This window comes from Arthrobacter terrae (assembly GCF_015708085.1).
Lineage (GTDB): Bacteria > Actinomycetota > Actinomycetes > Actinomycetales > Micrococcaceae > Arthrobacter_M > Arthrobacter_M terrae.
In genome coordinates, this window is sequence record NZ_JADNYM010000006.1 from 57,289 (window position 1) to 165,142 (window position 107,854).

At 61.6% G+C, this 107,854-nt stretch carries 129 protein-coding genes, 22 tRNA genes and 1 pseudogene (2 of these 152 running past the window's edge); 27 read left to right on the forward strand and 125 right to left on the reverse strand.

Annotation, left to right across the window (positions count from 1 at the left end; all coding sequences use genetic code 11):
• From IV500_RS05620 to IV500_RS05635, 4 genes are all read right to left on the reverse strand, one after another.
• Positions 1–70, reverse strand: the 5' portion of a protein-coding gene (locus IV500_RS05620) for an RNase H family protein (RefSeq protein WP_196395854.1). Its footprint begins 896 nt before the window's first position; only the first 70 of its 966 coding nucleotides appear in the window; its start codon is at positions 68–70; the stop codon falls past the left edge of the window.
• Positions 67–831 (reverse strand): hypothetical protein, encoded by a 765-nt coding sequence (locus IV500_RS05625; RefSeq protein ID WP_196395855.1) that lies wholly within the window; start codon positions 829–831, stop codon positions 67–69. Before IV500_RS05625 ends, IV500_RS05620 begins: the two co-directional genes overlap by 4 nt.
• Entirely contained in the window at positions 824–2,197 is a 1,374-nt protein-coding gene (locus tag IV500_RS05630; RefSeq protein ID WP_196395856.1) for a vWA domain-containing protein, read from the reverse strand. Before IV500_RS05630 ends, IV500_RS05625 begins: the two co-directional genes overlap by 8 nt.
• 110 nt (positions 2,198–2,307) lie before the next feature.
• Positions 2,308–3,414, reverse strand: a complete 1,107-nt coding sequence (locus tag IV500_RS05635) for a hypothetical protein (protein ID WP_230854560.1) — start codon at positions 3,412–3,414, stop codon at positions 2,308–2,310.
• A gap of 577 nt (positions 3,415–3,991) precedes the next feature.
• Between IV500_RS05635 and IV500_RS05640 the strand changes: the two genes are divergently transcribed.
• From IV500_RS05640 to IV500_RS05650, 3 genes are all read left to right on the forward strand, one after another.
• Positions 3,992–5,284: an AAA family ATPase gene (locus IV500_RS05640; protein ID WP_230854561.1), complete on the forward strand. Its 1,293-nt coding sequence runs from the start codon at positions 3,992–3,994 to the stop codon at positions 5,282–5,284.
• A gap of 71 nt (positions 5,285–5,355) precedes the next feature.
• Positions 5,356–5,544, forward strand: a complete 189-nt coding sequence (locus IV500_RS05645; RefSeq protein ID WP_196395858.1) for a hypothetical protein — start codon at positions 5,356–5,358, stop codon at positions 5,542–5,544.
• Positions 5,545–5,573: 29 nt separating this feature from the next.
• Positions 5,574–5,771, forward strand: coding sequence for a hypothetical protein (locus tag IV500_RS05650; protein WP_196395859.1), 198 nt, complete (start codon positions 5,574–5,576; stop codon positions 5,769–5,771).
• An 85-nt stretch (positions 5,772–5,856) separates the two neighbouring features.
• On the opposite strand, the gene IV500_RS05655 is transcribed toward IV500_RS05650, so the two are convergent.
• The 4 genes from IV500_RS05655 to IV500_RS05670 form a co-directional block, all read right to left on the reverse strand.
• The gene (locus IV500_RS05655; protein WP_196395860.1) at positions 5,857–6,315 is read right to left on the reverse strand and encodes a DUF805 domain-containing protein; all 459 of its coding nucleotides are present in this window, start codon (positions 6,313–6,315) and stop codon (positions 5,857–5,859) included.
• Positions 6,316–6,513: 198 nt separating this feature from the next.
• Positions 6,514–6,672, reverse strand: a complete 159-nt coding sequence (locus tag IV500_RS05660) for a hypothetical protein (RefSeq protein WP_196395861.1) — start codon at positions 6,670–6,672, stop codon at positions 6,514–6,516.
• A gap of 132 nt (positions 6,673–6,804) precedes the next feature.
• Complete coding sequence (locus tag IV500_RS05665; RefSeq protein ID WP_196395862.1) at positions 6,805–7,002, reverse strand: hypothetical protein; 198 nt, start codon at positions 7,000–7,002, stop codon at positions 6,805–6,807.
• Between the two features lie 147 nt (positions 7,003–7,149).
• Positions 7,150–7,539, reverse strand: coding sequence for a hypothetical protein (locus tag IV500_RS05670; RefSeq protein ID WP_196395863.1), 390 nt, complete (start codon positions 7,537–7,539; stop codon positions 7,150–7,152).
• 167 nt (positions 7,540–7,706) lie between these two features.
• Here IV500_RS05670 and IV500_RS05675 point away from each other — a divergent pair, with 167 nt between their 5' ends.
• Both IV500_RS05675 and IV500_RS05680 read left to right on the forward strand, forming a co-directional pair.
• Positions 7,707–7,865, forward strand: coding sequence for a hypothetical protein (locus tag IV500_RS05675; protein ID WP_196395864.1), 159 nt, complete (start codon positions 7,707–7,709; stop codon positions 7,863–7,865).
• Positions 7,866–7,939: 74 nt separating this feature from the next.
• Entirely contained in the window at positions 7,940–8,539 is a 600-nt protein-coding gene (locus tag IV500_RS05680; protein ID WP_196395865.1) for a hypothetical protein, read from the forward strand.
• Between the two features lie 3 nt (positions 8,540–8,542).
• On the opposite strand, the gene IV500_RS05685 is transcribed toward IV500_RS05680, so the two are convergent.
• Both IV500_RS05685 and IV500_RS05690 read right to left on the reverse strand, forming a co-directional pair.
• Positions 8,543–10,120 (reverse strand): alpha/beta fold hydrolase, encoded by a 1,578-nt coding sequence (locus IV500_RS05685; protein ID WP_196395866.1) that lies wholly within the window; start codon positions 10,118–10,120, stop codon positions 8,543–8,545.
• Positions 10,117–10,617, reverse strand: coding sequence for a hypothetical protein (locus IV500_RS05690; RefSeq protein WP_196395867.1), 501 nt, complete (start codon positions 10,615–10,617; stop codon positions 10,117–10,119). The genes IV500_RS05685 and IV500_RS05690 overlap by 4 nt, the downstream gene beginning before the upstream one ends.
• A gap of 296 nt (positions 10,618–10,913) precedes the next feature.
• On the opposite strand from IV500_RS05690, the gene IV500_RS05695 reads away from it, so the two are divergent.
• A complete protein-coding gene (locus IV500_RS05695; protein ID WP_196395868.1) occupies positions 10,914–13,505 on the forward strand; it encodes a LuxR C-terminal-related transcriptional regulator in 2,592 nt (863 codons plus the stop codon).
• Here IV500_RS05695 and IV500_RS05700 read toward each other — a convergent pair.
• From IV500_RS05700 to IV500_RS05740, 9 genes are all read right to left on the reverse strand, one after another.
• Positions 13,502–13,855 (reverse strand): DUF7455 domain-containing protein, encoded by a 354-nt coding sequence (locus IV500_RS05700; protein WP_230854562.1) that lies wholly within the window; start codon positions 13,853–13,855, stop codon positions 13,502–13,504. The genes IV500_RS05695 and IV500_RS05700 overlap by 4 nt on opposite strands.
• A 44-nt stretch (positions 13,856–13,899) precedes the next feature.
• Positions 13,900–14,316 carry a hypothetical protein gene (locus IV500_RS05705; protein WP_196395870.1) on the reverse strand — a complete coding sequence of 139 codons (417 nt, stop codon included), beginning with the start codon at positions 14,314–14,316 and terminating at the stop codon, positions 13,900–13,902.
• Entirely contained in the window at positions 14,313–14,723 is a 411-nt protein-coding gene (locus IV500_RS05710) for a hypothetical protein (protein ID WP_196395871.1), read from the reverse strand. Before IV500_RS05710 ends, IV500_RS05705 begins: the two co-directional genes overlap by 4 nt.
• 122 nt (positions 14,724–14,845) lie before the next feature.
• Positions 14,846–15,727, reverse strand: coding sequence for a hypothetical protein (locus IV500_RS05715; protein ID WP_196395872.1), 882 nt, complete (start codon positions 15,725–15,727; stop codon positions 14,846–14,848).
• A gap of 133 nt (positions 15,728–15,860) precedes the next feature.
• On the reverse strand, positions 15,861–16,196 hold the full coding sequence (locus IV500_RS05720) for a general stress protein (RefSeq protein WP_196395873.1): 336 nt from the start codon (positions 16,194–16,196) through the stop codon (positions 15,861–15,863).
• 32 nt (positions 16,197–16,228) lie between these two features.
• Positions 16,229–16,504, reverse strand: coding sequence for a hypothetical protein (locus IV500_RS05725; RefSeq protein ID WP_230854563.1), 276 nt, complete (start codon positions 16,502–16,504; stop codon positions 16,229–16,231).
• Between the two features lie 382 nt (positions 16,505–16,886).
• A complete protein-coding gene (locus IV500_RS05730; RefSeq protein WP_196395875.1) occupies positions 16,887–17,399 on the reverse strand; it encodes a hypothetical protein in 513 nt (170 codons plus the stop codon).
• A gap of 95 nt (positions 17,400–17,494) precedes the next feature.
• Positions 17,495–18,760 carry a Fic family protein gene (locus IV500_RS05735; RefSeq protein WP_312875840.1) on the reverse strand — a complete coding sequence of 422 codons (1,266 nt, stop codon included), beginning with the start codon at positions 18,758–18,760 and terminating at the stop codon, positions 17,495–17,497.
• Between the two features lie 144 nt (positions 18,761–18,904).
• Positions 18,905–19,369 carry a hypothetical protein gene (locus IV500_RS05740; protein ID WP_196395876.1) on the reverse strand — a complete coding sequence of 155 codons (465 nt, stop codon included), beginning with the start codon at positions 19,367–19,369 and terminating at the stop codon, positions 18,905–18,907.
• Positions 19,370–19,786: 417 nt separating this feature from the next.
• Here IV500_RS05740 and IV500_RS05745 point away from each other — a divergent pair, with 417 nt between their 5' ends.
• Complete coding sequence (locus IV500_RS05745; protein ID WP_196395877.1) at positions 19,787–20,215, forward strand: hypothetical protein; 429 nt, start codon at positions 19,787–19,789, stop codon at positions 20,213–20,215.
• A 19-nt stretch (positions 20,216–20,234) separates the two neighbouring features.
• On the opposite strand, the gene IV500_RS05750 is transcribed toward IV500_RS05745, so the two are convergent.
• From IV500_RS05750 to IV500_RS05825, 16 genes are all read right to left on the reverse strand, one after another.
• Entirely contained in the window at positions 20,235–20,495 is a 261-nt protein-coding gene (locus IV500_RS05750) for a hypothetical protein (protein ID WP_196395878.1), read from the reverse strand.
• The gene (locus IV500_RS05755; RefSeq protein ID WP_196395879.1) at positions 20,492–20,866 is read right to left on the reverse strand and encodes a hypothetical protein; all 375 of its coding nucleotides are present in this window, start codon (positions 20,864–20,866) and stop codon (positions 20,492–20,494) included. Before IV500_RS05755 ends, IV500_RS05750 begins: the two co-directional genes overlap by 4 nt.
• 32 nt (positions 20,867–20,898) lie before the next feature.
• Positions 20,899–21,474 (reverse strand): hypothetical protein, encoded by a 576-nt coding sequence (locus IV500_RS05760; protein WP_196395880.1) that lies wholly within the window; start codon positions 21,472–21,474, stop codon positions 20,899–20,901.
• 3 nt (positions 21,475–21,477) lie between these two features.
• Positions 21,478–21,843, reverse strand: coding sequence for a DUF3846 domain-containing protein (locus IV500_RS05765; protein WP_196395881.1), 366 nt, complete (start codon positions 21,841–21,843; stop codon positions 21,478–21,480).
• Between the two features lie 121 nt (positions 21,844–21,964).
• Entirely contained in the window at positions 21,965–22,267 is a 303-nt protein-coding gene (locus IV500_RS05770) for a hypothetical protein (RefSeq protein WP_196395882.1), read from the reverse strand.
• Between the two features lie 106 nt (positions 22,268–22,373).
• Positions 22,374–22,832, reverse strand: a complete 459-nt coding sequence (locus IV500_RS05775) for a hypothetical protein (RefSeq protein WP_196395883.1) — start codon at positions 22,830–22,832, stop codon at positions 22,374–22,376.
• A gap of 116 nt (positions 22,833–22,948) precedes the next feature.
• Positions 22,949–23,155, reverse strand: a complete 207-nt coding sequence (locus IV500_RS05780) for a hypothetical protein (protein ID WP_196395884.1) — start codon at positions 23,153–23,155, stop codon at positions 22,949–22,951.
• A gap of 77 nt (positions 23,156–23,232) precedes the next feature.
• Positions 23,233–24,210, reverse strand: a complete 978-nt coding sequence (locus IV500_RS22115) for a matrixin family metalloprotease (protein ID WP_312875841.1) — start codon at positions 24,208–24,210, stop codon at positions 23,233–23,235.
• Between the two features lie 287 nt (positions 24,211–24,497).
• Complete coding sequence (locus IV500_RS05790; protein WP_196395886.1) at positions 24,498–25,139, reverse strand: hypothetical protein; 642 nt, start codon at positions 25,137–25,139, stop codon at positions 24,498–24,500.
• 54 nt (positions 25,140–25,193) lie between these two features.
• Entirely contained in the window at positions 25,194–25,523 is a 330-nt protein-coding gene (locus tag IV500_RS05795) for a nucleoside triphosphate pyrophosphohydrolase (protein ID WP_196395887.1), read from the reverse strand.
• Positions 25,520–26,113 (reverse strand): exonuclease domain-containing protein, encoded by a 594-nt coding sequence (locus tag IV500_RS05800; protein WP_196395888.1) that lies wholly within the window; start codon positions 26,111–26,113, stop codon positions 25,520–25,522. Before IV500_RS05800 ends, IV500_RS05795 begins: the two co-directional genes overlap by 4 nt.
• Positions 26,110–26,304 carry a hypothetical protein gene (locus tag IV500_RS05805; RefSeq protein WP_196395889.1) on the reverse strand — a complete coding sequence of 65 codons (195 nt, stop codon included), beginning with the start codon at positions 26,302–26,304 and terminating at the stop codon, positions 26,110–26,112. The genes IV500_RS05800 and IV500_RS05805 overlap by 4 nt, the downstream gene beginning before the upstream one ends.
• Positions 26,305–26,419: 115 nt before the next feature.
• Positions 26,420–27,127: a hypothetical protein gene (locus tag IV500_RS05810; RefSeq protein WP_196395890.1), complete on the reverse strand. Its 708-nt coding sequence runs from the start codon at positions 27,125–27,127 to the stop codon at positions 26,420–26,422.
• Between the two features lie 51 nt (positions 27,128–27,178).
• Positions 27,179–28,168 (reverse strand): endonuclease/exonuclease/phosphatase family protein, encoded by a 990-nt coding sequence (locus IV500_RS05815; RefSeq protein WP_196395891.1) that lies wholly within the window; start codon positions 28,166–28,168, stop codon positions 27,179–27,181.
• Positions 28,165–29,586, reverse strand: coding sequence for a hypothetical protein (locus tag IV500_RS05820; RefSeq protein WP_196395892.1), 1,422 nt, complete (start codon positions 29,584–29,586; stop codon positions 28,165–28,167). Before IV500_RS05820 ends, IV500_RS05815 begins: the two co-directional genes overlap by 4 nt.
• 13 nt (positions 29,587–29,599) lie before the next feature.
• A complete protein-coding gene (locus IV500_RS05825; protein ID WP_196395893.1) occupies positions 29,600–30,490 on the reverse strand; it encodes a hypothetical protein in 891 nt (296 codons plus the stop codon).
• Between the two features lie 149 nt (positions 30,491–30,639).
• Here IV500_RS05825 and IV500_RS05830 point away from each other — a divergent pair, with 149 nt between their 5' ends.
• On the forward strand, positions 30,640–30,834 hold the full coding sequence (locus IV500_RS05830) for a hypothetical protein (RefSeq protein WP_196395894.1): 195 nt from the start codon (positions 30,640–30,642) through the stop codon (positions 30,832–30,834).
• 267 nt (positions 30,835–31,101) lie between these two features.
• On the opposite strand, the gene IV500_RS05835 is transcribed toward IV500_RS05830, so the two are convergent.
• The 15 genes from IV500_RS05835 to IV500_RS05905 form a co-directional block, all read right to left on the reverse strand.
• Positions 31,102–31,476 (reverse strand): hypothetical protein, encoded by a 375-nt coding sequence (locus IV500_RS05835; protein WP_196395895.1) that lies wholly within the window; start codon positions 31,474–31,476, stop codon positions 31,102–31,104.
• A complete protein-coding gene (locus IV500_RS05840; RefSeq protein WP_196395896.1) occupies positions 31,473–31,751 on the reverse strand; it encodes a hypothetical protein in 279 nt (92 codons plus the stop codon). The genes IV500_RS05835 and IV500_RS05840 overlap by 4 nt, the downstream gene beginning before the upstream one ends.
• A 39-nt stretch (positions 31,752–31,790) precedes the next feature.
• Complete coding sequence (locus IV500_RS05845) at positions 31,791–33,053, reverse strand: TM2 domain-containing protein (protein WP_196395897.1); 1,263 nt, start codon at positions 33,051–33,053, stop codon at positions 31,791–31,793.
• A 91-nt stretch (positions 33,054–33,144) separates the two neighbouring features.
• Positions 33,145–34,308: a LysM peptidoglycan-binding domain-containing protein gene (locus tag IV500_RS05850; protein ID WP_196395898.1), complete on the reverse strand. Its 1,164-nt coding sequence runs from the start codon at positions 34,306–34,308 to the stop codon at positions 33,145–33,147.
• 248 nt (positions 34,309–34,556) lie between these two features.
• Positions 34,557–34,898 carry a hypothetical protein gene (locus IV500_RS05855; protein WP_196395899.1) on the reverse strand — a complete coding sequence of 114 codons (342 nt, stop codon included), beginning with the start codon at positions 34,896–34,898 and terminating at the stop codon, positions 34,557–34,559.
• 47 nt (positions 34,899–34,945) lie between these two features.
• A complete protein-coding gene (locus tag IV500_RS05860; protein ID WP_196395900.1) occupies positions 34,946–35,410 on the reverse strand; it encodes a hypothetical protein in 465 nt (154 codons plus the stop codon).
• 96 nt (positions 35,411–35,506) lie between these two features.
• Positions 35,507–35,875, reverse strand: coding sequence for a type II toxin-antitoxin system death-on-curing family toxin (locus IV500_RS05865; RefSeq protein ID WP_196395901.1), 369 nt, complete (start codon positions 35,873–35,875; stop codon positions 35,507–35,509).
• Positions 35,872–36,048, reverse strand: coding sequence for a hypothetical protein (locus IV500_RS05870; protein WP_196395902.1), 177 nt, complete (start codon positions 36,046–36,048; stop codon positions 35,872–35,874). The genes IV500_RS05865 and IV500_RS05870 overlap by 4 nt, the downstream gene beginning before the upstream one ends.
• A 114-nt stretch (positions 36,049–36,162) precedes the next feature.
• On the reverse strand, positions 36,163–37,731 hold the full coding sequence (locus tag IV500_RS05875; RefSeq protein ID WP_196395903.1) for a TM0106 family RecB-like putative nuclease: 1,569 nt from the start codon (positions 37,729–37,731) through the stop codon (positions 36,163–36,165).
• 94 nt (positions 37,732–37,825) lie between these two features.
• Positions 37,826–38,293, reverse strand: coding sequence for a hypothetical protein (locus IV500_RS05880; RefSeq protein WP_196395904.1), 468 nt, complete (start codon positions 38,291–38,293; stop codon positions 37,826–37,828).
• 119 nt (positions 38,294–38,412) lie between these two features.
• Entirely contained in the window at positions 38,413–41,211 is a 2,799-nt protein-coding gene (locus IV500_RS05885) for a PQQ-binding-like beta-propeller repeat protein (RefSeq protein ID WP_196395905.1), read from the reverse strand.
• 170 nt (positions 41,212–41,381) lie between these two features.
• A complete protein-coding gene (locus tag IV500_RS05890) occupies positions 41,382–42,119 on the reverse strand; it encodes an HNH endonuclease family protein (RefSeq protein ID WP_196395906.1) in 738 nt (245 codons plus the stop codon).
• A 78-nt stretch (positions 42,120–42,197) separates the two neighbouring features.
• Complete coding sequence (locus IV500_RS05895; RefSeq protein ID WP_196395907.1) at positions 42,198–43,214, reverse strand: hypothetical protein; 1,017 nt, start codon at positions 43,212–43,214, stop codon at positions 42,198–42,200.
• Positions 43,215–43,277: 63 nt separating this feature from the next.
• Positions 43,278–43,622: a hypothetical protein gene (locus IV500_RS05900; protein WP_196395908.1), complete on the reverse strand. Its 345-nt coding sequence runs from the start codon at positions 43,620–43,622 to the stop codon at positions 43,278–43,280.
• A 158-nt stretch (positions 43,623–43,780) separates the two neighbouring features.
• Positions 43,781–45,007 (reverse strand): sialidase family protein, encoded by a 1,227-nt coding sequence (locus IV500_RS05905; protein ID WP_196395909.1) that lies wholly within the window; start codon positions 45,005–45,007, stop codon positions 43,781–43,783.
• A 182-nt stretch (positions 45,008–45,189) separates the two neighbouring features.
• Here IV500_RS05905 and IV500_RS05910 point away from each other — a divergent pair, with 182 nt between their 5' ends.
• Positions 45,190–46,047, forward strand: coding sequence for a hypothetical protein (locus IV500_RS05910; protein ID WP_230854564.1), 858 nt, complete (start codon positions 45,190–45,192; stop codon positions 46,045–46,047).
• 76 nt (positions 46,048–46,123) lie between these two features.
• Here IV500_RS05910 and IV500_RS05915 read toward each other — a convergent pair whose 3' ends face one another.
• From IV500_RS05915 to IV500_RS05960, 9 genes are all read right to left on the reverse strand, one after another.
• Entirely contained in the window at positions 46,124–46,744 is a 621-nt protein-coding gene (locus tag IV500_RS05915; RefSeq protein WP_196396009.1) for a hypothetical protein, read from the reverse strand.
• Between the two features lie 212 nt (positions 46,745–46,956).
• Complete coding sequence (locus IV500_RS05925; RefSeq protein WP_230854565.1) at positions 46,957–47,712, reverse strand: Rv1352/Rv1906c domain-containing protein; 756 nt, start codon at positions 47,710–47,712, stop codon at positions 46,957–46,959.
• A 204-nt stretch (positions 47,713–47,916) separates the two neighbouring features.
• The gene (locus tag IV500_RS05930; protein ID WP_230854566.1) at positions 47,917–48,705 is read right to left on the reverse strand and encodes a hypothetical protein; all 789 of its coding nucleotides are present in this window, start codon (positions 48,703–48,705) and stop codon (positions 47,917–47,919) included.
• Between the two features lie 721 nt (positions 48,706–49,426).
• Complete coding sequence (locus tag IV500_RS05935; protein WP_196395912.1) at positions 49,427–52,030, reverse strand: DEAD/DEAH box helicase; 2,604 nt, start codon at positions 52,028–52,030, stop codon at positions 49,427–49,429.
• The gene (locus tag IV500_RS05940) at positions 52,027–52,620 is read right to left on the reverse strand and encodes a GNAT family N-acetyltransferase (protein ID WP_230854567.1); all 594 of its coding nucleotides are present in this window, start codon (positions 52,618–52,620) and stop codon (positions 52,027–52,029) included. The genes IV500_RS05935 and IV500_RS05940 overlap by 4 nt, the downstream gene beginning before the upstream one ends.
• Positions 52,621–52,622: 2 nt before the next feature.
• A complete protein-coding gene (locus IV500_RS05945) occupies positions 52,623–54,941 on the reverse strand; it encodes a site-specific DNA-methyltransferase (protein WP_196395914.1) in 2,319 nt (772 codons plus the stop codon).
• A gap of 105 nt (positions 54,942–55,046) precedes the next feature.
• Positions 55,047–55,826, reverse strand: a complete 780-nt coding sequence (locus IV500_RS05950) for a hypothetical protein (protein ID WP_196395915.1) — start codon at positions 55,824–55,826, stop codon at positions 55,047–55,049.
• Positions 55,820–56,044, reverse strand: a complete 225-nt coding sequence (locus IV500_RS05955) for a hypothetical protein (RefSeq protein ID WP_196395916.1) — start codon at positions 56,042–56,044, stop codon at positions 55,820–55,822. Before IV500_RS05955 ends, IV500_RS05950 begins: the two co-directional genes overlap by 7 nt.
• Before the next feature lie 1,273 nt (positions 56,045–57,317).
• Positions 57,318–57,884, reverse strand: a complete 567-nt coding sequence (locus IV500_RS05960; protein WP_196395917.1) for a hypothetical protein — start codon at positions 57,882–57,884, stop codon at positions 57,318–57,320.
• Positions 57,885–58,017: 133 nt separating this feature from the next.
• Here IV500_RS05960 and IV500_RS05965 point away from each other — a divergent pair, with 133 nt between their 5' ends.
• From IV500_RS05965 to IV500_RS21900, 5 genes are all read left to right on the forward strand, one after another.
• Positions 58,018–58,260: a hypothetical protein gene (locus IV500_RS05965; protein ID WP_196395918.1), complete on the forward strand. Its 243-nt coding sequence runs from the start codon at positions 58,018–58,020 to the stop codon at positions 58,258–58,260.
• Positions 58,257–58,496, forward strand: coding sequence for a hypothetical protein (locus IV500_RS05970; protein ID WP_196395919.1), 240 nt, complete (start codon positions 58,257–58,259; stop codon positions 58,494–58,496). Before IV500_RS05965 ends, IV500_RS05970 begins: the two co-directional genes overlap by 4 nt.
• Before the next feature lie 74 nt (positions 58,497–58,570).
• Positions 58,571–59,671 carry a type I restriction endonuclease gene (locus tag IV500_RS05975; protein ID WP_196395920.1) on the forward strand — a complete coding sequence of 367 codons (1,101 nt, stop codon included), beginning with the start codon at positions 58,571–58,573 and terminating at the stop codon, positions 59,669–59,671.
• 1,000 nt (positions 59,672–60,671) lie between these two features.
• A complete protein-coding gene (locus IV500_RS05980) occupies positions 60,672–61,187 on the forward strand; it encodes a PH domain-containing protein (RefSeq protein ID WP_196395921.1) in 516 nt (171 codons plus the stop codon).
• Positions 61,188–61,321: 134 nt separating this feature from the next.
• Complete coding sequence (locus tag IV500_RS21900; protein WP_281063990.1) at positions 61,322–61,444, forward strand: hypothetical protein; 123 nt, start codon at positions 61,322–61,324, stop codon at positions 61,442–61,444.
• Between the two features lie 12 nt (positions 61,445–61,456).
• Here IV500_RS21900 and IV500_RS05985 read toward each other — a convergent pair whose 3' ends face one another.
• Positions 61,457–61,672, reverse strand: coding sequence for a hypothetical protein (locus IV500_RS05985; protein WP_196395922.1), 216 nt, complete (start codon positions 61,670–61,672; stop codon positions 61,457–61,459).
• A 136-nt stretch (positions 61,673–61,808) separates the two neighbouring features.
• Here IV500_RS05985 and IV500_RS05990 point away from each other — a divergent pair, with 136 nt between their 5' ends.
• From IV500_RS05990 to cspE, 7 genes are all read left to right on the forward strand, one after another.
• A complete protein-coding gene (locus IV500_RS05990) occupies positions 61,809–62,126 on the forward strand; it encodes a hypothetical protein (RefSeq protein WP_196395923.1) in 318 nt (105 codons plus the stop codon).
• Between the two features lies 1 nt (position 62,127).
• Positions 62,128–62,661 carry a hypothetical protein gene (locus IV500_RS05995; RefSeq protein ID WP_196395924.1) on the forward strand — a complete coding sequence of 178 codons (534 nt, stop codon included), beginning with the start codon at positions 62,128–62,130 and terminating at the stop codon, positions 62,659–62,661.
• Complete coding sequence (locus IV500_RS06000; protein ID WP_196395925.1) at positions 62,658–62,870, forward strand: hypothetical protein; 213 nt, start codon at positions 62,658–62,660, stop codon at positions 62,868–62,870. Before IV500_RS05995 ends, IV500_RS06000 begins: the two co-directional genes overlap by 4 nt.
• A gap of 418 nt (positions 62,871–63,288) precedes the next feature.
• Positions 63,289–64,965: a DEAD/DEAH box helicase family protein gene (locus IV500_RS22120; protein ID WP_196395926.1), complete on the forward strand. Its 1,677-nt coding sequence runs from the start codon at positions 63,289–63,291 to the stop codon at positions 64,963–64,965.
• A gap of 306 nt (positions 64,966–65,271) precedes the next feature.
• The gene (locus IV500_RS06010) at positions 65,272–66,132 is read left to right on the forward strand and encodes a Helicase associated domain protein (RefSeq protein ID WP_196395927.1); all 861 of its coding nucleotides are present in this window, start codon (positions 65,272–65,274) and stop codon (positions 66,130–66,132) included.
• A gap of 39 nt (positions 66,133–66,171) precedes the next feature.
• Positions 66,172–67,902 (forward strand): helicase associated domain-containing protein, encoded by a 1,731-nt coding sequence (locus IV500_RS06015; RefSeq protein ID WP_196395928.1) that lies wholly within the window; start codon positions 66,172–66,174, stop codon positions 67,900–67,902.
• 143 nt (positions 67,903–68,045) lie between these two features.
• Entirely contained in the window at positions 68,046–68,249 is a 204-nt protein-coding gene (gene cspE, locus IV500_RS06020; protein WP_196395929.1) for a transcription antiterminator/RNA stability regulator CspE, read from the forward strand.
• A gap of 66 nt (positions 68,250–68,315) precedes the next feature.
• Here the strand turns inward: cspE and IV500_RS06025 are convergent, their stop codons facing one another.
• Positions 68,316–70,010: a CCA tRNA nucleotidyltransferase gene (locus tag IV500_RS06025; protein ID WP_196395930.1), complete on the reverse strand. Its 1,695-nt coding sequence runs from the start codon at positions 70,008–70,010 to the stop codon at positions 68,316–68,318.
• A 214-nt stretch (positions 70,011–70,224) separates the two neighbouring features.
• Between IV500_RS06025 and IV500_RS06030 the strand changes: the two genes are divergently transcribed.
• From IV500_RS06030 to IV500_RS06040, 3 genes are all read left to right on the forward strand, one after another.
• Positions 70,225–70,596, forward strand: coding sequence for a hypothetical protein (locus IV500_RS06030; protein WP_196395931.1), 372 nt, complete (start codon positions 70,225–70,227; stop codon positions 70,594–70,596).
• Entirely contained in the window at positions 70,593–71,318 is a 726-nt protein-coding gene (locus IV500_RS06035) for a hypothetical protein (protein ID WP_230854569.1), read from the forward strand. The genes IV500_RS06030 and IV500_RS06035 overlap by 4 nt, the downstream gene beginning before the upstream one ends.
• Before the next feature lie 144 nt (positions 71,319–71,462).
• Positions 71,463–72,155: a hypothetical protein gene (locus tag IV500_RS06040; protein WP_196395932.1), complete on the forward strand. Its 693-nt coding sequence runs from the start codon at positions 71,463–71,465 to the stop codon at positions 72,153–72,155.
• Positions 72,156–72,236: 81 nt separating this feature from the next.
• On the opposite strand, the gene IV500_RS06045 is transcribed toward IV500_RS06040, so the two are convergent.
• From IV500_RS06045 to IV500_RS06135, 19 genes are all read right to left on the reverse strand, one after another.
• Entirely contained in the window at positions 72,237–72,404 is a 168-nt protein-coding gene (locus IV500_RS06045) for a hypothetical protein (protein WP_196395933.1), read from the reverse strand.
• Positions 72,401–72,661 carry a hypothetical protein gene (locus IV500_RS06050; RefSeq protein WP_196395934.1) on the reverse strand — a complete coding sequence of 87 codons (261 nt, stop codon included), beginning with the start codon at positions 72,659–72,661 and terminating at the stop codon, positions 72,401–72,403. The genes IV500_RS06045 and IV500_RS06050 overlap by 4 nt, the downstream gene beginning before the upstream one ends.
• A 418-nt stretch (positions 72,662–73,079) precedes the next feature.
• Positions 73,080–73,556: a dUTP diphosphatase gene (dut, locus tag IV500_RS06055; RefSeq protein WP_196395935.1), complete on the reverse strand. Its 477-nt coding sequence runs from the start codon at positions 73,554–73,556 to the stop codon at positions 73,080–73,082.
• On the reverse strand, positions 73,553–74,095 hold the full coding sequence (locus IV500_RS06060; protein WP_196395936.1) for a nucleoside triphosphate pyrophosphohydrolase family protein: 543 nt from the start codon (positions 74,093–74,095) through the stop codon (positions 73,553–73,555). The genes dut and IV500_RS06060 overlap by 4 nt, the downstream gene beginning before the upstream one ends.
• A 240-nt stretch (positions 74,096–74,335) precedes the next feature.
• Positions 74,336–74,920, reverse strand: a complete 585-nt coding sequence (locus tag IV500_RS06065) for a hypothetical protein (protein ID WP_196395937.1) — start codon at positions 74,918–74,920, stop codon at positions 74,336–74,338.
• The gene (locus IV500_RS06070; protein WP_196395938.1) at positions 74,917–75,285 is read right to left on the reverse strand and encodes a hypothetical protein; all 369 of its coding nucleotides are present in this window, start codon (positions 75,283–75,285) and stop codon (positions 74,917–74,919) included. The genes IV500_RS06065 and IV500_RS06070 overlap by 4 nt, the downstream gene beginning before the upstream one ends.
• A 366-nt stretch (positions 75,286–75,651) precedes the next feature.
• Positions 75,652–75,990 (reverse strand): hypothetical protein, encoded by a 339-nt coding sequence (locus tag IV500_RS06075; RefSeq protein WP_196395939.1) that lies wholly within the window; start codon positions 75,988–75,990, stop codon positions 75,652–75,654.
• A gap of 3 nt (positions 75,991–75,993) precedes the next feature.
• Entirely contained in the window at positions 75,994–76,242 is a 249-nt protein-coding gene (locus IV500_RS06080) for a hypothetical protein (RefSeq protein ID WP_196395940.1), read from the reverse strand.
• 131 nt (positions 76,243–76,373) lie between these two features.
• Positions 76,374–77,117 carry a Bax inhibitor-1/YccA family protein gene (locus IV500_RS06085; RefSeq protein ID WP_196395941.1) on the reverse strand — a complete coding sequence of 248 codons (744 nt, stop codon included), beginning with the start codon at positions 77,115–77,117 and terminating at the stop codon, positions 76,374–76,376.
• A gap of 104 nt (positions 77,118–77,221) precedes the next feature.
• Positions 77,222–78,178, reverse strand: a complete 957-nt coding sequence (locus tag IV500_RS06090; protein ID WP_196395942.1) for a hypothetical protein — start codon at positions 78,176–78,178, stop codon at positions 77,222–77,224.
• 77 nt (positions 78,179–78,255) lie between these two features.
• Positions 78,256–79,575, reverse strand: a complete 1,320-nt coding sequence (locus IV500_RS06095; protein ID WP_196395943.1) for a hypothetical protein — start codon at positions 79,573–79,575, stop codon at positions 78,256–78,258.
• 152 nt (positions 79,576–79,727) lie between these two features.
• On the reverse strand, positions 79,728–80,006 hold the full coding sequence (gene secE / locus IV500_RS06100) for a preprotein translocase subunit SecE (protein WP_196395944.1): 279 nt from the start codon (positions 80,004–80,006) through the stop codon (positions 79,728–79,730).
• Between the two features lie 317 nt (positions 80,007–80,323).
• Positions 80,324–81,052, reverse strand: coding sequence for a hypothetical protein (locus IV500_RS06105; RefSeq protein WP_196395945.1), 729 nt, complete (start codon positions 81,050–81,052; stop codon positions 80,324–80,326).
• Between the two features lie 21 nt (positions 81,053–81,073).
• Entirely contained in the window at positions 81,074–81,889 is an 816-nt protein-coding gene (locus tag IV500_RS06110; RefSeq protein WP_196395946.1) for a hypothetical protein, read from the reverse strand.
• On the reverse strand, positions 81,876–82,649 hold the full coding sequence (locus IV500_RS06115) for a hypothetical protein (protein WP_230854571.1): 774 nt from the start codon (positions 82,647–82,649) through the stop codon (positions 81,876–81,878). Before IV500_RS06115 ends, IV500_RS06110 begins: the two co-directional genes overlap by 14 nt.
• Positions 82,646–83,488, reverse strand: a complete 843-nt coding sequence (locus tag IV500_RS06120; RefSeq protein WP_196395947.1) for a hypothetical protein — start codon at positions 83,486–83,488, stop codon at positions 82,646–82,648. The genes IV500_RS06115 and IV500_RS06120 overlap by 4 nt, the downstream gene beginning before the upstream one ends.
• Positions 83,489–83,632: 144 nt before the next feature.
• Positions 83,633–84,001: a hypothetical protein gene (locus IV500_RS06125; protein WP_196395948.1), complete on the reverse strand. Its 369-nt coding sequence runs from the start codon at positions 83,999–84,001 to the stop codon at positions 83,633–83,635.
• Positions 84,002–84,107: 106 nt separating this feature from the next.
• Entirely contained in the window at positions 84,108–85,325 is a 1,218-nt protein-coding gene (locus tag IV500_RS06130; RefSeq protein WP_196395949.1) for an ABC transporter permease, read from the reverse strand.
• The gene (locus IV500_RS06135; RefSeq protein ID WP_196396003.1) at positions 85,325–86,227 is read right to left on the reverse strand and encodes an ABC transporter ATP-binding protein; all 903 of its coding nucleotides are present in this window, start codon (positions 86,225–86,227) and stop codon (positions 85,325–85,327) included. The genes IV500_RS06130 and IV500_RS06135 overlap by 1 nt, the downstream gene beginning before the upstream one ends.
• A gap of 144 nt (positions 86,228–86,371) precedes the next feature.
• Here IV500_RS06135 and IV500_RS06140 point away from each other — a divergent pair, with 144 nt between their 5' ends.
• Complete coding sequence (locus IV500_RS06140) at positions 86,372–86,515, forward strand: hypothetical protein (protein WP_196395950.1); 144 nt, start codon at positions 86,372–86,374, stop codon at positions 86,513–86,515.
• Between the two features lie 66 nt (positions 86,516–86,581).
• On the opposite strand, the gene IV500_RS06145 is transcribed toward IV500_RS06140, so the two are convergent.
• From IV500_RS06145 to IV500_RS06155, 3 genes are all read right to left on the reverse strand, one after another.
• Positions 86,582–87,622: an ATP-grasp domain-containing protein gene (locus IV500_RS06145; protein WP_196395951.1), complete on the reverse strand. Its 1,041-nt coding sequence runs from the start codon at positions 87,620–87,622 to the stop codon at positions 86,582–86,584.
• 102 nt (positions 87,623–87,724) lie between these two features.
• Positions 87,725–87,982, reverse strand: a complete 258-nt coding sequence (locus IV500_RS06150; protein ID WP_196395952.1) for a hypothetical protein — start codon at positions 87,980–87,982, stop codon at positions 87,725–87,727.
• Positions 87,983–88,022: 40 nt separating this feature from the next.
• A complete protein-coding gene (locus IV500_RS06155; RefSeq protein ID WP_230854572.1) occupies positions 88,023–88,688 on the reverse strand; it encodes a hypothetical protein in 666 nt (221 codons plus the stop codon).
• 113 nt (positions 88,689–88,801) lie between these two features.
• On the opposite strand from IV500_RS06155, the gene IV500_RS06160 reads away from it, so the two are divergent.
• Positions 88,802–89,737 carry a ribonuclease H family protein gene (locus IV500_RS06160; RefSeq protein WP_196395954.1) on the forward strand — a complete coding sequence of 312 codons (936 nt, stop codon included), beginning with the start codon at positions 88,802–88,804 and terminating at the stop codon, positions 89,735–89,737.
• 2 nt (positions 89,738–89,739) lie between these two features.
• On the opposite strand, the gene IV500_RS06165 is transcribed toward IV500_RS06160, so the two are convergent.
• From IV500_RS06165 to IV500_RS06195, 7 genes are all read right to left on the reverse strand, one after another.
• Positions 89,740–90,495: an SDR family NAD(P)-dependent oxidoreductase gene (locus IV500_RS06165; protein ID WP_196395955.1), complete on the reverse strand. Its 756-nt coding sequence runs from the start codon at positions 90,493–90,495 to the stop codon at positions 89,740–89,742.
• 74 nt (positions 90,496–90,569) lie between these two features.
• Complete coding sequence (locus tag IV500_RS06170; RefSeq protein ID WP_196396004.1) at positions 90,570–91,028, reverse strand: HNH endonuclease; 459 nt, start codon at positions 91,026–91,028, stop codon at positions 90,570–90,572.
• 108 nt (positions 91,029–91,136) lie between these two features.
• Positions 91,137–91,213 (reverse strand) — tRNA-Gln (locus IV500_RS06175).
• Between the two features lie 7 nt (positions 91,214–91,220).
• Complete coding sequence (gene trxB, locus IV500_RS06180; protein ID WP_196395956.1) at positions 91,221–92,201, reverse strand: thioredoxin-disulfide reductase; 981 nt, start codon at positions 92,199–92,201, stop codon at positions 91,221–91,223.
• A 31-nt stretch (positions 92,202–92,232) separates the two neighbouring features.
• A tRNA-Cys gene (locus IV500_RS06185) sits at positions 92,233–92,303 on the reverse strand.
• 28 nt (positions 92,304–92,331) lie between these two features.
• Positions 92,332–92,505 carry a hypothetical protein gene (locus tag IV500_RS06190; RefSeq protein WP_196395957.1) on the reverse strand — a complete coding sequence of 58 codons (174 nt, stop codon included), beginning with the start codon at positions 92,503–92,505 and terminating at the stop codon, positions 92,332–92,334.
• A 67-nt stretch (positions 92,506–92,572) separates the two neighbouring features.
• A complete protein-coding gene (locus IV500_RS06195; RefSeq protein WP_196395958.1) occupies positions 92,573–93,112 on the reverse strand; it encodes a hypothetical protein in 540 nt (179 codons plus the stop codon).
• A 193-nt stretch (positions 93,113–93,305) separates the two neighbouring features.
• Between IV500_RS06195 and IV500_RS06200 the strand changes: the two genes are divergently transcribed.
• The gene (locus tag IV500_RS06200; RefSeq protein WP_196395959.1) at positions 93,306–94,253 is read left to right on the forward strand and encodes a hypothetical protein; all 948 of its coding nucleotides are present in this window, start codon (positions 93,306–93,308) and stop codon (positions 94,251–94,253) included.
• Between the two features lie 140 nt (positions 94,254–94,393).
• Here the strand turns inward: IV500_RS06200 and IV500_RS06205 are convergent, their stop codons facing one another.
• The 35 genes and pseudogenes from IV500_RS06205 to secG all read right to left on the reverse strand — a co-directional run.
• Positions 94,394–95,071, reverse strand: coding sequence for a hypothetical protein (locus tag IV500_RS06205; RefSeq protein WP_196395960.1), 678 nt, complete (start codon positions 95,069–95,071; stop codon positions 94,394–94,396).
• Between the two features lie 528 nt (positions 95,072–95,599).
• Positions 95,600–95,686: pseudogene (locus IV500_RS06215) on the reverse strand.
• Between the two features lie 245 nt (positions 95,687–95,931).
• Positions 95,932–96,004: transfer RNA gene (locus IV500_RS06220), tRNA-Arg, on the reverse strand.
• A 24-nt stretch (positions 96,005–96,028) separates the two neighbouring features.
• Positions 96,029–96,101: transfer RNA gene (locus IV500_RS06225), tRNA-Gly, on the reverse strand.
• Between the two features lie 19 nt (positions 96,102–96,120).
• The gene (locus IV500_RS06230; protein ID WP_196395961.1) at positions 96,121–96,282 is read right to left on the reverse strand and encodes a DUF4236 domain-containing protein; all 162 of its coding nucleotides are present in this window, start codon (positions 96,280–96,282) and stop codon (positions 96,121–96,123) included.
• A gap of 46 nt (positions 96,283–96,328) precedes the next feature.
• Positions 96,329–96,415 (reverse strand) — tRNA-Ser (locus tag IV500_RS06235).
• Between the two features lie 14 nt (positions 96,416–96,429).
• Positions 96,430–96,503: transfer RNA gene (locus IV500_RS06240), tRNA-Pro, on the reverse strand.
• Between the two features lie 40 nt (positions 96,504–96,543).
• A tRNA-Thr gene (locus IV500_RS06245) sits at positions 96,544–96,617 on the reverse strand.
• Positions 96,618–96,731: 114 nt separating this feature from the next.
• Positions 96,732–96,804 (reverse strand) — tRNA-Val (locus IV500_RS06250).
• A 222-nt stretch (positions 96,805–97,026) separates the two neighbouring features.
• A tRNA-Leu gene (locus IV500_RS06255) sits at positions 97,027–97,103 on the reverse strand.
• A gap of 18 nt (positions 97,104–97,121) precedes the next feature.
• Positions 97,122–97,195, reverse strand: a tRNA-Arg gene (locus IV500_RS06260).
• Between the two features lie 119 nt (positions 97,196–97,314).
• Positions 97,315–97,387 (reverse strand) — tRNA-His (locus tag IV500_RS06265).
• Between the two features lie 48 nt (positions 97,388–97,435).
• Positions 97,436–97,507 (reverse strand) — tRNA-Thr (locus IV500_RS06270).
• A gap of 25 nt (positions 97,508–97,532) precedes the next feature.
• Positions 97,533–97,607: transfer RNA gene (locus IV500_RS06275), tRNA-Asp, on the reverse strand.
• Positions 97,608–97,650: 43 nt separating this feature from the next.
• Positions 97,651–97,723 (reverse strand) — tRNA-Gln (locus tag IV500_RS06280).
• Between the two features lie 119 nt (positions 97,724–97,842).
• Positions 97,843–97,915 (reverse strand) — tRNA-Asn (locus IV500_RS06285).
• A 20-nt stretch (positions 97,916–97,935) separates the two neighbouring features.
• A tRNA-Ile gene (locus IV500_RS06290) sits at positions 97,936–98,011 on the reverse strand.
• Between the two features lie 177 nt (positions 98,012–98,188).
• Positions 98,189–98,261, reverse strand: a tRNA-Lys gene (locus tag IV500_RS06295).
• 32 nt (positions 98,262–98,293) lie between these two features.
• A tRNA-Lys gene (locus IV500_RS06300) sits at positions 98,294–98,366 on the reverse strand.
• A gap of 4 nt (positions 98,367–98,370) precedes the next feature.
• A complete protein-coding gene (locus tag IV500_RS06305; RefSeq protein WP_312875842.1) occupies positions 98,371–98,901 on the reverse strand; it encodes an HAD domain-containing protein in 531 nt (176 codons plus the stop codon).
• A 111-nt stretch (positions 98,902–99,012) separates the two neighbouring features.
• Positions 99,013–99,085 (reverse strand) — tRNA-Ala (locus IV500_RS06310).
• Positions 99,086–99,169: 84 nt separating this feature from the next.
• Positions 99,170–99,242 (reverse strand) — tRNA-Ala (locus IV500_RS06315).
• Between the two features lie 370 nt (positions 99,243–99,612).
• Positions 99,613–99,697, reverse strand: a tRNA-Tyr gene (locus IV500_RS06320).
• A 187-nt stretch (positions 99,698–99,884) separates the two neighbouring features.
• Positions 99,885–99,957 (reverse strand) — tRNA-Trp (locus IV500_RS06325).
• 548 nt (positions 99,958–100,505) lie between these two features.
• Positions 100,506–100,685 (reverse strand): hypothetical protein, encoded by a 180-nt coding sequence (locus tag IV500_RS06330; RefSeq protein WP_196395963.1) that lies wholly within the window; start codon positions 100,683–100,685, stop codon positions 100,506–100,508.
• A 26-nt stretch (positions 100,686–100,711) separates the two neighbouring features.
• Positions 100,712–101,227 carry a hypothetical protein gene (locus IV500_RS06335; protein ID WP_196395964.1) on the reverse strand — a complete coding sequence of 172 codons (516 nt, stop codon included), beginning with the start codon at positions 101,225–101,227 and terminating at the stop codon, positions 100,712–100,714.
• 203 nt (positions 101,228–101,430) lie between these two features.
• Positions 101,431–101,934 (reverse strand): cupin domain-containing protein, encoded by a 504-nt coding sequence (locus IV500_RS06340; protein ID WP_196395965.1) that lies wholly within the window; start codon positions 101,932–101,934, stop codon positions 101,431–101,433.
• A gap of 2 nt (positions 101,935–101,936) precedes the next feature.
• The gene (locus IV500_RS06345; RefSeq protein WP_196395966.1) at positions 101,937–102,419 is read right to left on the reverse strand and encodes a hypothetical protein; all 483 of its coding nucleotides are present in this window, start codon (positions 102,417–102,419) and stop codon (positions 101,937–101,939) included.
• A 94-nt stretch (positions 102,420–102,513) separates the two neighbouring features.
• Positions 102,514–103,098: a hypothetical protein gene (locus IV500_RS06350; RefSeq protein ID WP_196395967.1), complete on the reverse strand. Its 585-nt coding sequence runs from the start codon at positions 103,096–103,098 to the stop codon at positions 102,514–102,516.
• A 222-nt stretch (positions 103,099–103,320) separates the two neighbouring features.
• Entirely contained in the window at positions 103,321–103,710 is a 390-nt protein-coding gene (locus tag IV500_RS06355) for a hypothetical protein (protein WP_230854573.1), read from the reverse strand.
• 88 nt (positions 103,711–103,798) lie between these two features.
• Entirely contained in the window at positions 103,799–104,203 is a 405-nt protein-coding gene (locus IV500_RS06360) for an NUDIX hydrolase (RefSeq protein WP_196395969.1), read from the reverse strand.
• Positions 104,204–104,458: 255 nt separating this feature from the next.
• Positions 104,459–105,328: a hypothetical protein gene (locus tag IV500_RS06365; protein ID WP_196395970.1), complete on the reverse strand. Its 870-nt coding sequence runs from the start codon at positions 105,326–105,328 to the stop codon at positions 104,459–104,461.
• Positions 105,329–105,622: 294 nt separating this feature from the next.
• Positions 105,623–106,183, reverse strand: a complete 561-nt coding sequence (locus tag IV500_RS06370) for a hypothetical protein (RefSeq protein WP_196395971.1) — start codon at positions 106,181–106,183, stop codon at positions 105,623–105,625.
• 281 nt (positions 106,184–106,464) lie between these two features.
• Positions 106,465–107,769 carry a preprotein translocase subunit SecY gene (gene secY / locus IV500_RS06375; protein WP_196395972.1) on the reverse strand — a complete coding sequence of 435 codons (1,305 nt, stop codon included), beginning with the start codon at positions 107,767–107,769 and terminating at the stop codon, positions 106,465–106,467.
• 40 nt (positions 107,770–107,809) lie between these two features.
• Positions 107,810–107,854 carry the 3' portion of a preprotein translocase subunit SecG gene (secG, locus tag IV500_RS06380; protein WP_196395973.1) on the reverse strand. 204 nt of this gene lie beyond the right edge of the window, so 45 of the gene's 249 nt are visible here — the last part of the coding sequence; the start codon falls outside the window, past its right edge — the gene reads right to left on this strand; it ends in the stop codon at positions 107,810–107,812.

Consider the following 107,854-nt stretch of genomic DNA (forward strand, 5'->3'; position numbering starts at 1 on the left):
GTTCACTCACCGCAACCAGGGCCGGAACGAACCGGGCCGCCGGCGGGGCCGGCATCGGAACGGCGGTCACCGGACACCCCCGGCGATGTCTTCAAGCGTGATCGGTTTCAGACCGGCCTCGATGCGCTGCTGGTGTTCGGGCATGGCGTTCACGAACGCCATCAGCTCCGACGGGGAATCGAACTCCTGCCTGTTCTGCAGCTCGTGCAAGGCATGATGAATGCGGTCCTCGATGGAGGGCATGGCAGCGAAAACGTCGGCGGCACGGTTGATCAGGTCAGCGTCCGGGTAGACGTTGCCGACATCAATCCTGAACATCCCGGTCGGGTCCCACGGGTCGGTGCCGCGCAGCACCCGTGTCCACGTCTCAGCCCGGCGTTCCCATTCGGCGGCGGAAACCCCGGTGGGCCGCTGCTGCTCGGTGTCCGCTTCATTCCAATACGGGTAGTAGTCGCCGAGTTCCAGTTCATCCAGCTCGGCTGCGAACGCCGGATGCTTGGGGAACATCAGCGCGTACAGCAGCCCGGTTTCCGGGTCATCGGAGACAGCGACCGTGACGGTGTTCAGGTGGCAGGAATGCTCTCCGGCCAGGATCTGCCCGACATGGACGGCCTGGGCCTGGACTGCGTCGAAGATGACCGATTCCGGCCGGGGCGTCCCGGCCAGGTCGGCGGTATCTAGCGCTTTGGCCGCGAATTCGGCGACCTGAACGATTTCGGCGCGGTCCCGGACCGGGGCCATCGCTTCGCGGAGGCGCTCGGCCAGGTCCAGCAGGTCAGTGCCCGGGCGCAGCCGGTAGCCGTGCGGGACGCTCCGGTCCGGACTACGCATTGTCTTTCACCTCCACCAGGTGAGCCCATTCCGGGACGCTGTCGATCCAGTGCTGGGAGGTCACGTTGATCAGCAGGACGATCACCGGAACGGACGGGCGTTCGGTCGGCCACCAGGTTTCACCGTCGGTCGCGATAATGATGGCGGACGGCTTTTTCGGCAGGGACAGGGCATGCACAATCGCTTCACCCATATCGGTGCCGCCGCGGCCGGCAATCTCCGTGATGGAGTCTTTGCCGGTGAACTTCACTGACTGATGGACCATCGTGTCAATGTCCGAGACGATCAGGTCGTCACCTTTGATGCCCAGCTTCCGGGCGATGGCGTAAACCTCATTGGTCGCCATGGCAAGGTCATGGTCGTTGACGGAGCCGGACGTGTCCCGGTAAAAGTGGATCGACGGGATTGGTTTGATGTAACCGGGCGCGATCACGCGGCCGAGGACGCGGCCCTTCCCATCAGACATTGTTTCGTTCATCCGGCGGCGGTTCCGGCGCTTGTACGTCGCGTCGTGGTATCCGGCCTTGTGGGCGACGGCGCGGCGGACATGCGAGGCCAGGACCCGCTCCCACGGTGTCTTGGACGGTGTGAGGATTTCATCGATGATCTGGGCGATACCACCGGGGACAGAACCGATGCCGTGCTGTTCCTGATGCTGGCGGACAGCGGACGCCGTCGCAATGCGGACCAGGTTCTTTTCGATAGCGGACGCCGCTTCGGCCTGACCGCCCATCGTTTCATCGTCACCAAGTTCATGACCACCTTTACGGCCACCGGCACCGGAACCGCAGCCCTTCATCGGGGTCGGCTGGCCCTGGCCGGGGGCGTTGCCGGAACCGGCCTGCGGCTGTCCGTCCTGGCCGGGCTGGCCCTGGCCTCCCTGCTGGCCCTGCTGAGGCTTGGGCTTGTTGGCCTGCTTCTGGCGCAGAACTTCCATGTAGTGCAGCGGTGTCTGGTAGTCGGGCTCCCCGATGTGCGCAGCGAACACACCATGCTTGGCGAGGGCGTCACACCCGGCGTCCCGCAGATCATCATTAATGCTCATATCAGCGGCTGCGTTCCAGGTTTCGTGCTCATCATTGGAGACACCGGCCAGCTCGGCCAGCCAGGAATGCTCGGCCAGCAGATGCGAGCACTCATGCAGCAGGGCTTCGGCCCCGAACTGGGCACCCATAGGAATGACCTTGTCGAAGTTGATGTAGCAGCGGTGGCCGGGGTCCACACCGAAGGTGTCCACAGCGTCGGAGTTGACCGGGCGGAGCGAAAACATCAGCGAGCCCATGTAGGGCATGATCTGCAAAGCGGTGGCACGCCAGGCCTGAAAATGCAGCATCTGATCGTCTGTGGGAGTGGTGAGGTTTCTCATGCCCATTATGTGTGCGGCGTCCCCGGTCCTGCTCACCGTCTCCGGAAAAAGCCCCGCCCCTGCCGGTGGGTTATGACAGCCGGTGGCAGGGGCGAGGTGGTCAGGTGGGCTTAGTCGGTGGTCGGTGCACCGGCAAGCATGACGTCCAAGGGGACTTCGCGGCCGGTGACTTTCTGCACGTCGTCGCTGAGCCAGCGCTTGTTTTTAGGTCCGGAACCGAAGCTTTCAAAGACCCCGTCCACGGCGTAGAGCTTCGCTTCCAGTTTCCGGGCGCGGGTGACCATGAGCAGACCGGCGCCGCGGGCGGACGGCTGGGCGAACACCGCATGCAATGCCCCGGCGCCGAAGCGCAGGGCGCGGAGGTCGACTTCGGCGATTTCTTTGCCGTCGGTGAGCCGGACCTTCTTGCCTTCTTTGAGCTTGAACGGGGAAGACACCGACGCGGAAAACTCACGGGAATCGGAGTTCATCGGCACGATCCGGCACGCCTGACCGTCGATCACATGCATTTCCAGCAAACCCGGGTCGATGGTGCGCAGACCGTTCGCCTTCGCGGAGAAACCTTCGAGCATGGAATACACGTAGCAGTCATTGGAGATACCGCCCCACGCCGCCTGTTCCATGATCTTGCGTTCCATGTCCTCCATTGCTTTGACCGCGACCTCATATTTGAGGGCGGTCGGCCGCGTACCGGCCTGGGCCAGTGCAATCAGCGACCGCATTGTGAACGCGACGGACGGGCCTTTGACGTTGAACGCCTCAGCCCAGTCATCAAAGCTTGTTTCCGTCAGTGTGTCCGGCAGCCAGTAGCGGTAGCTCAGCGCCTCGGTCAGGATCGGAAGTTTCAGCGACACGGGCAGTCCCCTGCTGATGCGCAGGCGACGTCCCAGTGCTTTGAAATCGGTGGAGGGCATGTTGTCGGCCATGACGAGCACCTTGGCCCAGGTCTTGGCGTCAGGGACGACCGTGGAGGCCAGCGGTTCAATGAGGGCTTTCTCGAGCACGTCCGGGGTCAGCGGGACGGCGGGTGCGTTGAGGGCGTGATACTGGAGGCCTTTGCCTCGGGAGTAAATCATCCCGGTCGGTGCGATGCCCAGACCGGGGAACAGTGAACGATCACCGGGCACGTTGGCGAAGGCCGCTGCGGCTCGCGCTTCGGCACGGTAAGCGACGAGGATGTCTTTAGGGGAAGCGGGGGCTATCGCAATGGCTGTCATGTCTCTTATGTGTGCGGCGCCGGCCGCCCCGCTCACCGGACAAAAGGCCTTGCTGCGGTGCGTCCGGCGCCAATTCCCGCCCTACCGGCCGTTCCCACCAAACGACCGTCACCCTACCACTTGGTCGAGTGGGAAAATCCCCGGAACGGCGGGGAATATAGGGCCCCTACTACTACTACTCTACTTAAACGACCTTAAGAGATATATATATATAGGGGCCCCCTTGCTCTCTACCCTTCAGCCCCTCCCTCTTATAAGAGAGTACTTTTCTCTCCATATATATGTCCCTCCCCAGGTAGGTTTGGTCGAGTGAGGGTCCGGCACCGGGCAAAATCCGCGCCAGCACTGGGATGCAGGCCTGTCCGGTGTTACGAGTGGCGGTAGGTTGGGCCATGTTTGGGGTGTTTTTGCGGTGGAGTGGGTTCACGGATAGAACCAGTGAGAGACCGCGGATTTGAAGCCACGTGATAACCTGAGGAACGATACCGACCCCTAGAGACGAGGGTTATCACGTGAGGTCCTGACCAGGACCCGTGACACGGTGAGGGCTAGCATCGGCGCCGCACACATAAAGGCCATGACTTCCCTTGGAATTGACCTCGCAGACCTCGGCTTCGCGCCAATCATCGACGTACCCGAGCAGGCACTGGCCGAACCCGTCAACGACGGACGTACCCTCATCGTCGGGTCCACCCTCGCCAAAGCGCTGTACAGCGTGTGGTCAGGTGCTCCCATCACGATCGTTGACTCCCCTCCCGGGGCCGGAAAGACCACCTTGGTCGCCCAGGCCGTCGCTTACCTGCGGGAACGGTCCAACCTGAAAATCATCGTCGCGTGCGCCACCCGCCGCGCCGCGTATGACATTGCGGAACGGATTGCTGCAGAGCTCGGTCCGGACAAAGACGGCAACCCGCAGGTTGCCTTGTCGGTCTCCAACATGGAACCGCCCATCGGCGTCTCCCGAGGCGGTGCCTCCGCCGGGGGCAAAAACATTCCGGTTGTGCGCACCATCGCATCCTGCAAAACGTCCAACCGTCCGACCTGTGATCTGATGATCATTGACGAGGCCTACCAGGCGACATTCGCTGACGTGTCCAACGCCTCCGACGAAGCCCAGCAGCTTCTCATGGTGGGTGATCCCGGCCAGATCGGACCGGTCGTGACAGCCGACGTGTCCGCGTTCCGTGGGCGCGAAACGGCTCCCCAGATGCGCGCCCCGGAAGTGTTCGCCAGGATGGTGAACGCTGAAATCCATTCCCTGGACACCACGTACCGGCTCGGCCAGGAAACCGTTGACGCTATCGCGCCACTGTACGATTTTCCGTTCTCATCCTCCCGCCCGGACCGGTACCTGACCGACGCGGACGGTGAGCGGGTCTCCGAAATCGTGCCGCTGCTGCTGGACCCGTCCCCGACGTTTGACCACCTGCCGACGCTGGTCCGGGTTGCTGAATACGCGGCTGGTCTCATCGGGGTTGAGCTGGTCGAATTTGACGACGATGATCAGCCGTTCAACCGTGCGCTGGTCGCATCCGACATCGCCGTTGTGGTCGCCCACAATGCCCAGGCATCCGGCATCACCGCGATCCTGCGGACGCTGAAAGCGGACGGCATCCATGTCGGCACGGCCGATAAGATGCAGGGCGGCCAGTGGCACGCGGTGGTCGCCATGGACCCGTTCATCGGTTACACCTCCGCCGGTTCCCATCAGCTCTCCCCCGGCCGCCTGTGCGTTATGGCTTCCAGGCATCAAACCCACTTGTCATGGGCCCATGATGGCGACTGGGAGACAGCCCTGATGGACCCGGACATCGACCAGAACGAAGCGCGGCTCGGCCGTCGCGTCCGCATCGCGCTGACCGCCGAATAGCGGGTCAGTACGGCTGGTCCCTGTCTGCACCAGCGGGCAGGGACCAAGCCGTCTCCGCACACATAGGGTTCATGACAACGACGAAGCATCTGTGGGACCACGAGCACCCGCACTATTGCGAGCACGGCAACTTTTACTCCCGTGGTTTGGCTACCGGGTATGAGTCCTGGGCTGAATTTTCCCGTCCGGTCACGTATGACCGGAGCGGCCCGCAACTCATCCAGGACGGACGTTGCTCTATGACGGGGATCCGGATATGAACTGTCTGTTCCGCTGGGATTGGCGGGCTATGCACCTTGAATTTCCGGAGGACTACCCTAACGGGCAGGAGCTGTACTACCTCGACCTGTTTTTCATGATGCAGGGCAAACCGTATAACCAGTCTGTCCGGGTTACCGTCACCCCGGCGGACGAGCCGGCCATCCGGGAATGGCTGGCAGAGCGGGCCAAAACCATGCGCGCCATGTGGGAGCCTTTTCTGGCCTGACCTGCCCGTACAAACCCGAAAGCCCCTCCGCCAGAAACGGAGGGGCTTTCGGGTCCGGGGACGTTTAGGCAGTCCAGGTATCTGCTTACTGGCCGTGCGCGTCGAAGCGCTGCCCTTCAGACTTGGGTCCCATCAAAGTCAAGACCAGAAGGACGAGGGAGCCGATAAACGGGACCAGACCTATCAGCACCATCCAGCCACTGACGTTCACGTCGTGGAGCCTCCGGACCAACAGCGCCAAGGATGGCACGATGACCGCCAGGAACCAGATTCCGGCCAGCACCACGGCAACAACAGTAATTGGTCCGGGGCTGCTGTTCGTACCGGAGCTGGCGCCGGCAGAAATGATGAGGTTCAGCACGATCGACACCACTGCGGAGACGAGTGTCCACCACCAGTATTCACTCCGGCTGGCCCGGCCGGTGAACGTCGCATATTTCTTGAAAAACCTGGACACTGCTTCCGGCAGTGTGGCGCCGTAGAGCGGTGCCGAAAGCGGCGCTGTGCCGGCCGTGTGAACCGGCTGGTGTGGTGTGTACGTCATGTGGATCTCCTTCTGTAGGTGACGCAGGGTTGGTTCAGCTGCCGCCGGCCGTCGTCAGTGGGGCCAAGCAATCAGCGCAGGTCGTCGATATCGTACAGGCGCTGGTTGCTGAACGCACTAGGTGGTCACGGACGTTTACGCAGGTCAGGGCATAGAAAAGGGCGGCACCAGACGGTGCCGCCCTTTGGGGATCAGGGTCTATTTGAGGAGGCGGACCATGACGCCCGGCTGGAGGAGGAAAACGGTCGGCAGGGCCATGATGGCCAGCAGGGACAACCCGTTGAACGTCGGCTGAGCGATACCAATGACGAAGGCGGCGGCGAGGATGCTGATCTGGAGTGCTTTACGTGTTCTCATGCCTTTCATGTGTGCGGCGTTCGGTGACCTCGTCACCGGTGGTGACGCGGGATCGTTCCGGCAGCACAGGGCACGAAAAGACCCGGCGACGTCCCGTAGAATGCGGGTCGGACCGGGCCTGGACGACAGTGCTCAGCTGTATTCGTGGCGGAGGACGGCACGAAGCTGGGCGTTGCGGGTGCTGACCCGGCTGGTCTTGCCGGCCTTATGGTGCCGGTTGTTCTGGTTGGCGTGGATGCCGGCGGCACCGGTTCCGGCCATTTGGACGCGCGGGCAGGCGGGTTCAGTGACGTGCGTGTAGCCGTGGCGGTTGTTTTTCAAGGTGGCCATGATGTGGAGTCCTTTCAAGGATTATGGGAAGCGGTGCTTCCACCTTCATGATGTGTGCGGCAGGGTCCCGTGCCGGCGACATCATGGGACGCTACTTTCCGGCGCGCACCCCTGAAGACCAAGCCAGAGGTGGCATCTTGTCTCCAGTTAGGCGGCTGAGCGTTCTGCGATCAGTCCCGCGAGTTCCGGGTCCGCGGACCCAATCCGTTCAAAAACTTCCCGCGCCCAGGCATCGGTTTCGAAATCGAACAGGGATCCGCCGGCGTCCCGGACGGTGAGCGCAAGGTCCGCGTACTGGCCGATAAGGACTGTTGTGCGGCCTGTGAGCGCCTGCATCCCTGCCCGGAGTGTGGCGACGTCGTGGGCGAGCTGCCCGGTGAGCGTGGTGCGGTCCACGGTCCGTACGAATGTGCGCACCAGGTCGGTTCCGAGGCGGTAATTGTCTTTGGCGTAGGCGAGCCGGTCCAGGGAGATTGCGAAACGCACTCCCGGGTCGGCCTCGATCCGGGTCCTCCAGTTGTCGAGCTCGGCGTTCATCGGTGTCTCCTTGGCTTTTCGGGGTTCAAGTGTATTTGTCATGTGTGCGGCCGCACCCGCCGGACTCCCCGGTTGAGCTGCCGGGACGCAGCCCCGTAACGCCGTACATGTGTGATGAGTGCGTGTTCCTGCCCAGCCGCTGGACGAAACGCACATATCGTTTTCCTATGTGTTTAGACCCAGACAATGAGCTGGAGGGGCAGGTCTCCATCAACGAATTGCTCATCGCCATGGGAGAAGCGCCTATCGAACCGATCCTGCGCGACCAGATCACGGATGAGGCAACCCCGTTCGTTTACGTTGCGTCGGCACTCCCTGGTCTCTGAATGGTTGGTGCCGGGAACGGAGACGTCCGCACACATGACACGGGTATCCCAAAGGCCAAACGAAAGCAGCACTCTTGAGACATCGTCCATTCTTTGCCGTTGCCCTCACCGGAATCGTGCTGGCAGTGTCAGCCTGCTCGGCCCCTGTTGCTGGGCACCCATCCGCCGAGTCAGCAGCGCCGAGCTCCTCCGCCGGCTGGGAGCTGAACCATGCGGGCGGCGGTGACCGGATCAAGAGCGCCGGCCTGGAAGTGCTGAAAGCTGAAGGCAACGCCGAACACTTTCACGCTCATCTGGACGTCTTCACCGACGGTAAAGCCATGACCGTCCCGGCCGACATCGGCTTCGAGCACAACGCAGCAGGTCAGCCCACCGGCATCTCTGCCCTGCACAGCCACGACGAGTCAGGCATCATCCATATTGAGGCACCCACCGCAGGGGCTACCTACACGCTCGGTCAGTTCCTCACCGAATGGGGAGTACTGGACGGCACCGACAAAACACCGGGCACGGCACACTCGAGCTCTGATGGTTGGGCTGTAGCCGTCAACGGTACCCAGCAGAGCGGCAGCATCAGCGATGTGGTGTTGAAGGCGCACGACGAAATCGTACTGTTCCACGGCACGGCACCGGATCCGCTGCCTGCCAAATTTACTTTCCCGGACGGAGTATAAGGACTATCTTTTGGGCTTGGGGTTCTCTGAACAGTAAATTCTCGGAGAACCCCAAACGTTGTAGGCTCCGCCCAGATTAGTCCGCTCATCCTGGAATTCCATCCGGGTGACCCCGGTGAGGTCCAGTTCGATCTTCTGCGCCTCATCAAGGAAGTTGGCGTCGCGTTCTGCTGCAACGTTGTTATCCAGTGTCACGGCAAAATGGCTTGGACCGGTGTGGCCGGGTGAATCAGCATCCTGACCCACCCACACTTCCAGTTTCGAGCATTTACCTTTCAGCGCCCATTCGGCATGGTCTGGCTCACCAAACCGCGGTCCGGTCGCGTAATAGCCTTGGATGCTGTCCGGAAATTTCGTGTTCTTGATGGAAAGTTGGGCGCGAGAGTCAAATCCGTTCTCCCAAGTCGCCGGACCCACATCTTTCAATGAAAACCATCCCGGCTCTCCGGCTGCCGAGGTCCCACCATCTGTTGGTACGGAACCCGACCCTGGGGCCCCCATCTTTTTCAGGTCACCGGCGACCGCGTCCACCGCGGGCCCGTAGGTGGGGAGCCCTGTATGGGAGCACGGGGAGATCATTCCCCTGATTACCAGCGGGAACTGGGAGGCGTCCGCCTTGCCGGCCATCATGGTGTCCAGGGCCCTCTGGTCCAGGAATTCTTCGAGGATGGTGAAGATGGAGAAAGGCGACAGGCCAAAGCCCGGTCCCAGCTTGATCATGTTCTGCGACAGGTATCCGGCGGTGTACTGGCATTTGATGATGCTTTCACCGACAAACCCGGACGAATCAAAGCTCCCGGCAGAGGATTTGACATATCCGTTGGCGGAAAGCTGCGGGACGATAGTGTCGCCGAAGAGGGGGATGTCCGCGGCCATAGTACTGAGCCCGAACAACTGGCGCTGCACGATGATCTGCGAGCCGACGGTCGCATATTTTGTGCCGGTGCTCAGGTAGGGAAACTTTTCGCAGCTGGCCGGAAGCGGAGCGGCCAGGCAGGTGACCGCTGACGTGCCGGCATCAGGAAGCTGCAGTGCGGTGTTGCTTCCGCCTAGGTTATGCAGCCACTGGATGAAGTCGGCGTAGCCGGTACCGCCCCAGGGTGATCCCTGCAGCGGGGTAGCCAGCGTCACCACTCCTCCCAGCATTCCTGCCTGACCGGAGGCCGCCAGGACACCGTCCGCGGCCCTGATGACAATGCCGCCCATGGAATGGCCGACGGCCAGGACTTTACCGTCACCGCCTCCCTGGGTGAACGCCGTCGAGGCTCCTTTGATGAAGTCAGCCAGGCACGCCTTGGTATTTCCGGCCGCACCCCAGACCTGGTTCGCTTTGGTGTAGTCGAAGGCCACCACCGTGTATCCGCTGCCCAGCCTGCTTTGGAGCGCGTCAACGGCTTTCTGCGACCCCGGGCCGGTGCCCAGCCAGCCGTGCACGTAGATCACCGGCCGAGCCGGACTGGGGCCGGTAAATGCTGCCACCTGGGCACTACAGCCCGAAGACGGGGTGACAGCGTCTGCACTGGGTGAGAGGCCAAGAATGAGCAGCACCGCAACCATGAGCCCGCACAGTATCCGTCTCACGGGGCTCCCGCCTTCTCCGCGGAGAAAATCACCAGATGGTCTGCCTTACGGACCAGGCCCACGTCCCAGACCTGACCGCTGCCGTCACGGGCCTGGACCATCCAGACCCCGGGAATCTGTTCGACCAACGACTTCGCGTCAAGGGTGAGGTTCATGGCCGCTAACCGGGCAGGGAAGCTGGCGTCAACGGTTTCCCCTGCGCCTATGGGCAGGTACGACAGAACTTTGGCGGGTTCAGTTGAGGTCAGAGCCGTTTCAAGATCCGACAGCTCTGCAGATGAGGGGGCAGCCGCCGTCGTTGGTGTAGCTGTAGCTGTTGTGGTGGGTGACATGGGCGCAGCAACCGTAGCCACGGGTGATGGGGGCCCATCGGAGCTGGCTGTAGCGCTTTGGTTCAGCCAAAAGATGGCGACGGCCACCGCGACTGCGAGAACAATGCAGAGAACGACCAGCAGCGCTTTTCCCCGCCTTTGTCTGACCGGTGCGGTCCCTGCCATGGTGCCCCCCTCGCTGGACCGCACCTGTCCTGGGGCGGTGCTGTTCAATTCTGAGTTCACGCTATGTTGTCTGCTGCCTGCACGCAATGGATGACGCATCCCAAAACGCTATGTCCCGGCGGACACCGCTGCCCGCTTGGAGTTTCTGATCGAGGGTGTTGATGCTCACTTCTAAGCTCAGGGACGGATTACTCCCAGCTGTTTTTCATGTAAAGCCTGTACTGTATCCGGGGAAGTAAACTCGAATGTCTCGGGCCGGGGGGCTCCGGACGGACAGCGTATAAGGGAAGTACTGCATGATCTCAGCCGCTGAGGCCTCAGCCTCTACGGTTTTCGGCCTGCCGAGAGTACCCAAGACTGTCATTTCCCGGCCCCGTCTCACCAGGCTTGTCGCCGACCTCCTGGACGACCAGGACTTGATCGTTGTACGCGCGCCATCAGGTGCCGGCAAGACTGTCGCACTTGCAGACTGGGCCGCGTCAGGTGCAACGCCCGGCTATATCTCCTGGGTATCGTTGGATGAAAGGTACACGGATCGGATCTCGTTTTGGCGCGAAATGATCCTCGGCACCATGCGCCGAGTGGCCGAATCGCTGCGCCCTGCCGTTGCTGAATGTGCAGAGGCACTGCTCGCCGGCGCCGACACGCGCACAGTACTTCGGCGTTTTATACCGCTCATCCCCCCGACTACTGTCGTCCTTGACCGGTTGGATCTGGTGAAGGACGTCGAGCTCATTGAGGACATATCCTGGGTGCTGCAGCGGTGCCCGGCCTTGAAGGTAGTGGTGGCAACCCGGAGCAGGTCCCTGTTGGAGTCCCCTGCGGTGTCGCTGGCATTGGACACAGGGGTTATCGGGGCAGTGCCGTTGACATTGAACGTCGAGGAAACCTCAGAACTGCTGAAGCGTCGCGGTTTTTCCATGGACGCCGTGGAGCTGCACGACGCCACTGGAGGACACCCGCTCTTAACCCGCGCTGTGATGGCTGTGTACGGGAAAACCGGTCAGGGAAGTATCAGTGCTTCTGTCCAGACAGCTGTCTCCGACTTCCTAAACCTGTCACTGGCCCGATCCAGCCTCGGCTACGAGGCCAAGAAGTTCATGGTCCGCACCGCTATCCCGGAAGCCTTCACCTTGGACCTCGCAATCAGGCTGAGCGGCGCTGCGGACGTGACCGGGATACTTAATGACCTGGAAGATCAGGGTCTCGGGATGTGGTTCCGTTACGGAGAACATCAGCGTTTCGAATACACCTCCGCGGTGCAGGTCATGCTGCGGCGGGAAGTGAAGCTGATGGACCCGAGGGATATTGACCGGCTGACGCGACTTTGCATCGACTACGACCTGTCTGTGGGTAATCCAGCCAGTGCCCTGCGGCAGGCAATTGATATCAGGGATTTGGACCTGGCGTCCAGGATCGCGTGCGACCACCACATCACCCTCCTTGTCTCACAGGCGCAAACGGTACTGGACATCCTCCACGCACTGCCGGTCTCTCGGTTGCGCAAGCACCCTGCGCTGATCATGGCGCTGGCGCTCTGCCATAACACGACGTCCGCCGGGAGGGTCAGAGCACTGGAGTATTTCGGTCTTGCCGTGACTTTTGCAGGTATGTATCGGTCCTCCCTTGATCCGGTCCAGCGCATCTGGATGCTCACGCTGGAAAGTGCCGCTCTCCGTTTCGCCGGCAAGCTTGAAGCGGCCCTGAAGTATGGAAAGCGTGCCGTCGAAGGTTTTGAGCAGAGCCCTTTGGAGATGAAGGAGCAGCTGGGAGCCTTGGAACCGACCCTGTACATACAGGTCGCCATCGCGTATATCCATGACCGGCAGTTCGATACGGCAGCGGCCCTGCTGGTCAAGGCAGTGGATGCGAGCCGGCGGGCCGCCTCCGTACCGTCCATCCTGCTGGCGACAGGGCTGCTGTCTTACGCCTTGGTTATGACTGGCCGGAGCAAAGAAGCCAGGAAGCACCTTAACATGCTGCAAGATGCGCGTTGGCCGCCAGGAATGTTGGAAAACTACAGGGCGACGACGTACCGGCTGGCTCAGATCCGCGAAGCCATGGATCGTCAAAGCTACATGGAGGCCGGAGAATATCTTGACCTCATCAATGATGAAATGCAGGTCTCGGAATTTTGGCCGCAGATGGTCGTGTTCCAGACCCAGCTGGACATTCACCGGATCGGACAGATCGCAGGCCCGGCGATGCTGGAAGCACGAATCCGCCAGGCGCATCAGGCACCGTTGAATTTCTCCGGGCAGGTGGACCTGGACCATCTGAGGGCGACGTTCTACCTGGCTTCAGGCCACCCACAAAAAGCCGGCTCGGTCCTGATAAAGCACAGTAAGCATGACCCTCGGGTCCTGCTGATGCAGGCGCGGATCGCGCTGTATCAAGGCGATTCGGATAAGACGCTGAAGATGACCAGCCCCGCTGGTCTCGGTGTGCTCGGGCCGAGACTGGAGGTCCAGCGGTTGCTGTTGCGTGCCGCAGCCCGACTAAGGCTTGATGATGCGCAGGCCGCAAAGGACAAATGCCGCGCCGCAGCGTACCTAATGGACAAACACGGGCTGACCATGACTGGAGCCCTGATACCGCGGGAGGATCTGACTGTTCTCGCACACCTGGTCAACACTTTTCTCCCTGATTCTCCTGCACCGTTCGGGATTGTCCCGACCAAGGAGAAGACTGCCTCGTTGACGCCGCGGGAGCTGGTCGTTCTGGGCAGCTTCGCAGTCCACAGTTCGGCAAATGACGTGGCAGCGGCTCTGAACGTCTCCGTTAACACGGTGAAATCCCAGCGCCGGTCCATCCTGAAGAAAATGGGTGCGACCTCACTGGAGGGGGCACTGAGCAGTGCACGCCGCCAGCGGCTCCTGGAGGATTAGGCCCCGGTGAGCCCGTCGCCTGTCTTGGCTGTGTTCTTCCGATCGACGTTGACCCCACGGATACTCATCAGCTGCTGGGGTTCAATCCAGTAGGATACCGGGCCTTTCGCGAGCAGGGCCGGCAGGTGCATGCGGGTGTGATGGCCGCAGAGCAGGACGTCAGTCTCGGTCTTGCCGGTGCCCTCAGGGTCTGCCGGGATCGTGAAAACGAAGGATGCACGTGCATGTTGAATGCAGCGGTCGCATCGGTCCAGCAGCGACAGGGCCCGTTCGGGCGGCTGGGTTTCCAGGTGGGCGTTCAGCTGGTCGGCCAGCTTGCTCAATGGTTTTGTCAAGGTTTCAGTGGTCATGGTCTCCATGTGTACGGCATTAGCGGCCTCCCTTCCCGGCAGTCCTATCCGTTAGTGCGCCGAAGCCGGGTAGCCTCCACAGCCCAGTTCGCGGCCATTGCGGCGAGCACTGAGGCGCCCAGGAGCGGCGCGGTGTAGGAGGTGAGCACCGCTACTGCGAGCAGGGCTGCTGAAATGATGCACAGCCAGGCAGGCAAGCCGCCGGTCATGGCCGTCAAGCCGTTCAGGATAGCCTCGATGATGTAGCGCAACAGGGTGAACAGCCCGAATAGCAGGACGCCGGCGGCGACGAAGTAGGCGCTCATCCGTTCCTCGCTGGCCTGCTGGACGGCCAGGGTCATAGGCTCCGGCTGCGGGTCGATGCTGAACCAGAGGCGCACGCAGAACACGCTGAATGCGAAGAAGGTGACGTAGTTGATGCCGGACCGAAGATCCCGTGCAGGTTCCGTAGGTGTGCTCATGCGGTGGTCTCTTTCGGTCGGTTCTGCCGGTTTTTAGGTCCGGCCATGGTGATGATGGCGTTGATTGCCGCCGCACTGTCGTGGCTTCCTGCCACCCAGCGGTCAGGGGTTCGGGAGAAGTCATCCTGGTCGGCGCGCACGGCGGCGACCGCGGCGCTCAGGACGCGAAGGGTAACCTCCTCGGCGACGTGCCGGGCATGATGGACAGCGAAGTAGGTGTACGAGCATCCTGGGTAGGATTTCCCGCATGTGCAGCCGAGGACGCCGGCGGTGATCTTTTCCCGGTGTGAGAGGACGACTTCACTGCTGGAGTCGAGCAGCCGCACAAAATCAAATGGTGACGCGGAAGCCGAGACATCCGCTTCTTGCTTGGATGGAAGGCGCGTGGAGTAGCCACCGGGACTCATTCCCAGGTCCTAAATCCAAGGATGCGGTGCTGCAGCGTCGGGCAGGATCTGTGGTGCTGTTCAGGCCTCATACCGGTACACATGCGTTGACGGTCCTCCCCCCCACCTGCTTGACGCTGGCTTCATTGGCCGTTCCTCGCCAGTTCGGTCTTGTCAGTTTCGTACAGCGAGGCGCACGCTGCACGGACAGCGTCCCGGTATCCAGGGTCAAGGACAGTGGCGCCGGAGCCTTCGGTGAGCAGCTCTTTGGTCAGTACCGGCAGGTAGGAGGCTATGGTGTCGATGACGGTGCGGATGCTTTCCCCGCGACCGAAGGCTACATGCTGTACAGCACGCATCGGTGCGACCCCCTGCTCCTGGTGCAGGTAATCCGCGTAGGCGTCCTGGCCTGTATTCGTCGCACGGTCTTCTGATACTGGGGTCAGGGCGAGGATCCGTGCAGCGCCGGGTCCGTCGAGGGAGTGCAGCTCGTCACGCATTTCGACAGTGTCCCGCAAGGTCCAGGTGTCCATCGTCGCGGAGATCCGGCCGAAGCCCGGGAGCATCCGGTCCCAAGCGGCTTCGCGTTTTTCCCAGTCACCTCGGGTGACACCCTCAGGGTAGGAGTCAGTGTTGTTCCAGTACCCGTATTCTTCAACCTCGGGCATTTCCTCGAAAGCGTCCAGGAGGACGCGGTTTTCGACGCGGGCGATGACCATACTGCGCCCGCTGCCGGGGTCGGTCCCGATGCTGAGTTCGAAGCGGTTCAGATCATAGGCGTAGTCGTAGACACTCATCTTGCTTTGCGCGTCGACCCATTCGCTGTAGGCGGTTTCGACGGCACCAGGCAAGATCGGCTCCCCGGCCAGCCAGCGTTCGTCCACACGTTTGGCGAGCGTCGCGGCCAGCAACTTGAGGTCTTCCTGGTCTCGGAGCGGGTCGATGATACTACGGACCTCGTGCTTGAAGGCGGTGAGGTCTGTGCCTTCAGCGAGGCGGAAACCGTTGTAAATTTTGGTGCTCATGAGGTCCTCCAGAACGGGTCGGGGTTTATGAACTCCATGTGTACGGAAAGCGCAGGAGCACTCCCCGCAGCCGGATCTGCAGCGGAGAGCGCCCGGCCAGCCAACTAACTTTCAAACCGGCTGCCACTGCTCATCAAGCGGCGGTGGCCAGGTGTGCGATCGGGTGCTGCTGCAGATCTGTCAAGTGGGTGCGGACGAGGGCGTCGACAGCGTGGAATCGGGTATCGCCGTGCTGCTTCACACCGGCGCCGACGCGGTCCGAGACCCAGGCGCGCAGGGCCGTCCCTGGTTTGAGCGTTCCGGTGACGGAACCGATCAGCTCACCATCAAGAAAAACGTCTGACGTCGTCAGGGATGCTATTCCTTCACCTGCCCTATGGTCAGGGCCAAGTGCCGCGGTATGGGTGCGCATCCAGGCAGGGCGGTTCAGCTTACCGGTGGTCACCGGTCTTAGGTTCATTTCAGGCATGACCGCAATGTGTGCGGCGGCCCCGGTTACCTTCACCGCGGTGCGTGCACCATGACGTTGTAACCCAAGTCGGTGAAGGCCCTCGTGGCACCGTCAATGTCCTGCTCCTCGATGAGCTGGACGGCAGCGGACAGCGCTTCCGGGTCTACGGAAGTTTCGGGGCTTCCCGGGGTCGGTCCCCCAAACAAAAGGCCGTAGAGCCGGGCACGGATCCAACGGCTTCCGGTGAGCGTCGGACGTGGCCAGGAGGCCGCAACAACCAGCCCGTGGCGAGGCAGGAAGTAGCGATGTTCAGAGCAGGGGGTCATACCTATAAACATGCGCTGATAAAGCGTTCAAACGGCACCACAGCGACCATGTCCAGAAGTGATTTTCGCTACATTTTAGTGTCCGCCCACCATCAAATCAGTACGCGCCCTGTCGCCCACCTCTTGGCGACGGCGATGTCGATCTTTGTGGCGACCGGTCCGTCCCGAAAAAACCGCGCGTACTCAGCTTCAGGGTCCTCTGCGTGCAGGGCTCATTCGCTGACAATCTGGTCGTAGGTGTCAACGATCCGGGGAGCTTCGGCCGTGGATTTGAGGGTGTCGGCTAGTGCCTGCAGCAGGTCCTCGCTGGTGTAGCGGATCACTTCATCAGGGTGGTGCGGTATCGCTGGCCTCCCGGTCTCGCCTGTGGTGGCGGCGTGTCTCACATCGTAGGGGTGGCCCCCGACCGCCAGGGGAAGTCGGAGGCGGCAGTACCTGGCTGAATGTAGACAGAAGGACGGAAATCGTAGGCTTCCTTTGGCCGCCGCCAAATGTTGGTGCGGCCGACCGTGACCCCGTCGCCGACTGCGACTTCGATGGCTGCACGGGCTTCGTCAAGTGTCTGGTGCGTCATGATCTCCGTGGCGCGCGTTTGAACACGGGTGGCGTAGTCCGGGGACTTTGCGGGGCGCGGCGGCCGTACCGGTTTGGGGGCGGCGGCGTCGATGAGGACCCACACTTCGCGGTCCTCGTCTAGGACCAGGGTCTCGTAGGATCCGGTCATGACCTCCCACACGGTTGCCGTCGAAAGGGCATCCTCGCACCCGGGCTCAACCCATTCGTTGACGGCGGCCTTCTCATAAATGTAACGCGGAGAGTAGGCCGGGCAGACGAGCGAGTCGATGGCGACTGCCTCGAGATCCGCTTCGGAGCGGACGATGCGGTACGGTTCCATGACTTCTTTCCGCTACCAGGGCAGCTGGGGTCTGAGGGTTCCCGCAGGCGGGCACTACCGACATGTGTGCGGCACCGCCCGGTTCCCTCTCCCGGTCAGCTTCTAATGCGGCGCCCGGCTCTTTCGGCAAAGGCATCCAAGGCGCCGAGCATTTCCGGAGCACGCCAAAATCGGCCTCTCTTGAATTTGTTGACGCCAACGATGACACCTGCCTCCTCGAGGGCATCAAGGGCACGTTTCTGACGCCTGTAGTCGAGCCCGAGTTTTGTCTCCAGGGTTTCAGAGTTGACCACCGGCTGCCGGGCCAGGAGGTCCAGGACCTGCCACACGGCGGAGTCTGCGCGGGCGCTGATCCGGCTGGCCCATCTTTCGGTGATGGCGACGACGTCCTCCGCGAGGCGGGCGCCGTTCTCGATGGCCAGGAATGACGCTTCGGCGGTCACTGTGATGATGGGCTCTGGGTCCCCTGCCCGGTAGGCGGTGAGTGCGTGATGGTAGGCGCTGACGTTGGTGAGCAGGCCGGCAGAGACCGGGACGGTGACGTTAGCTGCGACGCCGCGGTGTTTGAGCATGGCGTGCAGCAAGGCACGCCCTGTCCGTCCGTTGCCGTCGGTGAACGGGTGGATGGTTTCGAACTGGGCGTGCGCGATGGCGGACTGGATGATGGCGGGGACATCGGTGCGGCGGGCGTAGTCAGTGACGTCGTCGATCAGGACGGGGATGCGGGTGTGGTGTGGCGGGACAAATTCGGCACCAATCGGGCTGACAGTACTGGTGCCTATCCACACCTGTTCCTGACGCCAGCGGCCGGCTACGTCGTCGTCGCGGGTGCCTTCCATCAGGGCCCGGTGCATGTCCAGGATGCTGTTCGGGCTGAGATGGTCTGCGGCGGCGAGGGCACTCTCCATGGCCCGGACATTGCGGACCACCAGGGTGGCGTTCGTACGGTCCCTGACACCGAGCTCGGCTTCTCCCAGGCTCCGGGCGCTGGCGGTCAGGTTTTCGATCTGGGAAGACGCAGTGGACTCACTTCGAAGCAGCAAAGCTCCGAACGGCCGAAGATGCTCGCCGTAGCGTTCATCAAACCGGCTGATTTCCCGGGCGGCCTCCTCCGCCAATGTCACGACGGCGGGAGAGGGCAGATAGCTGGAACCGGCAATGAGCGGCGGAACGGACGCTTCATATGTCTGCCCTGTCATCCCGGACAGGTAGCCGGACGCACGGAAAGCATCTGTCGTGCCCGACCACTTGTAGGATTCGTACTCGGCAGCCGGCCACGCCCCGCGTTTGTCGAGCCTGATGCTGGGTTCGGCGTGTTCGACAGGTCCATAGGTGCCGTCGGGGTAGCGGGACTGTTTCACATCGTCCTAGCTGTCAGAATCGAAAGGCTGTTTCCTCATTTTAGGCGCTAAGTGTCACAATCGCGAGTGGATTCTGACACTTGGACGCACAAATGTCATGGCAGAGTCAGCGATGCTGCCACTTGATCAGGATGGAATCCTGTTTCACCAGGGCAACTGCGTTTTGGTGGTTCCCTGTGGAATGTTGTGGAGGACGACGTACTGGCTGGTGGCCGGGTCCAGCTGCAGAATCGCCATGTCCTCTTTTGCAGTGCCTCTATAGAGCTGGTTCGTGATGGCGGATTTGGCGTAACCGAGGCCGAAATGTGCTTTGCGCCGCGGGGAGCGGGACGGGACAATCGTGATGAACGCTCCCTGCTTAGGGAGCGGACTTTTCACGGCGGCCGCATCCCACAAAACCCACACCTCAGACTTTTCGGTGGGGCAGTGCATGGTGAGGATGGTCCAGGTTTCCCGTGCATCCCATTCGTGTGTCGACTCGAAGGTAGTGAAAAGGTCAGACCAGCATTTGCGGTAAGCAAGGCCTGGCTGGCGGACAGGGCAGACGATAGTGCTGACCGTCAGCGAGGTGAACTCTTCGAAGGTCGTGATGATGCGAAACGGTTCCATGGCCCTGATGTGTGCGGAAAGTCCCGTAGCCGTCACCCGGTGCAGGCAATATAGCAGCACTAGCATCTGGTCGGTCTGGACGGCACGACCGGCGCCTGACAGGGTATATGCATTCGTCACAGTGGCCCGAAGCCCCGTCAGCATCTGGAGGAACCAATGAGCAGTGTTGCTCGAATCACCGTATTATCCACGTCGCTCCTACTGCTGACAGCTTGTGCCCCAGCAATACAGGGTATGGAATCCTCTCAGGCGGTCTCGTCGCCACCGTCCGTCTCAGCATCACCGTCGGTCTCAACATCACCGTCATCCCCGGCAGTCGGAGCGGAGGCCCCGCAATCGGCGGTGGAAGCTGCCGGTCCCGCCACCGGATCGGATCTTCCCGTTGCGGCCTCTGCTGTTGCGGGGCCACTTACGGGCATGCCGAAGTCTGAGCCGTGTGTTGCGGCCCAGGAATTCCTGACAAAGTTCGACAGCGTGAATCTGACAGTCAACAACACGGCGAACAAGGTTCAGTCTGACGCGCAGGCCGGTGTCGTTGCGTGCGGTTTCACCAAGGCCGATCCTGCTTCCGTCTCATTCCAGGTTCTCGGTCTCGATCTTCGCACGACAGCCGGTCAGTCCTATGTCGCGCAGTGCGACCCGAAACGCGAATTTGCCCCCGGGTTCGGTGCCTTTTCTGATGCGAGGGTAGATTCACACGGGTGGTTCGCGTGGACAGGCACATCTGGGACCATGACGCAGGCATTTCTCTGCACAGATACCAGCTATCTTGGTGTCACAGCAATCGGCGAGCCGAATTTCACCGGAAAAGACGGCATCGAGCTGCTGCTTTCCGTCCTCGACTAAATCGACCCGAGGTCCTCCCTTAGACGGTAGAAATCACAGGGCGCAGGGCCAGGCCAAGACGCCCGCGGGCGGTGTTGGCTGTCACGTCGTTGATGTCATAGATCAGCTGCCATAGTGTCTGGCTGTCGGCTTCTGGGTCCTGGGCTGAGGCGAGGCCGGTACTGACGTCTGTACTTGCTGATGCGGTCGTGTTCGCGATGAGGTGTTCCATGGTCCTCATGTGTGCGGACGTATCACCCGCCATCACCGAGGCATGCCCGATGGTGGCATGGCTGCTCATGCCTGTCCCTCGAGCTGGATCGGGAAACGGCCCCCAGCTATGCGCAGACCCGAGCGGGGACGGGTATCCCGCCCCAACCGCACACGGGCTGCATTGGCGACCAGATCGTTACGGTCGTCCACCATGGTTTCAACCAGCGCTGCCGGCGCGGACTGGTTGTTGGCCACTCCGAGGCGCGCCATGAAGTCGTCCTGGTCACCGGCAAGCTCATCGAGAGTTGCCACCGAAGCACTGGGGTTGGCGGCCACGAATTCGCGGCACCAACCAGCGTCGGAGTCCATGTCACCACGGTTTCCGGGCAGGTGGATGAGGTCGTGTAGCTGCTCGGGTGAAGTGGCGGGATCCTGGGCTTCGTCGCGTGCTGTCGTCATGCCTCCTATGTGTGCGGCGGAAAGCGCACAGGTCACCAGTGGCCCTTGGACGGCTTGCGGATGATGCCCTGCTTCCAGTCTGACGGCGCAGTGGGGCCGCGGCGCGCGGCCCTGAGCTTGTGGAACTTCAGCTCCGTGGCGGCCGGCTGCAACTGGCCCATCAGATCGATGAACAGCTCGGCGGCCTCCTCCTGCGCGAGGTTTCCGGCGTAGCGTTCCCCGGTGACGTCGTTGAGGACGGCGTACCAGAGAGCCCGGGACGGGTGCCGGTCCATCGAGGTGTCACGGCGCAGGTCGCTCTGTATCAGGAAGCCGAAGAAGCCGTCGTCGATCTGGCTACGGCGGAGTTTCCTCAGCGCCAGTCGGCGGGAATGCTTTGCCCGGCTGGCGGCCCCACGCAGGTCAGCTGCGCCGATGGTCAGGGAGGCGGAGTCACCGCGGAACCGGAAGTAGAAATACCGGCGGCCGATGCGCCCGCACGCCTGGACGGGGATATTGCCGTAGAAGCCGGTGTCGAAGCGGATCTTCTGGTCGGCGTAGCGTGCCGTCAGGGTGGCAATCAAGTCTTCTTGTTCGGGCCGGACATTACGGTAGAGGATCGAGGCCATTGACTAGTCTTCAATGTGGTTCAACGCGGAGAGGTCGGCGTCAAACCGTTCCAGCCAGGACTTCTGGGTGTCAGTCAGCCCGGTGTCTTCGCCTTCGTCATCATCGGCGGGGCCGAAAATGACGGCTTCTCCGTTGATGTAGTCATCGGCGCGGATCGCTTCGGCCCAGCAGCAGAGCACGGTGGCGCGCAGGTTGGTCGGCAGTCCGTCCAGTTTCCCGGTTTCGTTGACATACATGTTCATCGAATATGTGCGCAGGCCGACGACCTGGAAGTAGCCGTCCACGAGTTCGTTCAGTGACTCTCCGGGTTCGATGTCGTCGAAGCGGATCGGTTGACTGTTGTCGGCCGGGATGATGGCTGCCAGCATGGGGTGCTCCTTGATCGGGTGACTGTTCTGTTGCCTCCCATGTGTGCGGCGCAGCCCGTACCGCTCCCCCGGGGCCTCCTAAAGCCCCGCGCTTGCGCCAGTGCCTTCCGCGGGACGGTATTCAGGCCTGGGGTGACCGGTAAGGGTCAATAACGAGTCGAAGGCGGCCGTCCTTGATCGCACAGGCGAGTTCCGCGGGCTCAAGTGCCGCAGCAGCCAGATGTCCGCCCTTGCATTGGTTGCCGGCCCACAAGGCGAGCAATGCGTGGTTCAGCGACGCGTTGTCTCCGCGTCTTTTCGCCATCGTCGCTGTCCGGACCTGCAGCCGGCCAGCCAGACGGCCCAGCAGCCACTCCGCGGAGGTTATAGGTACAACACCGGTGGCAGCGATCCGATGGCGGTAGGCACGAAACTTGGTGATCATGAGGACACAGCTTTCTGAGATGAGGGAAAAGATAACGGGACGTGGTGCCTGCGGAAAATGATTCGTCCGGCTGGTACCACACTGGTGTTGTACTTTTATGTTTGTGCTATTGGATGCGCTCCCAAGGGCCGGGTGCGGGAACGGGTCGGCGGACGATGCTGTAATCTCCGGAGGCCTTCAGGACCGGGACCGCCTCCAGGGCGACACGGGCGGCGTCCAGACTGCCGTGCCGGACAACGTCCTGCGGCCGGGGAATGAACTGGAGCCCGTATTCGAAGGACGGTTCCTCATGCCCGGTGAACTTTTCGTGGAATTCATCCTGGGTCAGTACTTCGAACCGTCCGGTCCGGTCGCCGTCCTCGTCAGTTTCTTCGACAAAGTAGGCGCCTTCCAGCACGATGGCGTCCCGGATGAAGTTTTTATGGTGACGGCGGTACGTGCCGTTGGAATCGGGGTAGTTATCGGTGGTGCGGGTGAAGTAGTTGACGTCTTTGACTGTGTCCAGGACGGTGACACGGTGCAAGACGGGACGACGGTGCTTGAAGGTGGCGCCTAATGTGCTCATAGCTCTCATGTGTGCGGGGGCGACTCTTCCGCTCTCCGCGCCGGCACAAAGAAAGCCCCTGTAGTCGACAGGGCCTTTCAATCGGAAGGCGATTAGCCGGCCAAGCCAATCAGATCCTAAGTGTCAGGTTCGGACAATGCGGCCATCCGGCGGGTGATCGTGCGGATCAGGAGCATCGAGGCGACGGCGAGGAATACCCCGGTTGCAAGGGCCAGCCACAGTGGGCCGCCAAGGCTCAATACAAGGAAGCCGGGGATGCTGAACAAGGCCAAAACGACTAGGAGCGCGGCGCCGATCCGCTCGACGATGAGGAAGGTTGTCATGGAGTTCTTTCCGATGGGCGTTGCGGTTTCACCACGCCATGTGTGCGGCATTACGGACCCCTCTGCCCGTGTCCTTTTCAGAGGCTGGGTTTGCACTCCCCTGTGCCGAGCATGGCCAGGCCGGTGAGGTCGCCGGCGCCGAAGTCGTGGACCTGATCGGTAATTGTGGCCGCCATCAGCTGGGTCGGGTCAGGGACATGATCCAGACCGACGACGTGGGCGAGCTCGTGTTTTACGACGGCGGTGATTGTCCCGAATCCGCCGGGTGCGCGCGCCATGGTCCCCAGCTCGGCTGCATTGAGCCTGACTTGACCGGTGACATAGGTGGGGTCTTTGTCATCGACGGTGACCGCTGTGCTCCCGCCTAGTCCCAGCGTGGTTTCGGTTCCGGGGAGCAGATTTTCGGTGAACTTGCTCTGCTCTGGCTGACTTTCCCAGGCGAACAGGACTGGGGCCCAACGGTTTCCGTACCGTTCGGGCTGGAAGTCGGGGCGGTCTGCTGAGGGGGCCTCGTTGGTGAGTCCGTCGTTGATGAAGACGAACCCGGTGGCCCGGGACACGGCCGCGACAGCGTCGGCGATTGCCTGGTCTCCGCCGGCAGGTGCATTTGTGGGTCGCACGACATAGTGGATGGGGCGGCACGGATCGTAGGAGACGTACGGCTGGTCCGTTCCGGCTGACATGAACGCGTAGGAATTGCTTTTCGTGGTTACGGGCACCGGGGTGCCGAGCCGGTGATCTGTTTCATCCACCCCGGGCGGCGGCGTTTGCCCATCGGTGGAACCTGCGTCGGACGGTTTGATTCCGGCGTAGACGGGGGCCACCGGGCTGGTCAGGTTGCCGGTGATGCCGGAGGCGCCCAGCAGCCGGCCGGCCTCGCTGGTGATCCCGGGAGCCAGGTAGCCCAGAGCGACCCAGGCGACTGCAATAAACAAGGCGGTCAGTGTGAGGAGCTTGGTGAAACGCCACAGCCCGCCAAAGAAGTTGCCGACGAATCGTTTGAGGGCGCGAAAGAGGCGTTTTCCCGGTGACGGGTAGCGGGTAGAAGGTGGCACATAGGTTTGGTTGTTGACGACCCCCGGGGTGCCCTCCCAGTTGTGAATTGGCCGTTCGTGGGCACGCCAGGAGGTGTCCGGTCCAACCTGTGCGGCTGTCTCGTCGCTAGCCCATTGTGGGACACGTTCTGAAGGTGAACTTCTCAGACCCGGGCCAGGGGCTGCGGGTGGCTCCGGTCGCTCCTTAGCCCTGACTTGGGCCTCCAGTAAGGCGCGCGCTGCTTCGTCTTGCCACCGCAGTTCCCGTCCGGTCGGAGGCGCACCGGAGGCGAGGAGTTGTTCATCCATTAGTCCTCTCCGCCCGAGGAGTCAGATTCGGTATGCGGGAAGCCGAGCTGGCGGGCCGCGTCCAGGGCAGCCTTCACTCCGGCCTCATAGGTGTCGGGGCGGCCTGCGCGCTGGTGCCCCAGCAGACCGTAGACTGCTGCGGAGTATTCTCGGTGGATCGTGGCGCGGGCCTGCGTCAGTTCCTGCTCGGCGAGCATGCGCAGCTCATGCGGGGTCTGTTGGGCGGACCGGCAGAACGTGAGCAGGTAGCGCTCATGGTTTTCTTTGTCGATGAGTGTGAACTCAAGGTAGTTCTCCGCGTCAGGGTTCGCCTCGAAGGCTGCTTTGATGACGGGAAGGAAATTGGAGCCGACGGACTCCGGCGTCAGGGTTTTGATGCCTTCCGGACCCAAAGCGAGCACATCCAGATCGGACTCATCCGGTTCGACCCGAAGGTCTGCTGCCCGAGCGTCATCGACGTCCACCCGCGCTGTGTTATCGATCCGGAAGATCACCTGTTTGGTGAGCGGGTCGGTGTTGGTGGCCAGGTGCGAACCGGGCCACGCCGCGTCGATCAGGGCTCCAAGGGTCAGCAGGACACTGGATTTCAGCGGTGTGGCGATCTTGATGTCGATCGTGGTGTCAGGGGCAGATGCAGTCATGCCACCTATGTGTGCGGCATGGCCGGTCCCGCTTCACATCCGGTGCTTCCGCTGTCAGTTCCGGGTTTCTTCCAGCCAGATCCGGTGGACGAACCCGCCGCGGGCGGCGGTCTTGGCACGGGCAGCGGTAATGACCTGTTCAAGGGTGTGCCCCGTGCTGGCGGCAAGGGCCTTCACCACGTCCAGCAGGTCGGCGAGCTCCCCGAGCTGGTCTGACGGAGTGGCTGTGCGCAGTTCCTCTGATTCCTCGGCCAGCTTCGCATGCAGGGCAGCACGGTACTCCGTCTGGTTCAGGACCCTGGTGACGGCGGCGCCGCCGTTGGCGTTGATGATGGACGGGATCAGATCCTGGACGAGCTTGCGGTGCTGGACGGCGACGCTCATGAGACCTTCTTCCACGGCTTTTTAGCGGCCGGGGATGGCTTCATGACGGGGAAGAGATGGTGGACGTCGGAAATCCCGGTGAGCTCGGACAGACGAACTGCCAGATGTGCTGCAGCGGCAGCGTCCTCCCCGGCGTCGTGGTGTTGCAGCGGGGGAAGTCCGAGGCGGTCGACAAGCATGTTGAGCCGGAAAGGCCCCTGATCCGGGATGTGCAGCTGTGCCGCACGCTGGGTGCAGTAGTACGTGAAGTCGGGCAGTTCCAAGCCGGCGGCCTCGGTGGTCTGACGGATCATGGACCGCTCGGCGGTGACGTTATGGGCCACCAGGGGCAGGTCACCGGCGAAAGACTGAAGCCGCGGCAGCATCAAATCCCAACCGTCCGCGCCGTCAATCATGCGGCGGGTGATGTGGTGGACAGCTATTTGCCGGTCGCCGAAATTCTGGTGCCCCGGCGGGGGCATGACGAAATGCGTATGGGTTTTCCCCAGCACCCCGTCACGGACTTTGACGAGACCGATCTGGCAGATGGAGGCATGTTTGGGGTTCGCCAGTTCGAAATCGATTGCGACGAAATCCAGGCCGGGGATCACAGACCCGCAGCCGCTTCCAGGTCCGCAAGCTTGCCGGGCTCATCATCCAGGACCGCCTGGACCATTCCCACGGTCAGGACTGGCGCATCGTCACCGTGGCGGTCACCGATGCGGACGGCGAATTCACGCAGCCGGGACACAATGTCGTGGGATTCGAGCAGCTGGTCATTGGTAAGTACAGACGAGGCCATGGAAGAAGCTCCTGGGTAGAAGATTTGGTGCGAGCCCCCGGAGGTGGGTGGTCACTCCGGGGGCCCGTTGAATGTCATGTGTGCGGCGATCCTGAAAAGTGACACCGGGGACACGCTAGACCTTGGCCGGGGCCTTTCCGGCCGCAGCGTCCTCGAGTTCAAGGACGAGGTGTTCAGCCTTCGCCACGTCTCCGCTCCACGAGGCCTTGGCGGCCAGCGCCCTGGTCCGGATGGCGACGGAATCGGAATCCCGGGCAGCGGAGTCCGCGATGATGAGGTGTTTTTTGTGGGGACGGTGAAGGTTCTGGTCAAGGACCGCGGCGACGGCTTCACGCGCTCGATCGTCGTACGCCGTTCCATGCCCGGACTGGATTGTTGTCAGTGCGGTCTGGATCCGCCGCAGATCACCCCTCCGATCATCGCGCGGGACAGGCACGAGGCGCTGCGCAAGGGCGGCGGTCGTCTCGTCATAGGACTTTTGCCGGCGGCTGATGTACTTGTGGGACACTACGATTGTGAGCACCCAGGCCAGAATCAGGCCAAGCACCCACGAGAGCTGGATAAGGTTATGTTCCACCAGTGCATCCAGCACGGAGATCATGCCAAAGGCCATCGGGAACAACCCCAGGAAAATGCTGGTGGCCAAGCAAGCCAGGATCGTTTTGATGCGGTTGTCGTTGGTGCTGAAGGCGTCAAGCTGGCCCGGCGTGACGTCCCTGTCAATGTACGTCTCGCTGTCTTGCAGGGCAAAGAGTCCGCCGTGGAACTGCGGTACTTCGACGAAAACACTGTACGGGCGCGCAATGGCGCTGGAAATAGTCATGGGCCTCATGTGTGGGGCAGCCGGGTTCTTCCTTCCCAGCTGCCCCACAGATCACACGAGCACCGGGCCGCCCTTTGCGGCGATGTCAAGATCGAGCATGAGCTGACCTGTCAGGATGTCGTCTGCGGTGAGCAGTTCCGCCGGCACCGGGGTCAGGACCGGTGGGGTCCAAAAGTCCACGGTGAGACCGTAGTGGTCTGATGCCGGGTAGCCGTAGCGTGTCGTGTCTGTGAAAGACCTTTGCATGGCGACCGGGCAGCCGGGCCGGCCATACGCCCATCCATACGTCCAGACGTAGTCGATGCGCCGGTCCGGAAGCATCTCCGGGAATTCGATGCCGACACCGCGGGCTGTCTTCTGTGCCCAAAAGTTGCCCGCGTCCACAGTGGTCGCCTCGTTCGGGTTTCCGACGGTAGCGAACGCTTCAGTCCAGAAGGTGTAGCCGCCGTCGGTGCCGGCGCCCTGGCCGTTTAGGTAGCGGTTGGTGTCGCTGCCGGGGAGGGTGTTGAAATCTCCCGCAAGAACAGCGACCGGGTGGCGGTCTTTGTATTTGTCCATGAGCGCCCGGACCCGTGCGTCGATGACTGTCAGCTGGGTGAGCCTGGTGCCTTCCTGGTCCCCGCCCCATGCCAGATGCGCGGAAATGATGATCAGGGACTGTCCGGTATCTGTTCGCAGGACGGCGTAGTCCGCCAAGGTGAGCTGGCAGTCCGGTGTACCGAACACGATGGCACCGGATTCAACGAGCGGGAGCACGGACAGGACAGCGTTCCCGGACAGGCCGCCGTTTTTCCGGGGATGCTGGCCGTGGGCGGCAACGACCCTCAGGCTGGTCACTGCCGCAATGGATTCCAGCTGCGGCGACGTTCCGTCCTCATCGAAGCGGACCTCCTGAAGGCACACCACGGCCGGGCGGAGCGCGACAAGTTCATCACAGATCAGCCTGGTGCGGCGCTCCACTTCCTCCGCCGCGTGGAAGATGTTCAGCGTCGTGACCCGCAGCAGGTGTTCAGCGGGGATCCGGGCGACTATCGAGTTCACTGGGCATCTCCGGTCCGGTAGGTGTCTTCCGTGAACGCCCACGGTGTCGCTTCGCGGATCCATTTTGTCTGGACTTTTCTGGTCTGCGCTGCGTCGTACGTGTCCCGGAATTTCTGCCCGGCAGTCCACAGGTCAGCGGTGTCAGTGTACTGGCCGGCCTCATCGACCGGAATCCCGGCTCGGGTCATCTCCCCCAGTTTGTCCGGGGTGATGCCGGCTTCGATGATGTCGGCGTGGATGGCCAGGATGCTCTGGTTACGGTCCAGGTCCCAGTTGGCGGTGGAATGGACGGCACCCGTCCAGGCCTTTAGCTGGTCCGGTTCGCTGATTCCGGCCTTGGCGAGCCGGCCGATGGCCTGGGCATCGACGACTGTGATGTCTTTCCTGGTGGCATTTTTGTAGACGGCCATCTGCTCGCCGGTGGCATGTTTGCGGGCTTTGATGAGCGTGCGGATGTCCGTGGTTCCCATCGCACGGCTGGCGTCTTTTACGTCCGCGCCCTTGGTGTAGCCGGCGCTGTGCAGCTTCCGGAAGTCAACCAGATCAGTGCCGACACCGGCCCCTGCCAGGGACCTGATGACTGCCGGCGGCAAACCGGCGGCATCCATTTCCACAGCGCTGAACCTGTCGCATGCCCTGGCCCCATAGGTTTTCAGATGGTGGCCGGTGATGCCCCGGTCAGCGAGCCCCACGATATGCATGGCATTGCGCTTAGCTTCCGGGAGGGTGTCCCGGAGTGCTTTGAGGTCTTCAAGTCCGTGGTCGGTGGCTTCGATAAGGCCGCGGTCCCCGATTTTCAGGGCGATGGCTTCCCCGGCACGGGCCGCTTTGTCTTCCCCGAGCAGGGCCACGGTTCTGACGTATGCGTCGGCCCGGCTGGCATGGTTGGCTCCGAGGACCCCGTCAAGCTCAGTTACTGGTGCATTCAGGTAGGCGTCCTTCTCCCAGGCTGACCACTGGTGCTCGTTGGTTTTCAGTTGCCCCAAGACCTGAAGCCGTTCCGGGTCAACTCCGTTGCGGATGACAGAGCTGACGCCGCTGAAGCGTTTCATGGCTTCCCCGGCGACTTCGTTCACGCTCGTGTAACCCAGCCCGGCAAGCTGGTCGCATTCCTCGGGTTTGAGACCACCGTAGGAGCTGATCCTGTTGAACTCCGAAGCCGGGTTGTACCGGGAGTCCATGCACTGCAGCAGCAGCTCCCGACCGCCGGGTGTGGAGGTAGCGGTCACCTGGTCTTCCAACGCCGGGATGATGCCAGGGCCGATACTGGACGCCGCATGGGCGATCACCGTGTCGGGGGACAGTCCTGCTTGTGCTTCGTCCCTCAACGTAAGGTCCGGCTCGCCGTGCGCGGTGGCAGCGAACTGGCCACCGACGGGGATGCCTTTAGGCTGTCTGGTCAAAGACGTCTGTGTCATGGTGTTCTCCTGATTACTTTCGGGCGGCGCGGGCGGACGCGGCTGCCTTGCGTTTGGCTGCTTCGGATTCGCGGAACTCGCGCCAGCTGTCCGTTTCGATTTCGGCACGGCCCCAATATGCGGTCTGAAAATAGTCAGATTGCGAATCGATGTCACTCTGGTTATAGGAATTAGTGATGGCATCTACGCGTGCCTGCAGTTCTTTGGCTTCCCGGCTCTGCGCGTAACCGCCGTTATGGTCCGTTTCCATATAGTCGAGCCGGTCCGCATCGGAAACCCCCTGAACGGTGACGTTAATGGACTGGCCGCCGGAGTATTTATCGTTGGTGACCGAATACTTCAGCCCGGCGGGGAGATAGTTGGCGTCCGTGGCCGCCTTCAGTTCGACCCGGATGTCTTTGCAGATGTCGGTTGCGTCCCGGTAGCCGGTGTACTTGGAGCCTGTGGAGAGGACGCCTTGCTGGTAGCCGGGCTGATGTTTCACCAGGGGCGGGACGTAACCGTCTTTGAGTTGTCCTCCGGGGTGCCGGGCGGTGTCTGCGGCTGCGGCTTCGGCGACGACTGCTTGCCAGTCACCACCCCTGGACCTGGCATCCACTGCCTGATTGAAGTAGCTGTAGGCTTCCTCGACCTGCAGATGAGGGACAAGATCGCTGAAAGTCTCGCAATGGTAATCAATTTCACCGTCGGAGACGCCGATGCTCCGCTCGACCTCCCATTCAAGGTCTGGGATCAGTTTCGGGCTTTGGAAGTGCGCCATGCGAAGCGACTCCGGGACGTCCCGGTTTGAGGTGAGTGCGGCATGCCGTCCAAGGCTGACGGACGGCTCGGCGTGCGCGGTGGCGGCGAACTGGCCGCCGACAGTCACACCCTTGGGCTGGCGGTTCATGGGGATCACGGTCATACCTGATGTGTGTGCGGCTGCAGGAAAAACAGTGCAGGCCGGACAGTTCCGGTGGGATCTGTCAGAAGGGGCACCCTTCCCTGGTGATGTCTTCGCTGATGTCCGCACACATCAGGTTCGACAGAACAACTGCGTTGAAGGAGATCACCATGGCTGCCCCCAAGACTTACACCGTTGTTGAAGCCGACTTTTATGACCAGCAGGAAGGGCTGAAAATTGGTGTCCAGGTGGAGGCAGTTCCGGCAGCCACGGCGGACCAGTTGCTCATCACCCAGATCATCGGCGCTGACTTCCCGCTGGATGAACCGATTGCTGTCTTCACCAAACAGCTCGCTGCCGTATAGCTGCGCTCCTCTTTTGAGGCCCAAAACAGGTCTGACCTGCGGAAATGTTCTGCGGGCCGGTTGCGCTGCAGTTAATTGATCCGTTAATCTAATCCTGTGTCGGGAGTGGCGTTGGGTGACGTCGTGAAGCCGGGCCGGGTGTCTGAGTAACACCGGGGCCGGCTTCTCACCGAACTGGTGCAGGAATGCGGAAAGCCGGACGTGTCGAGGCCAATCTCCACGTCCGGCTTTTTCGTGTGTGAACTACGCTCCTGAACATGCGTAGATTTACTCGGTGGCGGCTGCCAGCGCTTCGTCCAGAATCATCTGGCTATAGGGCAGGCCGGCAGTTTTCCGCAGACTTTCGATCTGGTACGGGTACATCATCTCCGAATTATCGCGCAAGTACCGGCGGGCGATGTCGGCCGGGGTTTCCTGCAACACAGCACCGGACACCAAAGGACGAACAAGCATAGACGCGTCGGCTCCGGCCAGGTGCAGGTCCAGGACGAACCCGTCAGGGCCCTCAACGTGCAGGTCCACGGCCCCCCGGTTGGCGACGCAGGCTTCGCCCGCGTCCAGGTCTTCACTCAGCCCCGTCACCGTGACGGTGTAACCGGTCAAGGTCGTTGCGGTCCCCGTATCGAGAACATCGCGCCTCACAGGATCAACCCCTCAAGGGTGTCAGGAACCGTGAAGCCGGCCAGGATTTCGTCCGGGGCCTCCTCGGCGGTGAGCGCCTTGGCGTTCAGCTGGGTCAGGATCGAGGGCAGGGCACTCCAGATCACCGGCAGGAAAGCCTGCCTCATCTGCTCCAGTTGGGCGGGGCCGATATTTTCTATCTGGATGGAGCCGGTCAGTTTGCGGTCTTCCAGATAATTGAAAATCGTTTCTTCAAGAATGGTGGCCATGTCCAGGTTTTCGCGTTTCTTCATCATGGCTGATATGTGTGCGGCCAGGCACTGTTCCCTCCCCGCTCAGCTGTGCAGGCCCAGTTCCTCGACCTTGGTGGTCCAGTCGGTACCATCAGTGCGGATGACGAGCCGGTAGGTTCCGGGTATGACGGATATTTCTGTGGTGCCTTGGGCTGCGGCGTCTTTGAGCAGCAGTGACACGGCCTGGGCTGTGGTGTCGCTGTCTTTTTGCAGGTATGCGTAAGCGGGCCCCGGGAAGTTGTAAGTGAGTCGGAGCCTGTCCCCTGTCACCTGCAGGACAGCCGGGGCAGTCGTCCCTTTGATGTCTGCCAATGTCGCCCAGGTCCGGACGGGGACAGGTTTCGGGAAGAAAGTCTCTTGGATAGTGTCAGTTGCAGCCGTTACGACGGGGGTCGCGGCGTTCGCGGCCGTGACAGTGAGACCGGCGAACAGCGCCATGGTCAGGGCCCATGCCATAGCCCGGTGTTTTTTCGCACCAGTGACATGGCGACCGTCCTTGTCGCAGGTACGCCCCCTGAGGATGGTGATGATGTCGGCGATCCACCAGATGCCTGCACCGCCGGCGGTGGCCAGCTTAAAAAGGCCGGTGACGGGCTTCCCCAGGTAGAACCGGTCCGCGCCAAAGAATCCTGCGAACACTGACAAGGCCAGAACAGGGCGGAAGTCCCGGGGAGCTGGCAACGGTACCGGGAAGGGTCCGTACGATGTGATCATGAGTTCGCTTCCACCCACCTCAAAGGGTGAATCCATCAGTACCCCGGCGTCTTCGCGGGCGGCCAGCTCCTCAGCCCAGGCGAGCAGCTGGGAACGGGTCGATGGTCCTTCAGGTTTCAGGCTCTCATCCATCGCTGCGAGCAGAGCTGCTTCCATTTCCGCGGACAATTCGAGGGGATCCATGTCGTCATCCACCCAGATGTCGGGAACCTGTTCCTCAGCTGCGGCGGCTTCCCGTGCCAGGCGCAGGGACCGGCGGGTCGGAAAGGCAACCACGAGTTCGTTACCCGGGGCCGGCCCGGTATGAGAGAGGTCGTTGTTGACCTCGGCGCGGAGGGCGAGCCGATCTCGTTTGAGCTGGACGGGCACCGGTGGGTTGTCGGTGCTGAACCGGTCCGCTGGTACGAGCGGCGCAGGTGGTGGGAAACCGATCTGAGGATGGGTCGACCCGGTGACGCACGCGTCATCGAAATCCAGGTATGGCAGCTCCAGGCCCGCCTGGGCCGGAACCTGTCCAGTGATCTCAAGACTTTCGAAATCGTCTGTGATGAAACCGGTAAATGGCTGGTCCGTGCCCAAAGTTAGCGTCATAAGACCTCATGTGTGCGGAGACGCAGAAGACTCTCACCGGGTACGCAAAAGGGCCCGGACAGTTCCCCCGCCCGGGTCCTTTTGCCGTTATCTAGCGGAAGCTCTGCTGGTGGTTCAGGACGGAGGCGACGTATTCCTTCGTATCGTCGTACATGCCGATGTGCATGACCGAGTACTGGCCCTGGTAGTAGGAGGCGATGGCAATCTCCGTGCTCGGGCTGGTGCGCACGAGTGCGGCGATGATGGAGACACCGGCGGTGACGTTGTCTTGGGCATCATGCAGGTCCAGGGACCGGCCGGCGAGCTGGGAGGCCCACTCACCGGAGCTCGGCATGACCTGCATGGTGCCGATCGCACCGGCGGAGGAGGTGACGTTCTGCCGGAACCCGGATTCCTGCAGGGCGAATGCCAATGCCAAGGACGGGTCGATTCCCATGCTGCGGGCGGTGTTCGCGACCATGCCCTGCAGTTGCGCCGATGACAGACCAGACGACCGGACAGCGGCGGGCGCCGGGGCGGCAACGGGTGCGGCGGCAGTAGCTGGCGCTGTGGAGCCAATCAGGATCGATTGCCCAGGGTAGATGATCGTCTGCAGGCTCATACCGTTACCGGCGAGCACCGAGGAGAGGCTCACAGCGTAGCTGGCTGCAATCCGGGACAGTGTGTCCCCCGGTTTGACGATGTGGGAGATTACTGAGGACAGCGGTGTGATGCTGGTGATTGCCGGTGCTACCTGGGCGGGCGATGTCGCTGCGGGAGCGGTTGCTGCGCTCAGGAGGATCTCCTGACCGGGGTAAATGATCGAGTTCATTTGCAGTTTGTTGGCCGCGAGGACCGAGGCAAGGCTGACACTGTTTCGTGCCGCAATCGCGCTGAGGGTGTCCCCTCCTTTCACGACAACACTGGCCTGTGCTGTAGGAGCAGCCGCGGCGGGCGCCGGCGCGGGGACAGCAGCTGGTGCCGGGGACGCAGGCCCGACATTGATCATCTGACCGGGGTAGATGATGGTGCGCATGTTCATGTTGTTGGCCGCGAAAACGGCAGCGAGGCTGACGCCATGCTTCGCCGCGATTCCGCCCAACGTGTCGCCGGAGCGGACGGTGTAGGTTCCTGTGGAGACCTGCATGGGTGCATGGTACGCGGTGGGGGCTGCGGCGTGCGCGGAAGTCCCGCTGATCAGGGTGGACAGGACGACGGCCGACAAGGCGGCGCCGGCGGTGACGGTGGTACTCAGGCGGCGTGCAGGTTTGCTCATGAAAGATCCTCAATCGTGGCGGCCGGCCGTCCCGTGTCGGGTCCGGCGGCCAGGGCAGTGAAAAACCACCGGCGGACAAATTCGACGGTGGTCTGGGCACGGTGCACCGGAAGCCACGAAGGCCGCCCCGGGTCACCTCACGGTATGTGTGCGGGATACGCGATTGCCCTCACCGTGTCATTCTTCACCCCCGGTTTCACCCCGGTCACTCCGCTACTGGCCGGCCGAAACAGCAGCCGGTGCGTGAATCAGACGGCGCCCCGGCGGGTGAGGCGGTCGGCCACGTACGTCGCGTACAGTTCCCTGCTTGTCGGCAAAATGATCAGCTGGACGGTCACAATGAGGGCCACAGCGGCCCAGTAGGATGCTGTGGAGTTTCCTTCCACGGAACCGATTTTCTCCAACCAGGGCAGGATCAGACCATCCAGAAAATGTGTCAGTGGGAAGTGCAGGATCAGCAGGATGCCTGAGGCCAGGAACCGTGCCTGGTTGATGAAGATCCCGCCGGCACGGGCGCACACGAACAAGGAGATGGCCGAAATGATCACCATAATGGAACCCACGACGACGGTCAGAACGGGGTAAAGCAAAAGAGTCCTCCAGGTCTGGTGCGGTCACTGGGGAACATGCGTAGACGTCATTTGGAGAAGATGTTCACCGGTGCGGTGTGCGGGCCCGACCCGTCAGCGGGGTCGACAGCAACGAGTGTGTAGGGGCCGGTGACGGTGCCCTCCGGCGGTGTGATGGCCGTGTCGATCCGCCCCTTCGCGTCGGCTACGGCATGAACCGGGGCACCGACCGGGGTTCCCCCGGCGGATGTCAGCTCCACGGTCACCGCGGCGCCGGCTGTCCAGCCCCCGCCGGTGATCTTCCATTCCTGGCCGGCCATCATCGTTATATGTTCGGCGGTGACCCGCTCCGTGTAGGCCTTAGCTTCGAGCTGCTCCTTCGCCTTCACCATGGCGTCCACCGGCACGGCCGCCTGGCCCGCGTTGCCCTGTGCTGCCTGCTCGACGACAACCCCGGTGAGTGCCTCTGCCGCGCAGCCGGTTGTCAGCAAGGCGCTGGCCAGCATGACGGCGATGAACATGGTTTTCCTCATTGGGGTGGCCTTTCGTTGCATTCACCGGGCGGTGTCTCCGTAACGAAACATGCGTAGAGACCGTCCGCGCCGGCCGGGCACCGCTGATGCTGGGCGCTACCGTGCCACCATGCACGTCCGTATCCGGGAACTGGATTCTGCCAGGCCCAGGCGTCCTTCCGCGACCCCGACAACCAGGTCGAAAGCGTCATTCGTACCGAAGTTGTGCCGGTAGCCGTTGATCCACAGGAACAGGACCATCAGCGTCCAGGACGTGCGCTTGTTGCCGTCCACGAGCGGGTGGTTGCGGACAGCCGATTCGAGTAGGACGGCAGCTTTGAGCTCCAGGGGGCCGAAGGCGTCCTGTCCCATGACCGTGGTGGCCGGCCGGGTAACAGCGGACGCCAGTAGACCCTCGTCGCGGACGAAGAATCCGTACCGGCCCAGGAAGTGCTTGGCCTCATCAACGCTCAGGTACGAGGTCAAGCGTCCGCCAGCCGCTGCAGCAGGTCCGCATCGTGGTCCAGGACGAACTGGAACCCAGCCTCGAGGTCCGTCTTCCGGGCGGCATTATCGGGCCCGGACGTATCAGCTGTCACCGGTTCAACTCCCATTTTCTCTGCCTGACCGGCGGTGCCGGTGCTTTTGATCGGACGCATCCGGGGCAAAACTGTTCACGGAAATACCTCTGCGTGCTTTATGTGTGCGGACACGCACGAAAGCCGCGCCGCACGGGATGCACGGCACGGCTTCGGAGCGTCGAACTGTCGCGTCTACGAGGTCAGGTTAAGTAGCCAGTCCCGCAGTTTCCAGGTGCTGATGCAGTCGTAGTGGTTGTAATCTTTGATCGCCGCGAAAATGTCTTTGGCGACGCGATCCTGACCTTTGTCGACTGCGTCCCGGTAGACGCTGTACTGGACCATGGAGTCCACGGCGTTGGTGACCCCGATCCGGCCGGCCGGCATGTAGAGCGGTTCGAGTTTCTTGATGCTGAACGAACGGTCCGAGATCCGTACGGAGCCTTTTACTGTCTCGTAAAGGTCGAACATCACCCCGGCTTCGATGAGTTCTTCCACTTCGGCTTCCATGACCCCGTACCGTTTGGCGAGTTTCCGCAGCGCACTCACCTCATACGGGGCGTAATGGTAGATGTGCAGGTCCGGGTGAGTGGCCCGGCGTTCAGTGACGTGGTCGATGAAGTCGATGAGCGCCTGCCGCTCCTCCGCTAAAGAGTGTGCGGTGAACACGATAAATTCGTGTCCGTCCGGGATGTGTTCGAGCAGGCCGAAAAGGTACTCGATCCCCCATTGTCCGGTCACCGGGTCCTGCCAGAGCGGGTCTCCTTCGAAGTCGAAGAAGATGTCGCCCGGGCTCGGCTGTGGCAGGCCTATCAGTGCGGGGTTGTCCAGGACCTTGTAGGAGACGCCGTTGAGCGTCCCGTCAATGTCCCCGGTCCCGGTCTGCAATCGAGCCTGTTCCTGCAGCTCAGCCCACAGCGGGTCCATTTTGAGACCGACGTCGGGAAGGTCTGCGGCAGCGAACATGGACATCGTTTTGATGCCGGCGCGCATGAGTTTAGCGCGGCGCGACTTGTTCATGCGCCGGACCAGCATGAGGTCATCGGCGGCGTCCATCTCGGCTTTGCAGTCAGCGCACTTCAGGCACGTCGTCCAGCGCGGGTCGCCCCAAGATGACGGCAACGATGCGAGACGATGCGCTTCCAGGACGGCCCTGAGCCGGTCACGAGCGGCGTTGAAGACCGGGACGGATTCCGGCAGCGGGTGGCTGGTCGTCTCGTCGCTGCCCAGGATCAGGTGCCCGTCGGTGTGAACCGGGATGCCGGCGTTCCGGAGCTGGTCGGCGTACGCGGCCAACTGCATCAGCGCCCCGGCCTTGGCACTGCGGGCCAGCTTGGTGTCGAACACGGCGTAGGTGCCGTCCTCCTGGAGAATCAGGAAGTCTGCCCTGCCGTGGAATCCGGCATCGAAGAAGCAGCCCTGGTAGATGACTTCGTAACCTTCCTGGAGGGCCTGGATGGTCTCCCTGTGCCGGGCCTGGAGGCCGGCGCGGTCGAACGTGCGCGGCGGCGGGACCTCGTACACGCGGGAGGGCCCGAACTCGTCCCGGAGCAGACCAAGGACTTTGGCTTCATGTTTGTCGCCCAGGGCCGCGGTCAGGGTCCCCATCGCGTCTTCTTCCAGGACCGGTGCGGGGATCCGGCCCAGCCGGACATCGAGGTTGCGGACGGCTGCGAACTCGCAGACGGAACCGGCGACGATGTCGCTGGCGGACAGGATCAGGTCGTCCGGTGCTTTCCGGTCAGGGTTGGGTAGGAAAAACATGTATGCCTCCGGTACGTCGATACTGCTCTGTCAATGATCATGCGTAGACCCGCGCGCTTCCGGGAGGTGCGGCCTGTCAGGGGCCGGGGGCTGGCTAGGCGTCAAAGACGGTCGTCAAGGCGATCAGGATGATGCCGAGTCCGGAAAGGACGAGCCCGCCAAGCATCGGGGTCACCAGCGGGAGGGCTACAAACACTGCAACGTAGGCCAGGACGCTGATGGCCGCGAACGCCATTGATAGGGCAGGGATGCGCAGGTCTTTGCGGGTGTGCCAGATGATCTGGGCACTGCCAGTGATGACACTGCACAGGGCTGCAAAACCGAGCAGGAAACCCAGCCAGGTGAAGCGCGGGCCCAGCAGCGTGGCCATCGAGTTCAGGGCCACCGCGGCGCTGCCGCCCCAGAAGCCGACGGTGATGGAGACGAGGCCGGCAAAAATCCGCAGCACGGACTGCGCCTTTGAAGTCCGTGCCGGGAGCAGGGTGGGCGCCTCGGTATGGTGGTCACCGGTCACCGTCAGGACCGGCGGGAAGACTGCCGGGGGATGGATGTACTCGCTCATGTCGAACCCTTTCCGCCGCCGGCAGCGTGACGTGCCGGTCGAGGCAAATGCTACGGGCAGGGTGCGACATCTGGCTGCCGGACCGGCCCCGCACCGGATTACAGTGCGGGACCGTACCGCTAGAACCGGCTGGAGCCAGCCAACAGTGCCCCGGTCCTGGCCCCCGGGTAGTTGATGATCCCCCCGAAACCGGTCCCGGTGGAACTGATGTAGCGCAGGCCACCACTCCGGTTGAGCGATACAAGCCCGGTACGGTCCCCGTAATGCCCGTCGACGGCCGCCAGCGCCACCGTGTCCGACCAGCCGGCTTGGGCAACGACTTTCTCGGCGCCAGTGAACCGGCCGTTGCCGTTGGAGTCCTGGAAGACCAGCTTCGCTCCGTCACGGGCGACAATCCCCTGCTTTCCGGCTCCAGTCATGTCCATCATGACGGGTTGGCGGCCCTTCCATCCTGTCCCGAGCTGAACCGGCGCCATCAGACCCCCGGTGCTGGAAACCTGGTAGGAGAGCAGATTACCGGCCGGGTCGACGGCGAGGACAGCAGGGTAAGGGGTGGTGTTGTTCCAGTTTCCGACGGTGATCTGCATCGCGGTCCAGCCGCTGTTGCCGACGGTCACCGGTGGTTGGAAGCCACCGCCAGCTACGCCTCGGCGCAACTGCAGAGACCCGTTGGTGCACTGGATAAGGATGTCGGGAATCCCGTTCGCATCCCAGTCCACGACATGGAAGCTGAGCGTGCCGGCACGGTCCCATCCTGCACCGTGATCGACCGGGTTCCCGAAAACGCCGTGACCGGAGGACGCCTCGGAGAGCAGGTGGCCTTCGTGGGTGATGGTGACCAAATCAGCCTTGGAGGAGATGGCGGGTGCTGCGTCCGTGTGCAGTTCAACGACGTGGGTATGATCCTTGCTGGCAAACAGCCGTCCGTCAGCGCGGATCGCCATCTGGGTGCCGTAGGCGCCGGAAGCGAGTTCGGATCGTGTCCCTGCACGCAGATCGATGAGGGTGAGGATCCCGCCCGCATTGTGCACCACCTTTGACGTCCCCGGCAGCTGAAGCGTCCGGACCGACAGGTAGCCCGGCCGGGCAGACCGGTTCCGGAGCATGTGGGTGCGCAGGACCTTCCCTGTGCCAGGGTCCAGGATGATGAGGCCGTTGATGGTGGAGACAACCAATTCACCGTCGATCAGCAGCGGCGAATACAGCTCGTTCTGTCCGTCAAGGTAGACGGTCCAGATGACCCGGTCTTTGGCGACGTCGTACGCGAAGACGGCAGCGGCGCCGGTGTAGTCGGGGGCACCGTAGCCGGGGCGGCCCGACGTGGTGCCGTAGACAGTGTTGCCGTCGCCACCAAGTCCAACAATGGATTGTTCCGGGATGAATTTGTTTTTCACCGTAATGGCGTCCGTCTTCGGATCGATGAAACCCAAAGCACCACCGCGCAGCCCGTATTCGGGGACGGTGCCGACAAGGACTTTGCCGCCGGCCGTAGCCCACCCGAACGGGCGGGACTGCATGTAATCGGTGCGTAGCTTCACGATCAGTTTGAACGCGCCAGCGCCGGTCGACTGCTTGGACCGGGTGTAGCGGAAAAGTTGTCCGGAGCCGTAAGAGCCGATAAAGATGCTGTCCCGGTCCAGTTCCATCATGTGCTCGATCTGGCCGACCCCGGAAGTAGGCACGCTCTGCCAGCGGGCGTTCGTGTCCGGGTGGATGGAGGCAATGCCGTTGCCCTGGTAGCCGCCGGCGTACAGCACTCCGGTCGCTGAGGCGATCAACGACTGGACGGAGAGGGCGCCGGGCTTGCATTTGGCCGCGTATTTCCGTGTCAAAGTCTTACGGGCGATGGAGAATTCGGCGATCATCGGTTCTCCGGCATCGGAGCCAGCCACATACAGACGGTCCCCGTCCTGATAAACAGAACGGGGGCTGTCCATGCCGGCAGTTACGAGGGTCGTCATGGCCATGGTGGTCGTGTTGATGTTGACCACGGATCCGCCGGCTACCGTCCAGGTGGAGGAACTGGTCGCCGTGCCGGTGAACGAGCGGATAGGGGATGCACCGAAACGCGGTTCCCACCTTTTGGTGGGCAGGTTGTAGATGAAGCAGCGCATAAGGTTGGCGGCGTCTTCGGCGAAAACGAACATTCTGTCCCCGCGGGCAAACAACTGCGGCACCTGGCCTGTCGGGGCGCTTTCGGGGAGTCTGATGATAGTGCGAGCTGCCGGGTTGCTGATAGGGAAGGAGACGATTTTTGCATCTCGGCTGCCGGTACCGGCGTACACGGTTCCCCCGGTGATCGCCACGCCGTACACGTAGTCGGTGCCCTCATCAATACGCGGCTGCGTCGTGAAAGCATTGGTGCGTGGGTCAAAGCTCCAGATGATCCCATTAGGGTAGAAGCCACCCCAGACGCGTCCGTCGTCGCTGACTTCCATCCCATAGATGCCGGTCGCGTCCGCATGGACTTTGCCGTAGTCCTTCAGTTTCCGGTCCGTGAACGACCAGGACATCAGATGGCCGTCACCGCGGCCGAAGTAGACGGTATGGGTGCTCGGGTTCCAGCCGATTTTGGAGGAAATCTTGATGGGTACCGTGTCAACGTATTCAAGGTTGCCGGTGGCCAGGTCAATGATCTGGAACTGGTTGGTGACCCCGGAAGTGGTGGTGACAAGTTTCGGGGCGCCTTTCAGGTCGTTGACGATCCGCATGTCCAGAAAAGCCACGGTCAAAAAGACATCGTCGTAGGTCCGCTTGATGCCGGCACCGCCAGCAATGGTGCGCAGTGTTGTTGGAGTGGTCGTGCCCGGGGTGATGTCCGCCATGGCCGGGGCTGCCGGTGCGAGGGCCGCGGTTACACCTGCGACCACCGCCCATGAAAGGACGGCGCGACGGCTGGGCAGTAGGCGGGTTTCCATTGATTCTCCGGGAGCTCCACGCCGGTGGGGAAGGGTGATCCCCGGACCGGCAGAATTGTTTACGCTGTCGCTGTGAAACATGCGTAGACGCTGGAGCTGGCTATCCCCGGACCCACGAAAAGGCCCCGCACCGGATAAACGATGCGGGGCCAGCGCGTGAAGCCATGCAGCTAATTGCAGGCGGCGAGGATACCGGCGATCGCGTCATGTTCCGGTTGGGTCATCCACAGTTTGTACTTGGTCTTCACCGCGGTCTGGCGGGCGACGTACTCGCAACGGAACGCTTTGTTGGCGGGCAGCCACGCATCGGCGGAGGAATCGGATTTCTGTTGGTTGGCGGGTCCGTCGGCAGCAATCAGGTTCAGCGGGTCGTTAGCGAGCTGGAGCCGCTGGTCTGCGCTGATCTGCTGGGCACCGGTCTGCCAGGCTGAGGAGAGCGCTACGATATGGTCTATCTGGACGGCGGAAGAGTCCGCGCCGCGGGTGAAGTTGATGGTTTTCCCGGTGTACTCGTCAGCAAGTTTCCCGGAGGCGACGATACAGTTCTTAGTGCCGGGTTTGACGGTGATGTTGGTGAGGTCGCGGCGAAGAATGTCATTGCGGGTATCGCAGCCGTTGTGGTCAACGTCGGACCAGGCGGCGCCGAATTGTTCGCGGCTATAGCCGGTCTTCGGTGCTTTTCCTTTCACCGGGATGGACGCCAGCTCAGCGACGGCTTCCGCGATCTCAGCGGGGGTCGCGGAGTTTGCCGCTGACTCCTGTGATGTAGCCGCGTGCACGGCGCCAGCGACTGTGTCCCCGACATTCGCTGCAGCGCTGCAACCGGCGAGGGTAGCTGCGAGGAACAGGGCAGTGAGGGCTGTGACTGATTTAGGGGCAGCGGAGCGGGTGATCTTCATATCCCTCATGTGTGCGGCATCCAGGCGTTCCGGATCCGGTGCACCCAGACTAACCGCCGGCAACACGGCGGCTGGACCGGCGCGCCGTCAGCGGACCAACCGGCGGTCAGTTTCCCGGAACACTTCGCGAAGATCGGCTACGAACGCGTCCCTGTCGGGGTTACCGGTCTGCGTGGCCATATGATCCAGGAAACCGCGGACCATGGACGGATGCAGTGCGTTCATTCCGTCCGTCGGCTTGAGGACCGGTTCGTCCCCGGAGACGTCCAGCAGGTTTTCGATACCATCGGTTTTGATGACGGCTGTGCGGTCTGCACGGCAAAACTCCCCAAAATGCGCGTCGGAGTCATTAAACGGGGACCCGGCGGCGACATCCATCATGACGGCGTACTCGCGGTGGTCCCGGAAATGGTTGGCCACCTTCCTCACCTGGCCCTCGTCGTATGCGGACCCGCCGTGCACGCTGATGTCGGCCCGGTAGAGCCAGTTGTCACGGGTGTAGTCGTTAGCCTTCCCTGAATCGGCAGCGAAACTCAGCAGGGATTTCCCGACCCTGATGTCATGCTTGATACCCGCGTCCTGGATGATGAACGTGGACAATTCCCCAACTTGGGTCAGGGTGGCGGTGCCCGGGAGCTGGGCGTCAGCGATGAGTTTCTGCGCCGTCAGGGCTAGCCCGATGTCGCCACCATCCGTGTCCAGGTTGTCGGCGACCAGGACCCGGTCGTTGCCGAGCTTTTGGCCAGGCTCAAGCAGGTGTTTTACGCCAGGGAGTTTCAACTGGTCCAGAAGGTCGTCCTGCTCCTGACGGGGAAGCGATTCAAAGTCTTTGGCTTGTCGATTCAGTTCGAGGAGTTCCGCAGGCAGCGGCAGCTCCAGGTTATACGGGTAGGCCTTGTCCTGGTGCCGCTGCCATTTACCCGTCTCGCACGCGGCCCGCGTACGAACCACACCCGCTGCCGCTGCAACAGCTGCTCCGTCCAAAGGTGAGGTGCCTTGGGCCAGGATGACGCCGGAAGGCTCAGCGTGCATCTCTGCGGCAAACTGGCCGCCCGCCTTGATTCCGGCCTGGACGCGGGTGCGGTTTTCTACATTCATAGTCATGCCTTACTTGTGTGCGGCCAAACGACTTCGCGGCAGACCCCAGCCTGTGCAGACCGGACCATGTTACCGGCGGCCGCTGGCACGAATGACAGACTTGGATACGGTAGACACCTCAGCTTCCAGCCCTGCTTCGCGTGCGCGCTTTTTGAAGGCAGCGGCCAGGATGGCGGCGGCCTCCGGGTCCCGGAACTTTATCCCCGCCAGCGACGGTGCGTTCTTGCGGTCCACGGTGCCGAACACAGTCCCGTAAGCGACGTTGTCGAGCGTCTCGACCAAGCTGCAGACGTCGGATTCGAACGAGGGCGACAGCGACTCGTTGAACGCGACGACGGCCTCAACGTGGGAACGTTTTACCCCCGGCTCTCCGGCGTCTAGGCGGGTACGGACGTGGACCTGGAATCTTCGCATGGCCACCATGTGTGCGGACTCCCCGCGCCACGTCACCGCCGCACACATTTACAGTGAACCAGCTGAAAGGAACACGGTGGACCACTGGGAAATTTGTATCATCGACAGAAGGTGCTGGCCGCACAAGAAGGACGGACCAACCTAGAGCCTCTGAGATATCACTGCCCGTAGACACCCGTGTACAGGTAGCCATTGTTATGCTTCCCGGCGACCAGTTTGGTACCGTCAGCTGAGGAAGCCACCGAGTACCAGGACCCGGTTCCTGCACTGGTCTGCTTTGTCCAGTTCACGCCAGAATCGGTGGACGTGAAGATGTGTCCGAGGTCCTGTCCGGCGACCAGTTTGGTACCGTCAGCTGAGGAAGCCACTGAGTGCCAGTACCAGGTCCCTGCACTGGCCTGCTTCGTCCAGTTCACGCCAGAATCGGTGGACGTGAAGATGTTTCCACCGTTCTGTCCGGCGACCAGTTTGGTACCGTCAGCTGAGGAAGTCACCGAGGACCAGATCCCGGTTCCTGCACTGGCCTGCTTCGTCCAGTTCACGCCAGAATCTGTGGACGTGAAGATGTTTCCGCTGTACTGTGTTGCGACCAGTTTGGTACCGTCAGCTGAGGAAGCCACCGAGGACCAGTACCCGGCTCCTGCACTGGCCAGCTTCGTCCAGTTTACGCCAGAATCTGTGGACGTGAAGATGTTTCCGCCGTTGTATTGAGCCGCCACGAGCTTGTTGCCGTCAGCTGAGGAAGCCACCGAGTACCAGGACCCGGTTCCTGCACTGGTCTGCTTCGTCCAGCTCACGCCCGAATCAGCAGACGTGAAAATATATCCGTCGCTGTATTGAGCCGCCACGAGCTTGTTGCCGTCAGCTGAGGAGGCCACTGCCCTCCAACTGCCGGTCCCTGAGCTAGTCCGCTCGGTCCAGACAGCTGGCTGCGAGAAGTCGGGAAGCGGCATGCACTCACCCCGGCTCGCGGCACTGTCTGCAGAAGTGATCATGAACGTCTTCCCAGTCCCGGAGACCGTGGAAGCGCAGTAACTGGCACCATCGGGGTAAACGACAATCTTTACAGTTGCCGGCAGCTGCGGAACCAGCCCTGCCGAGACCAAGCTGGCGGCGGAGGCATAGGAGTTGGTCTTCGCTTTCTGGACGCCCTGCGCTGTGTTCACAGCGGCAAGGTCCTGTTTGGCGCCATTGTCCTGGGCGAACGGGATCACACCGAAAATGGAGGCCAGCACCCCGGCTGTGAGGATGCCGACGACGACCACGCCGACAAGGATGGAGGGAAGGTCAAACGCACCCACCGAAGATCGCAAGTTGTCCAGTGCAACCTGGAGTCGCTGTCGTCCGTTGCGCAGAGTAATGAGTACCAAAACCAGTCCATCCATGTCGGCCAGAATTTCTTCTCACCTACAGAAGGAGCTGGCCGCGCAAAAATGAGGGACTAATTTAGGGCTTCTGAGGCATCACTGTCCGTAGACGCCAGTGAACATATCCGATGCGTCCGGCATCCCGCTCCCCGCGCCACGTCACCGCCGCACACATATACAGTGAACCCGCTGAAAGGAACATGATGGGCCACTGGGAAACCGAACACGGGGAGATCGTCCTCCCCGCCGCTGAATTCGCTGCCGTCCGTCAGGCCGTGCAAAAAGTTGTACACGAGCACCAAACGAAAGTCTTCGACGCCACCCAGGAATTCTGGAAGGGGCTGACCAGGAAAGAGCAGACCGACCCGGAAGCGTACACGGCCGCGCTGCGCAAAGACGTGAATGCCAGACACGCGGCGATGGAGCAGGCCCAGAGCAGTTGGCGCCATCAACCTTCGGCCCCGCATCTGGAGGAACTCAATGACGATTTGGAATGGCGGCTCACCCTTGACCGCGGTGCCAAGCCGGCGAGGGTTCTCAAAACAGACCTGCCGTTCCCGACCAACCGGACCACCGACTTCCCCGCCGGCGAAGGGTCTGTGACCTTCAACAAGGACACCAACACCGTGGAGTGGAACACCGGGGAATCCCGCAACGTCATTGACCGGGCCCACAATTCGGCGGCTGGCGCTGCCCTATTTGACAGGATCAAAACCGTGAAGTGGACGCGCAACACGGGCGGCCTCATTATGGGCAACAACGAGTACGCCCAGGAAGCCGGACACGGCGACGCCTGCCATAAGGCGTACGGCCCGATCGGTGCAGCGCAGGAGCCGTCAAACTGCGAGGAGTACACCGACTCCAAAGGCAACAGGGTCGGGCAGGCCGAGCTTCGCAAACTCCAGCAGGAACTGTGGGAAGCCCAGCGGAAACTTCAGCAACTGATGGTCAAGGTGACCGCAGCTGCCGGGCGCGGCAAGACCACCGCAGCGTCCAACCGGGGCAGCTTCGCCCCCACCTACCGCTCCGAGCCGACCATCCGTCTCGGCGGCTGGTAACTTCCGAGGTCGCCAAAACCCAGAAAGGCCCCGTGCCGATGAACAGTACGGGGCCTTCCTTCTGCCAATCTCAGCGTTAATTGGCCCTGCTGATCTTTTCAACCTGAAACGACGGTACCGTCGTATGGCCGCCGATCTGGGTGTCGTAGCTGTAGGCTCCCTTTGAAGTCACGGTCATGCGCACGATGTCATCTTCAACGAAACCAGCGAGATCGGGGCACTTCTCACCACCGTCTCCGCCGGTGAGAAACGAATTGTGCTTATAGTCCCAAGAGTCCTCCATTACCGCGTTGGCTATGTCGGCGCGAAACGTGCAAGTACCAGTTGCTGCGTCGAACTGTGTGATCCGCGCGAAGACCACCATTGACTTACCCTTGTAGCTCTCCGGATTCTTGACCATGAGTGCCATCTCGCGCTCATCCATTACCGCGGCGCTGTCAATCTGGTTCTGAGAGACATGGGAGCCCGGGGCGACCTGTTCTCCCTTGGGTACGGAAACGCTAGCGCTCGGCGACTCGTTGATTGACTTGGATGTCAGCACTGAGCACCCACCGACGACAGCGACCGCAGCAACGACGATAAAAAGGCACCCGAGGGATTTGCGTGGGCGCTTTTTGTGCTCGCGGATAACAACTGGACTGGAATTGCCCGGACCGTCGATTCCGTAGGAATCCTCGACCCAGAGCTTCCATCCCATGGGAGGAGGTCCCCACGAGGGATCGGGCTGCCATGTGGGGCCGGGGACCCAGCCTTCCGGAGGGGTAGGCCAGTTCGGTGGTGGGTTGAGGCGCTTAGGCAAGATCGATATTCCTCATCAATTGTCAAAGTCGGATAGCAGTTCTAACCGAAAACATGCGTAGAGGCATGGGGTCAGCCTGCAGGACCAGGTGTTCAGCAGATCGGCGGCTACTAGTCACTGATCCAACGGAACCCGCAGCCGTTCACGGTGAATCCGGACGCCGTGGCCGGGATGGTGATGGTGAACTGCGGCGCAACACTGATGAGGTTGTTGGCGATGATGTTTCCCTGGGCGTCCGAAATTTCCCAGTAGCAGTTCTCCACTTTGTCGCCCTGGGACTGCCACGTGCCGGGCTGGATGTCTTTTCCGACCAAATATTTGCCCGTATAGGCGAGCTTTCCGTTGACCCGATCCGCCGCGAGGGATTGCCCGGCCCCGGAGCTCGCCTCCAGCTGCGCGCGCTTCGGGTGGTTAGGGCACAGCATGAGGGCGGCCTCGATTTCTTTGGACTGCCCGGCGCTCACAGTGCCTTCGAAGTAGTGACCGGCCGTCGTCGCGCACAACGAGTAAAGATATTTGGCTGTATCCGGTGATTTTCCGCCAGACAGAGCACCCGCCGCATTTTCTTCCGCCGACGGCGTCCCCGATGCAGTGTCCGCGATACAAGAGTCGTACGGGGCTGACCAGGCGGCTCTGAAATCAGTGAAAGTCACTGAGGGACCGTTGTTGAGCCGGCAGTGCAGTGAATATTTGATGCCGACCCTGGCCGCCAACGTTGGGGTCGGAGTGACAGTGGCCTTGCTCACGACAGGTGCCGTCGTCATGGACGCGGTGACACTGGGACTCGGTGTCGGTGTCGGGCTGGTTGCCGTAGTGGCAGGACCCGCGCAGCCTGCCAGTGCGGCGGCGAGCAGCAATGTCGTCATGATTCTCAGCTTCATGGTTCCCCCCAAAGTAATGACCAGCACTTGCTGGGCCAACCCAAGATAGCAACGACTGGCACCGTGTCCGCAATTCATGTGTGCCGACGGTCGATCATGTCTCGTCGTCTCGGCGGCGGGCAGCGCGTCTGCTCGTCAATGATGGGCAGCTTCGCGACCCGGCTCCTCGTGCGTAGTCTGGCGGCGCTTCTAGTCCTGCGGTGCAGTCAGGAAGCGGCGGTCCGGGCGGACGATGAGTGTGCGCTCGATGCCGTATTTGGTAGCGAACGTGACAGCCAGCATTCCGCCTTTGGCGGGGCTGATCTCGGTGACGACGAACAGCTCGCGATCGGGCGTGTGGGACCCCCAGCGGACGTCTGTGGCTTCCAGCACCGTGTTTATGGTTAGCTCGTCGGCCCTGACTGTCCCTTCAGCTGGCAGGGTCGCAGCTCGGCTGGCCAGGTAATCATCAACAAGGGTCCCAACCAGCTCACGCTTCGAAAGCTCGTGCCGTTCCACACCAGCCAACGCAAAAGCTCGTTCCAGATTCGGGACCGCAGCAGCATACTCAGCCCAGGAATTAACGCGCACCGGGGCGTACCGCGCGAAACTGCCGGACAAATCCTCAATGAACCGCTGGGCGGCCACAGCGACCGGGGTTTCCGGGTTGTGCACGACAATGCCGCCGCCGGGAACGAAAAAGGCAGAGTAGCCAAGCTCGGTCATCTGCTCGGTGTCGTCGTTGAACTCAAACCCGGTGGCCCGGAAGGTGAAGAACTCGACTCCGTCAACGTCCGTGCGGTCAATGAACGTGGCCTCATCCCAGTCCGTGGCATCTTCGGGGCGGATCCAGACGCCGTCGGCATCGAACTTCAGCTGCGTCCTCTCACGGCCGCGCTCAAACAAATCGATAAGTGATGACCGAGACATCGCGTACAGCCGGGCAAGAGCCGGAACAGGGACGGTGCTATCAAAACTGAGCCAGACAATAGGTTCCATGGCCACCATGTGTGCGGAAGCATGGAGGGCCCTTCCCCTCAGGCAGGAAGGGCCAATGGAGAGGGCTTAGCCTCTCTTAGACAACAGATGGGTTACTCATCGCAGAGAGCCAAGATCACAAGCTGATTTTGTTGGAGTTCCAAATCACGAGAGGCGATGTTCCGTGCCCGTACCAGTCATCACGCGGGTCGTCTATCCTGTAGGACAACCCAAACTGCTGAGAGATCCGCGTGGCGTCCTCTAGCATCTCGTGCGGGTGCAGGTACGGGGCGGAAATGACGCCGGCAAAGTCAGCAATACGGTTTCGGCCCCTGACCTTGAAGCGCCGTGGGTGGTCGAAGATGGGACCTGAGATGTGGCAACTATCATCCTGACATCCGTAGACACTGTCAGAGACATTGCCAATGACAGGGAGTCCGGCCATGCGGTGAAAGCAAGCGCGGTCAAAGCGGGTATGACTGGAGAGTTCATTTTTGCGCAACCAGTCTTCCAGAGGTACATTCGGGAGCTTTCCGGGCTCAGAGCGCTTTGGCATGGCTGTTTCTCTTCTCTTGTATATCGACGGTTAGTAGCTGCGGGGGGGATGGCTTATCCGGATAAACCGCTCAGCAGCGAACCTGGCTTGGGGATAGGCCGCCACATCATGGAACATGCGTAGATAACTGCTAAGTGGCCAGTCTCCGGTTCGTCTACGAACCCACAGACCGGCCACTTAACATGCCTAGTAGATGCCGCCAAACTCCTCAAAAACGGCGGCGATGTCTTCCCCTCCGGAGGACGCTGCTATTCGGTCCTCTACGACGGTCGATGCGCGGCCGGTGAAGTCCAGACCCTTCAGTGTTCCGTTCTTGTTCCGGATGACCGCGGTGACCCGGCGGAAGATCTCCTGGTGCTGGCGGGCGAACCGGGACAAAGCGGCCCACTTGCCCGGGGTGTCGCCGAGGCTATGGTTGTGCGGGTCCACGATGTCCACGACGATGTTCCCGTCGACCCGGTGGAAGAACAGGAAGTCCGGGTACATGGACTTGTCCACGGAACCCTCAATGTAGGACACGGCGAGACCGCCGGCGCCGGTTGGGTTCCGGTACCAGCCGATGAGGCTGGACTGGGCCAACTCCTTGGCGATAACCTCTTTCTCCCAGCCGGTCGCGACCATCGGAAAGTCTCCCTGGGCGTCGGCGAACAGATGGCCTTTGAAGGTTTCGATGGGTGCGATCGTCTCCATAACTTTCCCTGCACCGTCTTTTCCTTTGACGATGGTCTGGGTTCGGGTGCGGACTCTCTCCGGGAGGGCGAACTCGCCGGGGATGGGAACACCGTGCGGATGCCAGATCTCATCCAGTTCCGCGCGCACCTTGGTGTCCAGCCGGGATACGGCAGGGTTGAGCTGCTGGCGCCAGGAGTCGATCAGGTTCGACGCAGACGCCTCAAGGTTGCGGATTACCTCCTCGTGCACGGACAGCGCCGAAAGGCGGACGACAGCTTCCTCGTGGTCCTGCAGCTGCGTGTATAACGCGTCGTAGAGCCAGGACCCGGCCGCGTCCGGCATCCGGTTCACAGCTTTATCTTTGAGCTCGCGCAGGTTTGTCGCTGACGTCCGAACGGTGTGGGAGGTGATGGTGGCCTGGTTGCCAGTGTATTGGTCATAGCCGACCCGGTCGTAGGTGACTTCGAGCAGCCCTCGGGCGTCCTCGTCGATGGTGGCCTGGAGCCGGATGTACTCCGCCAGTAGGATCGCTTTCACCCGGGCCTCCACCTCGTCGGAGAGCAGTACCCCTGGGTTGTCCGGGTTGCCGACCTGCAGCGAGTCCAACCGGGTGCCCAGGGCCGCCAGGCGGGCCGTCTCCGATGCGTAAGAGCGCTTCGGCTTGATCTCCTTTGGCAGCACCATCTCCCATAGCTCATCCGGGATACCGGCCACACGCGTGAAGTCGACGGGGTTGATTGAAACGGGCACCTCGACGTCGGCGCCGTCCACGAATGAACGAACGACCGTGGCGACCTCAGTCTTGTCGTAGTGGGGCAGGTAAAGCGAGACGGCGTTGAGCTCCTCCATATCTTCGGTCTCGATGCGGCCGGCGACCGGGGTGCGGACCATGCGCCCGATCAGCTGCGCGATTGCGGTGTGTTCCTTGGCCGGACGCAGCGAGAGCATGACTTCGGCGCGCGGGCAGTCCCAGCCAGTGGTCAGTGCCGTCTTGAACAGCACCACCTTGATGTGGTCGTTCTCCTGGATGTTCTGTGGCGCGACGTAGGGAATCATCCGGCCGTCGGGCAGGTCCAGGTGCTTTTTCTCACCGAACGCGTGCACGATGACCGGCTTCGCGCCGGTGACCTGCTGCAGACCGGTGGGCCACTCATCGGTGATGGAGAGAACCAGCTGCTGAATGGTCTTCTCGGAGACTTTGTCAGGCAGCTGAACGACCATGAGCGGCTTGACGCTGTGCTGGCCGTTGCTGGCCGCGTTCTCCTGGTCCCACAAGTTCGTGTACCGAACCAGGTCACGGACGGCGGCGCGCAGCAGCGTGTCATCGGTGGGCTGGTTGTCGGTCGGGTGGTTGATCTGGATGAGGTCCTTGATCAGGCCCGAGGCGCGCACCTTGTCGGTGTCGGCGGCGACCTTGAACAGGGTCCGGTCGGCAGTGTTCGCGGACATGGCCTCCTCGAATTTCTTCGGGGTGGCCGAGATGCCGAGCATGATGCCGGCCGGGTCGTTCACGATGGTCCGGACGGTGCCGGAGCCGTCCTTGATGTCGACGGGGCCGCCGTCCAGGACGGTGCGCATGATCGTCTTCTTCTCTCCCGCCGTGACGGAGGAGCCACGGTGGGCTTCATCGACGATAAGCAGGAAGTCCCGGTTGAACTTGCGGACTGTGTTCCCGATCGTCTCCCACAGCGACCAGCGCCGCGAATCCCCTGTGTTTACGTGGGAGGTGGCGCCGGAGGCCAGACGCTGGATGTTCAGGAAGTGGATCTTGCCATACTCAAGGGTTTCCCGGTCGTAGTTCGCATCCAGCATCTCGATCTGCGAGGGCTGAATGAGCGAGGACGCCTTCAGGATCTTGTCCTTGCTCTGTTCGTTCAGTGCTGGGTCATCGGTCAGCCACAACACCGTAAGGTACTTGTTCGGGGACTGGGTCCCGCCGCCGAACAGCAGCTTCTCCAGGACCGCGGTAGCGATGACGGTCTTGCCGGCACCGGTCGGGGCAGTCAGACCTACGGCAGTGCGCTTGCCGCGGCGGTCGAACATGCCCACAGACATGTTGAGATTGTCGACGACCTCTTCAGTGACGTCACGCTGGTAATCGGTGAGAGAGAATTTCACTTAGCAATAGCTCCTGTTTGCACTTTCGGCTGGACATGTATCGCCGGGGCGTCTGAGGTCAACCTCAGAAAGGCGACCCGGTCGTGGTGGCGGCTCAGCATATCCGGACCGAACCAGGCCTCCGATGCCCCTGGCCACTCCCACCGGATCTCGTGGCCGACGGGCGCGTAATCCCATCCCGCTTTTTCAAAAGCTTTGAAGGAGAGCTCACTCACCGCGGCAACTGCGATCTTGAATCCCGCCCGCCTGTAGGCCTCCACTGACGAGGCGATGAGCACCTGCGAGACACCGCGTCGACGCATTTCAGGGCTCACCGCAATCAGGTCAAGGTCGACAGCGGGCCCTGCCTCCAACAGAGGATTCGACCAGGCGTAGCCGACGATGAGCCCTTTCTCTTCAGCCACCAGCACTACTTTTCGGGATGATGTCTGTGACGCAATTTCGCCTGCAACAAACTGCGTGTAAAAAGGTCCCTTCGGCCCGCTCAGCGTAGCCAGATGCGGAAAGTATCGGTCGAAAGAATTGATCCTCTCTGCGTCGCGCGGCTTCGCTTTCCGGACGAGGACTTGCCGAATTCGCTGACTGGTCAAAGTCAGTCCTTCCTGTTGACCTGGAATGCTTCCAGGTAGCTTCCGTAGATCCGCTCGACGGTGATTCCACCGCGGAAGTGTGTTGCTGCTTCGTCGCCCTGGGCTTCGGAGTCGGTGACGATGAAGAGGTGGCTGATCGTGTGCTCTGCAGCGCTCAGTTTCTCCCCCAGCGCCTTGGCCCGGCCCGGGCTGAACAGCACCGCAGTGCGGCCGAACTCGGAGATTGCGAACCCGTCAGCCTTCGCGCCCGGGGTGAGTTCGACTGTCCCGCCGACGCCGCCGGCCTTGAGCCAGAACAAGCCGGCAAGGTCATTGAAGGCGCGGCCGGTGACGATCTCAGGCTCGTCCAAGTAGGTCAACTCGAAGAACGCGACGTTCGCGGCCAGACCGTCGGAGTAGGGACTACCGTCCTGACGTGTGCCGGTGACGACCGTTTCGAGGCGCGGCTTGGTGACGTGATGGAACACGCCCAGGGCCTCGTACTCATCGTCGCCTGGTTTGTGGCCGGACTTGCGCAGCTTCGTATCGTCAGCCTTGGCGAGCTCATTGTTGGTCACAAGGATCGCCTGGCGAGTGCCGCCGTCCTCGGCGTTCAGCCGGATGACCGCCTCGGCGGTGGTGCCGGAGCCGCCGAAGAAGTCCAAAATGACCGCGTCGCTGGGGGCGATCATTCGGAACCAGCGCATCAGGACGTCATGGTTCTTGGGAAATGGGAATCGCTTGTCGCTCAGGATCTTTTCGAGGTGTTTTGTCGCAGCGGACCTGTCATGGTCGAATGCGGGGAGAGGAGACTGATCGACAGTCTCGTGCAAGTACCTTTTGTACCGCGCGGTTGTCTTGTGGTCATTGCCGAACAGAATCCGTGACTCTTTCACCTTCTGGTGCATGACGTCCTGGGCGTATCGCCAGCCGTTGGGATGCATGGCGACGGGTTTGCCAGTTACGGGGTGGAGAAGGTCGTACCGCGACGTGCTGGTCGGGCCCGGTTTCGCGAGATCGCTCGAGCAGTAAACTTCACCGAACCTCACATCATCGACTCGGTCATAGAGCTTAAGGCCAGGGTTTGACTTAGCCGCATGGTCGCTCGGAATCGATTTCCACCATCGCCGCAGTTCAGCTGTCGCACGCTGGGCCGCAAAGGCTCGGATCTCATCAGCATCCCACGAGGGGACTGACTCTCCGAGAGGAGCATCCAGATTGTTCAGCACCCACATCTGCTTGGTCTCGAATGTATCTGGATGAACCGTCAGGCAATTGGCCCAGTATTCCGGGGAGCTTTCGTATCTCTCGACGATCTCGGCGAAAGCTGCTTCGATCGACGCCCTCCAGGCGATTTGTCCCATTTCCAGGACATCGTCGACCCCCGGCTTTGCTTCGACCCATCGACGCCCCGACTCCGTGAGCTTCACAGCATCCTTTGCATAGACCAACATGTAGTCAGTAGAGGGGGACGCGAATTGCGCGTCGTTCTTTCGACTTCCCTGCCAAACAAGGTTGGAGATGAAGTTGATCTCACCGAAGACTTCATCAGCGAGCATACGAAACCGGTGGTGCTCGTTGTCGTCAATAGCCATGATGATCACGCCGGTCGGTTTGAGGAGGGTCTTGGCGATGATGAGGCGCTTCTCCATGAAGGAGAGCCACTTGGAGTGCCGGTAGCCGTCCTTGGAGTCGACGTAGCGGTCGTTGTACTTCCAGTCAGAATTTCCGGTGTTGTAGGGCGGATCGATGTAAATCAGGTCCACCTTGCCGGCGTGCGTGTATTGGAGCGCTTCGAGCGCGTGGTAATTCTCACCGTTGATGACCGTGTGCACGGGTGCATCCGGGTCGCCACGGCGGATCTCGGAGAGCTTACGCAGGCCGGGGTACATGATGTCGCCGAACTCTTTGGCGACAGTCAGGTCGGCGACAGGAAAGATCGCTTCGTCGCCCTCGGCGTCGACGAGCAGCGCGGTCGAACTCTGGCCATCTCCGTTGGCACGGTTGAGCTTGTGGACCCGGTAGAAGGCTGAGTCCTTGCGGGGCGTGCCGTTTACCGAGCTGATGACGACCTTGGAGCCGCGCTTCACGGCGTGCTTGGGCAGCCGGATACCCTCGGGGTGGTGGCGTTCGAAGACGAGTCCGAACTGGCGTTGCATCCCGCCGATTTCACGGGCCAGGTTCCCGCGGAGCACCGGGTCGGTGATCTCCGCCAGATACCGGTCCAGGCTAGAGGTGGTTTCGGCGCTGGAGGGCGCGGACATGAGTGGTTGTGCGGTCATGCCGTCAATGTGTGCGGCGTACTCCGCTGCACTCTCCGCTGTGTTCGTCTGGATGCTCACACCAGGAAACATGCGTAGATTTCTGACGCCGGTCCGCGGGGGAAGGCTGCGCATAAGACTCGACGCTCATCGTCCTGATGCAAATGGTCCCTGCCAGTTGGGCCGCTACGCTGCCACCTCCACGTGCGGATCGATGATCCATTGAAGGTGTTCGTCGAGGTGGTGGCGGGTGGTGACCGAATCGGCCGGGTTTGCCAGTGCACGGGCTTCCATCTTGGAAATCATCCTCAGAGCCATCTCCCAGGTATCGAGGGTTGACGGTGGGTTGACACCAGCGGCCCGGGCGATCTCACGACGATATTTGGGAGTGAACCCGAGGAGTGTGTCCGCGTCGATGGACCTGTCCCACAGCCAACGAGCCAGTACCTTCGCCTTGGCTCCCCGGTTTGCATCTGCCCGAGTGTTGTTCTTGAAGGGGTCAGCGGCTTGGGACTGCCTATCGGACGATGTCAGCCATTGATCTCGCTCATCAAGGTTGTGCCGGGCCGCGGCCGGAAGGCCGGGATTAGCCGAGACTTTCGCCTCCACCTTACTGATCAGGGAGACAGCTGCGCCCCAGAGCCCTGGTGCATCGACCAGACCGGCGCCAACGATGAGCCTGGTCCTGTGGTCGGAATCGTAACCTGCGAGCTGTTTGCTGCCGAAGCCACGATTCCACAGCCATCGGGCCAGGCCCTGCGTGTGCTCTTTGGGCGGCCTGTTCGCGACCGCGAAAGGAAGGACACCTGCTTTGACGGCCACCTCTGTCTCGGTGATGATTTGGTCCAGGTCGGCAAGGAAAGCGGTCGGTACGGTGTCAACAACGGCGCCCGCGGCTATGAGGTTACGGAGAGCTTGGACCATTTGCTCGTAGGCTTCGATCGGGCTGCATTCAGTCGTCACCACATCCGCTCCCCAGCCCAATCTGCGGGCATGAGCTGACCGGCCTCACGCACGAGGGATTCGTGGCGATGCCAGGTCGTGCCGTGGGCCGCTTCGCGGACGATGTATGCGCGGTTGCGGGCATATCCGGCGATAACTGCCTGGCCTTGGTAGACGGCCGGCTTGTGGTTCGCTTCGGTGTCGTAGACGTCGACGGCGGTGCCGATTGCAAGCTGGGACATGATTCTCCTTCGGGACAGGAACTGTGGGCGTTCCCATGAGCATCATGTGTGCGGATGTGTCGGTACTGCTCCCCGCCGAGCCCGTTACTACCAAGCGAGACCGTTTGCTCGAACTGCCTGCGGAAGCACTTCGAACTTTAAGGGTGGGTTGCCGCCGTCACAACAGAGCCAATCGCCACTACCCCGGCAAGGAGTTCTAAGTGACTCTGGAAAGGCCCTCATTACAGGCCCCAACACATTACCTGCCAGTGATGACCACAGCATTCCGACCAGCAGTATTCCGAACCTGTGGGTGGCCTCTACATATTCTGTGAAAGTCCCAAAGCCGACTTCAACTTTCGGGGCGACCATATCAGCATCCGGGTTTTTGCCGCCGTGTGCGGTATTGCGCCGCTGATGGCCTGCCTCCCATACCCTCCATTCATCGGTGGCTTGAACGTCTTCGACCCGACCGATCAGAAACATACGCATCTTTGGGGCGTTCCGGTGAACCGGCTTAGCGGTCAGTTTGGAGCCACCACGCGTGCGGGGAAAAGGAGTCCAGGACCTCACCGGGCCTCTCAACCGCGGAAGCCCTCCCGCGTGTGCGGGGAAAAGTTGTCAGTCTTTCCTATTGACCTGGAATACCTCCAGGTAGGTGCCGTAGACCCGCTCGACCGTGATTCCGCCGGGGAAGTGTGTTGCCGCTTAGTCGACCTGGGCTTCAGAGTCCGTAACGATGAAGAGATGGCTGATCACATGCTCCGTGGCGTTCAGTTTCTCGGCCAGGCGTTGCATCCCTCCGATCTCGCGGGTCAAATTCTCGCGGAGCACCGGGTCGGTGATCTCTGCGCCGGAAGGCGCGGAAGCGAGTGTTGTGGAGGTAATTCACGCCATCTGTGCGGCCTGCGGGCGCTCCGCTCTCCGCTGTGTTCGTCTGGATGCTCCCAACAAGAAACATGGGTAGACGTTCGCCCGCAGGCCGCCTGCTGTTGCCTCAAGAGGATTCTTGCCACGCCCTACGCCCAGGACCTGGTATTGAAGCCCCGTGCGTCGTGGGGAGCTTCCCGCTAGAGTCGCAGTTTGTGACCTTCGCGGGTGTGCTCGATTTCGTCCTCCTCTTAGTTGAACTGGATGAAGCACCCATGGTCGTAGGCGAGCCACCCGAGGTACTCATCCATGGCAACCGCGACGTTTGCGCCAGCTTGATTTCATTCTCTGAGCATTCCTCACCGCGGTCGATCGATTGCATGGCGACAACGGACTCAAAGCACAGGATCCGACTTGGCGCGCTTCAGTAAGCCTCAATAAGCTCCAACTGTGCGTACGTGACCCGCCCGAGGTCGTCACGGTCGAAGTAGTCGGAGTGCGAGTAAACCGTCCAGCGGTACTTACCGGGTGTGACCTCGAAGACCGTGTAGGTGTCGAACGCAAAATTGGCGTTGGCTGCAGCGACCTCCGGGCCGCCGTGATCCAACCAGTTCTGGTAGTCAGTGAGCATTGTTGCCCAGAGGTCAGTGCAGATCTTGGCGACGACGGTCTCGTCATCGTTGAAAGCTGGGTCGGCGCCCTTGCTCCAGGCGGGAGTAACAACCTGGATCAGGCCGTCGTTCCGGCGGGTGACGCTGGGACAGGTGTTACCGACAAAGGCGTAAGCGGTGTTGGTTCGTGTCGCGAACTCCCGCGCCCAAGCGTCGAGTCCGGATCCATAGTTGATGGACAGCGGCGGCTCGATGTCGAAGTGCTTTACTGAACGCAGGTCATCGGTGGCGATCAAGCGTCCTGAGGGAACTGAAACCTCAATGACGCTGTTGCCGAGGAATTCGGCCTGCTTGGCGTAGTAATCGACGGAACGGGACATGGTTTGTCTTTCTGTTGACGGGTGTGGCGTCGGCACTGTGTCGGGCCATCTAACATGTGTGCGGAGGGCGCATTCTCCCTGCGCCGTGGCCACCACAGCGGGTAGATTCAAGAAAGAACAGTGGGAGCGATCGATGGGCTACACGCATTACTTCCCGGGCCTGACCGCCACGGCCGAGGTGCTCGCCGACGCCCGGAAGATCATCGCCACCTCCAGCGTCACCATCTGCGGTCCGGATGGACATGGTCTGCCGATCCTGAATGAGACGGAGGGGATCCGGCTGAACGGCTTTGAGGCCGCCGGCGAGGCCTACGAGACGTTCCCCTGCGCGGGACCAATGAGCCGCTCTATCCGGAATTGTGAACGTTCTGCGTGACCGAACAGAAGCCCTACGACGAGGTGGTCACTGCCATCCCGATTCCGGCGGCAGTGCGGTTGCTCGCGTCCGAGGGTAGAGTTCGCAGCGACGGCCGGTGGGACAACTGGGCGGTCTGCGGGGCCCTGTTCGGGAAGACGGTACGCCCGCTGACTGAGGACGAGAAGATCGCCCTGGAGCTCGACATCAAGGCTATTCGACCGGAGCCTGCACCGATGCCCACCAAACCGGCGTGATTGATTGCGCATAGATACGGGCAATTGCCGGTATGGTGAGCATCGACTGTTCGAATTGATCACATGGGGGAAAATTGGAGTTCGCAGAACGCCTGACTGCGCTTGCCGCAAAGGTCCGGCAGCAGAAGGGTCAGATCGAGACTGAGGAGGCGACAAAGAACGCATTCATCATGCCGTTCATCTCGACCATCCTCGGATATGACGTGTTCAATCCGCTTGAAGTCATCCCTGAATTCACAGCCGACGTTGGAGTGAAGAAGGGCGAAAAGATCGACTACGCCATCATGCATGGCGGAACTGTGCAGATCCTCATCGAATGCAAGAAGTCGAAAGAACCGCTGAAGATTGAGCACGCGTCGCAGCTGTACCGCTACTTCGCGGTGACCAATGCCCGCATCGCCATCCTGACCAACGGGGAGGTCTACCAGTTTTTCACCGACCTGGATGCTCCGAACCGGATGGACGCCAAGCCGTTCCTTGTGCTGGATCTGGGCGACATTGATGAGACCCTCCTGCCTGAGCTGCTGAAGCTGACCAAAGACATCTTTGATTTGGACTCGATTATCAGCGCCGCGGGCGAGCTCAAATATATCGGCGCCATCAAGCGGGCCATCGCCGCCGAATTCAAGGAACCTGAGGACGACTGGGTCAAATTCCTCACGTCCAAGGTCTACGAAGGCGCCTATACGCAGAAGGTGCGGGAACAGTTCACCGGGTTGGTCACCAAAGCCACCAAGCAATTCCTCAATGATCAGGTCAACGACCGCCTCAAAGCGGCACTTGGCACACCAGACTTCCCCATGGCTACGGATGCTGAATTGGCTGCCTCAGTGACCAGCGAAAAGCCAGTCGAGGATGACCTCAACGACAACGGCATCGTAACGACCCCTGAAGAGCTGGAGGGGTACAACATCGTCCGGGCTATTGTCTGCGGTGATGTTAAGCCCGCACGGGTAGCGCAGCGGGACGCCAAGTCGTACTTCGCGATTCTCCTGGACGACAACAACCGCAAGCCGATCGCCCGGCTGCATTTCAACCGGGAGCAAAAGTACCTGGGTCTCTTCGACGCGAACAAGGCCGAGACCCGGTTCCCGATCTCCTCGCTGGAGGAGATCTACGAGCACGCGGACGCTTTGCGCACCAGCGTGAAAGCGTATCTTGTCGAAGCATCCTGACCTGCACCGCACTGTTGTGACGACATCTGCCCAGGAGTGCTCCTAGTCCGATGGGAAAGACCCGGGGCGAACATCATGGGTCTTTCCCATCGGCGCCACGGCCCCCGCTCAGTCCTCGGGTTCGACCGCGGTCCGGAATCGTTGGGCAACCGGGTAGCTGCTTTTGCGCCCGTGCCCGACAAGCGGCGGAGCGGACGGGTACTCGACGCCGCCCCTCACAGCTGACCTGTGACGCCGGCTGACTTGCCTCCCATGCGTTCCATTGATCGGTGGCTTCAACCTTTTCGACCCGGCTGGTCAAAACCTTGGGCATCTTTGGGACGTTCCGATTGACCGGGTTGCAGATCAATTTGGAAGCACCCCCGCGCGTGCGGGGAAAGGCGGAGAAACTCGGAAGGAATCAGTCCGTCCTTGGAAAACCCCGCGCGTGCGGGGAAAAGTTCGCGGAGGCGAGGGCGGCCTTCTCTTCCAGGGAAACACCCCCGCGCGTGCGGGGAAAAGTTCGCGGAGGCGAGGGCGGCCTTCTCTTCCAGGGAAACACCCCCGCGCGTGCGGGGAAAAGTCCACGGCCAGATCCGTCTCGTAACGGCCCAGGGAAACACCCCCGCGCGTGCGGGGAAAAGACTAACTGACCTGCGGTTACATCGCAGTCTGCCATAAGTGCTCTGCGCGCGTCTCAGGGTTGATTCTAAAATCCTTCCCATTACGGTGCGCCTGTGTGGGTTTGTGAAGAAACTACTTGATCATATTTGGTAGTCCACAGAGCTGCTCGTGCCGGCTGACGGACCGTGCACGGTCATCACAGCACCACCCACCGGCGCGCCTCCGAACCCACCTTATTATGGTCAGGTTTTGGGATACCTCTTATGTCTATCGAGTCATCATTCATCACCAGATAGCAATTACCCTCACGCCGGGTGCCGCCCAGTACCGAAACGGCCGCCGCACAGGAATCTGCGCATGTTTCCAGGTAGCCACTGCCTAAAGAACTGAGACCCTAATGGCCCGGACACCGCTTCGCCCCGATATTGCCGTAGCCCGCATGAATGCCAGATTTTCGTTGGGCAGCGGACGCGAGCTGGGCCGCCTGGAAGATCTACTCACCGGTGACGAGACGGTGGAGGCGATGGTACAGGGCCGCTCCCAGGGTTGCTTCGGCCTGCTCGTGCTCACTGATGCCCGGCTTCTTTTTGTCTGCGACGGCATCATCTGGAAGGTCAATGATGACGTTGCGCTGGCCCGGATCAGTCTCGTCCAGTGGCAGACAGTCTTCGGCTTCGGTGCCCTGACCGTGCATGTAGCCGGGACTGCGCTTCAGTTCACCGGGCTCACCGGTCCAGGCGGAACAGCCATCCTTCGTGGCCTCCGTGAGAGCCTGGCGGAGAAGGACCAGCTCGAGCGCCAGGTCAGGGAGGGTCTCATCGCTCTGGCAGCGCATTTCAAGCCGGACCCCCTGCCGGATAGTGTTCCCGCGGACCTTGCCGGGGCCGGTCATGAGTTCGCCGCAAACGTTTAGACAGCGGGCAGAAGGTCCAACAACCGCAGGTAAAAATCGGCCGGGCAGGCATCTCGCCGACCCGGTCTTTTGGGTCCTACTGACTCCGAACCACATCCTCGACGAATCTGTGTGTCGCCGCACACAAGATTGACATGAGAGAAGTCACTTACCGCACATATCCCGACGGCACCCTCGTTGTCGAGGTCATCACCCGGTCATGCCCGATCGTGCCAATGGAAGTCATTGAACCGGACAAGGTTGTGGCGGCAGTCTGAATAGCCCCGGAACTATCCGAGAGCGCTGCGGATTTCGGCCCGAACCAGGAGCTCAGCGCCGTGGTCGAGGTCAAGGATGAGGATGGCGTTCAGTGCGCGCGCCATGCGGGGTGCCGCCGCAACGAACTCGGCCAACTCCTGGTCTGCGTCGAAATCCACTTGCCCCAGACTGGAGGGTGTCCAGCGGTCAGTGCTGTGCGGGTTGGTGAGGACTGCGGGGGCGGCCATGGTTGCTCCTTGAAGTGTGCGGATGTGCTTCTACCTCTTATGTGTGCGGCACATCCGCAATGCCACCTCATCCCTGGAGATGCCGACCGGTCACTTCGCGTGGACGGGGATGTGGTCCGCCGCACACATCCAGGGCATGAAATCCTTTACGTGGACTCTCGCGCCGGCCCGGTTGGCCCCGGCATCGCTTGACCCGCAGCCGGTCAAAAACGAGAACTCTCCCGGCTTCCCCACGTCACTTGTGGTTGCCCGCGCCTATGCCGCGGAGATCAAAGCAGACCGGGCCGCGCGTGTTCCGTGGCGGAAGATCGCCGAGAAGATGTCCATCTCACGGATCGAAGCGATTCGGCTGGCGCACAGCCTGGATGAAGTGCTCGACGAAATCCGTGAAGAGACGTCTCGGCAGGCCGAGCTGAAACAGCACATGAACCCGGTCCGCGGCTTAGGCTGGTGACATGCCACCGACACCATCTCCCACCCCCGTCGATGTCTTAGTCCACTCCGGTCCCGCCGAATGGTGGCAGATTCTCGCCGCCTTGGGGCCCCTGGCTGTGTTGCTCGGTGCGGGCATCGCCGGCTACTTTGCCTGGCGAGGCCTGCGGCAGAAGGCGGCAGCGGACAACCGTGCGGAGTGGTGGAAGCGGACCCAATGGGCGCTGGATTACGTCTACTCCGGGGACGCGAAGCGCGGCACGGCCGGACTGAAAGTCCTCCAGGTGTTGGGCGAGAGCGAGCTGGCTGGCCCTGGTGAACTCGCGGTCCTTGAAGCTGCCTGGAAGACGTCACTTGGGGAAGCCGAGAAGAAATTGGCTCTGAGGGTCAATGTGGAGCCAGAGGACGACAGGTATTCGGAAAGAATCCTCGAATACCTTGACGCACAGGTAAAAGGTAGGGACCAGCCGTTGCAAGTTTTCGATCAACCGGGGGTGGACGATGAGCCCGACCCGCGGGACAATAAAGAAGACGACAAGCCCGAAGGAGGAGCATGATGAGCTCAGCAATGCAACCGGCACACCACGGCGCGCATTTGCACACCTCTCCAGAGGATGAAGGTGCAGGCGTCATGGACGAGGATGAACGCGCGATGGAAATCGCCGCCGCTCAGCTGCGCCTGGTCACCGACCGCCGACTCGGCAAGCAAACCCCTGAATGGGTCCGGGCGCTGGCTGCCGAACCGTCTGGGGCATACGCCTTATAAATCCTGCCGCTACAGGCCAAGTATCGCAACGCCGTGTCCTAGCCGGTCTAGGTCCCCTGCAGTAGTGCCGTTGACACGCCGCTCCCCGGCTGTCAGCTTCCCTGTGGCCAGAGACTCGGATCATATCCGTGAAAGTTTGGGCCCGTCTTGGCTTGTTTCTCCCGGCCCGGCGTATGCGCCGTCACCTTAGGCTGCGCTGACTGATCCTCGAGTTCTGACATATCTCCCCCTAAAAAGATGTGGACGTGGCTGTGCATAGGTGCCCCGGGTTCGCACCCGGCCCGGCCTCTCCACACATTAGCCGCCGAACGCCAATTGGGATAGAGGGTCTATTAGTCTGTCGCAACGCGACGGGGAGGACAGTGCAGATCGCCGCACACATGATGGGCATCTGATCTGCACTGCCTAAGGAAACCCCGTGACCAAGACTCTCCGTGACTATCAAGCCACCGCCATTGCCGACGGGCTGGCAACGTTCACCGAACATGACCGCGCCCACTTTGTTTTGGCCTGCGGAGCCGGAAAGACCCTCATTTCGCTCCGGCTGCAGGAAGCCGTGAACCCCGGTACCGTGCTGGCGCTGTTCCCCACCTTGGCGTTGCTTCAGCAGACCTACGACGAGTGGTCTGCCGATGCTGAAGCGCCCTTCGATGCCTACGCGTTCTGCTCCCGTACCCGCGGAGCCGGCAGCGATGACCTGGACTCATCCCAGCTGCACCTACCGCACACGACCGACGTGAAGGTTGTCGCCGGATTCCTGGCTGCCCCGTCATCGAAGCCGAAAATCCTGTTCGCCACTTACCAGTCCTCCCCGAAGCTGGCGGCACTGCACACCGACCACGGGGTCGGTGCATGGGATCTGGCCATCTTTGACGAAGCGCACCGCACCGCCGGCAGGGCCGGTAAGAAGTTCTCCGCCGCCTTGCACGACCACACCATCCCGGTCCACAAGCGGGCCTTCTTCACCGCCACACCTGTCACATTCACGAGCCGGAACAGCCCGGACGGGGAGAACATCCCGGCGCACTCCATGGATGACCTCACGGTTTACGGACCCCGCGTCTGCACCGTCCATTTCAGCTATCTTCAGGAGCGCGGCTACCTTTCCGATTACCAGGTCGCCGTCATGGTCCTCACCAACAAAGACGTCGCTGACATGATCAAAGACAACCCGGACATCGCCTCGTACCAGACCGTCACTCGCCGCGGATCGCACGGGCGCACTGAGACCGTCAACATGGGGGCCCGCGACGTTGCTGTCGCCGCCGCCTTGTCCAAAGCCATCCGGCAGGCCGACCTGCGCTCCATCGCTGCCTTTCATAGCTCGATCGCCAAAAGCCAGGGATTCGCAATGATGCTGCCCTCCATTCTTGGGGAGCTGGCGCCGGAGGAGCGTCCGCTGGGCTGGGTCACCGCCGACGCGGTCTGGGGTACCCAGGACGCGGCAGAGCGGGATGAGATCATCCACCGGCTGTCCGTGGACCCCGCCACTACCGACATCCAGGTTGTCTCCAATGCGAGGATCCTCTCCGAGGGTGTCAACATCCCTTCCCTGGACGCGATCCTGTTCGCGGATGCGAAATCCTCGAAGGTGGACATCACACAGCAGGTCGGCCGGGCGCTGCGGTTGAACGAGAACCGTGACGCACCCTCGCTGGTCATCATCCCGATCATCGTTCCCGCCGAAGGTTACAACCCAGAGGATGACGGGTTCAACGATGATGACCTGGCCACCGGCAACTACGACACCGTCGTCAACGTCCTGGGCTCCCTGGCCGATAACGACCCGCAGTTCCAGGCCCGCCTGAACGCCGAGCGCGATGTCACGCTGGCCACCGAGACTCCTGATGCCGAAGGAATGGTCGGCTCAGACAGCTACCGCTCCGACATTGACGCGGACGGCAAATGGCTGGACGGCAAGCTGGTCTTCATCAATCAGACCGGCGAAAACAAGATCCAGTTCCGGCGCATCATCAACTCCGTCTCCGTGGACGTGCTCAAGGAATCCAGCGATCTCTGGGACTGGTGGGGGAACTTCTACGCACTCAAAGCACTCATGGAAGAAGAGCGGTCCGCAGCCGCTGAGGCCGCCTGATATGGGTGTCATCTGCTGGACAGGGAAAGTCAAGAGCCGATGAGGACCCGGTTGTCGCCGGCTTCGCGGAGCAGGGACCAGCTCATCGCTTGGGCCGGCGGCCAGAAAGACTCGAAACTGTCCGCTGCCCAGAGCGAAGCGATGGACTACGTTTATCCGGTGTGGCGTCTTACTAACGAAGAAGTCTGGAATGTGAGGCTGCGCTCTGTCGTTGATTTCGTTGCCATCCACAGCCGCTTCCCTCGCACCGGATGTCGTGACGCAGCCGAACGATTCCTCGGAACTTGGCTTTCCAACCATAGGTCGATGGGCGAAAGAATCCTTCCGCACCGCAGGACATTGCTCGATGGGAGACTTCCGGGATGGAACAAATCAGCCAAGGACGTCTGGCACGCGCGACTGGATGAGGTTTGTGTCATGGTTGAGACTCTTGGCCGTATTCCGCGTAGCACCGAAAAGGAACTCCGGCACCGAACCGCCTCGACCTGGCTGAAGGCCCACCGCTCCCGCGCCGACGACGATTGGCGTGTTGTGACACTGAACGAGAGGCTTCCCGGTTGGGACGAATCCCCCGACAAGCTATGGGATGACCAGCTTGCCGCCGTCGTGGCCTTCGTGGCCGCGAACGGGAGCCTCCCTCACCAGAGAGAGAAGGATGGAAAAAGCAGGACGCTTGGCAGCTGGATCTCCACCCAACGTAAGGCTGGAGCTCTGAGCGAATATCGGCGGGCAGAGCTGGACCGGCAGCTGCCTGGCTGGGCCAAGGACTTCAACGACGTGTGGGAGGATTCGCTGAAATACGTCACTGCGTTTTATAACCACCACGGCAGGTTTCCGCGTGTGGGGTCCTCGGACCCCATCGAGGTGAAGAACGCCAGGTGGATCGTCATGCAACGCAAACTGGCGCGCAGCATGTCACCGGAGCGACTCAAAAAGCTCGATGAACAATTGCCCCAGTGGCGGACAAAGCGGAACGAGAGGTGGCGGCAAAACCTCGGCGCGGTCGCCGACTATTTTGCGACTCACGGGGGCCCGCCATCCTCCCGGTCTAAAGATCGGGACGTCGCATACCTCGGGCGCTGGTGGCAGCATCGCAATGATGTACAACAGAGGAACCCGGAGCGCGACGCCTTGATGGATGAGCTCACCCCTGGGTGGCGGTGCTAGCCGGGAAGACAAGGAGCCGTTGCCGCACACATGAGGATCATGAGCGTCGACACCCTCCCCCGCACCCGGAGTAAGGACCAACTCCTGACGTGGGCGAACCGCCAAAAGAACGCTGCCCTGTCCACAGCCCAGGCTGCGGCCTTGGATTCGGTCTACCCGGATTGGCGCAAAACCAGTAACGGTGTCTGGTTCACCAATCTGGAAGCCGTGGAGGCATTCGTTGCGGTCCACGGGTTCTTCCCCCGCTCGGCGGTCCAAGACCCTGCCGAGAAAGTGCTCGGCATTTGGATTGCCACCCAACGCTACCGGGTCAGCCAGCTTTCTGCCGACCGGATCAAGCTCCTCGAGGAGCGGTTGCAGGGCTGGAACAAGTCCAAGGACGAAGCCTGGAAGGAGCGCATGGACGAGGTCTGCGCAGTAATCGCAGCCCTCGGCTACATCCCCAACACCACTGAGAAGGAAGCCGAGGCCAGACGGGCAGGGGTGTGGCTGAAGCGGCACAGCAAGATGCCGGCCACGGACCCTAAAGTTGGCGTCCTCAACGACCGGATCCCGGGCTGGAATGACCGGAACTTTGAGAACATGTGGCGGGTGAACGTGGACGCACTGGAAGCTTTCGCGAACCTGCATGGGCGCTTGCCTACCCAGTATGAAAATGATCCCGACGATCGCCGACTTGGCGTATGGCTGAACGGCCGCCGGAGGGAGGGCGACAAGCTACGAGCCAACCGTCGGGACGAACTCGCCCTGCGCGCTCCAGGGTGGGACAGGACCGCGGAAGACCGGTGGAATGAGAGCCTTGATTTTGCAGCCTGGTACCTCCAGGAGCACGGCAGGTTCCCGCGTGAACACTCACAGGATCCTGAGGTCGCGGCTTCGTCCCGGTGGATCGGCACACAGCGCCGGGAACAGCACCATCCGGAAACCCGAAAAGCTGCTCTCGATGCCAAGTTGCCCGGATGGCACGAGCGCCCTGCCGACAAGTGGACCGATACGCTCGACTATGTGGCTGCCTTCGTGGCTGAGAAAGGCCGTCTGCCGGCAAGAACATCCGAAGAAGAAAAGGAGCGCTGGGCAGGAGAGTGGATTCGACGCCAACGCAAAGGCACCGGGATGACCCCGGAACGTGAGGCCCGACTCGATGATCGGTTACCGCGCTGGCGCGAAGCCAGTGAGGACGCCTGGTTCCGGAAGCTTGACGACTACGTGGCGTTCTACAAAGCCAACGGGCGCCGTCCCAGCGCGGTCGCCGCTGACAACACCGAGCGCACCATGGGTGTCTGGTATCGGAACACCAATGCAGCGAAACTGACGGAGGCCCGTTCGGCGGCCCTGACCGCGGCGGACATCGGAGAGCGTCGAAGTCAGGACCAGATCTGGGCGGACACCCTGGATCTCGTGGCAACGTTCTATGCCGTTCATGGGCGCTTCCCGACCGGATCCGGAAAGGAACCGGGTGAGCGCCCGCTCTCAGTGTGGTTGTCCAACCACCGTCGCACCACGGAAAGGGTCGCACCGGAACGCCGTGCCCTCATGACCGCACGCATCCCGGGCTGGGACCTCACGCTGGAGGACATCTGGATGCTCAAGCTGCAGGCCTGCGTTGACTTCGTTCAGACCCACGGCCGCCTGCCCACGATGGGGAAGAACGTCCCGGATGCGCAGAAAAGAGCTGCCGTCTGGATTTCCGATCAGCGTAAGCCCAGGAACCGTTCCAGACTGGATCGGGTCGCCATCCTTAACGAACGCCTCCCCGGCTGGGGTGACTGAACCACCTGGCGGCCGGGCGGGTGATTCATCTGGGAACACAATCTCTTGCTGTGCCGGTGTTTGACACATAGGCTCATCCCGTGGGCGGCAGGGACGGCATTCCGAGCAGCGGGACCGACCAGACGCCCGTGAAGGAAACAGTAATGGCAACAGGTACGGTCAAGTGGTTCAACGCCGAAAAGGGTTTCGGGTTCATCGCCCCCGACGACGGAAGCGCTGACGTGTTCGCACACTATTCGGCGATCGCTTCCAGCGGTTACCGCTCACTGGATGAGAACCAGAAGGTGCAGTTCGACGTCACTCAGGGCCCTAAAGGACCCCAGGCGGAGAACATCACCGCTCTCTGATGTCTGACCGGGAGACTGGCCGGCCAGTAACGGGCTGGCCAGTCTTTCGCTTTGTCCGCCGCAAATTCAGGCACCCGTGGTTATACCCGCTGCTGCTTGTTCCGTTTCCTTTTTCGCGGCCCTGGCCGCCTTCGCCTCGGCTTTCTGCACCGCAGCCCGTGCCTTCGTGGCGGCGAGCAGCTCGGCTGAACGTAACGCATGGGCAGCATCGGCTTCCTGTAACCGGCGCCGGGCCTCACCCAGGATGGTTTCTTCGTTGGCTGTCAGCCACGCGCGGGCACCGGCTTCGTCGTTGAACGCCCCTTCGTCCTGGGCTTCCTGGGACTGGGCGACGATGACCGCCCACAACTTCCCTTTCGGGACGCCGGCATCGGCCAAGTGCTGGCCTTTGAGTAAGGTGCTGATCGCCGTCTCGTTCCCGAGCCGCTCCGCGACGGCCAACCAGTCCGGGACGTAATTCCTGGTGCGCAGTGCCCCGACCCCGCGGCCCGCCTTATCCGCTTCCACCAGCCGCGCCCAATCGGTCAGGGACGGCCCGCCGCTGGCGTGATCCAGCCGGCGCAGCAGACGACGGACCGCGGTGTCGCTGATTTCGACGCCACCGCCCGGGGTATGGCACATGTGCTCCCTGATCAGGGGCAGGATTTTCTCGTGGTAGCGCCCCGGCGCTCCGATGCCATTCAGGAATTCCCGTGCCGGTTCGACACCGGTTTCGTGGTGGCCACCGGAGGTAATGGCACCGGTGTCATCGATCCTGGTGGAATGGGCTTTTCCGAAATCGTGCGTCATGGCGGCCAGAACCAGGATGGATGTTTCTTCCGCGTCGAGACCGTCCCGACGGGCTATCGCTGCCGCCTGGTCGCCGGCGAGCCCGAGATGAACTATTACGGCACCTTCAGGATGCCAGCGCAAGTCCTGCGGCACATCCCTGGTCGCTGCCAGGGCAGGAAAGTGCTTCTCCCAGCCAGAGTCGTGCAGTGCCTCCAGTGCCTTGGAAATGTGGGTGCCTTCGGTTGTGAGTTTGCGGAACTGCTTCCAGATCCCGTCTTTATTCAACTGCCCGAACGTCGGCGCCATGTCCTGGCACAGCTCCGCCGTTTCCGGGGCGAGCACCATGTTGAACCTGCCGGCGAACTGTACCCCGCGAAGTACCCGTAACGGGTCTTCGTCGAATTTGTCCCCGGTGTGCCGCAGGATACCGGCCTCCAGGTCTGCCCGCCCGCCCAGCGGGTCCACGAGCTCCCCGGTCGCTGCATCCCAGCCCATGGCGTTCATCGTGAAGTCCCGTCGCGCGAACGCCGTTTCAAAAGCCATGTTGGGGTCGGTGTCGACCACGAACCCGCGGTACCCGTCGCCGGTCTTGTTGTCCTGTCGGGGCAGTGCGACGTCGAAGTCCTGCCCGTTCAGGGAGGTGTTGAACACACCGAATGCCTGCCCGAATTCGTTCACGTCCCCGGGGAGTGCGTCCCTTACTTCCTCTTTGGAAAGCCCATACACCTCAATGTCGATGTCCAGGGAATCCACCGTCCCGCCCCGGGTCCGGGCGAGCAGCCCATCGCGGACGGCGCCGCCAACGATCAGCGGCCGGCCGCCGGCGGTCCGCAGCGCGTCAAGGACCTGCTGCGTTTCCGGTGTCAGGTCGATCAGATCGGGGATGCAGTCCCCTTCCGTAGCGCTCAGCGAGACGATTGCTTCCGCGCGGGTATCGGGTGCGAACTGGCCTGCGGTCCTGACTCCTTTCGGGACACGGTTCCGTTCCATCACAAGGACCCCTCACGTGTCATGTTGCGGCCGCGCATCAGCGGTGCTGTTCGTGCCATGTCAAGGGCGGTGCCCTGGGACTGGCGGACGTGGAATGTGCTCATAACTTATCTGTGTGCGGCTGCGGACCAGGTGCGCCTGGCGAGGGAGCCGAGACGTGCCGCACACATAACGGGCAAGACGAATATTGCAACACGAGATGAGGACAACCCTGATGACGACCCTGACAGCCGTTCCTTCCCCGGCCCAGGTGCCGGCCGCCCGCCAGAGCGCACGCCTGTACCTGCAATCCCGCGCATTGACCAACATCAGGCAGCACCTGCTTGCAGGCGGCACAGACACCGCATTCATGCTTCGGCTGGCAGGCAGTGCGCTGCGTGAAGATGCCGGCACAGGTGGTGAGACTACCCCGGAGGTGAAGCGGCATACCCGCGCTCTCGAAGCGCTCCGGCGGCACCTGACCGTCGGCGGCACTGACCGGGCCATTCTGATTGGTCTGGCCGGTAACGCCCTGACCGGGTACAGCCCGGCTTCGGTGAAGGAAGCTGAAGAAATGGCGGCAAGCGGGCACCAGGTTGCCGCATGAGCCGGAATCAGGGATACATGCTGGAGGACGGCTCGCCGCGCTACGGCTCACGCACCACCGTAACGGGCGCCGAGGAAACAGCACGATCCATTCGGACCAGGGTTGAGGACGTACCCGAAACCGCGGCACAGCTCGGCTTGGACGACCTGGCGGCGGCTATCGACCGGCGGCTCGTAAGCTCATGGGCTGACAACCCGAACGAGCTCGTGGAAGGCCTTCGTGACGCTTACCCGGAGGAGCTTGTCGCAGCCCGTACGCTCGTGAAAGCCCATCTGGGGTCCCAGCGTCAGTGGAGGCTGAAAGCGCAGTCAGTCCGCGACAGGCAGCTGGCCGGTCTGATGGACAGACGCCGGACATCCGGCAGCACACGAGGAATCCTGGCGCTGCGCTTTGTCCTGATGGCAGCCCTGATCGCACTACCGGTTTCGATTGCGGCCACGGACAGGGAGAACCTGCTGAAGTTGGTCCTGGCAGGGGTCGCCTGCTTTATCTTGGCGGTGGTGGGCGGGCACATTATTACCGTCCAGGCACGGGTTCCTGTCATGCCGGCCATTCGCGGCGCCTGGCTCTCAGAACTCCGCGAAGATGTCGTCAACGCGACACTGGTGGCCATTCTGCGTTCCAAAGGCATCCTGATGGAGGCCCGCACCATTGCCGCGGCTGAGCGCGGAATTGAGAGCATCCGGTCAGCTTCGCAGGCAGTAGCCACGCTGCGGGACTGACGACCCTAAAACAGTGCCGGAGCTCTGATTTCCGGCAAGGAAGTCTTGTGCCGCGCCGGGCTTCCAATTTGCTGAATTCGTTCCGCTATGATGTCCGGAGGAACCCGAGCTGGGAGAAACATGAAGCGGACAACGATAGCCCTCATGGGAACAATTGCTGTGCTGTTGAGTGCCTGCAGTCCGGGTCCGGGGCCTGCACCGTCACAGCAGACGACAGCTGCGGCGCCAAGCCCGACGGCCGCGATCCCCGACTACGCCTCCGCTGACCTGACGAAGCTTTTACCCACACAGGACGAAGTACGGCAACGCATGGTGTCAGAATGGACATCCGATCACGGCCCCGAGACAACCAAGTACAAGGAAATTCCGCTTCTGGGACTGGGTAAGGTCGACTCCGGTGCGTCAGCCCCGGGTTCTTCTGAATGTCGGAAAGGGGCAGCAGCCGGACCGGACAAAAAGTGGACAGATGGCGTTGGAATCAGTGGGACCACCCCGGCCGGAGACAACTTTGGAATCGCCCTGCTTCGCTTCCAGACAGCCGATGACGCAGCAGCCTATGCAGCGGACGTAAAAACCGCAGTGTCAGTGTGTACAAAGGAGGGCGGTCTTGACCCCTCCATTGCGGCAGCTTTTCCGTATCACCTCGCTCCGTCCCAGCTGGACGGTGCGGTCTCCGTGGAAGCCACTAAAGCGTCCAAGGTCCAGCGTTATGCTCTCCTGCCTCACGGCTCCGTTGCTGTGTTTGTCACAGCAGGTGGTGATCTAGGATCCAGTGCCCAGGCTGATGCCCTACTCAAGCTGGGGCTCGACAAGCTGACTAGCACACCCTCTTCCTGACAGTTATGTGAGTGCGGGTCCAGACCCTCAGGATCATAACGAAGCCCCGGAACGGCCATCGCTCCGGGGCTTCGTCAAGTCTTAGCCGGCGGCCAGCTCCTGCGCCGGGGTCAGGTGGACGTAGCCGTACCGGTCTTTGCTGAGGACGTATTCGGTGCCGCGCAGGATCACCGTGTCTCCTTCAGCGACAAGAATGTTTTCGCGGAGTTCCTGCGGGTGCGCGGTAAGGACGGTCGCGTTCTCGTTCATCCAGGCGTGCGGGCCTTCGACGAGGGGGCCTGATCGACAGTACGGTGGTAGTTGCCGGTCTCCCAACCGCCGACACTGTAGGTGTTGTAAAGGTCGGTGCCCCGGTGGTTCTTGTAAAACATGGCCAGCTCAGGTCCTTCATGACGGTCCTGGCCGAAGATCTCCTGCGGCGTACCGGCTCCGGGGTGGCCGTCGGAGTAGGTGTAGGAGTCTTTGTTGTTGATGGTGAGCAGCTGGTCCAGGTTAAAAGTAGCCATTGTGGTCGTTCCTCCGGTGTCGGGTTCCCGGCTCTTTGCCGGTACCCACAATGTGTGCGGGGAATCTAAACGCTCTCACCGTTGATCACATCGGTCCCTGGCCGCACACAGACAGTGTGGAGGGGTAACAGACCCCTGGACGCAAAGAAACCCCGGAACAGTACAGGTTTCGGGGCTTCTTCGCGATGGCAGACCTTTTCCGTTAGGTAATCGGCTGCTGCATATTCTGATTCAAGGCGTGTCAGGCCACCCTACGGTCTTTCCTGACGTGCTGCGTTTCCCACACTAGCAGCAGCATCCGGCAGTCTGGCAAGTCCCGGGCATCAACAGTGGCGCCGCGGAGCCGATGAAGCCGCATGTCAGAGACGGAAAAGGCCCGGATGACGAACAACCCGGGTCCTTCCATATGCGTCCTAGCCTAGACGGTTGCGAACCCGCCGGTGGAACCGAAACCGCCGGCACCGCGCACCGACTCAGTCAACTCCCCGACTACCTGGAAGGCCGCGATTTCGATCCGCTGGATGACCAGCTGGGCGATTCGGTCCCCGCGTCGGAGCTCAATAACCTTGTCCCGGTCTGTGTTGAGCAAGCAGACGAGGATTTCGCCGCGGTACCCGGCGTCGATGGTTCCGGGAGCGTTCACGATCGTGAGTCCCTGCTTGGCGGCCAGGCCTGAGCGCGGGTGGATGAGCCCGACGGTCCCGAACGGCAAGGCAACGGCGACACCTGTCGGGACGAGGCGGCGCTCCCCCGGTGCCAGGGTCAGGTCGATGGTGCTGCGCAGGTCAGCTCCGGCGTCCCCGGGCTGGGCGTAGGAGGGCGCCGGCATTCCAGCGTCAAGGATTCTCAGCTGGACGGTCAGGGTGGTCATCTGCTCAACAGCGGTAGGGGTCATCGGTATTCTCCTGCACCCTGCAGGACACCGCGGTCAGCCCGGTCCTTGAGCTTGGCTACATTAGCGAACGCAAGGTCCTGGATGGACCAGCCGTGCCGGGCAGCTGAAATACCCAGCAGATGCAGGAGGGTCAGCACGTCCTGGTACTGGCTGAAGTCGGTCTGGACCACCACTCGCGGTACCGTCATCCAGGCTTCAAGGATGCTGCGTTCGACGTGGACGGACATTTGCAGCTCGTGCAGGGATTTACCCCAAATGAGTCCGGCGTTCCGGGTGTCGAATTCGACCAGGCCGCGGGTGATGTACCAGAGGGAATCTCCCAGCTGGCGTTTGATGTCAACGAGGCGGTCCGTGGTGAACTTCCCGGCGTCGTCACGTTCGGCTTTCTGGTAATCAGCGGAGACTGCACCGATCATTTCCGAGTACAAGCCCAACGTGACATGCCGCTGCGCCCGGTGGCTGCCGGTGCCGGCTTCCGGGTAGATCGCAAACTGTTCGATGGCATCCCTGTACTCGGCGAGAGTATGCAGATGAGGCATGGTCGTACGCTCTTCTTTCAGTAGGGGCCTGCGGCGCACTCATGGCGCAGCGCGGCTATAAGTTCTTTGGCTTTGACACTCTTTTGGCTTTCCGGCGGCGGCCGGGACTGTTATGGCAGGAGCAGCCGTTCGTGGTGAGCCCTGCCGTGGCACAGCTTCGTCCGTTGGTCAGCATCGGTCACCCTCCTGGTGTGCGTTGGTCCTATGCGGCCCGCCCACTGACGGCTGTGACGGACCTCCTCAGATCGTGTGAACTCCGGCAGATCTGTTCTCTTCGGCGAGCCAGTGGTTGTAGTCCTCTTCCATCTGTTGAGGCGTTGTCAGGACGGACCCCGTGTTGAGGTCTTTGAGGAACGCAAGGATGCGCTGCTTCGGAGTTGGCTGTGGGTAGGAGGAGCTGGTGCCGTCGTTGATCGGGTACAGCCGGTACGTTGACGCCCAGGAACTTTCGAACAGGTCCCAGAGAGCGTTCCCCCGCGCATCAGTGCCGCCCATGCTGAACAGGTGGCCGAAGAAACAATTGGTGGTGCCGTCAGCGGAGCGGACAGTGTCGATCTGCCAGTCCTCCTCGTCGGTGGCTTCCATGTATGCGATCACCGGATCCAAGGTCTCCAGCAGCAGAGCAGCCCACGCCCCGTCGGTCAGTTCCGGGCATTTATCCGCGTGGTGGATTTGACGGAGTGTTTTGGCCAACTGGTAGGGATGCTGGTCGCAGCCAGGGTGGACTTTACCGCCGTCAACGAGGCCACAATCCGCTTTCACGCACGCGCAGTCGTCTTCAATAGCGGTGCCATGACGGTCCCTGCCAACATGGAGGGAGCTCATTGCGCGTCACCATTCCAGACGTAGGTGGCTGTCCCGTCAGAATGCTTCGCCAGAACTTCGGCTGACGTATACGGCCAGCCGTCGCCTCCCGAGGTGGTCAGGAAGAACCATCCGGCCGGCATCCGGCGAAAGAACCGGGGAGAGCGGGTTTGGCCGGAGGTGATGACGGCGCGCACAACAGAGCCGATCGGAAGGGCGTCAAGTTCCTCCGGGGATTTCAGCTCGGCCTGGAGGAACACCCAGGAGTCGATGAGGCTGGATGCGACGTGCCGGTCCATGGGTGCAGGGAAGCTGCCTACGGGCAGTCCTGAGCGTCGGGAGTAGACGTTGGCGATCATTTGGGCGATGACACCGGAGGGGCTCATGCGACCCTCCTCAACGGCAAGCCTGCCGCCTTCGAAGCCCGGATCCGCAGGCGGCGTTCACGTTCAGCCATGAAAGAGCCCAGACCCGAGATTGTGTTTTCCAGATGCGCGTCTTTGCGTCCGTCCTTTAGAGTCGCCGTCTCAGCGGTGACGACGGGCTTGACCGGGCGCCGGGGCGTCTTGTTACGGTCAGCTGGACCATTGGGCTGGACGCAGGACTTGCATTTGCCGGAGTGGCCCCATGCCATGGTGCCCGGCATCTCTTTGAGGAGAACACCGCGGGGCCGCATGGGCCGGTTGCAGGAGCCACACGGGCTCTGGTTTTTCGGGCTTTCTGGGTTGATGCTCACAGTTCTGGGCTCTTTCTCAGCTGATCTGTTCGAGGAATTCGGTGATGGGGATGCGTCCTGCGCGGGTACCCACGGCGGGGACGTTGCGGCGGCGGCGTTCAGTTTCAATACCGGCACGCAGGCTGGCCAGGTAGCTGACCTGGCGGACCGGGATGAACCGGTCATCGGGGTCCTTCCCGCATGTTTGGTAGTCGCAGACCCGGCATTGGTTTTCTCCCCAGGACGGAAGGGTTCCGGGGTACTGGACTTCGCTGGTGCCGTCCGGGCGCATCTGGCCGTTGCAGTCTTTGCAGACGGTCAGCTCATTGGCGGGAGCTTCAGTGGTGTCCGGGGTGTTGACGAGTTGGAGGGACATCGCTTAGATCTCCCGTGCCGTGTGTGCGTCGACCAGGACGCCGAGGGTTTTCCGGACTGGGGCTTCGAAGCCCTCAAGGGAGTGGTTATCACGGCGGTTGCAGTCTTCGCGCTCGTAACATTTTTCGTCGTGGAGCCGGCGGGCGATGACCAGAACGGACAGGTCGTTGACTGTCATGGCCAGCGGGGTTGCCTTGCCGGTCGGGTATGGGATGCAGGCTTTCCTGGCTGGTCGGCTGGATGCTTCGGTCATTGCTGGCTCCTTCTCTGGGTCGGTTCTGCTTCGTTGCCTTCTATGTGTGCGGCTTCCGGAATAACCCTCCACAGGACGCACAACAGCCCGCCCTGCCAGATGCAGGACGGGCCGCGCGGGAAGCGGGTAGGTCAGTCGGAGCCGCGGAGCAGGGCGAGCAGCCGCAGTACCTCAACGTAAAGCCAGACGATCGTGAGCATCAGTCCGAACGCGTTCCGCCATGACTCAGTCCTCGGTGCCCCGGTCTTCACATCATCTTCAATGACGGTGAAATCGACGATGAAGTTGAATGCCGCCATGAGCACTATGAGGAGTCCGACGACAACCCCGATGGGGATGCCGGTGCCTGGGATCTTCATGGAGCTAATGCCGAACGGTGTATTTACGACATGGAAAGCGACCAGGAGCAGGTTGATGATGGCGTAGATCAGGTATCCGACCATGGCGATCAGCAGGAACTTCATCATTTTGGGTGTGGCCCGGACATTGCCGAACTTGAAAACTGCCAAGGCCACCGCGAATACGGACAAAGTGGCTAGGACGGCCTGGACGACGATGCCTTCGAACCGTGCCTCGAAGACGGAGGATATGCCGCCCAAAGCCACACCTTCAAGGGCGGCGTAACCCAGGATGAGGGCCGGTGAAGGGGTCCGCTTGTAGATGGTCACGAAAGCCAGCACGGTAGCTACCGGAGCTCCGATAAGGGTCAGGTCGGGGTTGGCCCAGCCGATGGCGCCGCCTGCGAGCAGAAGTGCCAGGCAAAGCACGGTCTTCATAATGACGTCGTCGTACGTCATGGCGTCAACGGCGGCGGGCATCTGCACAGATCTGTAAGGCGGTGCTTTCTTTTTCTTTGTGAAGACGGGGTTGCTCAAAGTTCTCCATTCAGCGGGTATTAGGACCGCCGGGCAGCTTCAGTAAGCTGCCCGGCGGGGTACGTGGATCATGTGTGCGGCAGCTGTGTCCGGGCTGCCCGCTCCTAGTCGCCGTAGTAGACCTCAAGTTTCAGATCCGGATCCCCGAAAGGCTGAATCGCGCGGGTGCCGCCCTGGGTGCTGCGCGGCGCTGAACCGCGCGCGATGATGTCCGGGATCATGCCCTCAAATTTTTCATAGTTGCGCTGCCGGCCTTTGGTGGTGTCGATGTTGACGATGAAAGAGTAGGGGGTGTCCCGTGCCGGGCCGACCAGCGGATCATCCATCGGCTCGCCGCCGATTGCTGACCGGTTGGCGTACCCGATGACCCCGGAGAGTGCGTAAGCCTCCTCATCTGACAGAGGCCGGTTGGCCTGGAAGCGCATCGTATACGGATCGTTCGGATATTCGAGGACTTCCGAGCGGGTATACGTGCTGCCTGCGACGTTTACCCGGTCAAACACTTCACCGGCCTGGAGCCGAGGGTCTTCGGACGGCACGGGTGTCTCTTTCCCATCCGGGACGGGCTCGGACCGGAGCACATGCAGTCTCGTGTTGGTTCCCGGCACCGAGTAGACATCCGCTGCCGGGGTCTCGTACGGGTTGGCGGTGTGCCGTCCCATTGCTCCGTCGTCGAAGGCCTTCTTGAGCCTGCCGCGCAGGTATCGCTCGACATCTTCGGCCGCGTCTTGCTCGCCTGCGGCGCGGAGCGTATCCAGTGCGAACTGGAAGTTCGTCTCCTCCTTGGCGGTGTGACCGTGGGTTTCGCGCCACACCTCATCGGCCATGTCCGCGACGTTCTGGTCCGAAAAGTTGCGGGACTGGTTGAGCCTGTCGGTGATCTCTTCTGTCATCTCCGGGCTGGTTGTCCGATGCCACGGGAGGGCGCCCAAGACTTCGGCGACGTATCCGGCATCGACCCGTGGCCCGCTGAGTGTGACGGATGGTTCGTCGTGGGTGGTGGCGGCGAACTGGCCGCCGACGGAAACGCCTTTAGGCTGGCGGGCTGATGGTGTGCTCATATCCAGTCTGTGTGCGGCCGGACAGTAAAAGAGGCACCCCAGCGAAGTTCAGGGGCGCCTCTTTTTAGCTGTGAAAGTCAGGACGTCTTGTCGAGGGCGCCGTCTGACCAGTAAGTCCATGAATCGACAGCGCCGAGGGGGTGACGTTTGGTGGTGTCGGTGATGACTTTGCCGGTGGCAACATCCACGACCGGGTTCTGATCGGTGGTTTTCAGGTAGAGCTTGCCGTCATAAAGGCCGTCCACTTTGGCTGCCAGTTTGGTGGCCGTCGCCGCGTCCAGAGTGTATTTCGTTTCACCGGTCGCAGCGTCGGAGACAATGATCGGGGTCGGGTCAATGTATGCACCCTCCCCGAGGGCGACGACAAGCGTGCTCCGCGGGTCGACACCGAGGATGCGCTTCGGAAGTGTCACTGGGGCGCCTGTATGAGAGTCGAATGCCGCATCCGGGGTGCCGTTGAGACGGGTGTACCGGAATGCTTCAGATAACCCGGGAAGGAAGGCCCCAGGAACGCTGGACCCGATTGAAGGGTTGGTGCAGGGTGTTCCGTGGTCAATGTAGTCGACGCTGAAAAGATCCTTTCCTGTCTCAACGTCAATGCCCACAGCACGTGGGCATGTATACCCTTGCTGAGTTTTCCCTTTGCCTTCTTCTACGATGGTGAGTGCCCCGAAAACGTTGGCCATACTGTTCCCGGCGCGCTCCCACAGCTTCTGCCCGCTCATGATGTCGTAAGCAAAAGTCATGACGGGGATGTCGGGGCCGCCGATTTTGCTTGCGTCCTCCGAGAACGCTATGGCTGTACCGGAGGAGGATCCGGTCAGATTTTTGACGTTGTCCCTGCGATCCGCGCTGAGGACGTCGGTCTGTTTCACGACGGTTCCGGTTGTCGGGTCAATGGCTAGTAGGGCTGTCACATATTTTTCAGGGTTCAGCCCCGAGGCGGGCGCGCGGTATTCAACAGCTCCCGCAATCATAGGCTTAGCCTCGGTGCCGATGCTCGTGTACAGCTCTGTGGTGGTCTCCTTGCCCGGCAGTAACGTGGCCGCCGAAATTTTTATGGGTCCAGTACCGATGACGTAGAAGTCGGTCGATCCGGACGTCCAGCCATGCGGTTCCCCGAACTGCGGTTTGACCAGGAAGTGCCCGAATGGGACGTAACCGTCCCCGGCGTTGGTGGCCGCCGCGAGGCTCGGGGTGGCCTTCGCTGTGGCCGTAGGGGTCATGGTGGGGGTCTGGGCCGTTGTTTTCAGCGGTGCGGCGGACACGGCCGCCGGCTCCTGGGTCACTGCAGCCTGCTGCGGAACAGCGCACGAGGTCAGCGTTGTCCCCGCCACGACGATGGCAATGATCGGTGTGATGGTCCGTGCTGTGCGTCGTAGCTTTTCCGTGACCATCGAACTCCCCTAAGTTAGCTGTTACTGGTTTATACGGGGCCGATTACGGCACTGTCAATGGATAGAGCCTTCAACGCGCATGTGTGACGTTTCGCAGGGGCAGGCAAAGAGGCGCCCCCGTATAGTACTGGGGCGCCTCTGGAGGGCGGGTGTTAGTGATCGCCGGCTGGGCTGCCTTTGAACAACAGCGAGGACAGTGTGCCGAAGCCCAGATCGACCAGGGTCACGAACAGGATCATAATGGCGACGAAAGCCACCACTGTCACCGTGTAGCGGAAAAGCTCATTGCGGGTCGGTGTGACGACTTTTCGCAGCTCCGCGATGACCTGGCGGGCAAACAGCAGGATGGTCCCGAAGAAGCTTTTCTTCTTAGCTACGGGGGTCCGCGGGCCCGAGAGCGGCTTGTCCAGGTGGGTCAGGGTTTGTGTCATGAAAACGATTCCTTGCGTTGAGGGTCCTGCCGACGGCAGGGGTGGGCGTGCTCGCGTCACATGTGTGCGGAGAAGGCGATATGTCTCATCGGTCCACGTCCCTGCCTATAGAAGACCCGTGCCGCGCAAAAGATGAGGCGACCGCATCGGGCGTAAAGCGGCCGCCTATGAAAACACAGGTCTCCGTTACAACCGGGTGAGGCCTCGAGGGTTGCAGCTCTAGTCTTCGGTGATACGGACCCTGGCAGGCAGTACATGTGGACGGTACGACAACGGCCTGCCATCCCGGAAGGAGGACAGGCCGTTGCCGTGCGCAGTTAGAGCGCGGAGGCGGCCTCGGCGCGGCCGGCCTCGTAGTCTGCCAGCTCGTCTTCGTCGAAGCAGTCAATGATGGCCGAAACGTCGCCTTCCAAACGCATGAGCAGGGTCCCGCCTTCAAGGACAGCAACGGGGGTGGCCTCCTGTTGCATAAGCAGTTCAGAGCCGACCAGATCGTTGCCGATCTTGTCGTTGTAGCCTTCAAGATCGTTAGTGACCAGGTCGAACATATCCATCGTCGCCAGTCCGGAGACCCAGCCATCCTCATTGACGCGGGCACCGATCTCATAAGGGCTCAGCGGGGTATGCAGGACGGCGTCGGCGGGACGGTTATCCGGTAGCGCAGCGATCTTCTCGAACACTTCCGGGTCTTTTTCGACAGCCGCGTCCATAGCGTCCCGAACGTAGACCTCGAACGGGCCATCATGGTCAGGAACGAGGCCCAGGCGTGCTCCTGCGTGGAAGACTTCATCTGCCTCATAGCTGCTGTCGCTCAGGGCATCACGCTCCGCCGCGGTCATGGCGGCCAGGACGCGGCGGGCGTCAAAAGTGACTTCTCCAACGTTCTCGTCAGTGTCACCGACCAGTTTCTGCAGGACGACGGTGGCGTTAATGGGAGGCAGAGACGCAGCCGGGGTGAGTGACACAGTAGGTTCGGCGCGCGTGTCGGGGGCGAACTGGCCGCCGGTGGGAATGCCCTCAGGCTGACGGCAGGGAGAGATGCTCATTTTTCTGCTTTCGGGTGGTGGTCAGTTGTTGGGGTCAAGGTTGATGTAGAGCTCGTCGGAGCCTTCGTCGTAGTCGACGTGCGGGTCCAGATAATTGTCTTGGAAGGCTTCGTCCGCAAGCCCGGTCACATCTACGTCCCCGACATTTCCGTGGATGTCTTCGACCCGGTCCAGCGTGAAGGTGGTGCCCTGTTCGACGTCGGTTGTGCGGTTCACATAGAGCCTGCCGAACTCCGGGTTGATGGCGAGCAGTTTCGCAGACAGGTCACCGACGTATGCGCTGACAGCTTCAGCGTTGATCTGCTGTGCGTAGCCGACCTGGGCTCGGGCCTTGTCCATGCCGGTCAGATGTGAGAACGGATCATTGGACGGCTCCGGGGAGGAACTGACCTCATTCCAGCGGTCGTGGATGGAGGCGAGGCTGAATACACCACTGTCCTTGACGAAGATTGCGTCAGTTTCAGGTGTGGCGTGCTGGTCGATGTTCCAGAACGGGTCGAAGCTGTCGGTGAACGCGCTGCTCTCTTCGCGGTTAACCGGGACGTCTTCACCCTGCCCGTCGTAGATGACGACGTCTCTGGCGCTGGAATTGCTGCGGGCATAGTTCACTTTCGCGAAAGCGTAGGCCGCTTCAGGGTGAGCTTCCTGCACCATCGTGGCCCAGGCGCTCTGTGCACGGGCCTCAAACTGGTCCTTGGCAGCCTGGTGATCTGTGGGGACTCCATCCGTGCTCGTGGGTGCCGGTAAGCCCAGGGTCACGGCCGGCTCGGAGTGAGTGGTGGCAGCGAACTGCCCACCGCTAGGTATGCCTTCGGGCTGGCGGCTAACGGTAGTCATTGCGGTCCTCCCAGGTAAGTCCTGCGGTGCGGTATTTGTGGGTCCAGGCAGGGCTGTCGTCCTTGGCTGCGGCGATCCGAAAGGACCGCTCCATGTGCCAGGCCAGGCGCCCGGTGGGTGAACCTTCGGGCCCTTCGTCGTCAACGGAGTCGACCAGGTCCCGGACAGCTTCGTCAGCGTCAGCACCGGTGAGCGGTTCACCATTGCGTTCAATGCTGAGGGTCCCGGTGTCGTGGTTGAACATGACATCCAGGTCCACAGCTTCGTCGATGTCCCCGAAGCAAGCACCGGACATGGCCTGTTCACCGTCCATGATGTCGTAGCTGCGGAAGTCGTACCGGCTGCTGCCCGCGTTCAAGGTGAAAGCATCGATGGCGTCCGCGTCGGCCACGGCCGAGGCCAAATCTTCACCAAGATTCTCGGTCGTGGATTCGTAGCGCAGGCCGTAGGTTGCCGCGGACGGGTCTTCGCAGTCGTGGTTGTCGATGGCCCAGGCAGGGTTGCCGTCCTCGTCAGTGTGGCCGTCCTGATGGATCTCGAACGCCCGGCCGTCATTGGAGGTAAACTTCAGCTTCCCGTCATAGGCGGACAGGGCCCCTTTGAGACCTTCATGCTGGATTGATTCGACCTGGTCGACGAAATAAGTGGCCGCTTCCTTGTCGACGTGCAGGTCGCCGCGGAGCCCGACTGCCGGGTGGCCGTGGGGGGTGTGGGCGAACTGGCCGCCGGCGGGGATGCCTTTTGGCTGACGGGCGCTCACTTCTCTCCTCCGGGGGTCCAGGCAGCTGCCTGGCGAAGGTCGATCGTGTACCGGTCGTCGGAAGTGCTGTGCGGCAGGTTGTATTCAGCCCACCAGGCGCTTTCCGGTTCGCTGTCCAGGCTGCTGAAATATTCTACGATGCTGGCTCCCGGGTTATCCCCGTCGTCGCCAAGGAAGTCGGAATCGGAGCCATAGGAACCGATGGCTTCATGGTGTTCGTTGTAGACGGTGGCGCCGGAAACGTAGTCACCGTTGTCGGCGGAGTCGATGGCGAGTTCGATATGGCTGGCCTCCGGGTGGTCTTTGAGGACCCCTCGGGCGATGATGGCCGTGGCAGCGTATTCCCCGTCGCGCCGGCTGTTGTAGGCCGCTTTCTGGTTGATGCCGAGCAAGTGGCCGAGCTCATCATCGCTGAGCTGTGGGGCCCGGCCGGTCGCGGCTGCGAGAATGCTGGCGCGGGACCGTTCCACGGCTGCGTGCTGCTCTGCCCTGACGGCGTCAGCTATCTGCTGATGCTTTTCTTTCGCCCAGTTTTCAGCGATACCTGATGTCTCTTCATCGACCCCGTCCAGAAGGAAAGAGGACGTTTCAGTGGAGTGTACGTCGTCCCCCGGGTTCCAGACCTCGAAAGCCGGTTCACCGTTGACGCTCACGTTGGTTGTCAGCACGTTGTCATCCCCGACGTAGAAGGACACCTCGGGTTCGGGCATGGATTCGGGCCAGCCCTCCAGTTCGGGGCGGCGCGGGATAAGGCTGATCGCGGTTTCGGCGTGTTCTGTGGCGGCGAACTGGCCGCCAACGGGGATGCCTTTGGGCTGTCGTGATGCGTTCTCTGTCATGCACTATATGTGTGCGGCGACGGCTGAAAAGTGCACAGCGGGGCAGAAATTTATCTGCCCCGCTGTGATCACGGTGGTCCTGGTCGTTGGCTTAGTCTCACTGGTGAGTGCGTGCGCCGTTGAACCCACGCCACGGACACGGGTTTAGCCGCGGCGTTTCCTGCGGCGGCGGACCTGCTTCCAGATAGTCAGGCCGATGAAAACGACCGTCACGAAGATTCCCGGGGCGCTGAACAGGCCTCCGGCCACCGACATCAGCATGTGCCAGAGCATGTAGGCCAGGAACCATTTGAACACGATCCAGAGAACAGGCATCAGTGAGAGCGCATAGTCCACGTCAGCAGAGATCTGCTCATTGCTTTTCCGGGGGCGCCGGGGTGCCGCTGCGTCCCTGTGGCTGTAAAAGGACTGCCGTTCACTCTGGATTTGTGCGGCATGTTTCCGGTCGGATTCTTCCCGCAGACGCTGCTGTTGCCACAAAAAGCGGTCGGACCTGGAACTGTTGTCGCTCATATGAAACCCCCAATGTAGTGCCCCGGCTGGACGCCGGCGGCAGATGAAATTATGTGGCGCGGTTATTATCTGGCTTCAATGTGTGCGGCGGGCCGGGGCTTAGGCATCACCGCCGGGAAAGGGCGGTGCGGAGCCGGACCTTTGAGGTGTATTGGATGCTGCCGTGCCGGAACAGTTTCACGGCCACCGCGATGGCTGCGGCGCCGAGGATGAACAGTTCGGTAATGACGATGGTTGCTTCGATCCCGCTGAGGGATCCGAGCCCGTTGCGCAGCATGGCGGTCACCGGGGCGGAGAACGGGAAATACGTGAAGATCTGAACGACCCGGGAGCCGGGGTCGCTGAGGATCAACGGCACAGCGTACAAGGGCACAAACATCATGATGACGATGGTGCCGAACATGCCGTTCGCGTCTTTGGCTGTCGGCATTACCGAACCGATGGCGACCAGTGCAGCGGAGAACAAGATGAAACCGCCGGTCAGCAGCAGGGCTCCGACGATCATGGCTGAGGGTTCCGGGACCAGTGCGGCCAAGGAGATGTCCGGGATTCCGGCGTGGCCGCGGAGGAGGACAAAACCGACGGCGGCCGGTACACCAACGGTGAGCATCTGTACCGCGCCAGTGGCCAGGATCGCCAGAATCTTCCCGATAATCAGTGTCGTAGGGTTCAGGGTTGTCAGGATCATTTCGGTGACCCGGTTCTCCTTTTCCTCCACAGTGCTATTGAGAATCTGGTTGCCCAGGAACAAGATCACAAGATAGAACAATCCCAGGAACAGTAGCGGCGGAATTACTGCGAAGATACCGCCGGATACTTTACCGTCCTTGAACATGGTCTGCGTGAACGAGACTTTCCCTGCGGCCAGCGCGGTGAGCTCCGGGGAGTTGACCTTGTCTTTGACGGCGACGGCGATCATCCTCGTGGCCACGGCGCTGTACTTGGCGCTCTCAAACAGCCCCAGGTCTTTCCCATAGACCTGAATGGCCGTGCGGGCCGGGGACTGGGGAACGTAAATGAACGCCTCGGAGGCGCCGGCGCGGACGGCGTCAATGGCGACCTGTCGATCGGTCACGGGTGTCCCGCCGGAGTCTTGGCCGAGCTTGTCAGAAATCAAACCCGACTCATCCAGGTAGGAAAACGTGACGGCGGCGTTTTCCTGGGCGGAGACGGACTTGCTGGCGCTGTTGCCACTGAAGGAGACTAGGCCGAAGACAATACCGACCACGACCGGCACGATCAGGGTGCTCACCCAGAAGCTTTTCTTCTTCAGGGTCCGCAGGAACTCAAACCTGACGACGGTGTGAAGGTTGTGGTGAGCCATTAGAGGGCTCCTTCCAATGTTTGGCTGCCGGCGCCATAGATGCGCAGGAATATGTCCTCCAAAGAGGTCCGGGACGTGGTGAAAGAGCTGACCTGCAGTCCACGACCGATCAAGTGGCGGAGCAGTTCTGCGCCGTCGGCATCCTCAGTGAGCGCAAGGTCAGCGCCGGACTCGCTGCGTGCGTCCCCGTGCCGGAACTGCAGCACCGCATAGGACGGGTCCTCCGGGAGGGTGCCGGTGAAGACGACTGTTGCCGTTCGGGTCCCGTACCTGGCCTGCACCTCGCTGACCGTGCCGTACGCCTCCGCTTTACCGTCTTTCAAAAGCAGGACCCGGTCGCAAAGCCGTTCCACTTCCTCCATCTGGTGCGTGACCATGACGATGGTCGCCCCGCCGGCTTTCTGCTCATCAATGATGTCCATGAGGAGTCGGCGGTTCACCGGGTCGAACCCTTTGGTTGGTTCGTCAAGGATCAGCAGTTCTGGGTCGCTCATGATCGTGACGCCCAGCTGGATTTTCTGCTGTTGGCCGCCGGAGAGTCTGTCCAGCCGCGTTCCTGACTTGTCGGCAAGCTCCACCCGTTCAAGGTACGCCAGGGACCAGACGCGCGCTGCCTGCCGGGACAGTCCTTTCAACTGGCCGAAATAGACCATGACGTCCAGGACGGGTTCCTTCTTGTACAGGCCGCGTTCCTCAGGAAGGTAACCGAGTTTGCCGCCGTTCTCCGGGGTGAAAGGTTTCCCGTCGACGTGGAGCGTCCCGGAGGTGGCCCGGTAAATCCCTAGCAGGGCACGTAGCGTGGTGGTTTTGCCGGAGCCGTTACTGCCCAGAAAACCGAACGTTTCTCCTCGCTGCACGTCAAAGGTGAGGTCCTCGATGACAGTGCGGTTGCCGAAATTCATCCGGAAACCGGACACGCTGATGGCCGGTCCGTGCTGCGGAGTGATGGTCACAGTGCTGCTTTCGATTGCCGATGTTGCAGGTCTTCAGCTCATGTGTGCGGCGCGGCCCGCAAACCTGCCCCGGTACTGGCCTACGATGGACGGATGATAAAAGTTGCCGGTGTCATCAGGCCCGTCGAAAAGAAAGACATCCGTGCTGAAGGGAACAACTACGAGGACGCCCGCGAGGCTCTTCAGGCGAAGATTCCCGAAGGCTGGGCACCGCAGCAGATCCTCGTGGAACGCTGAGCGTAGACGGAAGCTAAGTCAACAGGCACTAATTCTGCTGGCCCAGCCTAATAAACGGCATGCTATTCAGCGCACCAGATCACGTTTCCGTACTGCCATTGCTGCGGTAACACGGCATTGCTGGCTGGCATACAGCCCGCTGTTGAGCAGGCTATTCAACTCCACGATCAACGGTTCACCGTCCGCTCCAATAGCGACGTCAATGACGTAATCGGTCAACTCCGGGACCTCCAAGGCCAGGGCATCCACGGCGTCACGGGCGAAGTTGATGAGGAGGCCGACGGTCTGAGGTTCCGCCTCGACCGGGGACTTGGCCTGGCGGTGGCGGCGCAGCTTATTGTCGAATCGGTGGCCGTCGTTATCCAACGGCGTGAATTCCTCGACGCACCCTGCTGCGGTGACCACGGTGTTGCCGACGACGAAGACCCGATATTCGAACTCCATCGGCACGAATTCCTGGGCGATCAGGTTCTCCCGCTCCCCTTCCAGGTTCATCGCGCCGTAGCCCAGCTCATCGAAGATGGCCTTGCCGGCGTCCTCGGGTCGGAAGTCCTCCGGCAGGTCCACGGGGAAGGCTGCGTATTTGATCCGGGTGGCCTTCAGGAACGCGCGGCGGATGCCATCTGCGGCCCAGCTGGCCAGGACGTCGCCGACCTCGACAGCTGCCGAATCGCCGGTATCGAGCCCGCATAGCGCCAAGCGGCGGCCGGTCCGGGACAGGAAAGCCTCATAGCGGTAGTAGTTGCCGGAGAGCCTGGCCTGCTCCATATCGACGTCCTGGTGGTGTTTGCTGGCCTGGACCCCGTAGCGGAGCAGGTGATCCACCTCGGAGGCGGGGCGGCGTTCACCGGTACCGGCGTTCACGGCAGCGTCGCGGTCAGTGGCCATGACGAGCCAGACGTTCTCGGGCCCGAACGTATCAAGGGCTGCCTCCAGCCGGACCGCCTGCTCGAAAAAGAGCTCATAGTCGCCTTGCCCGTCCTTGTCGGTGGCCGGGACGTGACGCGACCAGAGCGCGAGAAGCTGATCCTTACGGGCCCGCAACGCAGGCGCGGCATCGCGGGGCGCAGGTGTGGGGTGGTTGATGATGCTGACGAGCCAGGACATTTATCTCCTTCGGGTGCACTTTCCTGTCCATCATGTGTGCGGAAACATAAGAACCCCTCTTCCAATGAAAAAGGGGGCTCCTTTACGCTTCCGCGGCCGGTGTCAGAGGGCCGAGTCTCGGCTCTCATTGCGGACGATCCGCTCCCCTGTGGCTGGGTCAACCACGGACCATGTTTCAGTGACGCGGCGGGTCCGCCGCGGGGCGTTGATGGCCAGGGCGGCGATGAGCCCGACGGCGCAGGCCCCCATGAGGGTGTAGCCGACCATCGCGAAGTTAAAGTTCGGCGAGAGCGCCGGATCAATGGCGAAGCAAAGAATGGCGCTGAAGACGAAAAGTGCTATTGATGAACCGAATTTCACAATGTGGCGGGGGCCGTTGGCTCTGAACGGATGGAAAAGATCAGGCGAGGACCGTTTCTTCACGTGCCATGCACCGGGCGGAGCGCGTGGTGAGCAACTCCCCGAAACGGAGTACGAATTCCCCTGCCGTGTCCGGATGCTCAACAGCATCCCGCATCCTCGGCGCCAGTTCCAGCTGGATGGCGCCACTGCCGGTGGACCGTGCGTACGTCCGGACCGACTTGGGGCCGACTGCGTTGAACTGGCCCCCGGTGACGACGTTGAAGTCCCCGAACGTATCCTCGATCAGTTCAGCCATCTCGAGCTCCTCCTCGCGGGGGTCGTTGCCGATGCCGACGTAAATGTCCACCCCATAGCGGGCACCGACCCCGACCACATTGATCAGGTACCGGCCTTCGTCAAGCATGTCATCCAGAGCGAGTTTGAACGGGTCGCTGCGCTCATCCCAGTACGTCCATGCCGAGCTGATTCCGTCACTGGTCAGCCAGCTTTGGCCGGCTGTTGCACCAAGCAGCTGCACCATCGCCCCCGTGTACTGGTCCGCGAACTTCCTGCGCTCCTCAGACCATCTGTTTGTCGCGTGCGGTGCTGTCAGGAGGAAGTACCCGTCCGACTTGGACTGACGGATGGCATCGAGGGTGTCGCCGTTGTAAAAGTTCCGGCTAAAGGATGTTTCAAGCATCCGGAGGTCACGGGTCAGGTCCATACCAGGGAACATGCGTAGACGGCTCTGGCCTTCGCGGGTACCTGACAAGCGTTTGCCGCACACATGAGCGGTGAGCGGCAACGCGCCGCATCATCGACCCGGAAGAGCCTCCCATGTCCACTACAGATCACCCGGTCGTACAGCGCCCACCGGTCGGGGAACCCACCGACATCATCCTTCATATCCGGGTCCTCGAACAGGCCGGTCAGTGGGCTATCGGTGTCTTGGAGGATGACGGCAGCCTGAGTATTCGCACCGGCGACGTCCAGCCTCAAATGTCGTACAGTTCCATCCGGACCGAAGCAGTCCTGGCCGCCTTTTCCGCCATCCTGGAAGTAGCCGCCGAACGGCAATACGTTGTCCTTGACGTCTCCAACATTCTGGTGCGCAAAGCGATCGCCGGCATGTTGGACTTCGTGCCGAACGTCCTTTTGTCCGAAACGACCGCCATCTGCGCCCACCGCTCCGCCGTGGTCAAAGCCCTCGAAGAGATGCCCGTATCCACGGTGATTCGGCTCAACCCGGACGCGCGGAGCCTGGTGGTCAGCACTGATGCGTCCATCGCCAACGGCGGTCAGGTTGCGGGACTCGGCTGGGTCATCGCAACCAAGGACGGCACCGTGCTTTCCTGCGGCCAGAAAACCGCGGACGTCCCACGGTGCGGTGACATCCTGACCGGCGAGCTGCTGGCAATCCGTTGTGCCGTGCAGGCACTCATCAGCCAATACCCGGTCCCCGTAACAGGGCAGGGCACCGTCGTCATCGAATCCGACTCCCGCGCTGCCCTGCGGCTGCTGAGCATCCTCGGTGCTGGCCGTCAACCCTCATCCTTCACCACGGATCAGATAAAACTTGCCAAACGAATCCTCCAGGAGAGCGCCCACGTCCCTATCCGGTTCTGCTGGGTGAAAGGGCACCAGGGCAATGAGGGAAATGAAGCTGCTGACCGGCTGGCTGTTCTGGCACGCCGCAACCGCGAGTTCAAGGTCACCTCCGCAACGGGTGCACGGATGTTCCGGGACCTGAGGGATGAACTGGTCGCCGCCTAGGTTTACCGGCCCCGGGCCGAAAGCCTGGTCGCCAGCGCGTCAGGGAGGTTCGCGGTGATCGCTGAGAGAACCTTGTAGCGTTTGGACGGAATCGACACGGCTTTGCCGGCGAACGCGTCGCCCAGCCCTTCGCGAACGACCCGTTCGGCGTCAAGCCACATCCAGTTACTGATTCCGGTCGTGTCGGCGCCCATCCGGCCGTGGAATTCGGTGCGGACGAAGCCTGGGCACACGGCGGTCACCGGGATGTTCCGCGGACCGTAATGCGTGTTCGCCCAGCGGGAGAAGTTAATGACCCAAGCCTTCGCTGCCGAATACGTCCCCCGTGTGGTGAACCCGGCGGTGCTTGCCACGTTGATGATCCTGCCGCTCCCCCGCCGCTGCATAGCCGAGATCGCTGCATAAGAAAGTTCCATCGGCACCTGGACGAGAATCCGCAGCTGAGCCCGCTCGTCCTCCAACGTGTTATCCGTGAACCATCCTTTGAGCCCGAAACCGGCATTGTTGACCAGCACTGTCACCGGGTTCTGCTCGGCGCCCAGGCGTGCAGTAACCGCGGCGGTCCCTTCATCGGTGAGCAGATCGGCGGTCAGGATCTCCACCTTCACCCCGTAGGCTGCGGTGATCTCGGTGGCGCGCTGTTCCAGACGGGCCGTGTCCCGTGCGACCAGGACAAGGTCGTAGCCGCGCGCGGCGAGCTGCCGGGCGAATTCGGCGCCCAGTCCTGAGGACGCGCCGGTGATAAGTGCAATGGTCATCGGATCATCCTCCATGACGCAGAAAGTGAGCGCAAAGCGGCCGCACGGTAGAGCCCCTGATTTCGGGGCACTACTTATGTCAGGAGGGCGTAATCGAAGTCAGGCAGGTACAGCGACCGTTCCTTGGGGGCGTACGGCGTCAGGAGCAGTTTCATGCCGGCCTCTGCCGGGGTCCGGTCAGCCTTGCGCTGGTTGCACACAAAGCAGCAACCCACCAGGTTCAGCCATGTGTTCAGACCTCCCCTGGACTGCGGGATCACATGGTCGACCGTCTCGGCCCTGCCTTTCGTGCAGTAGGCGCACCGGCCATCACGGCGCTTCACCGCCTCCTTACTGCAGCTCGGACGCGTCTGCCACGTCATCTTCACGTAGCGGATCAGACGCAAAACCACAGGTCGCGCGAAGGGGCCGAACAGGTCGCCGTCGTCTTTGAGGATTTCGGCCACCCCGCGGTGGACCATCCCGATAGCATGCTTCAAGGAGACCCGGTGCATCGGTTCGTACCCTGCGTTGAGTACCAGAACACTGTCCATCACATCTGCTCCCCTTCCTGTGTTCGCGGTTCCTGACTGGCATATCTGCCCCCGTAGGTGAGGGCGGGAATTGATCGGGAATCCAAGCGAACGCGAAAGGGTTTCGGGTGGTTCCTCGCCGAGGATTCGAACCTACGACCGTCCGGTTCCAAAGACCGGTGTGCTGCCAGTTACACCAACGAGGATCGGCTGTTAGGCTGTGGCCGCCTCCAGCACGGCCGGAGCGGTATGTGCGAGGTAATTCTCCACGTCCTGGGCTGCGGCGCAGCCTGACGCGGCTGCGGTGATGGCCTGGCGGTACCGTGCGTCGATGACGTCACCGGCGGCGAACACCCCTCGTTCCGAGGTCTGTGAGGTGCGGCCGTTGACCCAGATGCAGCCACTGAAGCTGTCCAGGTCCAGCTGTCCCTGCACCAAAGCGGTGCGCGGGTCGTTGCCGATCGCGATGAACAGCCCCTCAACGGGCACCGTGTAGGGGTGCTCCCGGTCCCCGGATTGGAGGATGAGCCCGATGACTTTGTCTTCGCCGAGGATGCCAGTGACCGCAGTGTTGAACTCGACGGAGATTTTCGGGTGGGCGAGGACCCTGTCGGCCATGATTTTGGAGGCCCGCAGCTGGTCCCCGCGGACGATGAGGTGGACTACTGTGGCGAACTTGGTCAGGAACAGGGCCTCTTCGGCGGCGGAGTCTCCTCCACCGACGACTGCGACCTCCAGGTCTTGGAAGAACGATCCGTCGCACGTGGCGCAATACGACACGCCATGGCCGGAGAGGGCGTCCTCGTTGGGCAGGCCAAGCTTGCGGTGGGCGGATCCAGTGGAGATGATGACCGACCGTGCGTAATGGACGTCCCCGTCAGTGGTGGTGACCTTCTTGATGGGCCCCTCCAATTCGAGCGCTGTCGCGTCCTCAAAGAGGATTTCAGCGCCGAAACGTTCGGCCTGGGCTTCGAAGTTAGCCATCAGGTCCGGTCCGTCGATACCTTCCGGGAAACCAGGATAGTTTTCGACCTCAGTGGTCTTCATGAGCTCCCCGCCAGGTTCCATCATTCCCGCAATGATCAGAGGCTTCAGGTTGGCCCGTCCGGTGTAGATACCTGCCGTGTAGCCGGCGGGACCGGAGCCTACGATGATGACGTCGCGGACGGTGTCGGCGGGAATTGGGGTGCTCACGAAGTTCTCTTTCTGATGGTGTTGGTGCTTGAGGCGCCGACGGGACTCGAACCCGTGTGAGCAGCTTTGCAGGCTGGTGGATGGCCGCTCTCCCACGGCGCCAGAGCCGCCCGAGGGCGGCGGGGTGCTGTTAGACGCTGACCAGTTCTGCCGACTCCTTAACGGGCGCCGCAGCGTCTTCGGGATCTACAGTGCCCAGGAATTCCAGGGCGTCGGTGGCAGCTTTGTCATCCATACGGGTGAACAGCAGTCGGGTACTGACGAAGCTTTTCAGCTTGTGGTCAACAGGATGTTGCGGTGACATAGGGTTCCTCATCGGTGGTGCCGGTGTTATCTGGCTATCCCTATGCGGCGGCGCCAGCGACGGCCGCTTAGCACCACTGGATGGTGCGGCGGCGATTGATGGCGAAGTCTGCCAGCTCCCGCAGCGCGGCAAGCCTGTCCTCTGAATATCCGACCGGCCGGCCCATATGGACGATGGTCACACCGCCCAGTCCCGTCTCCTGGCGCGCGGGGATCCCGGCATCTGACGGGCTGACCGCCTGGGCCAGCAGAACCCGCCCAAGGAAGTCCTCGGCGGATACGGAACCGCTGAGGCAGCCGCCCTCGTCGGACTCGGAGTCAAGCCCGAGAAGCTCCAGCAGGTGCCGGGCGTTGACGTTGGTGACGTTCAGGTCCGGGGCGGGGTCCGACTCGATGGCCTCGATGTGCATCAGGCCAAAGGAGCAGCAGTCCACATCGCCGCAGACAGCGAGGCCGCCGGTGTAGCCGTGCGCGTCCAGCTCACCCTGCAGGAACACTCGGGCGTCCTCATAGGAACCGAAGCGGTGCTCCGTTCTGCCGTTGTCGTGACCGCAGGTGAAGGCGAAGCCGGTAATCGGGCTGGGCTCGGTGCTGAAAGTGATGGACATTTTTTGAGTTCCTCTCGGATGCGAAGACCGGAGGCTTCCGGTACTACTCATGTGTGCGGAGGGCAGGGGATGTCTTCCCACACGAGACGCACCTGGCCAAAAATGTTCTGCACCCCTGGCGACTTCTATTCGTGCGGCCTGCGGTAGTACAGTCTTCACACCGGGCGGACCGCCGGGCCAGGAGGCAGACGCCATGATGGACAACACCCGTTCAAACACGTGGTTTAAGCGACAATTCGATCGGGCTGGAGCAGGGCTAACTGAGCAGCTTCCCTTTATCCGCACGATGTTGGCTGCCATTATTATCGGGTCTGCTCTGCTCCTCAGCCTGCTTGAAGTCGGGGCAGCTCTATTCAACGCAGGTTCGGGTGTTGCCTCTGAGGCGACGAATACGGCCAATTTCTCAGCCGGTACAGCCCCTGAGCAGTCTGTTCTGAAAATTGTCTTCCTGTTTATGCTGATGCTCTCACTTGTCGGGTACGGGCCCTATTTTGGCCAACGTGTTACCCGATGGGGGATGGCAGGGTTCTTTGCCGCATTTGCCTGGACTCTGGCCGGCATGGTTGGCGCCCAGTTGCTTGTAGCCCTGTGGCCCTCACCCGGGACCAGCGGCGTGACGGGAAACGTCGCCCAAGTATGGGCTCGGCAGACAGTTCTCGATCGCTTCGTAAGGGCCTCCTACGCAGCCTTCATCGAGGAGTTCCTGCTGGTCGCTGTTCCAATCGGAGCGGTGATAGCCGGGTTCAGTCTGACGCGTCAACTTCGTTCAGAACAGGCATCCGGTGAGGCTGGACGCATCAGCGCCTTTGCGCCCGCGGTCATTGCCGCCGCGGTCGGTTTTGCCTACATTTATCCACGTAGCGTCCTTCACTCTTACCAGGGGGCAAACGCGGTCCGAAGCGCCGCACTTTGGACGGCAATCAATCTGACCGTCTATCTGGTATACCGGTCCGTCTGGCCGCTTATCCTCGCCCACTTCTTTTTCGATTTCTTCATCGCCGGCGAACCCTGGGTGTCTTGGACGTCCCCTATCATCTTGACCATGCTCCTTCTGATGGCAGCCAGCTGTCTGCAGTTGCTGTCAAGGTCGAGCAATAACAAATATGGGCTGGTTCCCACCCCGGCCCTTCAATTGGGGTAACTGGCCCGGCAACGACCCGGTGACCTCATCGCGCCACCACCAGGCGTTCCCGATGGTGCTCTTTTCGGACAGGGTCTTGGGCCGGGGGAAGAGGCGTCTTAGCCTCTATTTGTGCCGTGGCGCGGACGGCGTTCCCCGCGTCATTCCCACCAGGTGGCGCGTGCAGGGCGAAGCTTCAAGATGTCACTGGGCGTTTCGAACAGCCCCAGATGCTCGGCCACCCAACGGACATCGTCGGGCACGAGCGGGACAATGTGGTCCACAGCTTCAGCGAAGGTCAGGTACGGCCTGAGGGCTGGAGTCCCCTCAGGACTGACGATCTGGGCAAGCCGGTCGAGCTGATGAGTGTCGTCGTCTGTGGGGTTTCCGCGCTGGTGGACGCGCATGATCGTGGTGGCGTGCTGGTTGAGACGTTGACCGCCGAGAGCGTCCATCCACAAGCCGCCGTAAGGGTGGAATCCCCATCCGGTGTACTCGATCGAACTGGTCTCGTCTTTGGCGAAGGAAAAATCCATATCGTCGTCCTGCCGGTACCATGAGTCCGCGGACTCTGCCGGCAGCACGATCAGCGTCCCGCCGTTGAGGCTTTCGGTCCAGATGACGCAGTCTCCCAGGGTGGCGTCGTCGCGCCCGTTCAGAGTAGAGCCGCAGAATTCAAGCTCAGTGCTCAAATCCTCATCCTCCGTTGTCTTCGCTTTGGCCAGAAGCCACGCGGCGTGATCCACGAGGAGATACTTAGCGGCCTCGCCTTCCCTGTCGATCGGGTCCTCCGCGCATGGCATTGCCCAGCCGATCGCCTTGTTAATCCTGAAACCCATGGTCGTCCTCCTGCTCTGCAGCCTGCCGTCGAGGCCTTTCGGAAACCATGTGTGCGGAGGGCGGAGAAGAGCTCCCCGGCCGGGTGCGCAGGGGAGCTCTCCTATCGATTGCACATGTGGAGGTGCCGGTATTGAAACCGGGTCCACTGTCTGATTCCGAACTCTTCTACGGGTGTAGTCCGCCTTGGTGCTTATCGACCCGGACAGTCCATGGCGGACAACGGACCGTCCCGGTCTAGCTGCTGATACGAATGCCGGCCCGCAGCGCTGCCGTCATTCGGGTGTCCTTTTTGCTGATGCCTAAACCGCGGCCGAAACCATTTGCCTGATGCGGTTTGAGACAGACCACGCATGGGGTCCCGGCTCCGTCAGGAGGCCAGGGCGTAGTCGTTGCGAGTTGCGTTGGCATCTCTGGGTGCCCGGATTTTTGAAAGGATTCCCGTGCGCTTCCTTACCCGCTTCTTTCCGGAATGATCAGACAATGTCGAAACCTGTCACCCCCTTTATAAGGCCGCCGAAGCAGCCTCGTGAGGACCAGCGGACTCGAACCACTGACCTTGGGGATAGATGAAGGGCACCCTCCTATCCCCCGCTCTACCACTGAGCTAGGTCCCCGTACACGGTTTCCGGCCCCCGAACAGAACCGGTCACCGCTTACCGTTTTGATCCCCAGCTCGGCAACTGGCTGCTTCGTTCACGAACTACCTCCCACTACGCGGGCGTTCAGCCGGGCGGAAGCACCCGTGCCGTGCCCGTGTTCGGCGGGCCTGACTTCTCTCATGTGTACGGCAGATAAAGAATGTCTCCCCACGCGCCGTTCCACCGACTGAGCTACGCCTTTCGGCGCATTTGGGTGCCCGTGCCATCGGCGGGATTCAAACCCGCGACCGGCGGATTAGAAATCCGCTGCTCTATCCGCTGAGCTACGAAGGCGTGACGGCGCACAAGGCGCCTCCGAGCCGGCGACGGGGATCGAACCCGCAACCTCCTGGTTGGAAGCCAGGCGCCCTACCTTCGGGGCTTCGACGGCATTGATACTGCTGGGCCCGCTACAGGCGCCAGGAGATCCCTTTTCCGAGTCGAATGGTGACCCGGCCGCGGGAGTTGACAGTGATGGGACCGGCCTTGCGCGACGCCGAGATGCCCGACTTGGAAACGTTCAGCCGGGTCTTCTTGCCGAGCTTCATGGTCTTGCGGAAACTGAGGCCCACGGGGTCTCCTTCGATAGTTGGACTGTCTGGGTGAACTTCATGTGTGCGGCGAGAGGGAGATTCGAACTCCCGGCCCGGTTTCCCGGGCGACTGTTTTCAAGGCAGCTGCGTTTGGCCGCTCCGCCACCTCGCCATTCTTTTACTGCGTCGGGGTGACAGGATTTGAACCTGCGGCTTCCTGCTCCCAAAGCAGGCGCTCTACCAAGCTGAGCTACACCCCGTTGCGCACTGATGGCCGTAGCCGGAACGTGCAGTTCCATGAGCCTCCTGCCGGATTCGAACCGGCGACCCTTCGCTTACAAAACGAACGCTCTGGCCAGCTGAGCTAAGGAGGCAGGTGGAGGCTTTCCTGCCAGGCCTGGCTTTGGGCCTCCCGCCGTATCGTGGCGTTACCCCGTCCGCGTTTTTGACGCCATCCGTTGCCGGGGACCTTGGTTTGCGGAATCCAGTGCCTGCACAGGGACTCGAACCCCGGACAACCTGCGTGTGAAGCAGGTGCTCTGCCAACTGAGCTATACAGGCGCTGACCTATGTTTCATTCCGCCGCCGTTGACCGGCCGGCCCGTCGGCGGAACTTGGACCACCGGCCCCTTGCGGGCTCTTCGACTGCGCATAGGCCTACGCAGCGGTGTCCAACACCTTCCATGTGTGCGGCATCCGGAGAAAGTCTCCCCGTCATCCCATGCGCCGAAGGAATACCCGCCTGAGATCACCACGAAGGATGGTCCAGTGCAGCTTCCGTCGTGCCCGCCCCCGGACTTGAACCGGGAACAATGACTGCATTTTGAGTGCAGCGCCTCTACCAATTGGGCCAGGCGGGCGAGATGTTTCATGATGCGTGCGCTCAGAGGGACTCGAACCCCCGACCTCCGGTTCCGTAGACCGGCGCTCTATCCAACTGAGCTACGGGCGCGCAGCTCCAGTGGGTATTGATCCCCCGTCACCGACCTGAGAAGCCGGCGTCCCGCCATCAGACGATGGAGCCAAGTTATTGCGAGCCCTCATCTCTATGAATCGGGCAATTGTGTTGAGGGTGAGTGACGGGGCTCGAACCCGCGACCTCCTGGACCACAACCAGGCGCTCTGCCATCTGAGCTACACCCACCATGCGGCGCACACCGCCGCGTTTTCGCGTGCCAACGGCGGCGCCTCAAACCCGATGCCGGGATTGATCCGGCGACCTCGTTCTTACCAAGGACGCGACCTGCTGCTGAGCTAAGCGGGCGGACCTTGCAAGGGGTAATCCCCCGCGGAATAGATGGGATTCGAACCCGCGTTCTCCCGCGTGACAGGCGGGTGCTCTAGGCCATCTGAGCCACTACTCCATATCCGGGCTCTTACCGGACCGCAATGCGGTGCTTGCATTCGCTGCGCCGACAGGGTTCGAACCTGTAGTCTCCTGGGCCAGAACCAGGCGGATTGCCAATTTTCCCACGGCGCATCAACCGGACTTTTACCGTTCACCCAGAGCGGGAGCGACCCGCATCGTGGTGAGCTTTCTGCCAGCCTGTGAGCGCCCGCTATGCGTTTCTGCATAGCCACACACCAGTACGGACAACGCTCCCGTCATTGGACTCGAACCAATAACCTGCCGATTAACAGCCGGCTGCTCTGCCAGTTGAGCTAGACGGGACTAGCGGGATATACCCGCAGTGGCCATCCAGGGATTTGAACCCCGGGCCTCTTCGTTATCAGCGAAGCGCTCTAACCAAAGCTGAGCTAGATGACCGTGCACGCCCGGCCGGAGGTGCATCCGAACAGGGTATGAGCCTGCCCGGCGCCGGCTGGGCGCCTCCACTTTTACCCCATGCACAGGGGCGGGGAGCGGATCCCACATTTGGAGTGCAGCACGTCCCGCCGGCGATCCTCGAGGTTCATCCCGCCTGGCGATCCGTGCTGCACTTTGTACCCCCAGCAGGATTCGAACCTGCGTCCCTTGATTAAGAGTCAAGTGCTAAAGCCAACTCAGCTATGGAGGCGTGATGCCGTCTTTCCGGCTGTCATTTATGCGTGGGCCCGGCGGGGCTCGAACCCGCGACATCTCGATTAAAAGTCGAGAACTCTACCAACTGAGTTACAGGCCCGTCATTACTGCTTCCCGATGAACGCTTCGATCTCGGCCATGTGGTCCCTGGTGAGGCCGTGCGCAGTCTTCGGGCAGATCACAAGCACCGGGATGTCCAGCGATTTCAGCCAGGCCAGCGAAGCTGGATCGAAGTTGATGTCGTCGTCCATCCATACGAGCTTGTCAGGTCGGTTACGGGCGACGTAATCACGGATTTTCGCCAGCTTCCACCAGTTTCCATTCGCCGGGTCGTCATCTTCCACACCCTGAATCATCTCCCAGCCTGCGCCGTCGAGCCCTATCACTGGTGCCAGCTGTTCCGGTGCGCCTTCCTCCCAGGCCGTCAGCCATTTGACGGTGACGTCCGGGTGGGCCGCGATCCGGTTCATCGCCTCGACCACGTCTTCGGACCAGTACCCGGGAAACGATCCGGGGATCGTCACGTGATGCCAGGGTCCGGTCCAGCCGGTGTGTTCGGCCGGCGCCGGGGTGAAGCGGTGATCGGACCAGGCAACAAAGATACCGTCAGCGTCGGAGTATATGGTGACGTTCACTGTTCTCCTCTTTCGTTGCCAGGTGACCAATGCCGGGCGGGTGGCGGGTGACATCCAGTGTCCTTCTTAGGGATCTTCTCCCTGGATTCATTCCGTTTCCCAACCCAGCCGTGGAGCCACGGGGACTCGAACCCCGAACCCCCTGCTTGCAAAGCAGGTGCGCTACCAATTGCGCCATGGCCCCATTCGGACCGGCAACCCGGTCCTCGTCTTGATGGGTTCTTGATGAACCCTTGATTGATCCTTGCGGGATTCTTGCGGATCAACGTGGAGATAAAGGGATTCGAACCCTTGACCCCCTGCATGCCATGCAGGTGCGCTACCATCTGCGCCATATCCCCCTTGCACTGGAGTATTACCCCGGATGCAGAGCGTGCTTGTCCCTACTCCCATGTGTACGGCGTCTGAGAGTGCTCTCACCGCTGGCACGCAGGGAACGGATCGGTACCTCCGGAGCGGAAGCTGCACGGTCGCACCTGTACACGTGAAACCCGCGAACAGCGTGCCGGGGAGAGGCCGGCACTGACAGCTGGCTGGCCTCTCCTTGTTGCCGGTATCTCATCCAGCAAGTGCCCATCCCCGGACTTGAACCGGGACGTCCCGAAAGACATAGAGGTCTGAGCTCTACGCGTCTGCCAGTTTCGCCAGACGGGCGTTGCAGAGGCCGGGTTCGTGCCCGGCGGAGGCTGCCGGGCTCCCCTACTCTGCGCGTGGCGGATACTGGATTCGAACCAGTGTAAACATTGAAGCTACCTGATTTACAGTCAGGTCCCTTTGGCCACTCGGGTAATCCGCCAAAAGTCCCCGGACCGGCCTTCAGATCTAACTCTGCGCGCCGGCCCGGAAACTATTTGATACTTGTTTATGTGCGCAGAAAAGTAGCATCACCGGAATTGGCATTCCGATAATTTTTCCGCTCATATTTCACGTTCACTATGGAGTTCTCAAATCACAAATGCATCTCTTGCGAGTGCTGTATTACGCGGGGTGGACAGGGCTCGAACCTGCGGCCTGCGAGTTTGGAATCCGCTGCTCTACCAACTGAGCTACCTCCCCTAATGCCGGGTGCTCCGGCGAGGTGGCGGTCTGGCTGTCCTCATCGGGACAAAAAGAAGACCGCCTCGGGGTTGGACTTACCCGAAGCGGCCTCTGGTGGACGGTTATGCCGTCACAATTTAGAGGATATTTCGGTGCCTTGCATGATCGTTCCACTGCTGCCAGGTATTTCCGTAGGCTTTCGCGGATGATGCCAACGCCGGCTTGCTCGTGGGCAGGACATAGCTGCGGCCGCATACGGCTGAAATGCTGAGCGATGATGCGTGCATGGTTTGTCCTTTCCTGAACAATACTGACCCTGATGGCCTGCTGAGAAAACTCTAACTGAGAGATATGGTTTTTGTAAATTCGAAATCTCTCACGAGATCCGAGGTGGCAGCTCCCTTATCGAAAGTAATGTGTGCGGCAATTTCGAAAAGTGTCATCACTTCCTGAAACAGTTTGCACCTTTCGTCATTCCGCCGGAATCGATAGGGGCGCCGAGAGTGTTTCGATCTCCCGGCCAGCGCCACGTAACCAGCCACTGATTGCGCGACAGACCGGCTTTTTCATTTGCCTGGTCGCCCGTCTCTGGCTGCCTGCCAGGCCGCCCGGCTCAGATACAGGGACGCCCACCACAGGCTGCCGCCAACCAACAACGCGACCAGTCCCTCCCAATGAAACCCGGACATTTGAAAGGCACCTGTCACGAGCAGGGCCACGGCTACTGCGGCCATGACGTACCTCATGCGCTCCTACCAGCTGTCCGGGGCATTCACAGGCCTGTGACGAGAGCGTCTATTGAGATGTGCCGGTCTTTGATGCCGAAGGTGCTGCCGCCGCACAGCGAGTAGATGAAGACGACCGGGAGGATCATGACCCGGAGAACCATCATCCAGCCAGACCGGAAAATCCCCATGCGTCCACCGGTGCTTATCCGGAGGGTGCGGGTCCCGGAGGCGAGCTGGCCAAGGGACCGGTGATAGGCGGTAGCGAAACCGTAGACGAGGGCGGCCGCCGGCCAGCCTGCCAGCGCAAACAGTTCACGCGCGTACGGGAACGGTGCCGGCATCGTGAACGACAGGAACAGATAGAAGCCCATTGCCGTCAGAACAACCAGAACGACGTCCAGACCCCAGGCGAGCAGCACTTCGCGGTCCCGTGCCGGAGCCACGATCCGACCGTCGCCTAGGGTGATGAGCTGGGCGTCGGCAGGAGCCAGCGGGAGGTCTGCCGGCTCTTTGAAAGATTCGGCAGTCTCCGGTGCCGGTATTTCTGTTGTCGAAGTCATGAAGGTATCCGTTCAGGGGTCAGGTCGGTGTCGGACAGCTCTTAGGGTTCACCTATCTGGGGCACAGCAGAGAAGCCCGTCAGGGTTTGTCATCCCTATGCGGTGGATGCGGTGACGGGCCGCAACCGTTTTTGCCGGCGCACGAAAATGGGCCGGGGCTAACTGGCTGCCCGTTGGCACGCTATGTGGTCGGCGATTGTCGTTCATTGGTTCTCCTGCGGGCTCGCCACTGCAGAAGATTTGGGTGTCTGGGCGTGGAAGTCCAGATTTTCGAGCCAGCCGGTCAGTTCCGCATCCGGGTCAATGAGGACTTTGTCGTTGCCTGCCGGGTGTTTGAAGAACAGGATCCGGGTGCCGGCTTCCTGTTTCTGGGCGTGAGCGACTCCGGGCTCAACAACGTAAAAGTCACCGGTCCTCAAAACGTGGATCTGCCCGGTGTCCAGATTGAGCAGCAAGGCGCACCCGTTGAGGATGTACTGGTACTCGCGCTGCTGCGGGTGCAGATGTGGCTGATCGGCGGTGTCCACGGGGTAGGAAGACATGCCAACTTCGACGTCCCCGTACGGCAGGTGCTCAAGGTCCTGGGGTCTACCCAGCGGCCCTGCCAGGTACTGCCGTTGGTTTCCGGTGAGGGATTCTTCAATGGCGGAGCTGCGGACAACTCCTACCCCTGCCGTTTCTGTCCGGGGATGTTCAAGCTGCCCCACGCTCACCCGTCCACCGCCAGATCTTCAGGTGTCAGTGCTGCCATCTTGTCGATGCTGTAGTACCGCCACATGTTGCCGTTGCTGCCACTGACCCGGCTGGTGCGCAGCGGGGAATCCTCTTCCTGGTATTTGTCCGGGATCAGCGACAGGCTGCCGAGCTGGGCAACTTTCGCGCGCGATCCCTCCCAGATGGTTCGATCATCCCTATCAGTGATCCGCACCGTCATCTCTTCAGGATCATATATCTGGCTGCTGGAACGGTACGCCGAGATCCTGTGCGCACCGCGGAACCGTTTCTTCAGACCCTTGGCTGCCGCGGTGACATCCATTGCTCCGACCTGTGCGGAAAGCACTCTGCGGGCTGCGACAAGATCTGCGCAGATTGCGGGTGTGGCGGTGTTGAGGGACAGTTCCGGCTCCGTGTGGATGCCGGCAGCGAACTGGCCGCCGGTGCGGATGCCCTTGGGCTGGCGTGATGTGCTCATAACCAGTCTGTGTGCGGCAGCTGATAATCGCGGTGGAGGTGAAGCAACAAAAAGCCCGCCACAGGATTAGTGGCGGGTTCTTTTCGTGAACGGGTCAGTGGTTGTAACTGTTCCGGATGAGTGTCCCGAGCCTTTGCCGGGTTGAGTGGTCGGCGTACCCGGAGTATTCGGAAGCCCAGGTGTTGAAATTCTCCGGATTGATGGTGCTTCCTTCGGCGAATGTCTCGTACACCGTGAAGTTGAGGTTCCCGTCTTCATCCACGTCGACGGCGTTGTCCGGGATATGCGATGCGGGGGCTGGCCAGGGTTTAGGTCCTAGCCCTGTGAATTTCTCGATGCCGCTTTGTGCGGCCTGGCGGGCGCGGCGGTAGCTCCAGTCATCGAACTCGTACAGGTCTTTGATGTTAGCCTCCGCCGCCAACATGTAACGCAACTCCAGCAGGTGGCTTTCGGGGGCAATCCGGGCCGCTGCGGACGGCTCAATGAACAGCGGGACAGAGGGCCGTCGCAGCGGCCCTTTGTTAGTCAGTGTGATCGTGGCGATGCCACGAATACCGTGGATGTCACAGCCGATGATGCGGGGACTACCGGGAACCAGTGTGGAGAGGTCCAGTACCTGCCCAAAGGTCAGGGGTGAGTCGGGAGACCTGGACGGTTCCTGGTCGGTGATGGCAGTCATGGTGTCCTTGCTGCGAGTTGGGGAGTCGGGTGAAGTTTACGTCAGCGGCGGTCCCGGATTGGTCAGCGCTGCGCCAAGCCGCTCGTGTGGATCGGTATTTCATCTCCGGGGTGCCAGTTCGCGGTGTGCCGCTGAAGCACGCCAATTCCGTGGCTATCACCCGTTTTCATGCCGGACGATGATCTGCCGGGCCCTCACTGTCCGTGCTTTTGGCGCTGTCTTTTAGATGCCCAGGCGGTCCAGGTAGTCCGGGTGCTTGGGGTCGTTGAGCTCGTAAGCCAGCACACCGTCCTCCTCGGGGATCGTCGTGCGGGGTGCTGCCCGGTAGGCGCCCAACTGCTCTTTGTACTCGGCATCGATGGCGTTCTGCACCAGTTGTTCCGCCAGGAACTTCCCCAGCAGGTGGGCCTCGTCGACGCCAAGCTCACCGATCCTGTCAAGGGCCGCGTTGACGTTCTCGTCGCAGGCTGCGGCATGCTCGACCAGCTCGGCGTCGCCGTCACCTTGAAGTTCTTCGAACGTATACGGGCAGTCAGTAATGGCCTGCCGGCCGGCGGAGGCCCGCTCGGCAGGACTGGTTACGGTAGGTGCGGCAGAAGGTGAGGATGTCATAAACCCCATGTGTGCGGCATATGGGGAATCCTGCATCACCTGAAAGTTCTGGAAGGTGCCGAAGGAGTAAAGCTCCGGCCCAGGTCCGTTACGGGCAGTTGAGGTGTCCTCCGGAACCCAGTAAGGTGATCGCTCCTAAGGTCATTCCGCAGATGATCTTCCCATTCCGGATCATGCCGATGAGCTCGCCATAGCTGTACCACTCGATCTTCGCTCCGGTTTCATCCTCGACGTGGCCGGGGCGAAGGTGCTCGATGCCGTGCACGGTCTTCCAGACCGCTACCTGAGTGGTCAGGATTCCGGTGTCGGGCCGGAGAGTGCCGAGTCGTATCGCCGAACTGTACTCCAACCCTGTTTCTTCGATGAGTTCGCGGGGCGCCTCGTCAAGAGACAAGTCCTCGGCTCCACCGCGCGGGAACTCAAGGGTGAACTCCCCGATCGGGTAGCGGTACTGGCGGACCAGGCCCAGATGCGGGGTGCCGCGGAAATTCACGAACGGGATCGCAATGACGCCCGGACCGGTGCCGGAGTTGACCGTGGAGTAATGGCCGAGGGCGCCGTTAGGGAAGCGGATTGTGTCCGTGTCGACCCGGAGGAATGCGTTCTCCAGAACCGTCGCGCCTTCCAGCCGTTCGATAACCCCCTGGAACCACAGCGGCCTGGATTTTGTTGATCATTTCCGTGATGGGTCCGGGAGCCACCGGGGCCGGTGCGGTCTTTTCGGGGGTGGTTACGGTAACGGTCATGGTCATGCCTTCCCGGTAGGGGCGATGGGTGTGTGGCGCCACGCCGCGAGACGCAGTTTGGCGAATGCTTTGATGTAGACGGTGCCGTAACCTGTGCCGGACTCGTGAGCAAGGTACCCGATGTTCACCGCATCGGTAGGGTCACCCCGGTGAGCGATGAGAGCGTCGATCCGGGATTCCAGAGCGGTGACCGGGTGGGAGGTGAAGTCCGGATTCTCGTCTTCGCTGACCTCAGCGCGTGGTGTCGTGAGGGCTGCGTTGCGTTCGTTGACGGTCGCCATGTTGTGCAGCTCCCGGCGCTGCCAACTTTCGGGCTGCAGCTCCTGATTTTTCATCATCTGTCCGTACCATTCCTCACCGACGTGCGGGAACGTCGCCTCAAGGGCGCGCCGGTACTCTGCGGCACTGGAGCCGATCTTCGCCGCCGCTACCTCGTAGGTGTCCTCCGCTGTGGTGATGTAGTGGCTTTCGACAGCCAGTCGGCGTTCACGAATGGTTTTGAGCTCGCGGGCTGTGGCGGCACCGAACTGGTGAGCCTTGGCTCCGCTGCGTTTGATCCGGTCCGTGGCGACGTCCATCGAGTCGTCCCGATCGGCCTCTGCCCGGATTGCCGTCTGTGTTTCCTCGTCGTGGACAACGTTGAAGTCATCCCCTGCCAAGGACTCGTCCAAAGCAATGCGTGCATAACTGCGGCGCTCTCCGTTGGAGGGCTGATCCTCGTAGACGAGGTTGAACCACTTCGGGTCTGACGGCACCGAAATGGCCGGCGCCGGCGTGGGTGCTGCCAAAGTCAGGTCTGGTTCGGCGCGGGTGTCTGGCGCAAACTGGCCACCAACAGGCACTCCTTTGGGCTGACGGGCTGTGGTGGTCACGTGCTGCTCCTTAGCTTTCATAGGTAAACATGCGTAGATGACGGATTTTCCGGATGCCGGCAGGAGAACTGCGGAGTGGGCGAACGGCTGGTGGAAAGGTCGTACCTGATCTGTGTGCGGCTAGATCATTCCGTGACGAAGCCATCAGCCTGCTGGTCGGCACGAAACCGGTGCGGACAATCCGCGCAGGGCCCGCCGTTGATCAGAAGTATGCGCACCTGGCTCGCAAAAGCAGCACGGCCCCAAACTCCATTGCTGGGGTTCAGGGCCGGTGCTGTGGCAGCCTTTCGGTGATCAGGCTGCGGCGTCAAACCGTTCAAGGGTCTGGCTGACGGCGGCTTCGTCCAAAGTCTGGGTGATCATCATTCGCTGACGTTCGCATTCGCCGGCAAGTGCAGGGTAGGCGGAGGCGATCTCCTCCAGGCAGCTGGCCTTGAGTTCCTTGTTGTACCAGGATCGCACGTCCGAGGTGGTGAACCTTTTCCGTAGCAAGGACTGGTCATAGACAGTCCGGACGTGCCGGAGGTAGTTCACGGTGAGTCGATCCACGGTAGCGGGATGCATCCTGGGTAGGTCCATCGGGTTCCGGTGTTCGGCGATGGCGATCAGCCGGTAGCTTTCGTAAGCCAGACCACGGAGTTCTTCCAGCGTCTCGTCACACTGGAGCGTCACTTTCAGTGCGCGGGCGGCACGGATGACTTTGCGCATTTCGGCTTGCCCGCTGAGACGGACTTCCCGACGGACCCAGGGTTTGGAGGATGTGTAGGCTGCCACCCGACCGCGGCCTTTGCGGATCTTCTGCACGGTCTCTGGTTGGTCCTCTGTGGCGAACGGGGAATGCTGGGTGATGCGCATTGCGTGCCTTTCTTGTCTTCATTGGGGCCTCTAACCAGGCCTAAGCTGCCGGCACCACCGCTTCATCCAGTTCGCACAAAGCGCACAGCGTGTATGCACCGTTGGTGTCGCGGCAACCTCCACTGCAGGAAATGCAGAGAAAAGCCCGTTCACGGACCGCGGCTGCTGACTGGCGCGTTGTTGTCATACCTGGAATGTGTGCGGCGCTCAGCGGGTCGCTCATCGCCGTAAAGCCGAAAGCCCGGCAGACAGGCAGCCTGCCGGGCTTTCGAAAGGGTTGGTCAGCGCATCAACGCGGGGTAGGAACGCTGCTCCATCTGGGAGCTGATCTGCTTAACCGTTTCCAGCCCGACACCGACAATGATCAAAATCGCGGAGCCGCCGAACGGGAAGTTCTGGTTTGCGTTCAAGAGCACCAGGGCGATGAGCGGTATCAGTGCGATGACGCCGATGTAGAGGGCGCCGGCTGTCGTGATCCGGTCCGAGACGTACTTGAGCAGCCGTTCGGTTGGCTTGCCGGGACGGAAACCGGGGACAAAACCGCCGTACTTCTTCATGTTCATAGCAATCTCCTTAGGTTCGAAGGTGATCGACACGTAGAAGAACGAGAATCCGATGATGAACAGTGTGTAGATCACCATGTAGACCGGGTGGTCCCCTTTGGTCAGATTGGTAATGACCCACTGCGCCCATGCGGGGCCGCCGCCGGACTGGTTGCCGGTGAAAAAACGGGCGATCAGGCTCGGCAGCGACAGCAGTGTTGAAGCGAAAATGACGGGGATGACACCGGCCATGTTGACCTTGATCGGCAGGAACGTGGTGTTCCCGCCCAGGGTTTTGCGGCCGACGACCCGTTTGGCGTAGACGACAGGGATGCGGCGCTGGGATTGCTCAACGAGAACGACGAGCGTAATGGTGACCAGCCCGACGGCGATGACGGCGGCGAAGACTCCCCAGCCCTGTACCCGTCCAATGGTGCCCAAAGCGGTGGGGAAACCGGATGCGATGGATGTGAAGATCAGCAGAGACATGCCGTTGCCGATGCCGCGCTCGGTAATCTTTTCACCCATCCACATCACCAGGACGGACCCTGCGACGAGGGAGATGACCATGATCAGGGACGTCATGAAGCCCTGGTCGGTAACGATCGGGAGGGGGCAGCTGCCCAGCAGGTTCCCGGTGCGGGCCATGGTGACAATAGTGGTCGCATTCAGCGCTGACATGCCGACGGCAAGGTAACGGGTGTACTGGGTAACGGTTGCCTGGTCGCCGTTGGCGTGCAGCTCCTGCAGCCGGGGAACGATGACTTTCATCAGCTGCATCATGATCGACGCTGTGATGTACGGCATGACACCCAGGGCCAGGATGGACACGGAGAGCAGGGCGCCCCCGGAGAACATATTGACCATGTCGTAGATGCCGCCGGAGCTGCCGCCCATGGACAGGCAGGCCTGGACGTTGGAGGCGTTCACACCCGGGGCTGGGATGAAGGAGCCGAGGCGGAAGATAGTCAGAACGCCCAAGGTGATGAGCAGTTTTCTGCGCAGGTCAGGGGTCCTGAAGACGCGGGTAATTGAGTCCAGCAAAAGCCGGCCCTCCTTGAAATAATGCCCGAGGGCTGGATGGTTAGTGGCCGGTGAACCGGGTAATGATGCCCAGGCCCATGATGGC

Excerpts from the sequence above, each read along its gene's own strand:
- IV500_RS06370 (WP_196395971.1), bottom strand. The coding sequence starts at position 106,183 with ATGCGCATCACCCAGCATTCCCCGTTCGCCACAGAGGACCAACCAGAG.
- IV500_RS05875 (WP_196395903.1), bottom strand. The coding sequence starts at position 37,731 with ATGTTTTTCCTACCCAACCCTGACCGGAAAGCACCGGACGACCTGATC.
- IV500_RS05825 (WP_196395893.1), bottom strand. The coding sequence starts at position 30,490 with ATGACCGTGATCCCCATGAACCGCCAGCCCAAGGGTGTGACTGTCGGC.
- IV500_RS05760 (WP_196395880.1), bottom strand. The coding sequence starts at position 21,474 with ATGGCCTCGATCCTCTACCGTAATGTCCGGCCCGAACAAGAAGACTTG.
- secE (WP_196395944.1), bottom strand. The coding sequence starts at position 80,006 with ATGACACAAACCCTGACCCACCTGGACAAGCCGCTCTCGGGCCCGCGG.
- IV500_RS05665 (WP_196395862.1), bottom strand. The coding sequence starts at position 7,002 with ATGGCCACCTTGAAAAACAACCGCCACGGCTACACGCACGTCACTGAA.
- IV500_RS06135 (WP_196396003.1), bottom strand. The coding sequence starts at position 86,227 with ATGAATTTCGGCAACCGCACTGTCATCGAGGACCTCACCTTTGACGTG.
- IV500_RS06040 (WP_196395932.1), top strand. The coding sequence starts at position 71,463 with ATGGGAACAATTGCTGTGCTGTTGAGTGCCTGCAGTCCGGGTCCGGGG.
- IV500_RS06140 (WP_196395950.1), top strand. The coding sequence starts at position 86,372 with ATGATAAAAGTTGCCGGTGTCATCAGGCCCGTCGAAAAGAAAGACATC.
- IV500_RS06130 (WP_196395949.1), bottom strand. The coding sequence starts at position 85,325 with ATGGCTCACCACAACCTTCACACCGTCGTCAGGTTTGAGTTCCTGCGG.
- IV500_RS05625 (WP_196395855.1), bottom strand. The coding sequence starts at position 831 with ATGCGTAGTCCGGACCGGAGCGTCCCGCACGGCTACCGGCTGCGCCCG.
- IV500_RS06350 (WP_196395967.1), bottom strand. The coding sequence starts at position 103,098 with ATGACTGCCATCACCGACCAGGAACCGTCCAGGTCTCCCGACTCACCC.
- IV500_RS06045 (WP_196395933.1), bottom strand. The coding sequence starts at position 72,404 with ATGAACGAGAACGCGACCGTCCTTACCGCGCACCCGCAGGAACTCCGC.
- IV500_RS05635 (WP_230854560.1), bottom strand. The coding sequence starts at position 3,414 with ATGACAGCCATTGCGATAGCCCCCGCTTCCCCTAAAGACATCCTCGTC.
- IV500_RS05660 (WP_196395861.1), bottom strand. The coding sequence starts at position 6,672 with ATGAGAACACGTAAAGCACTCCAGATCAGCATCCTCGCCGCCGCCTTC.
- IV500_RS05720 (WP_196395873.1), bottom strand. The coding sequence starts at position 16,196 with ATGCCTGAAATGAACCTAAGACCGGTGACCACCGGTAAGCTGAACCGC.
- IV500_RS06015 (WP_196395928.1), top strand. The coding sequence starts at position 66,172 with ATGAGCGTCGACACCCTCCCCCGCACCCGGAGTAAGGACCAACTCCTG.
- IV500_RS05765 (WP_196395881.1), bottom strand. The coding sequence starts at position 21,843 with ATGCTGGCAGCCATCATCCCGGCCGACAACAGTCAACCGATCCGCTTC.
- IV500_RS05810 (WP_196395890.1), bottom strand. The coding sequence starts at position 27,127 with ATGACTATTTCCAGCGCCATTGCGCGCCCGTACAGTGTTTTCGTCGAA.
- IV500_RS06080 (WP_196395940.1), bottom strand. The coding sequence starts at position 76,242 with ATGACCGAAGCATCCAGCCGACCAGCCAGGAAAGCCTGCATCCCATAC.
- IV500_RS06120 (WP_196395947.1), bottom strand. The coding sequence starts at position 83,488 with ATGACAGAGAACGCATCACGACAGCCCAAAGGCATCCCCGTTGGCGGC.
- IV500_RS05730 (WP_196395875.1), bottom strand. The coding sequence starts at position 17,399 with ATGGAACCGTACCGCATCGTCCGCTCCGAAGCGGATCTCGAGGCAGTC.
- IV500_RS05870 (WP_196395902.1), bottom strand. The coding sequence starts at position 36,048 with ATGCGTCCGATCAAAAGCACCGGCACCGCCGGTCAGGCAGAGAAAATG.
- IV500_RS06065 (WP_196395937.1), bottom strand. The coding sequence starts at position 74,920 with ATGAGCTCCCTCCATGTTGGCAGGGACCGTCATGGCACCGCTATTGAA.
- IV500_RS06010 (WP_196395927.1), top strand. The coding sequence starts at position 65,272 with ATGGGCGAAAGAATCCTTCCGCACCGCAGGACATTGCTCGATGGGAGA.
- IV500_RS05770 (WP_196395882.1), bottom strand. The coding sequence starts at position 22,267 with ATGATCACCAAGTTTCGTGCCTACCGCCATCGGATCGCTGCCACCGGT.
- IV500_RS05820 (WP_196395892.1), bottom strand. The coding sequence starts at position 29,586 with ATGACACAGACGTCTTTGACCAGACAGCCTAAAGGCATCCCCGTCGGT.
- IV500_RS05670 (WP_196395863.1), bottom strand. The coding sequence starts at position 7,539 with ATGAACGCCGAGCTCGACAACTGGAGGACCCGGATCGAGGCCGACCCG.
- IV500_RS05695 (WP_196395868.1), top strand. The coding sequence starts at position 10,914 with ATGATCTCAGCCGCTGAGGCCTCAGCCTCTACGGTTTTCGGCCTGCCG.
- IV500_RS05900 (WP_196395908.1), bottom strand. The coding sequence starts at position 43,622 with ATGCGAAGATTCCAGGTCCACGTCCGTACCCGCCTAGACGCCGGAGAG.
- IV500_RS05830 (WP_196395894.1), top strand. The coding sequence starts at position 30,640 with ATGGCTGCCCCCAAGACTTACACCGTTGTTGAAGCCGACTTTTATGAC.
- IV500_RS05885 (WP_196395905.1), bottom strand. The coding sequence starts at position 41,211 with ATGGAAACCCGCCTACTGCCCAGCCGTCGCGCCGTCCTTTCATGGGCG.
- IV500_RS06335 (WP_196395964.1), bottom strand. The coding sequence starts at position 101,227 with ATGACTTCGACAACAGAAATACCGGCACCGGAGACTGCCGAATCTTTC.
- IV500_RS05845 (WP_196395897.1), bottom strand. The coding sequence starts at position 33,053 with ATGACGCTAACTTTGGGCACGGACCAGCCATTTACCGGTTTCATCACA.
- IV500_RS05690 (WP_196395867.1), bottom strand. The coding sequence starts at position 10,617 with ATGGCAGGGACCGCACCGGTCAGACAAAGGCGGGGAAAAGCGCTGCTG.
- IV500_RS06090 (WP_196395942.1), bottom strand. The coding sequence starts at position 78,178 with ATGAGCACACCATCAGCCCGCCAGCCTAAAGGCGTTTCCGTCGGCGGC.
- IV500_RS05840 (WP_196395896.1), bottom strand. The coding sequence starts at position 31,751 with ATGATGAAGAAACGCGAAAACCTGGACATGGCCACCATTCTTGAAGAA.
- IV500_RS06145 (WP_196395951.1), bottom strand. The coding sequence starts at position 87,622 with ATGTCCTGGCTCGTCAGCATCATCAACCACCCCACACCTGCGCCCCGC.
- IV500_RS05745 (WP_196395877.1), top strand. The coding sequence starts at position 19,787 with ATGCCGAAGTCTGAGCCGTGTGTTGCGGCCCAGGAATTCCTGACAAAG.
- IV500_RS06205 (WP_196395960.1), bottom strand. The coding sequence starts at position 95,071 with ATGGGTTTCAGGATTAACAAGGCGATCGGCTGGGCAATGCCATGCGCG.
- cspE (WP_196395929.1), top strand. The coding sequence starts at position 68,046 with ATGGCAACAGGTACGGTCAAGTGGTTCAACGCCGAAAAGGGTTTCGGG.
- IV500_RS06195 (WP_196395958.1), bottom strand. The coding sequence starts at position 93,112 with ATGTCCATCACTTTCAGCACCGAGCCCAGCCCGATTACCGGCTTCGCC.
- IV500_RS06165 (WP_196395955.1), bottom strand. The coding sequence starts at position 90,495 with ATGACCATTGCACTTATCACCGGCGCGTCCTCAGGACTGGGCGCCGAA.
- IV500_RS05880 (WP_196395904.1), bottom strand. The coding sequence starts at position 38,293 with ATGAGCGAGTACATCCATCCCCCGGCAGTCTTCCCGCCGGTCCTGACG.
- IV500_RS05645 (WP_196395858.1), top strand. The coding sequence starts at position 5,356 with ATGACAACGACGAAGCATCTGTGGGACCACGAGCACCCGCACTATTGC.
- IV500_RS06095 (WP_196395943.1), bottom strand. The coding sequence starts at position 79,575 with ATGGTCACGGAAAAGCTACGACGCACAGCACGGACCATCACACCGATC.
- IV500_RS05725 (WP_230854563.1), bottom strand. The coding sequence starts at position 16,504 with ATGACCCCCTGCTCTGAACATCGCTACTTCCTGCCTCGCCACGGGCTG.
- IV500_RS06110 (WP_196395946.1), bottom strand. The coding sequence starts at position 81,889 with ATGACTACCGTTAGCCGCCAGCCCGAAGGCATACCTAGCGGTGGGCAG.
- IV500_RS05640 (WP_230854561.1), top strand. The coding sequence starts at position 3,992 with ATGACTTCCCTTGGAATTGACCTCGCAGACCTCGGCTTCGCGCCAATC.
- IV500_RS05655 (WP_196395860.1), bottom strand. The coding sequence starts at position 6,315 with ATGACGTACACACCACACCAGCCGGTTCACACGGCCGGCACAGCGCCG.
- IV500_RS06155 (WP_230854572.1), bottom strand. The coding sequence starts at position 88,688 with ATGGACCTGACCCGTGACCTCCGGATGCTTGAAACATCCTTTAGCCGG.
- IV500_RS05755 (WP_196395879.1), bottom strand. The coding sequence starts at position 20,866 with ATGACGACAGCACGCGACGAAGCCCAGGATCCCGCCACTTCACCCGAG.
- IV500_RS05850 (WP_196395898.1), bottom strand. The coding sequence starts at position 34,308 with ATGAGCAAACCTGCACGCCGCCTGAGTACCACCGTCACCGCCGGCGCC.
- IV500_RS05700 (WP_230854562.1), bottom strand. The coding sequence starts at position 13,855 with ATGACCACTGAAACCTTGACAAAACCATTGAGCAAGCTGGCCGACCAG.
- IV500_RS06000 (WP_196395925.1), top strand. The coding sequence starts at position 62,658 with ATGATGAGCTCAGCAATGCAACCGGCACACCACGGCGCGCATTTGCAC.
- IV500_RS21900 (WP_281063990.1), top strand. The coding sequence starts at position 61,322 with ATGAGAGAAGTCACTTACCGCACATATCCCGACGGCACCCTCGTTGTC.
- IV500_RS05890 (WP_196395906.1), bottom strand. The coding sequence starts at position 42,119 with ATGAGGGATATGAAGATCACCCGCTCCGCTGCCCCTAAATCAGTCACA.
- IV500_RS05990 (WP_196395923.1), top strand. The coding sequence starts at position 61,809 with ATGAAATCCTTTACGTGGACTCTCGCGCCGGCCCGGTTGGCCCCGGCA.
- IV500_RS06160 (WP_196395954.1), top strand. The coding sequence starts at position 88,802 with ATGTCCACTACAGATCACCCGGTCGTACAGCGCCCACCGGTCGGGGAA.
- IV500_RS05960 (WP_196395917.1), bottom strand. The coding sequence starts at position 57,884 with ATGTCCCGTTCCGTCGATTACTACGCCAAGCAGGCCGAATTCCTCGGC.
- IV500_RS06030 (WP_196395931.1), top strand. The coding sequence starts at position 70,225 with ATGACGACCCTGACAGCCGTTCCTTCCCCGGCCCAGGTGCCGGCCGCC.
- IV500_RS06330 (WP_196395963.1), bottom strand. The coding sequence starts at position 100,685 with ATGAGGTACGTCATGGCCGCAGTAGCCGTGGCCCTGCTCGTGACAGGT.
- IV500_RS06035 (WP_230854569.1), top strand. The coding sequence starts at position 70,593 with ATGAGCCGGAATCAGGGATACATGCTGGAGGACGGCTCGCCGCGCTAC.
- IV500_RS05790 (WP_196395886.1), bottom strand. The coding sequence starts at position 25,139 with ATGACTGCATCTGCCCCTGACACCACGATCGACATCAAGATCGCCACA.
- IV500_RS05740 (WP_196395876.1), bottom strand. The coding sequence starts at position 19,369 with ATGGAACCGTTTCGCATCATCACGACCTTCGAAGAGTTCACCTCGCTG.
- IV500_RS06075 (WP_196395939.1), bottom strand. The coding sequence starts at position 75,990 with ATGTCCCTCCAACTCGTCAACACCCCGGACACCACTGAAGCTCCCGCC.
- IV500_RS05895 (WP_196395907.1), bottom strand. The coding sequence starts at position 43,214 with ATGACTATGAATGTAGAAAACCGCACCCGCGTCCAGGCCGGAATCAAG.
- IV500_RS05630 (WP_196395856.1), bottom strand. The coding sequence starts at position 2,197 with ATGAGAAACCTCACCACTCCCACAGACGATCAGATGCTGCATTTTCAG.
- IV500_RS05715 (WP_196395872.1), bottom strand. The coding sequence starts at position 15,727 with ATGAGCACCAAAATTTACAACGGTTTCCGCCTCGCTGAAGGCACAGAC.
- IV500_RS05775 (WP_196395883.1), bottom strand. The coding sequence starts at position 22,832 with ATGAGCACATTAGGCGCCACCTTCAAGCACCGTCGTCCCGTCTTGCAC.
- IV500_RS06050 (WP_196395934.1), bottom strand. The coding sequence starts at position 72,661 with ATGGCTACTTTTAACCTGGACCAGCTGCTCACCATCAACAACAAAGAC.
- IV500_RS05795 (WP_196395887.1), bottom strand. The coding sequence starts at position 25,523 with ATGAGCGTCGCCGTCCAGCACCGCAAGCTCGTCCAGGATCTGATCCCG.
- IV500_RS05780 (WP_196395884.1), bottom strand. The coding sequence starts at position 23,155 with ATGACAACCTTCCTCATCGTCGAGCGGATCGGCGCCGCGCTCCTAGTC.
- dut (WP_196395935.1), bottom strand. The coding sequence starts at position 73,556 with ATGACCCCTACCGCTGTTGAGCAGATGACCACCCTGACCGTCCAGCTG.
- IV500_RS06025 (WP_196395930.1), bottom strand. The coding sequence starts at position 70,010 with ATGGAACGGAACCGTGTCCCGAAAGGAGTCAGGACCGCAGGCCAGTTC.
- IV500_RS06070 (WP_196395938.1), bottom strand. The coding sequence starts at position 75,285 with ATGAGCCCCTCCGGTGTCATCGCCCAAATGATCGCCAACGTCTACTCC.
- IV500_RS05965 (WP_196395918.1), top strand. The coding sequence starts at position 58,018 with ATGGGCTACACGCATTACTTCCCGGGCCTGACCGCCACGGCCGAGGTG.
- IV500_RS05910 (WP_230854564.1), top strand. The coding sequence starts at position 45,190 with ATGATGGGCCACTGGGAAACCGAACACGGGGAGATCGTCCTCCCCGCC.
- IV500_RS05915 (WP_196396009.1), bottom strand. The coding sequence starts at position 46,744 with ATGGGATGGAAGCTCTGGGTCGAGGATTCCTACGGAATCGACGGTCCG.
- IV500_RS06345 (WP_196395966.1), bottom strand. The coding sequence starts at position 102,419 with ATGAGCACATCACGCCAGCCCAAGGGCATCCGCACCGGCGGCCAGTTC.
- IV500_RS06170 (WP_196396004.1), bottom strand. The coding sequence starts at position 91,028 with ATGGACAGTGTTCTGGTACTCAACGCAGGGTACGAACCGATGCACCGG.
- IV500_RS06105 (WP_196395945.1), bottom strand. The coding sequence starts at position 81,052 with ATGAGCATCTCTCCCTGCCGTCAGCCTGAGGGCATTCCCACCGGCGGC.
- IV500_RS05925 (WP_230854565.1), bottom strand. The coding sequence starts at position 47,712 with ATGACGACATTGCTGCTCGCCGCCGCACTGGCAGGCTGCGCGGGTCCT.
- IV500_RS05985 (WP_196395922.1), bottom strand. The coding sequence starts at position 61,672 with ATGGCCGCCCCCGCAGTCCTCACCAACCCGCACAGCACTGACCGCTGG.
- IV500_RS05705 (WP_196395870.1), bottom strand. The coding sequence starts at position 14,316 with ATGAGCACACCTACGGAACCTGCACGGGATCTTCGGTCCGGCATCAAC.
- IV500_RS05805 (WP_196395889.1), bottom strand. The coding sequence starts at position 26,304 with ATGGCCTCGTCTGTACTTACCAATGACCAGCTGCTCGAATCCCACGAC.
- IV500_RS06355 (WP_230854573.1), bottom strand. The coding sequence starts at position 103,710 with ATGACATCCTCACCTTCTGCCGCACCTACCGTAACCAGTCCTGCCGAG.
- IV500_RS05955 (WP_196395916.1), bottom strand. The coding sequence starts at position 56,044 with ATGTCCCAGCTTGCAATCGGCACCGCCGTCGACGTCTACGACACCGAA.
- IV500_RS06125 (WP_196395948.1), bottom strand. The coding sequence starts at position 84,001 with ATGAGCGACAACAGTTCCAGGTCCGACCGCTTTTTGTGGCAACAGCAG.
- IV500_RS05750 (WP_196395878.1), bottom strand. The coding sequence starts at position 20,495 with ATGAGCAGCCATGCCACCATCGGGCATGCCTCGGTGATGGCGGGTGAT.
- IV500_RS06060 (WP_196395936.1), bottom strand. The coding sequence starts at position 74,095 with ATGCCTCATCTGCATACTCTCGCCGAGTACAGGGATGCCATCGAACAG.
- IV500_RS05905 (WP_196395909.1), bottom strand. The coding sequence starts at position 45,007 with ATGGATGGACTGGTTTTGGTACTCATTACTCTGCGCAACGGACGACAG.
- IV500_RS05650 (WP_196395859.1), top strand. The coding sequence starts at position 5,574 with ATGCACCTTGAATTTCCGGAGGACTACCCTAACGGGCAGGAGCTGTAC.
- IV500_RS05980 (WP_196395921.1), top strand. The coding sequence starts at position 60,672 with ATGGCCCGGACACCGCTTCGCCCCGATATTGCCGTAGCCCGCATGAAT.
- IV500_RS05995 (WP_196395924.1), top strand. The coding sequence starts at position 62,128 with ATGCCACCGACACCATCTCCCACCCCCGTCGATGTCTTAGTCCACTCC.
- IV500_RS05710 (WP_196395871.1), bottom strand. The coding sequence starts at position 14,723 with ATGAGTCCCGGTGGCTACTCCACGCGCCTTCCATCCAAGCAAGAAGCG.
- IV500_RS06200 (WP_196395959.1), top strand. The coding sequence starts at position 93,306 with ATGATGGACAACACCCGTTCAAACACGTGGTTTAAGCGACAATTCGAT.
- IV500_RS05675 (WP_196395864.1), top strand. The coding sequence starts at position 7,707 with ATGTGTTTAGACCCAGACAATGAGCTGGAGGGGCAGGTCTCCATCAAC.
- IV500_RS05860 (WP_196395900.1), bottom strand. The coding sequence starts at position 35,410 with ATGAGGAAAACCATGTTCATCGCCGTCATGCTGGCCAGCGCCTTGCTG.
- IV500_RS06190 (WP_196395957.1), bottom strand. The coding sequence starts at position 92,505 with ATGTCACCGCAACATCCTGTTGACCACAAGCTGAAAAGCTTCGTCAGT.
- IV500_RS05930 (WP_230854566.1), bottom strand. The coding sequence starts at position 48,705 with ATGGAACCTATTGTCTGGCTCAGTTTTGATAGCACCGTCCCTGTTCCG.